This window comes from Pseudomonas sp. PSE14 (genome assembly GCF_029203285.1).
GTDB lineage: Bacteria > Pseudomonadota > Gammaproteobacteria > Pseudomonadales > Pseudomonadaceae > Pseudomonas.
Genome location: NZ_CP115669.1, coordinates 3,459,171 through 3,574,513, shown reverse-complemented (window position 1 = coordinate 3,574,513; position 115,343 = coordinate 3,459,171). Strand labels below are relative to the sequence as shown.

92 protein-coding genes (2 of these 92 cut by a window edge) are annotated in these 115,343 nt (G+C 66.7%); 39 read left to right on the top strand and 53 right to left on the bottom strand.

Going from position 1 to position 115,343, the window contains the following annotated elements:
* Positions 1-207: the 5' portion of a hypothetical protein gene (locus O6P39_RS16210; RefSeq protein ID WP_275607528.1), read on the bottom strand. It extends 129 nt beyond the left edge of the window; the window shows 207 of its 336 coding nt (coding positions 1-207); its start codon is at positions 205-207; the stop codon falls past the left edge of the window.
* 133 nt (positions 208-340) lie between these two features.
* Between O6P39_RS16210 and O6P39_RS16205 the strand changes: the two genes are divergently transcribed.
* Positions 341-814 (top strand): Lrp/AsnC family transcriptional regulator, encoded by a 474-nt coding sequence (locus O6P39_RS16205; RefSeq protein WP_207883204.1) that lies wholly within the window; start codon positions 341-343, stop codon positions 812-814.
* Between the two features lie 30 nt (positions 815-844).
* Here the strand turns inward: O6P39_RS16205 and O6P39_RS16200 are convergent, their stop codons facing one another.
* Together O6P39_RS16200 and O6P39_RS16195 are read right to left on the bottom strand one after the other, a co-directional pair.
* Positions 845-1,351 (bottom strand): DUF1993 domain-containing protein, encoded by a 507-nt coding sequence (locus O6P39_RS16200; protein WP_275607527.1) that lies wholly within the window; start codon positions 1,349-1,351, stop codon positions 845-847.
* 87 nt (positions 1,352-1,438) lie between these two features.
* Entirely contained in the window at positions 1,439-2,152 is a 714-nt protein-coding gene (locus O6P39_RS16195) for an endonuclease I family protein (protein WP_275607526.1), read from the bottom strand.
* Positions 2,153-2,439: 287 nt separating this feature from the next.
* Between O6P39_RS16195 and O6P39_RS16190 the strand changes: the two genes are divergently transcribed.
* A complete protein-coding gene (locus tag O6P39_RS16190) occupies positions 2,440-2,802 on the top strand; it encodes a hypothetical protein (RefSeq protein WP_275607525.1) in 363 nt (120 codons plus the stop codon).
* Between the two features lie 2 nt (positions 2,803-2,804).
* Here O6P39_RS16190 and O6P39_RS16185 read toward each other — a convergent pair whose 3' ends face one another.
* A complete protein-coding gene (locus O6P39_RS16185) occupies positions 2,805-2,990 on the bottom strand; it encodes a hypothetical protein (protein WP_275607524.1) in 186 nt (61 codons plus the stop codon).
* A gap of 93 nt (positions 2,991-3,083) precedes the next feature.
* Complete coding sequence (locus O6P39_RS16180) at positions 3,084-3,389, bottom strand: transcriptional regulator (RefSeq protein WP_275607523.1); 306 nt, start codon at positions 3,387-3,389, stop codon at positions 3,084-3,086.
* 216 nt (positions 3,390-3,605) lie between these two features.
* Here O6P39_RS16180 and O6P39_RS16175 point away from each other — a divergent pair, with 216 nt between their 5' ends.
* On the top strand, positions 3,606-3,986 hold the full coding sequence (locus O6P39_RS16175; protein ID WP_275607522.1) for a hypothetical protein: 381 nt from the start codon (positions 3,606-3,608) through the stop codon (positions 3,984-3,986).
* Between the two features lie 187 nt (positions 3,987-4,173).
* Here O6P39_RS16175 and O6P39_RS16170 read toward each other — a convergent pair whose 3' ends face one another.
* The 4 genes from O6P39_RS16170 to O6P39_RS16155 all read right to left on the bottom strand — a co-directional run bounded on the left by O6P39_RS16170 (position 4,174) and on the right by O6P39_RS16155 (position 8,363).
* Positions 4,174-4,740, bottom strand: coding sequence for a flavin reductase family protein (locus O6P39_RS16170; RefSeq protein WP_275607521.1), 567 nt, complete (start codon positions 4,738-4,740; stop codon positions 4,174-4,176).
* A 22-nt stretch (positions 4,741-4,762) separates the two neighbouring features.
* Positions 4,763-5,683 (bottom strand): bestrophin family ion channel, encoded by a 921-nt coding sequence (locus O6P39_RS16165; RefSeq protein ID WP_275607520.1) that lies wholly within the window; start codon positions 5,681-5,683, stop codon positions 4,763-4,765.
* Positions 5,684-5,884: 201 nt separating this feature from the next.
* Positions 5,885-6,760: a 3-hydroxyisobutyrate dehydrogenase gene (gene mmsB / locus O6P39_RS16160; RefSeq protein WP_275607519.1), complete on the bottom strand. Its 876-nt coding sequence runs from the start codon at positions 6,758-6,760 to the stop codon at positions 5,885-5,887.
* 94 nt (positions 6,761-6,854) lie between these two features.
* On the bottom strand, positions 6,855-8,363 hold the full coding sequence (locus O6P39_RS16155) for a CoA-acylating methylmalonate-semialdehyde dehydrogenase (RefSeq protein WP_275607518.1): 1,509 nt from the start codon (positions 8,361-8,363) through the stop codon (positions 6,855-6,857).
* 131 nt (positions 8,364-8,494) lie between these two features.
* On the opposite strand from O6P39_RS16155, the gene O6P39_RS16150 reads away from it, so the two are divergent.
* Positions 8,495-9,391, top strand: a complete 897-nt coding sequence (locus O6P39_RS16150; protein WP_275607517.1) for a LysR family transcriptional regulator — start codon at positions 8,495-8,497, stop codon at positions 9,389-9,391.
* A gap of 69 nt (positions 9,392-9,460) precedes the next feature.
* On the opposite strand, the gene O6P39_RS16145 is transcribed toward O6P39_RS16150, so the two are convergent.
* Positions 9,461-10,162, bottom strand: a complete 702-nt coding sequence (locus O6P39_RS16145) for a YebC/PmpR family DNA-binding transcriptional regulator (protein WP_275607516.1) — start codon at positions 10,160-10,162, stop codon at positions 9,461-9,463.
* Positions 10,163-10,325: 163 nt separating this feature from the next.
* Entirely contained in the window at positions 10,326-11,726 is a 1,401-nt protein-coding gene (locus tag O6P39_RS16140) for a PLP-dependent aminotransferase family protein (protein WP_275607515.1), read from the bottom strand.
* 164 nt (positions 11,727-11,890) lie between these two features.
* Here O6P39_RS16140 and O6P39_RS16135 point away from each other — a divergent pair, with 164 nt between their 5' ends.
* Entirely contained in the window at positions 11,891-12,664 is a 774-nt protein-coding gene (locus O6P39_RS16135; protein ID WP_275607514.1) for a class II aldolase/adducin family protein, read from the top strand.
* Positions 12,665-12,758: 94 nt separating this feature from the next.
* Positions 12,759-13,790 carry an ABC transporter substrate-binding protein gene (locus O6P39_RS16130; protein WP_275607513.1) on the top strand — a complete coding sequence of 344 codons (1,032 nt, stop codon included), beginning with the start codon at positions 12,759-12,761 and terminating at the stop codon, positions 13,788-13,790.
* Between the two features lie 313 nt (positions 13,791-14,103).
* On the opposite strand, the gene O6P39_RS16125 is transcribed toward O6P39_RS16130, so the two are convergent.
* The gene (locus O6P39_RS16125; protein ID WP_275607512.1) at positions 14,104-14,730 is read right to left on the bottom strand and encodes a class I SAM-dependent methyltransferase; all 627 of its coding nucleotides are present in this window, start codon (positions 14,728-14,730) and stop codon (positions 14,104-14,106) included.
* A 119-nt stretch (positions 14,731-14,849) separates the two neighbouring features.
* Here O6P39_RS16125 and O6P39_RS16120 point away from each other — a divergent pair, with 119 nt between their 5' ends.
* Positions 14,850-15,560: a 2OG-Fe(II) oxygenase gene (locus tag O6P39_RS16120; protein ID WP_275607511.1), complete on the top strand. Its 711-nt coding sequence runs from the start codon at positions 14,850-14,852 to the stop codon at positions 15,558-15,560.
* Positions 15,561-15,600: 40 nt separating this feature from the next.
* A complete protein-coding gene (locus O6P39_RS16115; RefSeq protein WP_275607510.1) occupies positions 15,601-15,957 on the top strand; it encodes an SH3 domain-containing protein in 357 nt (118 codons plus the stop codon).
* Here O6P39_RS16115 and O6P39_RS16110 read toward each other — a convergent pair.
* From O6P39_RS16110 to O6P39_RS16060, 11 genes are all read right to left on the bottom strand, one after another.
* Positions 15,950-16,705, bottom strand: coding sequence for a class I SAM-dependent methyltransferase (locus tag O6P39_RS16110; RefSeq protein ID WP_275607509.1), 756 nt, complete (start codon positions 16,703-16,705; stop codon positions 15,950-15,952). The two genes, O6P39_RS16115 and O6P39_RS16110, sit on opposite strands and share 8 nt — an antisense overlap.
* Positions 16,706-16,771: 66 nt before the next feature.
* A complete protein-coding gene (locus tag O6P39_RS16105; RefSeq protein ID WP_275607508.1) occupies positions 16,772-18,232 on the bottom strand; it encodes a mechanosensitive ion channel family protein in 1,461 nt (486 codons plus the stop codon).
* A 61-nt stretch (positions 18,233-18,293) separates the two neighbouring features.
* Positions 18,294-18,938 carry a histidine phosphatase family protein gene (locus O6P39_RS16100; protein ID WP_275607507.1) on the bottom strand — a complete coding sequence of 215 codons (645 nt, stop codon included), beginning with the start codon at positions 18,936-18,938 and terminating at the stop codon, positions 18,294-18,296.
* 86 nt (positions 18,939-19,024) lie between these two features.
* Positions 19,025-19,975 carry an HlyD family secretion protein gene (locus tag O6P39_RS16095; RefSeq protein ID WP_275611962.1) on the bottom strand — a complete coding sequence of 317 codons (951 nt, stop codon included), beginning with the start codon at positions 19,973-19,975 and terminating at the stop codon, positions 19,025-19,027.
* 10 nt (positions 19,976-19,985) lie between these two features.
* Positions 19,986-20,192 carry a DUF1656 domain-containing protein gene (locus O6P39_RS16090; protein WP_275607506.1) on the bottom strand — a complete coding sequence of 69 codons (207 nt, stop codon included), beginning with the start codon at positions 20,190-20,192 and terminating at the stop codon, positions 19,986-19,988.
* Positions 20,182-22,347, bottom strand: a complete 2,166-nt coding sequence (locus O6P39_RS16085) for an FUSC family protein (RefSeq protein WP_275607505.1) — start codon at positions 22,345-22,347, stop codon at positions 20,182-20,184. The genes O6P39_RS16090 and O6P39_RS16085 overlap by 11 nt, the downstream gene beginning before the upstream one ends.
* A gap of 103 nt (positions 22,348-22,450) precedes the next feature.
* Positions 22,451-23,356 carry a LysR family transcriptional regulator gene (locus O6P39_RS16080; protein ID WP_275607504.1) on the bottom strand — a complete coding sequence of 302 codons (906 nt, stop codon included), beginning with the start codon at positions 23,354-23,356 and terminating at the stop codon, positions 22,451-22,453.
* A 181-nt stretch (positions 23,357-23,537) separates the two neighbouring features.
* Entirely contained in the window at positions 23,538-24,320 is a 783-nt protein-coding gene (locus O6P39_RS16075) for an SDR family oxidoreductase (protein WP_275607503.1), read from the bottom strand.
* Positions 24,321-24,553: 233 nt separating this feature from the next.
* A complete protein-coding gene (locus O6P39_RS16070) occupies positions 24,554-25,588 on the bottom strand; it encodes a zinc-binding dehydrogenase (protein WP_275607502.1) in 1,035 nt (344 codons plus the stop codon).
* Positions 25,589-25,647: 59 nt separating this feature from the next.
* Positions 25,648-26,451 carry a 2,5-didehydrogluconate reductase DkgB gene (gene dkgB / locus O6P39_RS16065; protein ID WP_275607501.1) on the bottom strand — a complete coding sequence of 268 codons (804 nt, stop codon included), beginning with the start codon at positions 26,449-26,451 and terminating at the stop codon, positions 25,648-25,650.
* 21 nt (positions 26,452-26,472) lie between these two features.
* Entirely contained in the window at positions 26,473-27,672 is a 1,200-nt protein-coding gene (locus O6P39_RS16060) for an MFS transporter (RefSeq protein ID WP_275607500.1), read from the bottom strand.
* Positions 27,673-27,824: 152 nt separating this feature from the next.
* On the opposite strand from O6P39_RS16060, the gene O6P39_RS16055 reads away from it, so the two are divergent.
* Positions 27,825-28,190, top strand: a complete 366-nt coding sequence (locus tag O6P39_RS16055) for a GFA family protein (protein ID WP_275607499.1) — start codon at positions 27,825-27,827, stop codon at positions 28,188-28,190.
* 668 nt (positions 28,191-28,858) lie between these two features.
* Here the strand turns inward: O6P39_RS16055 and O6P39_RS16050 are convergent.
* Entirely contained in the window at positions 28,859-29,191 is a 333-nt protein-coding gene (locus tag O6P39_RS16050) for a hypothetical protein (protein WP_275607498.1), read from the bottom strand.
* 256 nt (positions 29,192-29,447) lie between these two features.
* The gene (locus O6P39_RS16045; protein ID WP_275607497.1) at positions 29,448-30,905 is read right to left on the bottom strand and encodes a sodium:solute symporter family protein; all 1,458 of its coding nucleotides are present in this window, start codon (positions 30,903-30,905) and stop codon (positions 29,448-29,450) included.
* Between the two features lie 381 nt (positions 30,906-31,286).
* Here O6P39_RS16045 and O6P39_RS16040 point away from each other — a divergent pair, with 381 nt between their 5' ends.
* The 3 genes from O6P39_RS16040 to O6P39_RS16030 all read left to right on the top strand — a co-directional run bounded on the left by O6P39_RS16040 (position 31,287) and on the right by O6P39_RS16030 (position 33,440).
* On the top strand, positions 31,287-31,883 hold the full coding sequence (locus tag O6P39_RS16040; RefSeq protein ID WP_275607496.1) for a DedA family protein: 597 nt from the start codon (positions 31,287-31,289) through the stop codon (positions 31,881-31,883).
* Positions 31,884-31,962: 79 nt separating this feature from the next.
* A complete protein-coding gene (locus O6P39_RS16035) occupies positions 31,963-32,847 on the top strand; it encodes a Dyp-type peroxidase (RefSeq protein WP_275607495.1) in 885 nt (294 codons plus the stop codon).
* Positions 32,848-33,026: 179 nt separating this feature from the next.
* The gene (locus O6P39_RS16030; RefSeq protein ID WP_275607494.1) at positions 33,027-33,440 is read left to right on the top strand and encodes a cupin domain-containing protein; all 414 of its coding nucleotides are present in this window, start codon (positions 33,027-33,029) and stop codon (positions 33,438-33,440) included.
* 54 nt (positions 33,441-33,494) lie between these two features.
* Here O6P39_RS16030 and O6P39_RS16025 read toward each other — a convergent pair whose 3' ends face one another.
* On the bottom strand, positions 33,495-34,829 hold the full coding sequence (locus O6P39_RS16025; RefSeq protein ID WP_275607493.1) for an MFS transporter: 1,335 nt from the start codon (positions 34,827-34,829) through the stop codon (positions 33,495-33,497).
* A 535-nt stretch (positions 34,830-35,364) separates the two neighbouring features.
* Here O6P39_RS16025 and quiC point away from each other — a divergent pair.
* Together quiC and O6P39_RS16015 are read left to right on the top strand one after the other, a co-directional pair.
* Positions 35,365-37,275, top strand: a complete 1,911-nt coding sequence (gene quiC / locus O6P39_RS16020) for a 3-dehydroshikimate dehydratase QuiC (RefSeq protein ID WP_275607492.1) — start codon at positions 35,365-35,367, stop codon at positions 37,273-37,275.
* Between the two features lie 102 nt (positions 37,276-37,377).
* Positions 37,378-38,043, top strand: a complete 666-nt coding sequence (locus O6P39_RS16015) for a TetR/AcrR family transcriptional regulator (protein ID WP_275607491.1) — start codon at positions 37,378-37,380, stop codon at positions 38,041-38,043.
* Between the two features lie 403 nt (positions 38,044-38,446).
* On the opposite strand, the gene O6P39_RS16010 is transcribed toward O6P39_RS16015, so the two are convergent.
* The 6 genes from O6P39_RS16010 to O6P39_RS15985 all read right to left on the bottom strand — a co-directional run bounded on the left by O6P39_RS16010 (position 38,447) and on the right by O6P39_RS15985 (position 45,282).
* Entirely contained in the window at positions 38,447-39,295 is an 849-nt protein-coding gene (locus O6P39_RS16010; protein WP_275607490.1) for a shikimate dehydrogenase, read from the bottom strand.
* A 5-nt stretch (positions 39,296-39,300) separates the two neighbouring features.
* Entirely contained in the window at positions 39,301-39,741 is a 441-nt protein-coding gene (aroQ, locus tag O6P39_RS16005) for a type II 3-dehydroquinate dehydratase (protein ID WP_275607489.1), read from the bottom strand.
* Positions 39,742-40,295: 554 nt separating this feature from the next.
* Positions 40,296-41,702 carry a dihydrolipoyl dehydrogenase gene (gene lpdA, locus O6P39_RS16000; protein ID WP_275607488.1) on the bottom strand — a complete coding sequence of 469 codons (1,407 nt, stop codon included), beginning with the start codon at positions 41,700-41,702 and terminating at the stop codon, positions 40,296-40,298.
* A 14-nt stretch (positions 41,703-41,716) separates the two neighbouring features.
* Entirely contained in the window at positions 41,717-43,000 is a 1,284-nt protein-coding gene (locus tag O6P39_RS15995) for a dihydrolipoamide acetyltransferase family protein (RefSeq protein WP_275607487.1), read from the bottom strand.
* On the bottom strand, positions 43,001-44,053 hold the full coding sequence (locus O6P39_RS15990; protein ID WP_275607486.1) for an alpha-ketoacid dehydrogenase subunit beta: 1,053 nt from the start codon (positions 44,051-44,053) through the stop codon (positions 43,001-43,003). It abuts the gene before it with no gap.
* Entirely contained in the window at positions 44,050-45,282 is a 1,233-nt protein-coding gene (locus tag O6P39_RS15985; RefSeq protein WP_275607485.1) for a 3-methyl-2-oxobutanoate dehydrogenase (2-methylpropanoyl-transferring) subunit alpha, read from the bottom strand. Before O6P39_RS15985 ends, O6P39_RS15990 begins: the two co-directional genes overlap by 4 nt.
* A gap of 273 nt (positions 45,283-45,555) precedes the next feature.
* On the opposite strand from O6P39_RS15985, the gene O6P39_RS15980 reads away from it, so the two are divergent.
* Positions 45,556-46,017: an Lrp/AsnC family transcriptional regulator gene (locus O6P39_RS15980; protein ID WP_152222911.1), complete on the top strand. Its 462-nt coding sequence runs from the start codon at positions 45,556-45,558 to the stop codon at positions 46,015-46,017.
* Between the two features lie 161 nt (positions 46,018-46,178).
* Here O6P39_RS15980 and O6P39_RS15975 read toward each other — a convergent pair whose 3' ends face one another.
* The gene (locus O6P39_RS15975; RefSeq protein ID WP_275607484.1) at positions 46,179-47,141 is read right to left on the bottom strand and encodes a GlxA family transcriptional regulator; all 963 of its coding nucleotides are present in this window, start codon (positions 47,139-47,141) and stop codon (positions 46,179-46,181) included.
* Between the two features lie 261 nt (positions 47,142-47,402).
* On the opposite strand from O6P39_RS15975, the gene O6P39_RS15970 reads away from it, so the two are divergent.
* The 4 genes from O6P39_RS15970 (at position 47,403) to codA (ending at position 51,673) form a co-directional block, all read left to right on the top strand.
* Complete coding sequence (locus O6P39_RS15970) at positions 47,403-47,645, top strand: DUF2790 domain-containing protein (RefSeq protein ID WP_275607483.1); 243 nt, start codon at positions 47,403-47,405, stop codon at positions 47,643-47,645.
* A gap of 297 nt (positions 47,646-47,942) precedes the next feature.
* Entirely contained in the window at positions 47,943-49,202 is a 1,260-nt protein-coding gene (gene codB / locus O6P39_RS15965) for a cytosine permease (RefSeq protein ID WP_275607482.1), read from the top strand.
* Entirely contained in the window at positions 49,199-50,410 is a 1,212-nt protein-coding gene (locus tag O6P39_RS15960) for a PucR family transcriptional regulator (protein ID WP_275607481.1), read from the top strand. The genes codB and O6P39_RS15960 overlap by 4 nt, the downstream gene beginning before the upstream one ends.
* 21 nt (positions 50,411-50,431) lie before the next feature.
* Positions 50,432-51,673, top strand: coding sequence for a cytosine deaminase (codA, locus tag O6P39_RS15955; protein WP_275607480.1), 1,242 nt, complete (start codon positions 50,432-50,434; stop codon positions 51,671-51,673).
* 139 nt (positions 51,674-51,812) lie between these two features.
* Here codA and O6P39_RS15950 read toward each other — a convergent pair whose 3' ends face one another.
* Positions 51,813-52,349, bottom strand: a complete 537-nt coding sequence (locus tag O6P39_RS15950) for an RNA polymerase factor sigma-70 (RefSeq protein ID WP_275607479.1) — start codon at positions 52,347-52,349, stop codon at positions 51,813-51,815.
* Between the two features lie 345 nt (positions 52,350-52,694).
* Between O6P39_RS15950 and O6P39_RS15945 the strand changes: the two genes are divergently transcribed.
* From O6P39_RS15945 to O6P39_RS15920, 6 genes are all read left to right on the top strand, one after another.
* The gene (locus O6P39_RS15945; protein WP_275607478.1) at positions 52,695-52,904 is read left to right on the top strand and encodes an MbtH family protein; all 210 of its coding nucleotides are present in this window, start codon (positions 52,695-52,697) and stop codon (positions 52,902-52,904) included.
* A gap of 3 nt (positions 52,905-52,907) precedes the next feature.
* Complete coding sequence (locus O6P39_RS15940; RefSeq protein WP_275607477.1) at positions 52,908-53,630, top strand: alpha/beta fold hydrolase; 723 nt, start codon at positions 52,908-52,910, stop codon at positions 53,628-53,630.
* Between the two features lie 21 nt (positions 53,631-53,651).
* Positions 53,652-54,638 (top strand): TauD/TfdA family dioxygenase, encoded by a 987-nt coding sequence (locus O6P39_RS15935; protein WP_275607476.1) that lies wholly within the window; start codon positions 53,652-53,654, stop codon positions 54,636-54,638.
* 132 nt (positions 54,639-54,770) lie between these two features.
* The gene (locus tag O6P39_RS15930) at positions 54,771-67,523 is read left to right on the top strand and encodes a non-ribosomal peptide synthase/polyketide synthase (RefSeq protein ID WP_275607475.1); all 12,753 of its coding nucleotides are present in this window, start codon (positions 54,771-54,773) and stop codon (positions 67,521-67,523) included.
* On the top strand, positions 67,523-75,442 hold the full coding sequence (locus tag O6P39_RS15925; protein ID WP_275607474.1) for a non-ribosomal peptide synthetase: 7,920 nt from the start codon (positions 67,523-67,525) through the stop codon (positions 75,440-75,442). Before O6P39_RS15930 ends, O6P39_RS15925 begins: the two co-directional genes overlap by 1 nt.
* Entirely contained in the window at positions 75,439-76,401 is a 963-nt protein-coding gene (locus O6P39_RS15920; protein ID WP_275607473.1) for an alpha/beta hydrolase, read from the top strand. Before O6P39_RS15925 ends, O6P39_RS15920 begins: the two co-directional genes overlap by 4 nt.
* A gap of 198 nt (positions 76,402-76,599) precedes the next feature.
* Here O6P39_RS15920 and fhuB read toward each other — a convergent pair whose 3' ends face one another.
* The 5 genes from fhuB to O6P39_RS15895 form a co-directional block, all read right to left on the bottom strand.
* Complete coding sequence (gene fhuB / locus O6P39_RS15915; RefSeq protein WP_275607472.1) at positions 76,600-78,609, bottom strand: Fe(3+)-hydroxamate ABC transporter permease FhuB; 2,010 nt, start codon at positions 78,607-78,609, stop codon at positions 76,600-76,602.
* Positions 78,602-79,507 carry an ABC transporter substrate-binding protein gene (locus O6P39_RS15910; RefSeq protein ID WP_275607471.1) on the bottom strand — a complete coding sequence of 302 codons (906 nt, stop codon included), beginning with the start codon at positions 79,505-79,507 and terminating at the stop codon, positions 78,602-78,604. The genes fhuB and O6P39_RS15910 overlap by 8 nt, the downstream gene beginning before the upstream one ends.
* Positions 79,508-79,621: 114 nt before the next feature.
* Positions 79,622-81,964, bottom strand: a complete 2,343-nt coding sequence (locus O6P39_RS15905; protein ID WP_275611961.1) for a TonB-dependent siderophore receptor — start codon at positions 81,962-81,964, stop codon at positions 79,622-79,624.
* 207 nt (positions 81,965-82,171) lie between these two features.
* On the bottom strand, positions 82,172-83,860 hold the full coding sequence (locus O6P39_RS15900) for a cyclic peptide export ABC transporter (RefSeq protein WP_275607470.1): 1,689 nt from the start codon (positions 83,858-83,860) through the stop codon (positions 82,172-82,174).
* A gap of 342 nt (positions 83,861-84,202) precedes the next feature.
* On the bottom strand, positions 84,203-85,222 hold the full coding sequence (locus tag O6P39_RS15895) for a FecR family protein (protein ID WP_275607469.1): 1,020 nt from the start codon (positions 85,220-85,222) through the stop codon (positions 84,203-84,205).
* Between the two features lie 138 nt (positions 85,223-85,360).
* Here O6P39_RS15895 and O6P39_RS15890 point away from each other — a divergent pair, with 138 nt between their 5' ends.
* The 4 genes from O6P39_RS15890 (at position 85,361) to fhuF (ending at position 89,471) form a co-directional block, all read left to right on the top strand.
* Complete coding sequence (locus O6P39_RS15890) at positions 85,361-85,855, top strand: sigma-70 family RNA polymerase sigma factor (RefSeq protein ID WP_275607468.1); 495 nt, start codon at positions 85,361-85,363, stop codon at positions 85,853-85,855.
* A 406-nt stretch (positions 85,856-86,261) separates the two neighbouring features.
* Positions 86,262-87,596: a SidA/IucD/PvdA family monooxygenase gene (locus tag O6P39_RS15885; protein ID WP_275607467.1), complete on the top strand. Its 1,335-nt coding sequence runs from the start codon at positions 86,262-86,264 to the stop codon at positions 87,594-87,596.
* A 101-nt stretch (positions 87,597-87,697) separates the two neighbouring features.
* Entirely contained in the window at positions 87,698-88,684 is a 987-nt protein-coding gene (locus O6P39_RS15880; RefSeq protein WP_275607466.1) for a GNAT family N-acetyltransferase, read from the top strand.
* Between the two features lie 31 nt (positions 88,685-88,715).
* Positions 88,716-89,471 (top strand): siderophore-iron reductase FhuF, encoded by a 756-nt coding sequence (gene fhuF, locus O6P39_RS15875; RefSeq protein ID WP_275607465.1) that lies wholly within the window; start codon positions 88,716-88,718, stop codon positions 89,469-89,471.
* Between the two features lie 229 nt (positions 89,472-89,700).
* On the opposite strand, the gene O6P39_RS15870 is transcribed toward fhuF, so the two are convergent.
* Positions 89,701-90,468: an ATP-binding cassette domain-containing protein gene (locus O6P39_RS15870; RefSeq protein WP_275607464.1), complete on the bottom strand. Its 768-nt coding sequence runs from the start codon at positions 90,466-90,468 to the stop codon at positions 89,701-89,703.
* Between the two features lie 165 nt (positions 90,469-90,633).
* On the opposite strand from O6P39_RS15870, the gene O6P39_RS15865 reads away from it, so the two are divergent.
* Positions 90,634-92,604: a DEAD/DEAH box helicase gene (locus tag O6P39_RS15865; protein WP_275607463.1), complete on the top strand. Its 1,971-nt coding sequence runs from the start codon at positions 90,634-90,636 to the stop codon at positions 92,602-92,604.
* A 3-nt stretch (positions 92,605-92,607) separates the two neighbouring features.
* On the opposite strand, the gene O6P39_RS15860 is transcribed toward O6P39_RS15865, so the two are convergent.
* The gene (locus O6P39_RS15860) at positions 92,608-92,949 is read right to left on the bottom strand and encodes an FKBP-type peptidyl-prolyl cis-trans isomerase (protein ID WP_207883299.1); all 342 of its coding nucleotides are present in this window, start codon (positions 92,947-92,949) and stop codon (positions 92,608-92,610) included.
* Positions 92,950-93,040: 91 nt separating this feature from the next.
* Complete coding sequence (gene gcvA, locus O6P39_RS15855) at positions 93,041-93,955, bottom strand: transcriptional regulator GcvA (RefSeq protein WP_275607462.1); 915 nt, start codon at positions 93,953-93,955, stop codon at positions 93,041-93,043.
* A 112-nt stretch (positions 93,956-94,067) separates the two neighbouring features.
* Here gcvA and O6P39_RS15850 point away from each other — a divergent pair, with 112 nt between their 5' ends.
* Positions 94,068-94,883 carry an aminotransferase class IV family protein gene (locus O6P39_RS15850; RefSeq protein ID WP_275607461.1) on the top strand — a complete coding sequence of 272 codons (816 nt, stop codon included), beginning with the start codon at positions 94,068-94,070 and terminating at the stop codon, positions 94,881-94,883.
* A gap of 186 nt (positions 94,884-95,069) precedes the next feature.
* On the opposite strand, the gene O6P39_RS15845 is transcribed toward O6P39_RS15850, so the two are convergent.
* From O6P39_RS15845 to O6P39_RS15830, 4 genes are all read right to left on the bottom strand, one after another.
* The gene (locus tag O6P39_RS15845) at positions 95,070-95,519 is read right to left on the bottom strand and encodes an isoprenylcysteine carboxylmethyltransferase family protein (RefSeq protein WP_275607460.1); all 450 of its coding nucleotides are present in this window, start codon (positions 95,517-95,519) and stop codon (positions 95,070-95,072) included.
* 216 nt (positions 95,520-95,735) lie between these two features.
* A complete protein-coding gene (locus O6P39_RS15840) occupies positions 95,736-95,906 on the bottom strand; it encodes a hypothetical protein (RefSeq protein WP_275607459.1) in 171 nt (56 codons plus the stop codon).
* A 76-nt stretch (positions 95,907-95,982) separates the two neighbouring features.
* Positions 95,983-97,113, bottom strand: coding sequence for a helix-turn-helix transcriptional regulator (locus tag O6P39_RS15835; RefSeq protein ID WP_275607458.1), 1,131 nt, complete (start codon positions 97,111-97,113; stop codon positions 95,983-95,985).
* A gap of 102 nt (positions 97,114-97,215) precedes the next feature.
* Positions 97,216-98,265, bottom strand: a complete 1,050-nt coding sequence (locus O6P39_RS15830) for a Rieske 2Fe-2S domain-containing protein (RefSeq protein ID WP_275607457.1) — start codon at positions 98,263-98,265, stop codon at positions 97,216-97,218.
* A 165-nt stretch (positions 98,266-98,430) separates the two neighbouring features.
* Here O6P39_RS15830 and O6P39_RS15825 point away from each other — a divergent pair, with 165 nt between their 5' ends.
* The 6 genes from O6P39_RS15825 to O6P39_RS15800 are packed head-to-tail and all read left to right on the top strand — an operon-like array spanning position 98,431 to position 103,642.
* Positions 98,431-98,562, top strand: coding sequence for a hypothetical protein (locus tag O6P39_RS15825; RefSeq protein WP_275607456.1), 132 nt, complete (start codon positions 98,431-98,433; stop codon positions 98,560-98,562).
* On the top strand, positions 98,562-99,539 hold the full coding sequence (locus O6P39_RS15820; RefSeq protein WP_275607455.1) for an NADP-dependent oxidoreductase: 978 nt from the start codon (positions 98,562-98,564) through the stop codon (positions 99,537-99,539). Before O6P39_RS15825 ends, O6P39_RS15820 begins: the two co-directional genes overlap by 1 nt.
* Before the next feature lie 16 nt (positions 99,540-99,555).
* Complete coding sequence (locus O6P39_RS15815; protein ID WP_275607454.1) at positions 99,556-100,371, top strand: SDR family NAD(P)-dependent oxidoreductase; 816 nt, start codon at positions 99,556-99,558, stop codon at positions 100,369-100,371.
* A gap of 11 nt (positions 100,372-100,382) precedes the next feature.
* Positions 100,383-101,297: an alpha/beta hydrolase gene (locus O6P39_RS15810; protein ID WP_275607453.1), complete on the top strand. Its 915-nt coding sequence runs from the start codon at positions 100,383-100,385 to the stop codon at positions 101,295-101,297.
* A 10-nt stretch (positions 101,298-101,307) separates the two neighbouring features.
* Entirely contained in the window at positions 101,308-102,414 is a 1,107-nt protein-coding gene (locus O6P39_RS15805; protein WP_275607452.1) for a 3,4-dihydroxy-2-butanone-4-phosphate synthase, read from the top strand.
* 1 nt (position 102,415) lies between these two features.
* A complete protein-coding gene (locus O6P39_RS15800; protein ID WP_275607451.1) occupies positions 102,416-103,642 on the top strand; it encodes an NADH:flavin oxidoreductase in 1,227 nt (408 codons plus the stop codon).
* Between the two features lie 104 nt (positions 103,643-103,746).
* Here O6P39_RS15800 and O6P39_RS15795 read toward each other — a convergent pair whose 3' ends face one another.
* The 3 genes from O6P39_RS15795 to O6P39_RS15785 all read right to left on the bottom strand — a co-directional run bounded on the left by O6P39_RS15795 (position 103,747) and on the right by O6P39_RS15785 (position 108,853).
* Positions 103,747-105,657 (bottom strand): tyrosine-protein phosphatase, encoded by a 1,911-nt coding sequence (locus tag O6P39_RS15795; RefSeq protein WP_275607450.1) that lies wholly within the window; start codon positions 105,655-105,657, stop codon positions 103,747-103,749.
* 172 nt (positions 105,658-105,829) lie between these two features.
* The gene (locus O6P39_RS15790; RefSeq protein ID WP_275607449.1) at positions 105,830-107,209 is read right to left on the bottom strand and encodes a DUF1329 domain-containing protein; all 1,380 of its coding nucleotides are present in this window, start codon (positions 107,207-107,209) and stop codon (positions 105,830-105,832) included.
* Between the two features lie 21 nt (positions 107,210-107,230).
* On the bottom strand, positions 107,231-108,853 hold the full coding sequence (locus O6P39_RS15785) for a DUF1302 domain-containing protein (RefSeq protein WP_275607448.1): 1,623 nt from the start codon (positions 108,851-108,853) through the stop codon (positions 107,231-107,233).
* 243 nt (positions 108,854-109,096) lie between these two features.
* On the opposite strand from O6P39_RS15785, the gene O6P39_RS15780 reads away from it, so the two are divergent.
* Both O6P39_RS15780 and O6P39_RS15775 read left to right on the top strand, forming a co-directional pair.
* Positions 109,097-110,860 carry an FAD-dependent oxidoreductase gene (locus tag O6P39_RS15780; protein WP_275607447.1) on the top strand — a complete coding sequence of 588 codons (1,764 nt, stop codon included), beginning with the start codon at positions 109,097-109,099 and terminating at the stop codon, positions 110,858-110,860.
* Positions 110,853-111,731 (top strand): SDR family NAD(P)-dependent oxidoreductase, encoded by an 879-nt coding sequence (locus O6P39_RS15775; RefSeq protein ID WP_275607446.1) that lies wholly within the window; start codon positions 110,853-110,855, stop codon positions 111,729-111,731. Before O6P39_RS15780 ends, O6P39_RS15775 begins: the two co-directional genes overlap by 8 nt.
* A 121-nt stretch (positions 111,732-111,852) precedes the next feature.
* Here O6P39_RS15775 and O6P39_RS15770 read toward each other — a convergent pair whose 3' ends face one another.
* The 4 genes from O6P39_RS15770 to O6P39_RS15755 all read right to left on the bottom strand — a co-directional run.
* A complete protein-coding gene (locus tag O6P39_RS15770; RefSeq protein ID WP_275607445.1) occupies positions 111,853-112,917 on the bottom strand; it encodes an ornithine cyclodeaminase in 1,065 nt (354 codons plus the stop codon).
* A 296-nt stretch (positions 112,918-113,213) separates the two neighbouring features.
* On the bottom strand, positions 113,214-113,702 hold the full coding sequence (locus O6P39_RS15765; RefSeq protein WP_275607444.1) for an Lrp/AsnC family transcriptional regulator: 489 nt from the start codon (positions 113,700-113,702) through the stop codon (positions 113,214-113,216).
* A gap of 136 nt (positions 113,703-113,838) precedes the next feature.
* Positions 113,839-115,182 (bottom strand): APC family permease, encoded by a 1,344-nt coding sequence (locus O6P39_RS15760; RefSeq protein ID WP_275607443.1) that lies wholly within the window; start codon positions 115,180-115,182, stop codon positions 113,839-113,841.
* Positions 115,183-115,295: 113 nt separating this feature from the next.
* On the bottom strand, positions 115,296-115,343 hold the final stretch of the coding sequence (locus O6P39_RS15755) for an N-formylglutamate amidohydrolase (RefSeq protein ID WP_275607442.1). 696 nt of this gene lie beyond the right edge of the window; only the last 48 of its 744 coding nucleotides appear in the window; its start codon lies off the right edge, out of view — the gene reads right to left on this strand; it ends in the stop codon at positions 115,296-115,298.

Below are 115,343 nucleotides of genomic sequence, written 5' to 3'. Positions count from 1 at the left end.
GATGTCCAGCCAGTCCTCCCGCCGCGAGGCCTCGACCTCCATCGGTACATGGCCCTGCAAGGCGAACTGGTTCAGCAGCCGGCAGAGGATATCGGCGTCGATCTCGGCGCGAATCAGGTAGCGAACGTCGGCAGCGGTTTCGGCCGGAACCGGGCGATCCTGTTGATCCAGGGAGAAGTCGGGGAGGGTGAGCGCGAGAAGGGTCATGGCAGCCGGCCGTTCGGGAGGGGAGTTAAGGAGATTGTGCGGGCTGCCGGGAGGATTTATTTGCCTGTTTCCTGCATGGCTGGATGAATTTGTGCATTAATGATTCTCTATGGACTAACTTCGAGAATGATTAATGCCGGTTTCTCTGGATGCCCAAGACAAGAAGATCCTCGCCCTGTTGCAGGAGGAGGCGACGCTCTCCACCGCCGAGATCGCCGAACGCATCGGTCTGTCGCAGTCGCCGTGCTGGCGTCGGATTCAGCGCTTGAAGGACGAGGGCGTGATCCGCAAGCAGGTGACCCTGCTGGATCGCAAGAAGATCGGCCTGAACACCCAGATATTCGCCCAGGTGAAGCTCAATGCCCATGGGCGCAACCACCTGACGGATTTCGCCCAGGCCATCGGTGAGTTCCCCGAGGTGCTCGAGTGCCATGTGCTGATGGGGGCGGTGGACTTCATGCTGCGCATCGTCACGGAGGATGTGGATGCGTATGAGCGCTTCTTCTTCGAGCGGCTGTCCCAGGTACCGGGCGTGCAGGAGATCAACTCCATCGTCGCCCTGTCCGAGATCAAATCCACCACCAGCCTGCCGTTGCCGCGCGGCTGAAGGGCGCCGGTGTGGCCGGCGCCCGGGCGCTCACACGCCGCCGAGGTAATCCATCTTGCCGACTTCCACGCCGTTGTGGCGCAGGATGTCGTAGGCGGTGGTGATATGGAAATAGAAGTTCGGGTTGACGAAGCCGAGCAGGAAGTCGGCGCCCGTGAAGCTGATTTCGCGGGTACGCAGCTTCAGCTCGATGGTGCGGTTCTCCGCGCCTTCGAACTGCTCGGGCTTCAGGGTCTTGAGGAAATCGACGGTCTTGCTGATCCGCGCCTGCAGCTCGGCAAAGGTGGTTTCATCGTCGGCGAAGCTCGGCACCTCGACGCCGGCCAGGCGCGCGCCGGCGCCCTTGGCGGAGTCACTGGCGATCTGTACCTGGCGCGCCAGCGGGAACATGTCCGGGGCGAGGCGGGCGTTGATCAGGACGGATGGGTCGATGGACTTGGCTTCGGCATGGGCTTGGGCCTTGGCGAGGATCGCCGAGAGGTTGCCGAGCATGCGGATGAAGACGGGAACGGAGGCCTGGTAGATCGAGAAGGACATGCTGCGTACTCCAGACAGGGAAAAGGGCGCTCGTCGCGGGGACGGCTGTCGGAGTCTACTGCCGGGCCGGCGTGCTGTCGCCTGGCTTCAACGCCCGGCGACACGGGGTGATGGACAGCGGCTGGAATCTACCTCGCCGACATAGGGATTGCCCCAGCCCATCACGCAGCCGACCATCTGGTTGCGCTGACGCTCCCAGGTTTCCACCGGGTACTGCTTGCTCCAGGCGGTGAACAGCTGGCGGTCCTGCTTGGACAACTTCAGGCCATAGCGGTCGCTCATGTAGAAGTAAGTGCGGGCGATCATCCCGCGGATCTGCGGGCGGGGCATGGCCTTCTTTGCCTTGAAGTCGATGACCATCGGGCAGGCGCCGTACTGCGGGGGCTGCTTCGGCAGCCAGCTATAGCTGAAGTTGCTTCGGTCGCCGTTGACCTCGCCGATGCTCGGTACCAGGTTGAACAGGTCGGCCTCCGCCTTCTGGTAGACGCGGTCGTGCCGCGAACAGTTGCTGCGTCCGCCGCTCTGCCAGCACTGGCGCTGGTGGCCGATCACCCAGGCCGGGACGATGTGCTCCCACTCGATGCGCGAGGCGCGCTTGGCGTTCTTGCGCGGGGTGTAGCCGCAACTCTTGAGGTCCACCGTGTTGCCGCTGTAGCGGCAGCCGCAATAGAACTCCACCGACTGCCGGGCATAGAGCTTGCGGCCGACCTTCTTGGCTTCCTCGAAGGTGCGCGGTGCGGCGGCGGAGGCAACGGCGGGAATGGCGAGAATCAGCAGCAGGGACAGGCAGCGTCGGAACATGAGGTATTCCTTACGAAAGTCGCTGCATCTTACTGATTAAGAAAGAATTGCCAATCGTGGCAATCGAATGGCAAGGCTGCCTGGAGCCTGCTGGAGCAGGTTGGAATAGGGTTTTGCCGTAGCGGGGGTGGCGATCAGTGGATTTTCTTTATATTTAGGATTATGTTTTTTCTATAACTATATGAAATTTAATGATTTATATGGTTTGTCGCTATTCGGGATCTGGCCTGCACAACCCTGGGATGGATTGGTATCCTGAAGCCTTTCCAGATATCCCGGAGCATCCCATGAAGAGTCTCGGAAGCCTGGCGCTCATTGCCTGCTGCGCTCTGGCGACACCGGTGCTGGCGCAGCAGAGGTTCTCCGGTCACGTAGAGCCCCAGCCCCAATACCAGCGGCAATCCTCGTCCCCGTCGCAGTGGCAGCAATCGCCGCCGGTGATCCAGCGCATTTATGTCAGTCCGGGGGCCAGCGGCAGTGTGGACAGCTCGTCGAGGTGGCAACGCAATGACGGATACGGCGGCGTGCAGGTGCCGCGCGGCTATGGTGAGTCGCGTTCGAGCACGGTGATCATCAATCAGTCCGGAGGGGGTATCCGGCAAAGCATCGAATACCCCAATGGCGCGGTGTACCCGGTGACGCGGCCCTGACGTCAGTCGCGCTGGTCGTCGCGGGTCAGGCGGGATTTGCGCAGGCCGCCGTGGCTGTAGAACAGCCCGGTATCGCCGCGCCAGTGGAAGAGTGTGGCAAGGAAGGCGGAGCTGATACGGCCGACGTCCCAGCTGCGCAGTTTGCGGTAGGCCCAGTGCCAGCTGTCGGCATTCGAGGAGTCGCCCATGGAATCGTCCTTGATTCGAAAAGCGGAAGTACAAGGACGTTAGTGCGCAGGACGGGCCTGCGCAAGTCTCCGCTCCCGCGCACAGTTCGGCGGTCAGCTGGCCGCCGCCTCCTCGACGTATTCCTTGAGCCAGCGCAGCACCTCCACGGCGTCCCAGCGGCTGGGGTCGAACATTGCATAGGCCTGTCCCTGGTAGCCGACCACGTCCAGCGGGCGGTGGTAGCCGGCGCGTTGCAGCAGCGCCTCGATCTCGGCGAAGCAGGCGTTGAAGTGCGTGCGGCTGAAGGGGGTCTTGCCTTCGGTGACCAGCCCCTCGAGGAGCAGTTCCTCGACGGCTTCGCGCACTTCGTCGATGGCCATGTGATTCACGGTGTACTTCAGCTGATGGATGCTCACCATCGCTCGCTCCTTGAGAGGGACCGACCCTCGTAATGCGGCGCTCCGTGATGTCGGTTCGTCGCGCCTTTGTCGTCGTTGAGCGAATGTTCTCAAAATACTGTATGCATGAACAGTATTTTGTGATTACTATTGCCTCGCTGTCTGACCGAATCCATGGAAGCCCGCAGGCGCCCGAATGGCGTCCGGGGCCCGTCGACGAATGAGGAGGGTGTAGCGATGCTGGGGAAACTGATGGCGTGCGGGATGCTGGCGGTACTGGCTGGCTGCGCGGAACCGCCGATGGACGTGCCCAGGGCCAATGGCGCCTATCTGATCATCGAGGGGCGCGAGGCCTGGGCGGTGCTGATCGCCGACGGCAAGCGCATCGAAGAGCGCGGCACGGTGCATGACGCCATCCGCCTGCCGAAGGCGCGCTCCAGCATCGCCGCCAGTTATGTGATCGACACTCCCAACTGCGGCCGGCTGCAGTGGCTGACCGAGACGGAAGGTGATTCCGTGGTGCGCTTGACGCCTGGCGATGATGAGCAGGACCTGTCCGCCTGCCGGATCAGCGGCGGCCTCAGCCGGGCCTGGACGGCCCTGGATTATTCGAGCTGACGGCGTCTCGTCGGGCGACGAAATTTGTTGCAAATACTGATGAAGCCTTCACGTTTTTTTCACGAGAGTGAGGGGAGTATGGCTTTCAGCTAAAGGATTAGCTCCCCATGAAAAAGCCCGCATACGAGCGGGCTTTTTTATGCCTGTCATCTGGCCGGGCGCAGTCGCCAGCGATGGCCGCGAACGGTCAATTGCGCGTGACCTGGAAGGCCTCGCCGGTGGCGAAGAAGGCGCCGCCGGCCTGGTAGTGGATGGTGCGCAACTCATCGTTGGGGAAGTGCCAGCGACCGTTGGAGAAGGCGCGCTCGTCCGCGTAGGCGGCCACCACCTCGGCGATGAACAGGTCGTATTTTTCCTGGTTGTTCGGCTCGCTGATCACCTTGCATTCCAGATAGGCCACGCAGCCCTCGACGATCGGCGCTTCGATGTGGCGTGCCCGCGTGGTGCGGATATCCAGTTGCTCGAACTTGTTCATCTCGCCGCCATTGCTGGAGCCGACCGCCAGGGTCAGTTCCGCCTGCTGGCGCGAGGGCAGCTGGATGACGAAGGCTCCGGAGTTTTCCACCAGGTGACGTGACCAGGTGTTGCGGTCGAGCACCAGCAGCAGCTTGGGTGGGTCGAAGTCCAGCGGCATGACCCAGGCGGCGGCCATTACATTGGCAACGCCGTTGTGTTCGCTAGTGACCAGGGTGCTCGGGCCGTGGTTGAGCAGCAGGTAGGCCTTGGCCAGCGGCACGTCTTTCAGGTGACTCATTGAGTGTTCCTCGGGGCTGGGCTCAGAGCAGCAGGCCGTCCACCGGCTTCAGCGGTTCGGGCAGGGGCGTCTCGCCGAGGATTTCCAGCACGGCGATTTCCAGGTTGCGGCTCATGGCGTCCAGCGGCAGGTCGTTGGGTTGGGTGTCGAACGGGTCGGCGATCTGGTCACCCAGGGCGTCCAGCCCGAAGAAGGTGTAGGCCAGCACGCACACCGCCAGTGGGGTGAACCAGCCAATGCTGTCGACCAGGCAGAATGGCAGCAGGAAGCAGTAGACGTGCACGATGCGGTGCAGCATCAGGATGTAGGGGTAGGGAATCGGGGTGTTGCGGATGCGCTCGCAGCCGCCGAGTACGTAGGAGAGCCGGGTCATCTGCTGGTCGATGGCGGCCAGGGTGATGTCGCCGGCACCGGCCTGCCGGGCGCGCTCGGCAAAGCGCTGGCCGAGGCTGGCCAGCAAGGCGTTGGTCGGGGAGGCGGTGGTGTCCAGCGCGGTCGCTTCTTCGGTGCCGAGCAGGCGGCGCACGTCCTCGCTCTGCGGGTTGCCGCGCAGTTGGTCGCGTAGCACATAGGCAAAGGCGATCAGCGGGTTGCACAGGCTGCGGCGGGCTTCCGGGTCTAGGTCCGGCAACAGCGAGCGGGTCTGGCGGGCCAGGTTACGCGTCACGATCAGCAGCTCGCCCCACAGGGTGCGTGCCTCCCAGAAGCGCTGGTAGGCCACGTTGTTGCGAAAGCCCAGGAAGATGGCCAGCGTCAGGCCCCAGAGGGTAAAGGGCGTAGAGGTGATGACCACCTTGTAGTGGTAGAGCGTGCCGTGGGTGGCCACCACCAGCGAACTGAGCAGCACCGTGTAGAGCACCTTGCGCCAGATGGCCGGGATGATCGAGCCCTTCAGCGAGAACAGCAGGACCCAGAGTGTCGGGGTTTGCGGGCGGAGGATCATGCGGCGGCGTCCGGAAGCGGTGGAGCGGGCATGATAGCTGAGACGAGCGGTCAGGAGGGCTCGAGCGTAGGGCGTATAACGCTCCGCGTTATACGCCGTTTGACCTTGGCCTCCGGGCTCTCCAGGGTTGACCTTGGAGCGGACGATGGACGCGGTGAATCGGCGTACAACCGCGAACGGTTGTACGCCCTACGGTAAGGTTCAGCCTTGCTGGTAAAGCTTCACGATCGCCGAGAAGTCCAACTGGCCGTTGCCCTGGTTGCTGAAGGTCTGGAACAGCTGCTGGGCCAGTGCGCCGAGCAGTACCGGTTGGCGCACCTGGCGTGCGGCCTCGCTGGCCAGCCCCAGGTCCTTGAGCATCAGGTCGGTGCCGAAGCCGCCACTGTAGCCGCGCGCCGCCGGGGCGCCGGTGAGCGGGTTGTTCACCTCCGAGCTCCAGCAGCGGCCGCTTGAGGTGTTGATGATGCCGGCCAGCACTTCCGCGTTCATCCCCAGCTTCACGCCCAGGGACATGGCTTCCGCCACGCCGATCATGGAAATACCCAGCAGCAGGTTGTTCGCCACCTTGGCCACCTGGCCGTTGCCGGCGCCGCCGCAGTGCACGATGTTCTTGCCCATGGCCGCCAGCACCGGGCGCGCGCGTTCGAAGTCGGCCGGCTCGCCGCCAACCATGAAGGTCAGGGTGCCCGCTGTGGCACCGGCGGTGCCGCCGGAGACCGGCGCATCCAGCATCGGGTTGCCGTGAGCCTGGGCGGCGGCGGAGACCTCGCGGGCGTTCAGCGGGTCGATGGTCGACGAGTCGATCAGCAGCACGCCGGGCTGCACGTTGGCCAGCAGGCCGTCGTCGCCGAGGAAGACCTGCTTCACGTGGGCAGCGGCGGGCAGCATGGTGATGATCACCTCGACGTCGTCGCGGGCCACTTCGGCGGGCGAGGCAAGCGCGCGGGCGCCGAGGGCGACGGCCGCTTCCACGGCCTTGGCGGAGAGGTCGAAGACGCTCAGGTCGAAGCCGGCCTTGAGCAGGTTGGCGGCCATGGGGCCGCCCATGTTGCCGAGTCCGATGAAGCCGATGCGCATGGGGTTGTCCTCTTGTTCTGATGGTCGGACAGGAAACAGGCCCCGGCCCGCCAGCATCCTGGCTGGCGTCCGGGGCGGTTGGGGCGGGAAGGGCTTACTTGAGGTGGATGGTGGTATTCACCGCGCCACCGACTTCGTTCTCGTCGAACCAGCGTTCGGTGACGGTCTTGGTCTGGGTGTAGAACTGCACCACCTGCTTGCCGTACGGGCCGAGGTCGCCCAGTTTGGAGCCGCGCGAGCCGGTGAAGGAGAACATCGGCACCGGCACCGGGATCGGCACGTTGATGCCGACCTGGCCCACGTCGATCTCTTCCTTGAAGTGCCGTGCGGCGGCGCCGGAGCGGGTGAACAGGGCGGTGCCGTTACCGTTGGGGTTGGCGTTGATCAGCTCGATGGCCTCGTCGAAGGTCTTCGCCGACACCACGCAAAGTACCGGGCCGAAGATTTCTTCGCGGTAGATGGTCATCTGCGGGGTGACGCCGGAGAAGACGGTCGGGCCGACGAAGTTGCCCTTGGCGTAGCCGGCGACCTGCGGGTTGCGGCCGTCCAGCTCCAGCTTGGCGCCTTCCTGGGCGCCGCGTTCGATCAGGCCGCTGACACGGTCCAGCGCTGCGCAGGAAACCAGCGGGCCGACATCGGTATTGGCTTCGGTACCGCCGCTGACCTTGAGGCTCTTGGCCTTGGCCACCAGGTCGGGAATCCATTCGTTGGCCTCGCCGACGAGAATCGCCACCGACAGGGCCATGCAGCGCTGCCCGGCGGCACCGAAGGCGGCGCCGGCGATGGCATTCAGGGTCTGCTCCTTGTTGGCGTCGGGCAGCACGATGGCGTGGTTCTTCGCACCCATCATGCACTGCACGCGCTTGCCGGCCTGCGAGGCGCGGTTGTAGACGTGGGTGCCGACACGGGTCGAGCCGACGAAGGAAACGGCCTTGATGTCCGGATGGTCGCAGATCGCGTTCACCACGTCCGGGCCACCATGGATGACGTTGAGCACGCCCGGCGGCACGCCGGCTTCATGGGCCAGTTCGACCAGGCGCATGGTCACCATCGGGTCCTGCTCGGAGGGCTTGAGGACGAAGGTGTTGCCGGTGGCGATCGCCATCGGGAACATCCACAGCGGGATCATCGCCGGGAAGTTGAAGGGGGTGATGCCGGCGCAGACGCCGATGGGCTGCAGCAGGGTGAAGGTATCCACGCCGCCGGCCACGTTGTTGGCCAGCTCGCCCAGTTGCAGGTTGCCGATGCCGGCAGCGTGCTCGACCACTTCCAGGCCGCGGAATACGTCGCCTTCAGCGTCGGGCAGGGTTTTGCCCTGTTCGGCGGTGAGGATCGCCGCCAGCTCCTTCATGTTCTCGCGAATCAGCTGCTGGTACTTGAGGAAGATGCGCGCGCGGGCGCCGATGGGGGTTTTCTTCCAGGTCTTGAACGCGGCCTTGGCGCTGGCGACGGCGCGGTCGACTTCCTCTTGCGTGGCGAAGGGCACACGGGCGAGGACTTCCTGGGTGGCGGGGTTGATCACATCGCGCCATTCGGAGGTGGTGGACTCGACGGGCTTGCCGTCGAGGAACAGTTTGACGGTAGGGACGGCAGTTGCGGTCATCGGGATTCTCCCAGCCTGAGGCTTTCTTGTTGTCTGAACCGATCCTAACAGTGCATTTTTGATGTTCTCAATGCGGTGATGTGCAAGTATGGTCTGCGTTTTTGCACAATTGCCGCAAAGTGGGGCGATTCATGGATTGGGATAACCTGCGTTTCTTCCTCGAACTCTCCCGCGCCGGCAAGCTCACCGTCGCGGCCCGCCGCCTGGGCGTGGACCACACCACGGTCGCGCGCCGCCTGCAGGCGCTGGAGAAGAGTATCGGTGCGCAACTGCTGGTGCGCGAGCCGGGCGGCTACCGGCTGACCGAGGCCGGCCACGGCCTGCTGCCCCAGGCCGAGGCGATGGAAAGCGCCTGCAAGGTGATCGAGAAGCGCCTGGCGGGGGCCGAGGACAACCTCTCCGGCAAGGTGCGCATCGGCGCCACCGAAGGCTACGGATCGACCCTGCTGACCTCGCAACTGGTGGAGCTGAACCGCCGCCACCCGCACCTGGGAGTGGACCTGCTGGCGGTGCCACGGGCGTTGCAGCTGTCGCGCCACGAGGCGGACATCGTGATCACCCTGGAACGGCCGGGACGCGGCCCCTACCTGATCACCCGGCTGACCGACTATGTGCTACGGCTCTACGCCTCGAAGGACTATCTGGCCGAACGCGGACCGATCCGCAACCGCGATGACCTGCGCGATCACGCGCTGGTGGGCTACGTCGACGACCTGCTGTACAGCAAGGAGCTGCAATACCTCGACGAGATCGGCCGGCCGCTGCACATGGCGCTGCGGTGCACCAGCATCCTCGCCCAGCAGCGGGCGGTGGCGGAAGGCGCCGGGCTGGCGATCCTGCCGGCGTTCGCGGCAGCCGAGGACCCGTCATTGCAGCCGGTGCTGGCGGGGGAAATCGAATTCGTGCGGACCTTCTGGATGCTGATGCCGACCGAACTCAAGGACATCGCGCGGATGCGTACGACCTGGGATTTCCTGCGGGAGAAGGCGGAGGGAAGCCAGGATGCACTGATGGGGCGCAGTGGCTAATGCGGACGTATCGAGCATGCGATGCATGCCTCAAAAGAAAACGGGCGGCCCATTGGCCGCCCGTTTGCGTTACGCCAGGCCGACGTAGAGGTTCTGCACGTCGTCGTTGCCATCCAGGGCATCGAGGAAGGCTTCGACCTCTTCCAGCTCCGTGCCGGACAGGCTGACCGGGTTCTTCGCCTTGTAGCCCAGCTTGGCCGAGGCGACGGTGAAACCGTGCTCCGGCAGGGCGCGGCAGACGGCATCCAGGTCGGTGGAGTCGGTGAGGAACAGGGTGTCGCCGTCTTCCTCGCCCGGTTCGAAGTCCTGGGCGCCGGCTTCGATGGCGGCCAGTTCCGGATCGGCATCGGCGCTGGCCGGGGTGGCCTCGACCATGCCCAGGTAATCGAAGTCCCAGGCTACCGAGCCGGAAGCGCCCAGCTGGCCCTTGCGGAACAGCACGCGGATTTCCGCGACGGTGCGGTTCACGTTGTCGGTCAGGCACTCGACGATCACCGGCACGCGGTGCGGGGCGAAGCCTTCGTAGACCACGCGCTCGAAGCTGGCGCCGCCGTCCAGCAGGCCGGCGCCTTTCTTGATGGCGCGCTCCAGGGTGTCGCGGGGCATCGAGGCTTTCTTGGCCTGCTCGACGACCAGACGCAGTTTCGGGTTCATGTCCGGATCGGCGCCGTTACGCGCGGCGATCATGATTTCCTTGGACAGTTTGCCGAAGATGCGGCCCTTGGCGTTAGCTGCGGCTTCTTTGTGTTTGGCTTTCCACTGGGCGCCCATAGTGATCTCTAGCTGGCGGTGACTGATAGGCGGCAAGTCTAAGGGCTGGCGCGGCCGCTGGCGATATCTGGCGGACCGGCGAGGCTTTTGGTAGGAGCGAGCTTGCTCGCGAACCGTCCAGGGATGGAGTCGCCGGGAGGTCCGTTCGCGAGCAAGCTCGCTCCTACAGGGGTAGATCGCCCTGGGCGGAGAGGAAGTCATACAGCCGCTCATCCAGCGAATGCGCGACGTTGAAGCGCATCCACGGCACGCTGCGCCCGTCGGGCATGAACAGCTGGCCGGGGAACAGCAGGATCTTCGCCTCCTTGGCGCGGCCGGCGAGCAGGGTGGCGTCGTCCACCGCGCGGTGGCGGGCCCAGAGGAACAGCCCGGCGCGGGGCTCGTGGAAGATTTCCAGGCCGGCCGCCTCCAGCCGCCGCGCCACGCTGTCGTGGGCTTCGCTGAGCTGGTCGCGCAACTGCTTCACATGCTTGCGGTGACGCCCCTGCAGGAGGATGTCCAGTGCCAGGGTCTCGGTGAGTTCCGAGCTGGTCAGGCCGCTGACCATCTTCAGCGGCACCAGCTCCTCGATCAGCTCCGGGTGGGCGGCGATGAAGCCGGTGCGCAGCGCCGGGGCGATGACTTTCGACAGGCTGCCGATATAGATCACCCGCGCCAGTTGGTCGAGGTTGGCCAGCAGCATCTGCCCGGCGGGATCGAGGTCGGCGTAGATGTCGTTCTCGACGATGAGGAAATCGTACTTCTCCGCCAGTTGCAGCAGGCGGTGGCTGGCCGCCAGGGACAGACTGCCGCCGGTGGGGCTCTGCAACCGCGCCTGGGTGAAATAGACCTTCGGCCGGTGCTCGCGGGCCAGCTGTTCCAGGCGGTCCAGGTCCAGGCCGTCGGCGCTGCGCGGCACGCCCAGGAGCTGCGCGCCCTGCAGGCGCAGGTTGAGGAACAGGTTGTGGTAACCGGGCTCGTCCACCAGCACCGGGTCGCCGCGCTGCACCAGGTAGCGCACCGTCAGGTCCAGCGCCTGGCTGGCGCCGGCGGTCAGCAGAATCTGCTCGGGACTGGCGGCAACGCCGGCATCGGCAAGGCGGTCGGCCAGCTTGCCGCGCAGCTTCGGGTTGCCCTTGCTGTGGCCGTAGTTGCCGAACTGGGTCGGCTCCTCCCGCGCCAGGCTGCGCAGCCCGCGCAGCAGGCCTTCACCGTCGAGCCAGTGCTCGGGCAGCAGGCCGACGCCGGGGCGGATCTCCATGCCCAGCGGCTGGAAGACCTTGTGCAGCAGCAGGTGGGCGTCGAAGTCGAATTCCGGCGGTGCCTCGCTGCCGACGCTGTCTTCGACCACCGGGCCGCGCACGTAGAAACCGGCGTTGGGCACGGCGTTCAGGCAGCCGCGCGCCACCAGCCGGTCATAGGCCTCGACCACGGTGAAGTGGCTGACGCCATTGGCCTGGGCGAACTTGCGGATCGAGGGCAGCTTGGCGCCGGGGCGCAGGCGCTGCTCGTCGATGGCCTGGGCGATGCCGTCGACGATCTGGGTGACCAGGGGAATGTCCGAGGTGGGGTCGAGCAACAGCATCCGAAGGTCCGTTCAGGTAAGGGGAAATCTGTACAGGTCCGCCGACCATAACAGCACTGCAGAGGGGGCCTTGTTCCTGTGCATGGTGCGCCGCGGCGCCGGCCAGCACTATCGGCCCGGTGATGCGGCAGCGCGCCGCACCGGCCTGATAACAAGGAACCGCCATGCGTGACACAGCTTACAACATCGATCCGTCCAGTATTTCCGCCGAAGAGTGGCAGGCGCGTTGCGACCTCGCCGCACTGTATCGGCTGATCGCCCACTTCCGCTGGACCGACCACATCGACACCCACATCTCCGCGCGGGTGCCGGGCGAGCCGGGGCATTACCTGATCAACCGCTACGGCGTGCTGTTCCACGAAATGCGCGCCTCGGACCTGGTGAAGGTCGACCACGCCGGCGACGTCATCGACCCGCGCTTCGGCCCGAAGAGCGTCAACCGCGCCGGCTTCAACATCCACTCGGCCGTGCATGCCGCCCGCGAGGACGTGGCCTGCGTGATCCATACCCACACCGCCGCCGGCATTGCCGTGTCCGCCCAGGAAGAAGGCCTGCTGCCGATCAGCCAGCACGCGCTGAAGTTCTACAACCGCCTGGGCTACCACGACTACGAGGGTATCGCCCTGGACCCGGACGAGCGCTCCCGTCTGGTGCGCGACCTGGGCAGCCACATGGTGATGATCCTGCGCAATCACGGCCTGCTGGCCACCGGACGTTGCATCGCCGAAGCCTTCAACCAGATCTACTTCCTCGAACGCGCTTGCCAGGCGCAGATCCAGGCCATGGCCGGCGGCCGCCAGCTGCGCTACCCGCCGGAGGCCGTGTGCGAACGCGTCGCCGTGCAGGAAGAGGAGGCCCTGGCCGACGGCCTGCACCTGCTCGCCTGGGAATCGGCGCTGCGCCTGATCGCAGACGGCGAGGCCGACTACCGCAGCTGATCGCAACTGACCCGCTATCACCGTGCTCCGGCCCGCAGAGGCCGGGCGCCTGCGTGCTTTAACCATCTGCCAACAACAAAGCCAAGAGGTGGAAATGAAGAACCCGATTCTGGGAGCCCTGCTCATGGGTGTGGCGTCCGGCGCCATGGCCGCAGACCTGACCGTGATCTCCTTCGGCGGCACCAGCAAGGACGTGCAGACCGAAGCCTTCTACAAGCCCTTCGAGAAGAAGGAAGGGATGAAAGTCATCGCCGGCGAGTACAACGGCGAGATGGGCAAGATCAAGGCCATGGTCGACACCGGCAGCGTCAACTGGGACGTGGTGCAGGTCGAGGGTCCCGAGCTGCTGCGCGGCTGCGACGAAGGCCTGTTCGAACCCCTCGACCCGGCGCTGTTGGGCAAGACCGAGGACTACGTGCCCGGCACCGTCTCCGACTGCGGCGCCGGCCTGCTGGTGTGGTCGATGGCCATGGCGTACGACGCCAAGCGCCTGCCCAACGGCCCGACCGGCTGGGCGGATTTCTGGGACACCCGGAAGTTCCCCGGCAAGCGCTCGCTGCGCAAGGGCGCCAAGTACACCCTGGAGATTGCCCTGCTGGCCGATGGGGTGAAGAAGGAAGACCTGTACCAGGTGCTGGCGACGAAAGAGGGCGTGGACCGCGCGTTCAGGAAGCTCGATCAGATCAAGCCGTCGATCCAGTGGTGGGAATCCGGCGCGCAGCCGATGCAGTTCCTTGCCAGCGGTGACGTGGTGATGAGCACCGCCTACAACGGCCGCGTGTTCGCCGCCCAGGAGGAGGGCGCGCCAATGAAAGTGGTGTGGAACGGCAGCCTGTACGCCATCGACTCCTGGGCGATTCCCAAGGGCAGCCCGAACAAGAAGGCCGCCGAGGACTTCATCGCCTTCTCGCTCCAGCCCGAGCAGCAGAAGATCCACACCGTGAAGCTGGGCTACGGCTCGGTCAACCTGGGCACCACCGCGTTACTCGATCCGAAACTGGTCGAGCGCCTGAACACGGCGCCGGCGAACCTGGAGCAGGCGGTGCCGGTGAACTTCGCGTTCTGGGTGGATCATGGGGAAGATCTGGAACAGCGCTTCAATGCCTGGGCGGCGAAGGCGCCTTGAGGCACACGGAGCTCTATCGGTAGGGCGTACAACCGTTCGCGGTTGTACGCCGTTACACCGTGATTGCTGGCTGGCGCTATGGCCGGGCTCGAAGCGCTTTGTAGCAGGTTTCCAGGTTGGAAATGGAACGCTCGGGAGCCATGGTCAAGCGGCGTATAACGTCGAACGTTATGCGCCCTACGCTCGGTCGTCGATCAGCCGGTAGGTGCAGTTTGAGGCGGGTTCGCGAGCAAGCTCGCTCCTGCAGGTAAACGCCGGCGCCCATCCTGTAGGAGCGAGCTTGCTCGCGAACCGCATTGCACAAAAATCGCCGCTACACCCGCCGCCACACACTCGCCAACCACGGCTGCTGCTCCCGCGGCAGCCCCGCCGGCCGGTAGTAGTGCTCCAGCTCCACGAAGCCTGCCGCCTCCAGCAGCTGCTTCCAGCTCTCCCAATCGTGATAGGAACCGTAGCGCGGGCCGTTCCAGCCCTCGGCGTTTTCGCCGCGTGGATTGGAGGCGAACAGCACGCCGCCCGGTTTCAGCGCGGCGCGCAACTGGCCGAGCACGCGCGACAGTTCCTGGCGCGGCACATGGAACAGGCTGGCGTTGGCGTAGATGCCGTCGAAGCGTTCGGCGGGCAGGTCGAGGGCGAGGAAGTCCTGCTGCCACACCTCGCAATCGCTGGCCTCTCGGGCCATGGCGACGAAGTTCGGGCAGCCGTCCAGCCCGACCGGCTGGTGCCCCATGGAGCGGAACACGCACAGGTCGCGGCCGGGGCCGCAGCCGAAGTCGAGCAGGGCGAAAGGCGGTTCGGCCTGGATATGGCGCAGCAGGGCGGCGATGTTCTGGCTGACATCGTGCTCCCAGGTGCCTTCGCGGAAGGCGTCGGCGGTGGCCTGGTAGTGCTCCAGGGTCAGCCGGGAAATATCGCGCAGGGTCTGGTCGTCGAGGCTCATGGCGGGCATCGGGTGATTCATCGGAGCTGTCATCTTAACGCGACTTTGAAAGTCAGCCGCGGCAAACGGCGACCCCTGTGCAGGCCTAGACTGGCGGCGTGACAGACCGGAGCACCGCTATGCCCACCCTCGCACGACAGATCGCCGAACTGGACTGGCCGGCCCTCGCCGCGCGGCTAGATGCCAGCGGCCAGGCGCTGATTCCCGGCCTGCTCGGCGCAGCCCAGTGCGAGGCATTGCGTGCGCTCTACGCGCAGGACAAGCCGTTCCGCAGCCGCGTAGTGATGGCCCGGCACAATTTCGGCCTGGGCGAGTACCGCTACTTCGCCTATCCCTTGCCCGCATTGGTTCAGGCGCTTCGCGAGGCCTTCTACCCGCCGTTGCGCAGCATCGCCAATACCTGGCACGAACGCATGGACACCGGGATCAGCTATCCGGGAGCGCACGCCGACTTCCTCGCCCAATGCCACGCGGCAGGCCAATTGCGCCCGACGCCCTTGCTGCTGCGCTACCGCGCCGGCGACTACAACTGCCTGCACCAGGACCTCTATGGCGAACTGGCCTTCCCGCTGCAGGTGGCGATCCTGCTGTCCCGGCCCGGAGAGGAGTTCGAGGGCGGCGAGTTCGTCCTCACCGAACAGCGGCCGCGCATGCAGTCGCGGGTGGAAGTGGTGCCGCTCAGGCAGGGCGATGCCGTGGTGTTTGCCGTGGCACAGCGGCCGGTGCGGGGTGTGCGCGGCTATCACCGGGTGAACCTGCGCCATGGCGTCAGCCGCCTGCACAGCGGAGAGCGCTATACCCTCGGGGTGATCTTCCATGACGCGCTCTGAGCGTTACCATCGGTGCTTTCCATGGAATCAGGAATGCGGCATGCAGTACGACGTGATCCGGCCCCACCGCAGCGAATATCCCGAGCCGATCACCTTCAGCAAGGGGACGGCACTGACGGTGGGTGAGCGCTATGAAGGTGAGGAAGACTGGCAGGACTGGTACTTCTGTTCGACGGCCGGGCAGAAGGATGGCTGGGTGCCGGCGCAGGTCTTCCAGTTGACGGCTCCGGGCGCCGGAATCGCAACGGAGGACTACACCGCCCGCGAACTCGATGTCGAGGTCGGCGAGCGGCTGGAAGGCGGCCGCGAACTGGGCGGCTGGCGCTGGTGCAGCCGGGCCAGCGGCGAGTCTGGCTGGGTGCCGCTGGCGTGCCTGTGCGAAGTCGGTTTCAGCTGACCCGGCCGAGCTTGATGGTCAGTGGCCAGCTCACGGCGCGCTCCGGTGCGTCGCCCCAGGCCTGGGCGAACTGCTCGCGCAGCGGCTCCACCGGGTCCAGCCCGGTTGCGGCGCGGTAGCTGGCGACGGCGGACCAGCTTTCGAAGTAGCCCAGCAGGCGCGCCAGGTCCCAGGTCGCTTCCAGGGCGAAGGCCGGCGTCGGCACCCTCTCGAAGGGGAAGGCAATGGTTTCGTAGCCGGTTTCCACGTGCTTGCGCTCGGGCGCCCAGTAGGAGCCGACGACGTCGTGGTAGAGGTGGCTCACCAGGGCGTCCAGTTCCGGGGTGATGTTCAGCATGTTGTAGGAGATCACTGCCAGCAGTGCATCGGGCTGGGAGACGCGGTGCACCTCCTCGTAGAAGCGCGGCACGTCGAACCAGTGCAGGGCCTGGGCGACCAGGGTGAGGTCGACGCTGGCGGGTTCCAGCGAGGTGCTTTCCGCCGGTTCGCAGCGGTAGTCGACGTTGGGCAGGCGCGGCGCCTTGTCCAGCTGCGCGGCGTTGATGTCGGTGGCGATGACTTCGCCGAAGTGCTTCGCCAGGTCTTCGGTGGCCTGGCCCGAACCGCAGCCGCAGTCCCAGGCGCGCGCCGTGCCGGGCGCGGCCTGGGCCAGCCAGGCGAAGAAGGCCGGGTCGTAGGTCGGGCGGTTGGCGCGGTAGGCGTCGGACTGGGCGGTGAACAGCGAGCGCGTGTCGGTGCAGGTCGGCATGGCGGGCCTCGGCGCGGTGGGCGGGGCTCCATCTTGCTCCGCCCTGCGCGCCGAGGCCAGTGCGACTCATACCTTGTAGCGGCGCCCGGCGTACTGCTTCAGCCAGGCCATCAGGCCACGCTGCGGCGCTATCACCGGTTGTTCCACCAGCAGGGCGGCGCTGGCCTTCTGGCGGAAGTCGAGCAGCCGGGTCATGGCTTCGGCGATTTCCTGGCGCGCTTCCAGGCAAGGCCCCAGCACGGCCTTGTCAAGGCGATAGACCGCGCCATCGCTCAAGGCGGTGAACTGCGCCTGCCAGGCGGAGCCGGTGAGCACGCCGGCTTCGCCGATCACCTCGCCCGGCCCCATGCGGCCGGCTTCGAGGGTTTGCCCGTCGTGGGGCAGGGTCACGCTGACCACTCCGGTGTCGATGATCAGCAACTGGTCGCTGACATCGCCGGCCGCCAGCAGCACGTCGCCGGCCTTGAACGGCCGGCGCTGCATGGTGGCCGCCAGTTCGTCCCGTTCGGTATCGGCCAGGGCATCGAACAGGCCGGAGCGCACCAGCAGCGCGCGGGCGCGGGAGGCGTGCTCGCGGGCCGGGATATCGACATCGCTGAGCAGCTCGATGCCGGCGGCCTGCAAGTGGCGGAAGGCCAGGTCGTAAAGCTGGTTGCGCGCCTCGCGCTTCTCGCCCATGGCGGCGACGAAGCCGCTGAGTTCGTATTCCACGCCCTCGGGCGATGACTTGCGTACGCTCACCGTCGGCGCCGGGCTGGCCAGCAACGTGCGGCAGCCGCCCAGGGCGCGTTCCAGCGCCTCGATGGCCTTGCGCGGGCGGACCCGCGGGCTGAGCGTCAGGCTCAGGCTCAAGCCGTAGAGGTTCGCCGGCCGGCTGAGGTTGAGCAGCTTGGCCTTGGCCGCCAGGGAGTTGGGCACAACCGCCAGGGTACCCTGGGCGGTCTGCAGGTAGGTGGAGCGCCAGTCGATCTCGGTAACCCGGCCCTCGATGCCGTCGATGGAGATCCAGTCGTCCAGCTGGTACGGCTTGGTGGTGTTGAGCACGATGCCGGAGAACACGTCGCTCAGCGTGCTCTGCAACGCAAGGCCGAGGACGATGGCGACCACCCCGGAAGTGGCCAGGAGGCCCTTCACCGGCAGCTCCAGCACGTAGCCGGCGGCGGCGATGCTGGCGATCAGGAAGATCAGCGCGCCGACCACATCCTGCAGCAGCCGCCCGGCGTGGCCGACGCGTTGCACCAGGAGGAAGCCGAGCACCACGGTCAGGCAGCGCGCGGCGAACAGCCACCAGATGATCTGCACGCCGGTGGCGACCAGGTGGCTGGGCAGGTCGTCGGGCCAGGGCGCGGCGCGCAGCGGGTTCATCCCGGCGTTGAACAGCAGCAGGCTGAACAGCAGGAAGCAGAGCACGCGGGCGGTCAGACGCCAATGCGGATGGGCCATGCCGAGCAGGCGCCAGAGCAGCAGGTCGATCAGCAGCAGCGCCGGGGCGGCGAACAGGGGGTGTTGGCTGAGCAGGGCGGGCATCGCGCCTCTCCGTGGGACGATGCGCAAAAGATGGCACAGAAAAACGCTTCTGGCAGCCGTCTCAACCGGCGTTCGGCCGATGCCTCAGCTCCGCCCAGTCAGGCACTTCGATTTCGCCGGCGATCCATGGCGAGCGACTGCCGTTGTCGAACAGCACCAGGGTCTCGCCGTACTCGGGCGTTTCGCCTTCGGGCTTGTCGAGGTTGTGCATCAGGCGGTCGAAGCACTCGCTGTGGGTCACCATCACCAGGTTGCGGTGGGCGGCCTTGTGCTGGCGGATCTGGCCCAGCAGGTCGTCGTTCTTGCAGGTGAAGAGCCAGTCCTGGCGGGCGACGGTGTGGTCGAACATCAGGTCCGCCGTCTGTGCGGTGCGGGTCAGCGGGCTGCTGTAGATATCGGTGGCCGCCAGGCCGTAGTGGGCGATGGCCCGGCCCAGCCCCTTGGCCATTTCCGCGGCGCGGACGGTGATGCCATCGGCCGCGCCCAGGCAGGGGGCGCTGGTCCGGTCGCAGCGTTCCAGGTGGCGGACCAGCAGGATCACCCGGCCTTGCATCCAGCGTTGCTGAAAGGCGCTGCCGCTGGGGTTGTCCAATGATTCGGGGAGGACCGAGCGCCAGGCGCACAGCGCCAGGGTGATGCCGGTCAGCAACAGGAGGGCCAGGTAGGGGTTTCTGGCGATGGATCGTACGGCGTGTGTGGGGTTCACAGCGATCCCGGGTCAGAGTGCGAATGGACCCATGTTGACCGGCGGGAATGACAAACGTGCTACGGAGTCGATGATTCCACAATTTTCTAGGGCTCGGCTTCCACTACGCTGACCGTGGCCGTGGTCCCGGCGCGCAGGCGGTCGCGCCCGGCGTAGGCGGGGTCGATGGCGATGCGCACCGGGATGCGCTGGGCGAGCTTGACCCAGGTGTAGGTCGGGTTGATGTTGGCCAGCAGGCGGCTGCCGGGCAGGTTCTCGCGGTCGGTGATGGCGAAGGCGATGCTTTGCACGGTGCCGTCGAAGCGCTCGCCGCTCATCAGTTCGATGCGGACCCGGTCGCCTTCGTGAATGCGCGGCAGCTTGGTTTCCTCGAAGTAGCCGCTGACGTGGAAGGAGTCGCTGTCCACCACCGCGACCAGCGCGCTGCCAGCGGTGGCGTAGTCGCCGGCGCGGGTCAGCAGGTTGGTCACGTAGCCGTTCACCGGCGCCAGCACGCGGGTGCGCTCCAGGTCCAGGCGTGCCTGGCGCAGCGCCGCCTCCGCCAGGCTGACGTTGGCCTGGGCCAGGCCCAGGTTGGCCTGTTCGCGCAGCAGCTGCGCCTCGGCCACGGACACATCGGTGCTGGCCTTTTCCCATTCCTCGTTGGAGATCGCCGAGCGTGCCTTCAGCTCCCGCCGGCGGACTTCCTCGCTCCTGCGCTGACGCAGCAGCGCCTGGTTGGCGACGATGGACGCCTGCGACTGGCCCAGCGCCGCCCGCGCCACTTCCACCGCGCGCTCGGCGTGCTGCACCGCCAGCTCGTAGCGGGCGGGGTCGATCTGCAGCAGCAGGTCGCCCTTGTTCACGTGCTGGTTGTCCTGCACGCGCAGATCGACGATGCGCCCGGTGACATCCGCCGACAGCGACACCACGTCGGCCCGCACGCGGGCGTCGCGGGTCCAGGGCGCGCGGGTGTAGTAGACCCAGGCATAGCTGCCCAGCACCAGGGCGAGCGCCACCACGGCGAGGGTGATCAGCGGCGGGATCGCCTTGCGGATGTCGAGCATGTCAGTGCAGTGCTCCCATGAGCAGGATCAGGCTGGCGCAGATGCAGCTGTAGAGTGCGCCCTCGAACAGCGCTTCGTGCCAGACCAGGCGCAGCACGCCGAGGCGACGCAGCGCCCAGTCCAGCAGCAGGAAGATCGGCAGGGCGAGGAGCAGGGCCTGGGCCAGTGGCGGTAGATAGACGCCGCCCAGTTCGATATCAACGGGCATGGAGCGGTTGTTCCCCGTGGTCGTCGTGGAAGCGCGCGGCTTCGCTGTAGAGGTCGCGGAAGCGCTCCAGCAGGGCGGCGGCTACCAGGAGCGCCACGCCGCTGACGAACAGTGGGCGCATGGCCTCGCCGCCGGAATGAGAGTCCTGGCCTTGCAGCTCGTCCAGCTCCGTGCCCAGCTCACGCATGGCCTGCAAGACCCGTTGCAGGGGCGCCGCGGGGGGCTGGTCGAGGCAGGCGGCGAGTTCGTCGAGCACCAGTGACAGGCGTTCGCGCAGCGCTTCCGGCAGGCCGTCGGGGTTGAGGCTTTCGCGCCGCAGTTGGTGCAGCACCACGCCCAGGGTCATGCTCGCCAGGCTGCACTGGAAACGCTCGCCGGACTGGCTGTCGCGGGCCGCCGGCAGCAGCCCGAGCATGATCGCCAGGCGGTCGACCATGCGGCTCTCGAACAGGAAGCGGCGCGACTCGCTGGGCTTTGACAGCAGCACCGCGCGCACCTCGGCACGGGTGCGCCGCGACTGGCGGCGCAGGCGCGCGTCGGCGTCGAACGGGAAGACCCAGGCGTACACCAGCAACGCCAGTACGCCCGCGCAGACATAACCGCCGGCGAACTCGAACCATTGCAACGAGGTGTTGATCCAGGCGCCCTGGTTCTGCGGGCCCACTAACAGGAAGGTGGACAGCCCCAGGCCGATGCCGATCCCGGCGGTCTGTGGGTTGGCCAGGCCGACGGCGATCACGTAGAGCAACGGGGTGAGGAACAGCGCGAGCATCTCGAAGTCGCCGACGCTGGGTAGCAGCAGGAACTGCAGCAGCGCCGCCGCCACCAGCGCCAGGGCCAGCCCGCGCAGGTACGCCTGGCTGGCCAGCAGGGGGCGCGGGAAAGTCGCCAGCATGGAACAGAGGATGCCCACCAGGATCATCCCGGCGCGGGCGCCGTCCCAGGCGGTCTCCACCCAGATCCAGCCGGCGCAGCACAGGGCGATGAAGGCGCGGCTGGCGTTCATCGCCGCGAGGTGGAAGTCCAGGTGCAGGGAATGGGCCTGGCTGCGGTGGGAGATGCGGTTACCTGGCCGACCGTCCTGGATTGCATCGCTCAGCTCGATCATCTCGTCCAACTGCTGCATCAGCCGCGCCTGCTCGATGCGCAGCGCCCAGGCCAGGGAGCGCAGCGAGGTCGGCAGACCGTCGGCCAGTTCCTCGGCCTGGCGGGCGGCGGCGTCGAAACGCTGGCGCAGGCGGGTGATGCGCTTGCGCACCGGGGTGGGCAGGGCACGGCCGTACTCGGCCAGTTCTTCCAGGCAGGCCAGTTCATCCTCGCGCAGACGCTGCACCGACTCCGGGATCGGCCCCGTGAGGCGGGCCTGGATCAGCTTGCGCTGCCGGCGCAGGATGGCCAGCCGCGAGGTCATCAGCACCAGCTGGTTGGCCAGCAGCTGCACCAGTTCGTCGGCGCCGCGCAGGCGCGGCGCATCGAAGTAGAGGTGGCGGCGCAGCATCTCCAGCGCGGAGATTTCGCCCAGCAACTGGATCTGCCGCTGCTGGAAGTCCTCCTCGGCTTCCTCGCCGCGGATCACCGCCGCGGCATGCACGGCGATCAGCCGGATCAACTGGTCGACCTTGGCGAAATAGCCCCGCGCCACGCTCTGCGGACGGGCGAAGAACAGACTGACCAAGGTCACACAGGCCACCCCGAGCAAGGTCTCGGTGACCCGTGTGATGGCCAGGGTGTAGGTGGAATCGGGGGCGGGCTGGGCCAGCAGGGCGACGATCACCGCGGTGAAGCCGCTGAGGACGAAGGCGTGGGAGTGGGTGAAGCGCAACAGGGTGCCGCCGGCGGTGCAGATCGCCAGCCAGGCGGCCAGGGTGACGATGAAGGGCAACGGCGCCTGTGGGAAGAGCGCCATGATCGCCACGGCGACGATGGCGCCGATGGTGGTGCCGATCACCTGGGAGAAACTCTTCTGCAAGGTCATGCCGGCCAGCGGGGTGCTGATGATCACCACCGTCATGGTTGCCCACTTGGGCTGCTCCAGGTCCAGCAGGAACGCCAGGTACAGGGTCAGCAGCCCGGCCAGCACGGTGCGCAGGGCGAACAACAGGGTGTCCCTGCCCGGATGAATGACAGCGCGCAGATACAGCAGCAGCGATGGCATGCCGGCCCCCTCGTGTCGATGTGACGAAAGCCCCGGCGCAGGGCCGGGGCTGGTCAAAATAGTGTGGTCGAGGATTGCCGAGGTTGCGGGATTTCTTCGCGCTTCAGCCGACGCTGTCCAGCGATTGCGCCAGGCGCTCCTGGATGAAGTCGAGGAAGCACTGGATGCGCAGAGCCAGCTGCGAGTTGCGGTAGTACACCGCGTGGATTGGCTGGCGGCGTTCGCTGGTCAGCTCCGGCAGCACGCGCACCAGGCGCCCGGACTGGATGTCGGCGCAGGTCATGAAACTTGCCAGGCAGGCGATGCCCTGGCCGCTCAGGGCCAGCTGGCGCAGGGTCTCGCCACTGGAGGCGGAGAGCCGCGGGGTGATCGCCAGGGTGTCGCCGCCGGCATGCCGCAGCGGCCAGATGTTCAGCGCCTCCGGCTGGGTGAAGCCGAGCAGCGTGCGGCCCAGCAGGTCGTCCAGGTCGGCCGGCATGCCGTGGCGTTCCAGGTACTCCGGCGAGGCCAGCAGGTTCAGCCGGCTGCTGCCCAGGGGACGGGCGTGCAGGCTGGAGTCGGCGAGCTGGCCGATGCGGATGGCGATGTCGGTGCTCTGTTCCAGCAGGTCGATGTTCAGGTCGTTGGTGTTGAGCTGCAGTTCGATGTCCGGGTAGCGCTCGCGGAAGGCGCCGATGTGCGGCACCACGGCGTGCAGCATGAAGGGCGAGGCGGCGTTGATCCGCAGGCGCCCGGCGGGGGATTGCTGGCGCAGGGCGAGGCGTTCTTCGAGGGCATCCATCTGTTCGAGGATGTGCCGCGCGTGCTCGAGGAAGAACTCGCCTTCTTCGGTGAGTTTCATCCGCCGCGTGGTGCGGTTGAGCAGGGTGGTGCCGAGCTTTTCCTCCAGCTTCGACAGCGCACGGCTGACCGCCGAGGGGGTCAGCCCCAGTTGCTCGGCGGCGGCAGTGATGGAGCCGCAGTCGATCACCGTGGCGAAGGTCTTGAGTTCGTCGGAGTGGGCTTTCATCGGCGGGCCTGTTGGGGAGCGGCGGGGTGGATTGTAAGAGTGTGATCGGTGCGTTGGATTGAAGATTTGATGTCCCTTGTAGGAGCGGACCTTGTCCGCGATCACGGTCATGGCCCGCTCCTACGAAGAGCCGTCCAGCGCCCGCGCAAGTGCGCTCGGCGCCAGCCGTGCCCTTCAGCAATCAGAACGTCCCCGGATAAGCCCCGCCATCGAGCAACAGGTTCTGCCCGGTCAGATAGCCCGCCTGCGCGCTGCACAGGAAGGCGCAGAACGAACCGAATTCCTCGGCGGTGCCGAAGCGACCGGCGGGAATCGCCTTGCGCTCGGCATCCACCAGTTCCCCCTCGTCACGCCCGCTGAGCTTGGCGGCGCGCTGGAGGCCGCTGCGCAAACGGTCGGTATCGAAGGAGCCGGGCAGCAGGCCGTTGATGGTCACGTTGCAGCCGGCCACCCGAGGCTGACGGGCGAGGCCGGCGACGAAACCGGTCAGGCCGCTGCGTGCGCCGTTGGACAGGCCGAGCGTGTCGATCGGTGCCTTCACTGCGCCGGAGGTGATGTTAACGATGCGCCCGAAGCCGCGCGCGGCCATGCCGTCCACCGTGGCCTTGATCAGCTCGATGGGGGTGAGCATGTTCAGGTCCAGGGCGCGCAGCCAGTCCTCGCGCTCCCAGTTGCGGAAGTCACCGGGTGGCGGGCCGCCGGCGTTGTTGACCAGGATGTCCACCTGCGGACAGGCGGCCAGCAGCGCGGCGCGTACATCCGGGTCGCTGATGTCGCCGGCCACTTCGCGCACTTCCACGCCCAGCTGGCGCAGTTCGGCGGCGGTGGCTGCGAGGGTATCGACGTCGCGGGCGTTGATCGCCAGGTTCACGCCCTCGCGGGCCAGCGCCAGGGCGCAGCCCTTGCCCAGGCCCTTGCTGGCGGCGCAGACCACGGCCCAGCGGCCCTTGATGCCTAGATCCATGAGGTTCTCCTGTTCGGTGTGAGTGGCCGGAGCGTCAGGTTATCGGTCAATTCCACGCGCGGCGGGGCTGAGATGTAGGGCGTATAACGTTCGACGTTATACGCCGTTTGACCATGGCCGCCGAGCGCTGCAGGGCTGGCCACGGAGCCGCACTTTCAGGACTCTCCTGGCTTGGCCAAGGCACCGGCGATACGCAGGGTGTATCGGCGTACAACCGCGAACGGTTGTACGCCCTACGACGTGACCGCCGGGGCCGGCAGCAGACTGATCCATTTACCGCCGCCTTCGCCGGACTTCAAGCGGCGCAGTGCTTCGGGCAACTCGGCGAACTCGAAGAACTGCTTCGCCGGCGGCTGCAAGCGCCCGTCGGCGACGCCCTGCATCAGGCTGGCGGCGGCGCGGCGCAGCTCCCGCCAGTCCAGCGCATCGCCGTGGGCATGGATGCTGTTGAGCGCCACTTCATGTAGCGAGATGGCGCTACTGAAGGCCGGCAGCGGGGCATGTTCCTGGCGGTCCTGGATGCACACCAGGTGGCCGTTGTAGCCCAGCAGCGGAGCGAGGCTGGCGGCGTGGCTGCCGCTGACGGTGTCGAACACCCCGTGCAGGCGGCGCGGGCCGAGGGCTTCGCGCAGGCGTGCGGACCATTGCGCGTCGCGGTAGTCGAAGACGCCGGCGATGCCCAGTTGCAGCAGGTGCTCACGGTGCTTCGGCGCGGCCGTCACCCACACGCGCAAGCCGCGCTGCACGGCCAGTTGTGCGAGCAGATAGCCGACAGCGCCACCGGCGCCGGTCACCAATACGTCACGGTTGCCGCAGGCCGGCAGCTTGTCCAGCGCCTGCCAGGCGGTGAGGCCGGGGCAGGGCAGGCTGGCGGCGGTGGCGTCGTCCAGGGCGTCCGGCACCGGGTACACCGCGTGGGCGCGCAGCAGGGTGTATTCGGCGAAGCTGCCGCCACGGGGCAGCGCCTGGTGGTAGGCAACACGGGTGCCGACCCGCAGGTTCACCGCGCTGCCGGCAGCTACGACCCGGCCAACGCCATCCACGCCAGGCACCTGGCCTTGCTGCCAGTCGTCACGACCCCAGTCGATCATCTTCCAGTCCACCGGGTTCAGCGCGATGGCGGTGTTGGCCAGCAGCACCTCGTCCGGGCCGGGGATGGGCAGCGGCAGACGCGCCAGCTTCAGGCCGTCGAGGCTGGCGCCGGGCGTCCAGGTCCAGGCGGCATAGTCGTTGAGGGCATAGTCATTGAGATAGCTGGTTGCACTCATGAAGATTCCTTGGGAACGGGAAAGCCGCCCGGAAGGGGCGGCTGACTGCGGGTGATCGATCAGTCCCAGGCCGGGGCCAGGCTTTCCGGGCTGGTGATGCGCTCGTTGCGATCCAGCGCGGCGATGGCGGCCATGTCGGCGTTGGTCAGGCGCAGGTCGACGGAGCGCAGATTGCTTTCCAGGTTTTCACGCTTGGTGGACGACGGGATCACCGAGTAGCCGAGCTGCATCGCCCAGGCCAGGGTCACCTGCGCCGGTGTGGCGCCGTGGCGTCCGGCGATTTCGTCGATCACCGGGTCGCTTAGCACCTTGCCGTAGCCCAGGGTCATGTAGGAGGTGAGGTGGATGCCCTGGCTCCGGGCGAACTCCGCCACCTTGCGGTTCTGCAGGTAGGGGTGCAGTTCCACCTGGTTGGTGGCGATCTGCCCGGCGCCGACGGCGGCGATGGCTTCCTGCATCAGCGCGATGGTGAAGTTGGACACGCCGATCTCGCCGGTCAGGCCCTGGGCCTTGGCTTCTGCCAGGGCGCTCATGAACTCGGCGACCGGCACTTGCCCCTTGGGCGAGGGCCAGTGGATCAGGGTCAGCTCGACGCGGTCGGTGCGCAGCTTGTGCAGGCTTTCCTTGAGGCTGGGGATCAGCTTGTCGGCGGCGTAGTTCTCGGTCCAGATCTTGGTGGTCAGGTACAGCTCGTCACGCTTGACCCTGGCGCCTGCGATGGCTTCGCCGACGTCGGCTTCGTTGCCGTAGATCTGCGCGGTGTCGATGGCGCGGTAGCCCAGGTCGATGGCGGTGCGGATCGAGTCGATGACGGTCTGGCCCTTGAGGCGGAAGGTGCCGAGGCCGAAGGCGGGGACGCTCATGGAGGAACTCCTTGTGGTCGATCAGTGAGTGGGAACCGCGCCAGGGGCGGTCGGTTCCATGGATGTGCGACGGTCCAGACGGCCGCTCAGGGCGGTCAGGCCGAAGGCGGCGAGCGTTACCACGGCGGCGATCCAGGGCGTATGGCCCAGGCCCAGGTGGCTCACCACCAGTCCGCCGGCCCAGGAACCGCCGGCCACGCCGAGGTTGAACGCGGCGATGTTGAAGCCGGCGGCCACGTCTACCGCTTCCGGCGCCACACGCTCGGCCTGCTGCACCACGTAGACCTGCAGGCCGGGTACGTTGCCGAAGGCCACGGCGCCCCACGCCAGTACGGTCAGTACCACCAGCCACGGGTTGCCGGCAGTGAAGGTCAGTACCAGCAGCACCGCCGCCAGCAGGCCGAAGATGATCTTCAGCGCGCTCACCGGACCGCGTTTGTCGGCCAGGCGACCGCCCCAGATATTGCCGATGGCCACCGAGACACCGTAGGCCAGGAGTACGGCGCCGACCATGTTCGGGCTGAAACCGGCCAGGTCCTGGAGGATCGGCGCGAGGAAGGTGAAGGCGATCAACGAGCCGCCGTAACCCACGGCGGTCATCGCGTAGACCAGCAGCAGGCGCGGCTGCAGCAGTACGCGGGCCTGGCGCAGCAGCGGGGCCGGTGGGGTGTGCTGGATGTTCTTCGGCACGAACAGCAGGCTGCCGAGCAGGGCGATCACGCCGAAGGCGGCGACCGCGAGGAAGGTCACGCGCCAGCCCAGGTGCTGGCCGATGAAGGTGCCCAGCGGGATGCCGGTGACGAAGGCCACGGTCATGCCGCTGAACATGGTGGCGATGGCGCTGGCGGCCTTGTCCTTGCTCACCAGGTTGGTGGCGATGATCGAGCCGACCGAGAAGAACACGCCGTGGGCGAGGCCGGTGAGGATGCGGGCGATGATCAGCGATTCATAACTCGGCGCCTGCCAGGCCACCAGGTTGCCAACGGTGAACAGCGCCATCAGGCCGACCAGCAGCGCCTTGCGCGGGATGCGGCCGGTGAGGGCGGTGAGCAGCGGGGCGCCGATGGCCACGCTGAGGGCGTAAAGGCTGACCAGCAGGCCGGCGGAGGGTAGGGTGACGCCCAGGTCGCCGGCGATGGTGGGGATCAGGCCGACGATGACGAACTCCGTCGTGCCGATGGCGAAGGCGCTCAGGGTCAGCGCCAGGAGTGCGAGGGGCATGGGGTGGGACTCCGGATAGTGGAATGCGATGGAGGGCATTCTCCCGATTCGGTCCCTTGAGAAAAACGCGGCGAACGGCAAAGGATAGTTGATCTCAAGTCACGAATTGATCGTCCGTCTAAGCTGGAACGATCCATGACGAGGATTCAGCCATGCATTACACCGGCACCTGTCACTGCGGCGCGGTGGCCTTCGCCTTCGAGGCGGAACTGGATGAACTGGTGCGCTGCGACTGTTCGCTGTGCGCGAAACGCAATGCGTTGATGGCGACTGTGCCGAAAGGCCTGTTCCGCATTACTCGCGGCGAGCAGGCGTTGTGCCTGTATCGCTGGAACAGTGGGGTGGCGATGCATTACTTCTGCGGGACGTGCGGGGTCTACGTCTATCACCAGCGGCGCAGTAATCCGGGGCTGCTGAGTGTGAATGCCTGCTGCATCGATGGGTTCGATCCGGAGTCGTTGCCGTTGCGGCGGGTGGATGGCAGGAGCATGAGCACCGTTGCGGAGCCGACGGTGTAGGAGCGAGCTTGCTCGCGAACCGCCCCAGCGTAGAAGCCGCCAGGAAGAGCGTTCGCGAGCAAGCTCGCTCCTACAGGTGAACATCAGTGCATTGCTCTTGCGTAGGAGCGGACTTTGTCCGCGATGCTTTTTGCTCTGAGTGTTTCTGCGCCGCCTCGGCGTGCGTTGTGAGATTTGGTTTCGCCTCTCGGCGAGTCCCTTTTGTCAAACGACACAAAAGGAACCAAAAGGTCTTGCCCCTCCATCCGGTTTTTCGCTTGGGGCGAAAAATTCCCTCGCTGAATCGGAGTTTCAGGGGCACGCCACGAAGGGCCATCCCTGGCCCATCGCGGCTCTCGCGGCATCCATGCCGCTCAACCCCTGAAACTCCAATTCAACGAGGCCTCCTGAAAGGGGCAGTCCGGAGCGCTCGGAAATTTCTCTGGAAGTCTTCAGGAGCCAGGGCCTGTATGGTGCGTGCGCTCCCGTAGGAGCGGACCTTGTCCGCGAAATCCGTCGCGGATGAATCCGCCCTTATCGGGAAATGCCCAAATGATCCGCCCGCGTAGGAGCGGACTCCGTCCGCGATCGGCATTGCGCACCGTTGTCCGCTGGCATCGCCTGCGCGGGAGATTCCGCGCCCACAAAAAAGCCCCGCATTGCGCGGGGCTCTTTCATTCACTCGTCACTCAAGCATGCGGACGCAGCTCGGTGCTCAGGCCGGCCTGGGCGATCGTTGCAATCGCCTGCTCACGGGCGGCCTCGGAGTCGTACAGCTTGCTCTTCAGCAGTTCTGCACCGGTGTTATCGCGGATCACGAAGAAATTCTTGCCACCCGGCGACATCTGCCGCTTGAAGCGATCGACGCTGCCGCAGCAGCTGCGGAGGCTGCCGATGGCCTGCTCGGCTGCCTCCTGTGTCGGGTAGGCAAGACTTTCCAGCAGGGTGCCGTGGGCGCTGTTCTTGAGAAGAAAACGGCGGTTGCCGCTGCTGAGTTCCTTGATTTCATACCAACCGGGCATGTGTTGCTCCATATATCCGGTGTCAACGACCTGCGGGTGCTCCCGCAGGGTGACAGGCCAGTTTAGGAGGACGGACGTTCTATTTGTATAGGAAAAGTCCTACGAATCAGAGGGTTACTGTATCAATTTGTCTCCGCAGCTCGCCGGTGCGCCGGGCACCAGGCTGCAGCGACGGTTTGGGAGGCGGGAAATCGCGGGCAAGAAAAAGCCCCGCGCTGGGCGGGGCTTCTTCCTTATCTACCGAGCTACCGGGCTATCAGTTGCCCGCAGCAGCGGCGGCGGTCATGTCCGACACGCTCTCGCCACGTTGCCGGCTGAACTGCGGAGTCAGGGAGCCGACGATCATGCCGAGGGCGCTGCAGATCAGGCCGACCAGTTGCGGCGGCCAGAAATCGCCTTCCTGGTAGCCCAGTTCCAGAGATACCCAGCTGACCAGGCCGCAGGCGATGGCGATCAGGGCGCCCTGGGTGGTGGCGCGCTTCCAGAACAGGCCGAAGAACAGCGGCACCACGGCGGCGACCAGGGTCACCTTGTAGGCGTTGCCGACCATTTCGTAGATGCTGGCGTTGGACAGCAGCGCGAACAGGCAGGTGGCGATGGCGCAGCCGACCACGGTCAGACGCATGGCCAGCAGGAACTGCTTGTCGCTCATGTCCGGCAGGAAGCGCTTGAGAATGTTCTCGGTGAAGGTCACCGACGGCGCCAGCAGGGTACCGGAAGCGGTCGACATGATCGCCGACAGCAGCGCGCCGAAGAACATGACCTGGGCGAACAGCGGGGTGCGTTCCAGGATCAGGTGCGGAAGGATCATCTGCGAGTCTTCGGCAAGCCAGTGCTTGACCATTTCCGGATCGATCATCGATGCGGCATAGGTCAGGAAGATCGGCAGCATGCAGAAGCTCAGGTAGAAGCAGGCGCCGGCCATGGACGCACGGGCGGCGATGTTCTCGGTCTTGGCCGACATCACCCGGGCGTAGACGTCCTGCTGCGGAATCGAGCCGAACATCATGGTCACCGCGGCGCCAATGAAGGCGACGATATCCTTGGGCTCGAAGCTGTGCATGAAGCTGAACTTGCCTTCGCTGGCAGCCTGGCTGATCACTTTGGCGGGGCCGCCGGCCATGTCGCCGATCAGCCAGGTCAGGTAGACCAGGCCGGCGACGATGATGAGCATCTGCATGAAGTCAGTCAGCGCGACCGACCACATGCCGCCGAACAGGGTATAGAGCAGCACGATGACGGTGCCGATCAACATTCCCTGGGTGGTGGTGATGGCGCCATCGGACAGCACGTTGAAGACCACGCCCAGCGCGGTGAGCTGCGCGGCGATCCAGCCCAGGTAGGACGCGATGATCACCAGGCTGGTGATCATTTCGACGTTCGGACCGAAGCGTTGCTTGAAGAAGTCGCCGATGGTCAGGAGGTTCATGCGGTACAGCGGACGGGCAAAGACCAGGCCTACCAGCATCAGGCAACCGAAGGAGCCGAACGGATCTTCGATGATCCCGGCAAAGCCCTCTTCGATGAAGGTCGCGGGAATGCCCAGCACGGCTTCGGAGCCGAACCAGGTAGCGAACACCATCGCTGCGACCAAGGGGAAGGACATGCTGCGGCCGCCAGCCGCGAAGTCCTTGGAGTTTTTCACGCGAGTGGACGCGTAGAAACCGACACCTACCGTGATCAGCAGGTAACCCGCTACAAACCAGATCAGCATTCTTTCGTTCCGTTGGCTCGCCGGGAACCTACTGCCGAGTTGGAACTCGGGCCGAGGTGCCGCGACTGACAAGTTGTTTTTGTTGGGTTGCGCGGCAGCGGTTATCCGGTGCACCAGGCAGGGGGAGCCGGAGAAACGTAACCAGTTGCGTCAACGGGCCGCAGTCTGCCAAATCCGTCAAATATGTCAAACACTTGAATCGCTCATGAGTAAAAAAAATTACATCTCCGGACGGATGGTGCTCTTAAAGGATTGATTTGATTGGCTGCTAACGATTCTGGATGACCCAATAGTCGATTATTTTTTACGACCCCTGTTTGATAAGCAGAACATCTTCCAAGGCGCTAGGCTCTTGGCTCAGGGCATTGCCGAAGGACACTCATGTTCGATCACCCCGACCTCGCGCAATTGCTTTCCAGCTACGGCTATCTGGCGCTTTTCGTCGGCTGCCTGCTGGAGGGCGAGACCATGCTCCTGCTGGCCGGCCTCGCGGCGCACCAGGGGCTGATGGGCTTCGCGCCGGTGCTGTTCTGGGGCTGTGTCGGCGGCACCTGCGGCGACCAGTTGCTGTACTGGGCCGGCCGCCGCGCAGGAGGGCGGGCGCTGCCCTGGCTGCAGCGGCGCGGCCTGGCGGTGGAGCGGGTGACCGGGCTGATCGAGCGTCATCCGCTGCTGGCGATCTTCGCCGTGCGCTTCCTCTACGGCATGCGCCTGGCCGGGCCGCTGCTGATCGGCGCCAGCCGGGTGGCGCCGCTGCGCTTCTTGCTGATCAACCTGTTCGGTGCGTTCTGCTGGGCGCTGGTGTTCGCCAGCGCCGGCTACTGGGCCGGGCAGATGCTGGAGAGCTGGCTGGGCGATCTGAAACCCTACCGGCTGCCGATCCTGGTCGGCGTCGTGCTGCTGGGCGGTGGCTTCGAGCTCTGGCGGCGTCGGCGCGGCCGTCGCGCGCCGTCTTCCGCCGGTAAACCCAGGCAGTGAGCCGTGCCTTGATGTAGAGCGGTTTGGATTCGCGCCCGTGGCGATTAGAATTGCCGCTCTTTTGTTCAAGGATGCAGCCATGAGCCTCTACCAGCCCGGCATTCTCGCCACCCCGGTTCCCGCCCACGCCCGCCACCTTTTCTTCGACCTGACCTCGCTGCAGGACCTGCCGGCCGCCCTGGACCGCCTGGTGCAGTTCGCCGATGGCGAGGCGGCCGTCGTCGGTTTCGGCGAGTCGCTGGTGCGCGCGCTGGGTCGCGGTATCGAGGGTTTGCGCGAGTTTCCGGCAATCGCCGGCGTTGGCGTGGACAACCCGTCCACCCCGCATGCCCTGTGGGTCTGGCTGCGCGGCGAGGAGCGTGGCGAACTGCTGCTGCGCACCCAGCAGGTGCAGGCGCTGCTGGCGCCGGCGCTGGAGCTGGCCACGCTGACCGAAGCCTTCCGCCACGGCGATGGCCATGACCTGACCGGTTACGAGGACGGCACCGAGAACCCGCAGGATGACGACGCGATCGCCGCCGCCATCGTTGACAATGGCGTGGAAGGCCTGGCGGGTGGCAGCTTCGCCGCCATCCAGCAGTGGCGTCACCAGTTGCAGGATTTCGCCGCGCTGCCCCAGGCCGAGCGCGACGACATCATGGGCCGCCGCCTGAGCGACAACGAGGAACTGGAGGACGCGCCGGTGTCCGCCCACGTCAAGCGCACCGCCCAGGAGAGCTTCGACCCCGAGGCCTTCATCGTGCGCCGCTCCATGCCCTGGACCCACGACCAGGACGCCGGACTGATGTTCCTCGCCTTCGGCCGCACCCTCGACGCCTTCGAAGTGCAACTGCGGCGCATGAGCGGCCTGGAAGACGGCATCACCGACGCCCTGTACCGCTTCAGCCGCCCGCTGACCGGCGGCTACTACTGGTGCCCGCCGCGCAAGGATGGTGTGCTGGACCTGCGCGCGCTGCTCGGCTGATCTGTCGCCGCCCGCCGGAAGCCCCGCCACTGAGCGGGGCTTTTTTGTGGGCGCTGCTCGCGAACCGCACGGCACAGACTTCGCCAATGGCCCCCCGATCTTCCACCGAATTGGCTGTTGGCCCTCACCACCTCGGGGCGTAGCGTGGGCTCATCTCCCCACTGCCCGAGGAAAGCGCCATGCCCGCAGTCACTTCCCTGAAACGCCTGTTCGTTGGTCTTGGCCTGGCCCTGAGCCTGCCGGTCTTCGCCCATGGCACCGGCGAAGAGACGGTCACCACCCAGCAGGAGCACAAGCTCCCCGACGCCGCGGGCAAGAAGGGCCTGGTAATCACCGTTGCCTACGAGCCGGGGCAGTCCTCCGGCCCCCATGTGCACAGTGGCTCGGTGTTCGCCTACGTGCTCGAAGGTGCGGTGATCTCCCAGCTGGAGGGGCAGAAACCGGTGACCTACCAGGCCGGCCAGTCCTGGTACGAGGCGCCCAACACGCCGCACCTGGTCTCGCGCAACGCCAGCAACCAGAAGCCGGCCAAGTTGCTGGTGTGGATGTTGTTGGACGAGAACGCCCCGGTGCTCACACCGCTGAAGAAGTGAGCGTAGAAAAAAGAACCCCGCGTATTCGCGGGGTTCGTCGTTACGGCTTCAAGCTCACTCCGTCGCGCCGGGTACCTTGCGCGGGGCCATGAAGAACATCCAGGTCAGCGCCAGGAAGTACATGGTCGGGATGATGGTGAACAGCACCGCATAGTTGTTGTGGGTGACGGTGAGGATGTAGCCGACGATCTGGGTCATGAACATGCCACCAATCGCCGCGCACATGCCGCCGAAGCCGAACACCGTGCTCATCATGTGCTTGGGCGTGTAGTCCATCACCAGGCTCCAGATGTTCGCCGTCCACGCCTGGTGCGCACCCACGCCCAGGGCGATGGCGGCCACGGCGATCCACATGCCGCTGGCCTTGGCGGCGAAGACCACGCCGATTATTGCGCAGGCACAGATGAACATCGACAGCAGGCGCGCATGGATGGCGTTCATGCCGCGGCCGATCAGCCAGGACGACAGGATGCCGCCACCGATGCTGCCGAAGTCTGCGGTCAGCCAGATCAGCATCAGCGGGATGCCCATCTGGGTGACGCTGATCCCCAGGCCGTACTGCTGGTTGAGGAAGGGCGGCAGCCAGTACAGGTAGAACCAGAACACCGGTGCGGTCAGCGAAAGGGCCACGGCGAAGGCCCAGGTGCCGCGCATGCGCAGGATGGCGGAGAAGGGCACGCGCTCGGCTGGCGGCTCGTCGGCTGCCTGGATGTAGTCCAGCTCGCTCTGCTTCACCGTCGGGTGCTCTTCGGGATTGAAGTACTTCAGGCCCCACAGCACCACCCAGACGAAGCCCAGCGCGCTCATGCAGAGGAACGCCGCCTGCCAGCCCCAGGCTGCGAGGATCAGCGGCAGCAGGGCCGGGGTGAGCATGGCGCCGACATTGGTGCCGGCGTTGAAGATGCCGGTGGCCATGGCCCGCTCGCCGGCCGGGAACCACAGGCGCGTGGTCTTCACGCAGGCCGGGTAGTTGGCCGCCTCGGTCAGGCCGAGGATGAAGCGGCAGACCATGAAGCCCGCCGCCGAACTGGCCAGGCCATGGGCGCCGGTGGCGAAGCTCCACAGCAGCACGGCGAAGAAGAACGCACGCTTCACCCCGATGCGGTCGATCAGCCGGCCCTGCAGCACGAAGCCGATGGCGTAGCCGACCTGGAACCAGAAGTTGATGTTGGCGTAGTCCATGGCCGTCCAGGCCATTTTCTCGGCGAGCAGCGGCTGCATCACGCCGAGGGCGGCGCGGTCGATGTAGTTCAGGGTGGTGGCGAAGAACACCAGGGCGAGCATGCCCCAGCGCACCTTGCCGACGGCCATGGCGCCACGCACCTTGCCGAAGAAGGAGGAGCCGTGCGGAGCGACGGCGGCGAGGGGAGCGGATTGCGTATGGATCATGATCGGGGCCATCCGTTTGAGGCTGGCGAGCAGCCTTGGGAATTATTGTTGTGTCGCAAGCCGTGTGCGTCGCCGCCGGGCGGCGGGGAGGGCGAAAAGGCTTGCGTTGGCTGGCGGAAATCAGTGCGTGCGGCGGCGGCCGAGCAACGGGCACAGACCTGGCATCAGGCGGGCCGGGCGGGTTTGCGGAGAGGGAATGGAAGCGGCGGGGCGAAGGTGAGGTACGTACATGAGCAGTTACCCGTTCTTGAAATTGTTATGGATGACACGCAGGCCATCTCGCAGCGGCTCAGGGGCTTCTCCAGGGCAGAGGCAGGTGCCTGGGGAGGCTGCCGGAATGCGTCGACGTGGCTAAATCTTGAGCAGCGGCCGGAACAGCGTCAATTCGATAAACGGCCTTCCGTTCGGTAATCGAACACAAAACTAACCAGTTAGTACACTTTAAATTGCTGCGAGCCCCGGCCGCCAGAATAATCGAGCCAAGCCGGGGAGCCTTCCGACAAGACCCCTAACCAGTCCCGGCAGGAGTCATGAGATGCAGCGTTCAATCGCCACCGTTTCCCTCAGCGGAACCCTGCCGGACAAGCTCGAAGCCATCGCCGCCGCCGGGTTCGACGGCGTGGAAATCTTCGAGAACGATCTCCTCTACTATGGCGGCAGCCCGCGTGACGTACGCCGGCTCTGCGCCGACCTGGGCCTGGCGATCACCCTGTTCCAGCCGTTCCGCGACTTCGAGGGTTGCCGCCGCGACCGCCTGCCGCGCAACCTCGACCGCCTGGAGCGCAAGTTCGACCTGATGCAGGAGCTGGGTACGGACCTGGTGCTGATGTGCAGTAACGTCGCCGCCGATTCCCTGGGCGAGCGTGAATTCCTCCTCGAAGACCTCGGGCTCGCCGCCGAACGCGCCGGCGCCCGTGGCCTGCGCGTGGGCTACGAAGCCCTGGCCTGGGGCCGCCATGTGAACACCTGGCAACAGGTCTGGGACCTGGTGCGGGAAGTGAACCATCCGGCCCTGGGCGTGATCCTCGACAGCTTCCACACCCTCTCGCTCAAGGGCGACCCCAGCGGCATCGCGCAGATTCCGGGGGAGAAGATCTTCTTCGTGCAGATGGCCGATGCGCCGATCCTGGCCATGGACGTGCTGGAGTGGAGCCGGCACTTTCGCAATTTCCCCGGCCAGGGCGAGTTCGACCTGCCGGGCTTCCTCGCGCCAATCCTCAGGAGCGGCTATCGCGGCCCGCTGTCGCTGGAGGTCTTCAACGACGGTTTCCGTGCCGCGCCGCCGCGCGCCAATGCCGCCGATGGCCTGCGCTCGTTGCTCTATCTAGAAGAGAAGACCCGCGAACGCCTGCACGCCGAAGGCATGCCCCCGGAACAGCTGGACTGCCTGTTCGCGCCGCCGTCGGCCAGTCAGTTGGAGGGCGTGGAGTTCCTCGAATTCGCCGTGGACGAAGCCCTGGGTGCGCGCCTGGGCAACTGGCTGGAGCGCCTGGGTTTCGCCCGCGCCGGCGAACACCGCTCCAAGGCGGTGAGCTTGCTGCGCCAGGGCGACATCAACATCGTGCTCAATGCCGAGCCGTATTCCTTTGGCCACAGTTTCTTCGAGGCTCACGGCCCGTCGCTGTGCGCCACCGCGTTGCGCGTGCGTGATGCCGGCAGCGCCCTGGAGCGGGCGCAGGCCTACAAAGGTCAGCCGTATCGCGGGTTGGTCGGCCCCAACGAGCGGGAGATTCCTGCCGTGCGCGCGCCGGACGGCAGCCTGATCTACCTGGTGGAAGAGCGCGCCGCCGGACAGACCATCTATGACGTGGACTTCCGCCTTGACCCCGATGTCCAGCCCAGCGGTAAGCTGCAGCGCATCGACCACATGGCCATGGCGCTGCCGGCGGACGGTCTGGACAACTGGGTGCTGTTCTACAAGGGTCTGTTCGATTTCGAGGCTGACGACGAAGTGGTGCTGCCCGACCCCTATGGCCTGGTAAAAAGCCGCGCCCTGCGCAGCGCCAACGGCAGCGTGCGCTTGCCGCTGAACATCTCGGAGAACCGCAACACCGCGATCTCTCACGCGTTGTCCAGCTATCGCGGCTCCGGCGTTCACCATATCGCCTTCGCCTGCGACGACATCTTCGCCGAGGTGGAGCGGGCGAAGGATGCCGGGGTGCCGCTGCTGGAAATCCCCCTCAACTACTACGACGACCTGGCCGCGCGCTTCGACTTCGACGACGAGTTCTTGAGCGAGCTGGCCTACTTCAACGTGTTGTACGACCGCGACGCTAGTGGCGGCGAACTGTTCCACGTCTACACCGAGCCCTTCGAGGAGCGCTTCTTCTTCGAGATCATCCAGCGTCGCGGTGGTTACGCCGGCTACGGCGCGGCCAACGTTGCCGTGCGCCTGGCGGCCATGGCCCAGGCACGCAACGGCACCACGCGCCGGCCGCGCGGTTAGGTCGGTACCGTGCTTGGCCTCGGGTGCACTCGGGTCGCATAATCCGCGCACCTACCAGTGCATAGCAGGCGCCCTGGCGCCTGCCGAACGAAAGCCGAGCCCATGACCGACAGCGCCACCCAGCCGACCCCCGCCGACACCGCGCGCCGGGGGCGCAAGAACAACCCGGAGAAGACCCGCGAAGACATCCTCCAGGCGGCCATCGTCGAGTTCGTCCAGCAGGGCCTTTCCGGCGCGCGGGTCGACGCCATCGCCGAGCGGATGAACACCTCCAAGCGGATGATCTACTACTACTTCGGCAGCAAAGAGCAGCTGTACCAGGCGGTGCTGGAGAAGCTCTACGGGGACATCCGCGGCACCGAGCAGACCTTGCACCTGGCCGAACTGGAACCGCTGGAGGCCATGCGCCGGCTGGTGGACTTCACCTTCGACCACCACGACCGCAACGTCGACTTCGTACGCATCGTCTGCATCGAGAACATCCACTACGGCCAGTTCGCCTCGGGCTCGGAAACCATCCGTTCGATGAGCAGCAACATCCTGCGCACCATCGAGGACATCCTCCGTCGCGGCGCTGCCAGCGGCGTTATCCGCGAGGGGCTGCAGGCCATCGACGTGCATATGCTGATCAGCTCGTTCTGCTTCTATCGGGTGTCCAACCGGCACACCGTCGGTTCGTTGTTCCAGATCGAGCTGGAAGATGCGGCGGTGAAGGCGCGGCACAAGGAAATGATCATCGAGGCGGTGTTGCGGTACGTGCGGCCGTAGGCCGGATCGGGGATTGTTCGCGGACCAGGATTTGCGCCGGCCCTGCCGGCGGATCGCGGATAAGATCCGCTCCTACGAGAGTGCGCACCGATGGCAACTGTAGGAGCAACTGTCTCCTTCCTGGGAGTCCGTGCCTGCGCATTCCCCTCACCCCAGCCCTCTCCCTCAGGGAGAGGGGGCAGTCCGACCCGGCTGACGCGAAGGTTTCATCCTGCACCGAACGGTCCCCTCTCCCCCTGGGAGAGGGTTAGGGTGAGGGCCGACCCAAGCGCAGATGTACCTCATAGGAGCGGACCTTGTCCGCGAAATCCTTCAGCGCACATCGATGTTCCTGGCGAATACCAGGGTAGGATGGCGTGGAGCGAAGCGATACCCATCGCAGGGTATCGCCCCCTGACGCCAGTTACATCGCGCTGAAATGCGCCAACATCCGCTGGGCATCTGCCGCGACGCCACTGAACAGCTCGAACGCCTTCACCGCCTGGAACACTGCCATGTTGCCGCCATCCAGCGTGCGGCAGCCGAGGCTGCGGGCGTGTTTCAGCAGTTCGGTTTCCAGCGGGAAATAGATGATCTCCGCCACCCACAGGTGCGGGTGCAGCAGCTCCAGCGGCAGCGGCGCGCCGGGCAGCTTGGCCATGCCCACCGGGGTGGTGTTGACCAGCCCGTCGGCCTCGGTAACTGCGCCGGCAAGATCATGACCGACGCGGGCACGCTGGCCGCCGAAGTGCGCGTTGAGGTTGTCCACCAGTGCCTGGGAGCGGGCCGGGTCCACTTCGAAGATCGTCAGCTGCCGCACGCCTTCGCTGAGCAGCGCGTGGGCCACCGCAGCGCCCGCGCCGCCGGCACCCAGCTGCACCACGCGCTCGCGTGGCGCATCGCTGAGGTTGCGCCGGAAGCCTTCGGCGAAGCCCAGACAGTCGGTGTTGTGGCCGATGCGTTTGCCGTCGCGCAGGACCACGGTATTCACCGCGCCGATGCCGCGCGCCTCGTCGGACAGCTCATCGAGCAGCGGAATGACCGCCTGCTTGCAGGGGAAGGTGATGTTCAGCCCGGTGTAGCCCATGCGCTCGGCGGCAGCCAGCAGGTCGGGCAGGGCGCCGGCATCGACGCCCAGCATGTCCAGGTCGATCAGCCGGTACAGGTAGCGCAGGCCCTGGGCGTCGCCTTCGCGTTCGTGCATGGCCGGGGTGCGCGAAGCCTGGATGCCGGCGCCGATCAGGCCGGCCAGTACGGTGCGTTGTTCTTTCATGGCGCTCACCCTTTCAGCAGTTTGGAGAAGTGCCGGATGCCGGCGCGATAACCGTCGCTGCCCAGACCGGCGATGACGCCGACGGCGATGCCGGAGACGAAGGAGTGCTGCCGGAATTCCTCGCGCGCGTGCACGTTTGACAGGTGCACCTCGATGACCGGCAGCTCCACGGCGGCCAGCGCGTCGCGGATGGCCACCGAGGTGTGGGTCCAGGCCGCCGGGTTGATCAGGATGCCCGCGCAGCGACCGCGTGCCTGGTGAATCCAGTCGATCAACTGGCCTTCGTGGTTGGTCTGGCGGAAGTCGATCTCCAGGCCGTGCTCGGCGCCGGTGCGCTCGCAGATCGCGGCGATGTCGTCGAGGGCCTCGTGGCCGTAGGTGGCCGGCTCGCGGGTGCCGAGCAGGTTGAGGTTGGGGCCGTTGAGCACGAGGAGGGTGTGAGGCATGAGGGTGAGGAGCTCCGTTGTTATATGGCCGCGATAAAAAAGCCTGTGGGAGCAAAATGTACCAAATGGTTAATTTGGTCAATGGAGGCGTGCGTAGATCGGGTGTGGGGGATTTCGTTGCTTAAAGACTCGATTTGGCTGCTAAGTTCGGTGATTGTTTGGGAATGTCGACGTGGGCATCGGGTGCGACGGATCAGGTTTTGTGCGGTTATCGGCTATTCGCGTACAAGGTCCGCTCCTACGAGATCAAAGCCCCTCACCCTAACCCTCTCCCGCAAGCGGGAGAGGGAACCGTTCGGTGCAGGATGAAACTACGGCGTCAGCCGGAACAATCTGCCCCCTCTCCCTCTGGGAGAGGGCTGGGGTGAGGGGGAAACACAGGCACAGACTTTCAGGAAAAAGACAGTTGCTCCTACAGGTGGCCTGGAGCGCTCTCGTAGGACCTTGTCCGCGAATGGCGGGCATGGCCCGCCCTGACGCTGCATGAGCACCAAAAAAACACCAGGCAAAAAAAAGACCCGCCAATCGGCGGGTCAAGCGAGGGGGAAGTCGGATCAGATGTGCAGGGCGTGCCCCAGCGCGCGCAGCGCCGCTTCCTGCACGGCCTCGCCCAGGGTCGGGTGGGCGTGGATGGTGCCGGCGATGTCTTCCAGACAGGCGCCCATTTCCAGGGACTGCACGAAGGCCGTGGACAACTCGGAGACTGCCTTGCCTACCGCCTGCCAGCCGAGGATCAGGTGGTTGTCCTTGCGGGCCACCACGCGGACGAAGCCGTCGTTGGACTCCAGGGTCATGGCGCGGCCATTGGCGGCGAACGGGAAGTTCGCTGTCAGCACTTCATGGCCCGCGGCTTTCGCCTGGTCGGGCGAAAGGCCGACCACCACCACTTCCGGATCGGTGAAGCACACCGCCGGGATCGCCGTGGGGGTGAAGGCGCGGCGCCTGCCGCCGATGATCTCGGCGACCATCTCGCCCTGGGCCATGGCGCGGTGGGCCAGCATGGGCTCGCCGGCGATGTCGCCGATGGCCCAGACATTGCGCATGGAGGTGCGGCACTGCTCGTCGATCTTCACGGCGCGACCGTTCATGTCCAGGCTCAGGCTCTCCAGGTTCCAGCCCGTGGCATTGGGGTGGCGGCCGACGGCGACCAGCACCTGGTCGGTCTCGATCACCCGTTGCGAGCCGGCGCCATCCTGCACACGCAGGCCTTTGCCGTCCGGCTCCAGGCCCATGACGCTGTGGCCCAGGTACAACTCGATGCCCAGCTTGCGCAGCGAATTCGCCACGGGTTTGGTCAGCTCCTCGTCATAGGTTGGGAGAATGCGCGGCTGCGCTTCCACCACCGTCACCTCGACGCCCAGCTTGCGGTAGGCGATGCCCAGTTCCAGGCCGATGTAGCCGCCGCCGACCACCGCCAGGCGCTTGGGCAGCACCTTGGGCGCCAGGGCCTCGGTAGAGGAGATCACATTGCCGCCCACCGGCAGGAAGGGCAGCTCCACGGATTTCGAACCGGCCGCCAGCAGAAGGTGTTCGGTGTGGATGTGCTGGGTGCCGCCTTCGGCCAGATCCACTTCCACGGTCTTGCCATCGACAATCTTCGCCCAGCCGTTCACCACGGTGACGCCATGCTTCTTCAGCAGTGCGGCGACGCCGGTGGTGAGGCGGTCGACGATGCCGTCTTTCCACTCCACGGTGCGCTGGATGTCGATGCTCGGCGCCTGCACGCTGATGCCCAGCGGTGAGGTACCGGCGAACTCGCGGGCCTTGAGGTATTCCTCGGCGGCGTGGATCAGCGCCTTGGAGGGGATGCAGCCGATGTTCAGGCAGGTGCCGCCGAGGGAGGCGCCTTCCACCAGCACGGTACGGATGCCCAGCTGGCCGGCGCGGATCGCCGCAACGTAGCCGCCGGGGCCGCCGCCGATCACCAGCAGGGTGGTTTCGAGAGTCTGGTTCTGTTTCACGAGTCGGCTCTCCCTCAGTCGATGAACAGGGTGGCGGGATGTTCGAGCAGGGCGCGCACGGCCTGGATGAAGGCCGCCGCATCCATGCCGTCGACCACCCGGTGATCGAAGGACGAGGACAGGTTCATCATCTTGCGCACCACGATCTGGCCGTTGATCACCATGGGCCGCTCGACCATGCGGTTGACGCCGACGATGGCGACTTCCGGATGGTTGATCACCGGCGTGCTGACGATGCCGCCGAGCGCGCCGAGGCTGCTCAGGGTGATGGTCGAGCCGGACAGCTCCTCGCGGCTGGCCTTGCCGTGGCGTGCGGCTTCGGCCAGGCGCGCCACTTCCGCGGCGTTGCCCCACAGGTCGCGGGACTCGGCGTTGCGCAGCACCGGTACCATCAGGCCGTTGTCGCTCTGGGTGGCGACGCCCAGGTGCACCGCGCCGTAGCGGGTGATCACGTCGGCCTCGTCGTCATAGCGTGCGTTGAGCTGTGGGAAGTCGCGCAGGGCGACGACCATGGCGCGGGCGATGAAGGGCAGCAGGGTGAGCTTGCCGCGTGCCGCGCTGTGCTTGGCGTTGAGGTGGACGCGCAGGGCTTCCAGATCGGTAACGTCGATTTCCTCGACATAGCTGAAGTGCGGGATGCGCCGCTTGGCCTCGGCCATCTTCTTCGCAATCATGCGGCGCAGGCCGATCACCGGGATCTGGTGCTCGTCGTGGCGCGCGGCATAGCCGGAGGCGATGGTCGCTCCGCCATGTTCCAGGTAGTGCTCCAGATCGTCGTGGAGGATGCGCCCGGCCGGGCCGCTGCCTTGCACAAATTGCAGTTCCACGCCCAGGTCGCGGGCGCGCTGGCGCACGGCCGGTGAGGCCAGCGGCTTCTCGCCCGGTGCGCGGCGCGGGGCCGGTGTCGGGGCAGGGCGGGCGGCCGGGGCGACCGGCTTGTTCTCGGCGCGCGGTGCCGGCTTGGGCGCTTCGGCCGCCGGTGCGGGCTTGGCTTCCGGTTTAGCCGGCGCCTCTTCATGAGCCTTGGGTTGCGCGGCTTCCTTGAGGTTGCCCTGGCCTTCCACTTCCAGGCGGATCAGCTCGCCGCCCACGGCCATCACCTGGCCCGGCACACCGCCGAGGGCGAGGATCTTTCCGGCCACGGGCGAGGGAATCTCCACCGTGGCCTTGTCGGTCATGACCTCGGCCAGCAGTTGGTCCTCATGGACCTCGTCGCCCACCTGGACGTGCCACTCCACCAGCTCGACTTCGGCGATGCCTTCGCCGATGTCCGGCATCTTGATGATGTGAGTGCCCATTCAGACCTCCATGGCGCGTTTGAAGGCCGCGCCGACGCGGGCGGGGCCGGGGAAGTAATCCCATTCCTGGGCGTGCGGGTAGGGCGTGTCCCAGCCGGTGACGCGGGCAATCGGCGCTTCGAGGTGGTGGAAGCAGTGCTCCTGTACCAGCGACATCAGCTCGGCGCCGTAGCCGCAGGTGCGGGTGGCCTCATGGACGATGACGCAGCGGCCGGTCTTCTTCACCGACTCGACGATGGTGTCCAGGTCCAGCGGCCAGAGGCTGCGCAGGTCGATGATCTCGGCGTCGATGCCGGTTTCCTCGGCGGCGGTCTGGGCCACGTAGACGGTGGTGCCGTAGGTCAGCACGGTGAGCTCGGAACCGGGGCGGGCGATGGCGGCCTTGTCCAGCGGCACGCTGTAGTAACCCTCGGGCACCTGACTGGCCGGGTGCTTGGACCAGGGGGTCACCGGGCGGTCGTGGTGTCCGTCGAACGGGCCGTTATACAGGCGCTTGGGCTCGAGGAAGATCACCGGGTCGTCGTTCTCGATGCAGGCGATCAGCAGGCCCTTGGCGTCGTAGGGGTTGGACGGCATGACGGTACGCAGGCCGCAGACCTGGGTGAACATCGCCTCCGGGCTCTGGCTGTGCGTCTGCCCGCCGTAGATGCCGCCGCCGCAGGGCATGCGCACCACCATGGGCACGGTGAAGTCGTTCACCGAGCGGTAGCGGATGCGCGCGGCTTCCGAGACCAACTGGTCGGTGGCCGGGTAGACGTAGTCGGCGAACTGGATTTCCACCACCGGGCGCAGGCCGTAGGCGCCCATGCCGACGGCGGCGCCGATGATGCCGCTTTCGGAGATCGGTGCGTCGAACACCCGCGAGGTGCCGTATTTTTTCTGCAGGCCCTCGGTGCAGCGGAATACGCCGCCGAAGTAGCCCACGTCCTGACCAAACACCACGACGTTGTCGTCGCGTTCGAGCATCACGTCCATGGCCGAGCGCAGGGCCTGGATCATGGTCATGCTGGTGACCGCCTGGGCGTTCTCGTGTTGCTGGTTCACGGCATTCATACCCCGAGCTCCTGGCGCTGCCGGCGCAGGTGTTCCGGCAGGTCCTTGTAGACGTCATCGAACAGGTTGGCGGCGCTGAACACGTGGCCATCCACCAGCGAGCCGTGGCGTTCGGCCTCTTTCTGCGCGGCGATCACTTCGGCTTCCAGCTCCTTCTGCAGCGCTTCCTGCTGCTCGTCGGACCAGATGCCGAGCGCGATCAGGTGTTGCTTCAGGCGGGCGATCGGGTCGCCCAGGGGGAAGTTGGTCCAGTCGTCGGCGGGGCGGTACTTGGACGGGTCATCCGAGGTGGAGTGCGGGCCCGCGCGATAAGTGACCCACTCGATCAGGCTTGGGCCATGGCCGCGGCGGGCGCGCTCGGCGGCCCATTGCGAGGCGGCGTAGACGGCCAGGAAATCGTTGCCGTCCACCCGCAGCGAAGCGATGCCGCAACCCACGCCACGGTTGGCGAAGGTGGTGCCTTCACCGCCGGCGATGGCCTGGAAGGTGGAGATCGCCCACTGGTTGTTGACCACGTTGAGGATCACCGGCGCGCGGTAGACGTGGGCGAAGGTGAGGGCGGTGTGGAAGTCGGACTCGGCGGTGGCGCCGTCGCCGATCCAGGCGGACGAGATCTTGGTGTCGCCCTTGATCGCCGAGGCCATGCCCCAGCCGACGGCCTGGATGAACTGGGTGGCGAGGTTGCCGGAAATCGAGAAGAAACCCTTCTCGCGGCTGGAGTACATGATCGGCAGCTGACGGCCCTTGAGCGGGTCCTGCTCGTTGGAGAGCAGCTGGCAGATCATGTCCTTGAGCGGGTAGTCGCGGGTGATCAGGATGCCTTGCTGACGGTAGGTGGGGAAGGTCATGTCGCCGTCGCGCAGGGCCATGGTGTGGGCGGTGGCGATGGCCTCTTCACCCAGGCACTGCATGTAGAAGGACATCTTCTTCTGGCGCTGGGCGGTGAGCATGCGCGCGTCGAAGATGCGCGTCTTGAGCATCAGGCGCATGCCGCGCAGCAGTTGCTCGTGGCTCAGGTCCGGGGCCCAGGGGCCGAGGGCGTTGCCCTGGTCGTCGAGCACGCGCACCAGGCTGAAGGCCAGGTCGGTGGTCTGGGCGGGTTCGACGTCGATGGCGGGCTTGCGCACCTCGCCGGCGGGCGAGAGGTGCAGGTAGGAGAAGTCGGTCTTGCAGCCTGGGCGTCCGGTGGGTTCGGGGACGTGCAGGCGGAGCGGAGCGTAGTCGGTCATGGCGGGTCTCCAGTTGTGATCGTGGGTGTGGATCAGCGAACGGAAGAGGCCATGCCTGGCGGGCGCACCCGGCCGGGTAGGGCTACGGTGCGGGTGTCGCGCAGGGTCGCGCGGCGGGTGGTGACATCACTCATGGTGAGGTCCTCGGTTGTTGTAGTTGTGGTTTCAGTATAGGTGTGACCGATTGGTTTTTTGCTCCAAATTGACTAGATCCGAGCTTAGCGATTAGTGTGTTTGAACTATAAAAACAACCACTTGTAGTACTGAGAGAAAATGGCTGATCTCGACCGCACCGACCTGAAAATCCTCCGCGCCCTGGCCGACGATGGCCGTCTTTCCTGGCGCGACCTCGCGCAGAAGATCGGCCTGTCGCTGACCCCGACCCTGCGCCGGGTGCGCCGCCTGGAGGAGGAGCACTACATCCAGGGCTACTTCGCCCGGCTCGACGAGGAACGCCTGTCCGGCGGCATGAGCGTGTTCGTTTCGGTGTCCCTGGAAAAACAGACCGGCGACTACCTCGCGCGGTTCGAGGAACGTATCGTGCAGGCGCCGCAGGTGATGAGCTGCTTCCAGATGACCGGGGATGCGGATTACGTGCTGCGGGTGGTGGTGAAGGACCTGTCGGCGTACCAGCTGTTCCTGACCAATACGCTGACGCAGATTCCAGGGGTGGCGGGGATCAAGTCGGCGTTTGCGTTGAAGTCGGTGATGCTGCGCTCGGCGCCGCCGATCTAGCCGGGAATCCATGGCGCGCCGTCGATTCCTTCGCGGATAAGATCCGCTCCTGCGAGAGCGGGCGCCGATCCTGACCGTAGGGGCGGACCTTGTCCGCGAAATCCTCAAGTCCAAAGCGGGGGGATCGGTTCGCGATCAAGCTCGCTCCTGCAAAAACGGGTTCAGGCGTCGCGCCGAAACTGTTCCCGATACTGCGTCGGCGTCACTCCCAACCGCTGCACGAACACCCGCCGCATCCGTGCCGCGCTGCCGAAGCCGCAGCGCCAGGCGATCACTTTCAGCGCCAGGTCGCCGCCCTCCAGCAATCCACGCGCCGCATCGATGCGGGCGCGCTGGACGAACTCCGCCGGCGTCACCCCGGCCTCACGAACGAAAACGCGGGCAAAGCTGCGCGGACTCATGGCTACCTCAGCAGCCAGTTCTGGCACGCCCAGCGGCTGGTCGAGGTTTTCCTGTACGTGGCGCTGGATGCGCGCCACGGGCGACGCTTCATCTGCCGGCGCCTGCAGGAAGGGGCTGAACTGTGACTGCCCGCCCTGGCGCTGCGCCACCACCAGCAGGCGTTTGGCGACGGCCAGGGCAACCGCCGCGCCGTGGTCTTCGGCGACCAGGGCCAGCGCCAGGTCGATGCCGGCCGTGACACCCGCCGACGTCACCAGCGCGCCATCGCGCACATGGATGCGATCGGGCTCCACCCGCGCCTGCGGGAACAGCTCCGCCAGGCGCCGCGCGTCGCTCCAGTGGGTGGTGACGCGCTTGCCATCCAGCAGCCCGGCATGGCCGAGGAGAAAGGCGCCGGTACAGATCGAACCGTAGCGCGGCGCCTGGGCACAGGCCGCGTGCAGCCAGTCGATCAGTTCGGCGCTGGGCATTTCCTCCGGCAGCTTCGGTCCGCCGGGCACCAGCAGGATGTCGGCAGTGGCAAAGCCCGGTTCGAGGTTGAAGTCGGCGCCCAGCAGTTGCCCATTGGATGCGCGCAAGGGCAGGGGCGGCGCGGCAAGGGTGACGACCCGGTAACCCTGCCCAGGCGGCACGAAGGCGTTGGCCTCGGCGAACACATCCAGCGGCCCGGAAACGTCCAGCGCCTGCACGCCGGGGAACAGCAGCATGGCCACGCGTTTCATGACGACTCCCGATCCGATCGATGGCGTTCATTCTTGCGGCGGATCGGTCTGGCTGTAAACGCATCAGGAGTGCGAATACTGCCAATCAGGCGACAACCAGGGTCACAATCGCACGTACAGCATCCTTACAAGGCATTATTGTTGCGCGATCTGCATGAATTCTTTGCCGAAGTCGCACTGTGTCCAGAACGGCGGCTCGACTAGATTTAATGGCTGTGGGCCACGATCAACGCGACCCGCGTGATACTCGAGGTTCCCGCCATGAAATCCACTCTTTTCCTTCTGTTCTCCGTCCCGGCCGTGCTTCTTTCCGTCCCTGCTTTCGCCGCCGACGCCCCTGTCTATCAATACGGCATGCCGCTGGACGTGGCGAAGGTGCTGCGCATCGAGCAGCCCAACGAACGCTGCGAAGTCAGCCTGGCCACCATGACCTACCTGGACTCCCAGGGGCAGGTCCATACCCTGCGCTACCTGCGCCAGACCGAGCGGTGCAGCGACGCCTGAGCCGATTCCAGACGTTCGCGCAGAGGGTGAACGGCTTGGCGAAGTCCGCTGAACGGTAGGAACTCAAGTCAGGGTTTCGTCAGATTTGGTGCGAAAAAGCTGCATCGTGCCCCGAAAATCCGCACAATGCACATTTGAGCTATCTTGAAACGCCGTTACACCCACCGGAAGTGTGCATTGTGAACAGTTCACAATGTTCCACATGCTCAAAATTTCCGCGTCGTTCCTGATTGGCTTTTCCGGCCCGCTATTTGCGTAGGGCCGGGAGACATTCACCAATCCTCGCGGAGACACCTGATGAGTTCCCCCAGTGAGTTCCCCCTGAGCGCGACGCCCAGGGAAGGGCGCAAAGGCCTGCTGCCCATCGCCATGGTCCTGTTCAGCTTCACTTTCTTCACCGGGACCATGTTCGCCGGCGGCAAGATCGGCATGGCCTTCGACTTCGTCGACATGCTCTGGGTCGCCTTCATCGGCAACGTGCTGCTGGCCATCTATGCCGCCGCCCTGGGCCTGATCGCCTCGCGCAGCGGCTTGAACACCGTGCTGATGGGACGCTTCTGCTTCGGCGAGCGCGGCAGCAAGCTGTCCGACTTCCTCCTCGGCTTCGCGGAACTGGGCTGGTACGCCTGGGGCACCGCCACCGTGGCCATCGTGCTGGTTAAGATGCTGGGCCTCCCCGAGTGGTTGAACATCCCGCTGATGGTGGTGTTCGGCCTGCTGTTCTCGGTCACCGCGATCATCGGCTTCAAGGGCCTGGACATCATGTCCCGCGTGTCGGTGCCGCTGATGTTCATCCTGCTGGTGGCCTCCATGGTCATTGCTACCGGCGCGGCGGGCGGCTGGAGCGGCCTGCTGGCGAAAGAGCCGAGCCAGACGCTGACCTTCTCCGCCGCCGTGACCATGGTCTTCGGCACCTTCGCCAGCGGTGCGACCCAGGCCACCAACTGGACGCGCATGGCCCGCAGCGGGCGCATCGCGGTGATCGCCAGCGTGGTCGCCTTCCTCATCGGCAACGGCCTGATGATCGTCGCCGGCGCCTGGTGCGCCATCGTCTACCAGAACGCCGACATCGTTGAAGTGATGGTGCTGCAGGGCCTGTCCTTCGCCGCGGTGATCATGCTCTGCCTGAACCTGTGGACCATCCAGGGCCCGACCATCTACAACGTCTCCGCCGCCGCCTGCCACCTGGTGCGTAGTGAGCGCCGCCGCAGCATGACGCTGCTGGCTGCCGGCGTGGGCATCATCCTCGCCATTGGCGGCATGTACGAATGGCTGATCCCGTTCCTGGTGCTGCTGGGCTCGATCATTCCGCCGCTGGGTGGCGTGATCATGGCCGACTTCTGGTACCGCAACCGCGGCGAATATCCGGCGCTGGTGGGCACCCACATCCCGGCGTTCAACCTTTCCGGCCTGGTCTCCTACGCGGTCGGCGCGGGCCTGGCCTACGCCTCGCCGTGGATCGCGCCGCTGGTGGGCATCGCCGCCTCGGCGGTCTGCTACATCGTCCTCACCGAAGTCACCCGCGCCCGCGCGCCGCTGAGCGAGCCGCGCGCTTGAGCCTGAGCGTCGAGGAAATCCTCCGCCTGCCGGGGCTGGAAAGCCTCGCGCTGCGGGCCGGCTCGCGCAACCTGCATCGCAGCGTGCGCTGGTCCTACGTGGCGGAGAACGTCGGCATTGCCGACTGGGTGATGGGGGGCGAGCTGGTGTTCGTCACTGGCATCAACCACAGCCGTGACGAGGCCAACCTGCTGCAGCTGGTGCGCGAAGGCGTCGCCAGCGGCATCGCCGGCATCGTCATCCTCACCGGCGACGAGTTCATCCAGCGCATCCCCGATTCCGTGGTTCATTTAGCCGAAGTGGAGGGCCTGCCGCTGATTGAGCAGCCCTATGCGCTGAAGATGGTCATCGTCACCCACCTGATCGGCACGGCACTGGTGCAGATGACCCAGGTGAAGACCTCGCGCCGCGACATCCTTGGCCAGTTGCTCAGTGGTGATTTCCCGAGCCTGGAGATCGTCCGCCGCCGCGCGCAACACCTGGAGTTGCCGCTGGAAACTCCGCGCCGCCTGGTGGCGCTGCGACTGTCCGGCATCGACACGCTGTTCCAGCAACAGGAGCCGGAAGAGGCCGAGCGCGCGTTGCAACTCACCCGCCAGCGCCTGCTCGACCATCTGGAGAACTGGCAACAGGCGCGCCCCGAGCGCCTGCCGGTGGTGATCCAGGGCGACCTGTTCGTTCTCCTGCTGGCTGACGTGGAGCGCGCCGAGCTGCACACCCTGGCCGCCGAACTGCAGCAGGAACTGGCGCCGTTGCGTGCGTACCTCGGGCTGTCCGCCCGCGCCGATTCCTGCGCGGAATTCCCCCGTGCGTTGCTCGAAGCGCGCCAGGCGCTGGACGTTGCCGAAGGCATGCAGGCGCCCAGCGGATTCTGCGACTACCGTGAGCTGGGCGTGCTGCGCCTGCTGCGGGCGATTCCCGATCGGGCGGTGGTCGAGCAGTTCATGAAAGACACCCTCGGCCCGCTCTCGGAGCCGGGCCGCAAACAGCCGCACCTGCTGATCGAGACGCTCGACGCGCTCGTCCAGGAGAACGGCAACGCGCTCAAGGCGGCACAGCGCCTGGGCATCCATCGCAACACCCTGAACCAGCGGATCGCGCGCATCGAGGCCCTGAGCGGCCAGTCCCTGGACGACGCGCAATTCCGCCTGAATACCTCCGTGGCGCTGCTCATCTGGCGCATGTCCAGCGCGCCGCGCCACGAATAGCCTGAAGAGGAACAAGAGCCCATGAAGATCATCAACGCCTCGCTGCGCAAGCAGACCGGCCTGTTCACCATCCGCTGCGAAGGCGACGTCATCGCCGAAGTCATCCAGCAAGCCGGCACCCTGGCCGCCAGCGGCGACGACATCGACGCCCGTGGCAACCTGGCGATCGCCCCGCTGGTGGAGCCGCACATCCACCTCGACGCCACCCTGACCGCCGGCGAGCCGGAGTGGAACATGAGCGGCACCCTGTTCGAGGGCATCGAGCGCTGGGCTCAGCGCAAGGAAACCATTACGCACGAGGACACCAAGTCCCGCGCTCACACCACCATCCGCATGCTGGCCGCCCATGGCATCCAGCACGTGCGCACCCACGTCGACGTGACCGATCCGACCCTGGCCGCGCTCAAGGCGATGCTGGAAGTGAAGGAAGAGGCCAAGCACCTGGTCGACCTGCAGATCGTCGCCTTCCCGCAGGAGGGCATCGAGTCCTACGAGGGCGGCCGCGAGCTGATGGAGGAGGCGATCCGCCTGGGCGCTGACGTCGTTGGTGGCATCCCGCACTTCGAGAACACCCGCGAGCAGGGCGTCAGCTCGATCAAGTTCCTGATGGACCTGGCCGAGCGCACCGGCTGCCTGGTGGACGTGCACTGCGACGAGACTGACGACCCGAACTCGCGCTTCCTCGAAGTGCTCGCCGAGGAAGCCCGCGTGCGCGGCATGGGCGGCCGCGTCACCGCCAGCCACACCACGGCCATGGGCTCCTACGACAACGCCTACTGCTCCAAGCTGTTCCGCCTGCTCAAGCGTTCGGGCATCAACTTCGTCTCCTGCCCGACCGAGAGCATCCACCTGCAGGGTCGCTTCGACACCTTCCCGAAACGCCGTGGCGTGACCCGCGTGGCCGAGATCGACCGTGCCGGCATGAACGTCTGCTTCGGCCAGGACTCGATCAAGGACCCGTGGTACCCGCTGGGCAACGGCAACATCCTGCGCGTGCTGGATGCCGGCCTGCACATCTGCCACATGATGGGCTTCGAAGACCTGCAGCGCGCGCTGGACCTGGTCACCGACAACAGCGCCCGCGCGCTGAACCTGGGCGCGCGCTACGGCATCGCCGCCGGCCGTCCGGCCAACCTGCTGGTGCTCGGCGTGGACAGCGATTACGAGGCGGTGCGCCAGCAGACCAAGGCGCTGTACTCGATCCGCAATGGCCGCGTGCTGATGAAGCGCGAGCCGGAGCAGGTGGAACTGGTCGAAGGCTGACGGGCGTTTCACGGGGGCTGCAGCAGATTGCCTTCAACCCGGCTGCTGCAGCCCTGCGGCGTTCATTGCCATGCGCTGGCGACTGGCGAGCACTACACCGGAGCGATCTTTCGCGCCCTGACCCAAGGCTGCGATCCCCTCAGCAGCGACCTTCTTCCAGGCCCTTGAGGGTCTTGCGGCAGTGCACCAGCGCGTCGCGCACCATGAAGTTCACCAGCGTCGGGGAAACCCCCAGTTCCTCGGCGATCTCCTTCTGCGTGCGACCGTGCAGGCGGTACATCTCGAAGGCATAGCGCGTGCGCTCGGGCAACGCGAGCAGGGCGTTGGAAATGGCTTCGAGCGTCTGCCGACCCTCATGCTCGGTCTCCGGCGAGGCAGCCGGCGTCGCGACGTGCATGCCTTCCTCCTCGTTCCCCGAATAGCGCTTCTCCAGCGCCTGGCGCCGGTAGAGATCGATGGCCAGGTTGCGTACCACGCGCATCAGGTAGCCGCTCTGCGACTGGATGCCGGAGGTCAGGTCGGTGGCGTTGAGCTTGATGTACGCATCGTGGACCACGTCTTCGGCATGGCTGCGGCAGCCGAGGATGCGTGCGGCCGCATTGATGAAGGTCTGCCGGTGGGTGGCGAACAGCTCATGGAGAGCGGGGCGCGACTCGGCGGGCATTGGCTTGGACATGCAAGGTGTTCCTATGCGGCGGCGGAGGCGGGGACGTCCACATGGGTTGAGGCGGTCAATCTAGATCAAATGATAATTATTATCAATTAATTCGAGAGACTTCGGCAATCGCTCTGGAATAGGGTTCCCACAGCGGTTCGAAGATTTTTCATTCGTATCCTTCCTTGAAAGTTCTTCCCGGGTGCCCAGCACAGATCAGGCATTTTCGCCGGCGCATATCCTATGAGAATTAATCGCATATGCGATAGCTAACTATTTCCCTGCCTCCTTCGTCTTCATGGCAGAGCCGGAAAACATCGGTAATGGCCGGTGGCCGGCATCCCATATGTCTGAAGGAGAAGAGCGATGGCGTTCGATCGCGAAGATGCGGTTTACAAGGTGCTGGTCAACGGTGAAGAGCAGTACTCGCTGTGGCCGGGCTACAAGGAAGTCCCCTCCGGCTGGCGCGAAGCCGGCAAGCAGGGGAGCAAGGCCGACTGCCTGGCTTTCGTCGAGGCCAACTGGACCGACATGCGCCCGCTCAGCCTGCGGCAGAAGATGGCCGAGGGGCAGTAACCCATGCTGCGCCTGTTCTGCCTGCCGTACTCCGGCGCCAGCGCCATGCTCTACGCCCGCTGGAAGCGCCAGTTGCCGGCCTGGATCGAGGTCTGCCCGGTGGAGTTGCCCGGTCGTGGCCGACGCTTTGCCGAAAACCTGCAGACCGACCTGCGCGCGTTGGCCGGCCAGTTGGCCGACGAAATCGCCGCGCGCCTGGACCAGCCCTACGCGCTGTTCGGCCACAGCCTTGGTGGCCTGCTGGCCTTCGAACTGGCCCATGCCCTGCGGGAGCGCGGCCTGCCGATGCCCCAGGCGCTCTTAGCCTCGGCGGCCTCCGCGCCGTCGCGCCGCGACAGCCATCGCGAGCTGGCGCAGGAGCAGAGCGACGAACAGCTGATCGAGCGCATGCGCCGCCTGGGCGGCACCGCCGAGGCGGTCTTCGCCGATGTGGAGATGCTCGCCCTGAGCCTGCCGGTGATGCGCGCCGACTTCCTTCTCTGCGGTCTCTACGACTACCGCCGCCGCCCGCCGCTGTCCTGTCCGATCCACGTGTTCGGCGGCAAGGCCGACCGGCTTTCGGTGGAGTCGTTGTCCGCCTGGCAGGACGAGACCTGCGCTGGCTTCTCCCTGGAGATGCTCGACGGCGGCCACTTCTTCCTCAATTCCAGCGAGGCGCGCCTGCTCGAACTGCTGCGTGCCCGCCTGCAGCAGCCGGGCCAGGCGACCAGCGCGGCGCTGGCCTGAGCGATCTTGCGGAGAACCCCGATGTCCAGTTCCACCCTGTTCGACGTTGCTCCTTTGGCCCAGGCCCGTGGCGGCCTGCCGCTGCTGGTACAGGCTCGCGGCGACGGCATCGACCTGCTCGACGCCCTGGCCGACCTGCGCCCGCTGGTGGCTGAACGCCTGCCGGTTTGCGCCGGCATCCTCTTCCGTGGCTTCCAGGTCGGCGCGCCGGAGCGCTTTCGCGAGTTTGCCGCCGGCTTCGGTCATCCGCTGCTCAACTACGAGTTCGGTTCGACGCCGCGCAGCAACGTCACCAGCGGCGTGTACACCTCCACCGAGTACCCGCCGCACCAGCACATCCCGCTGCACAACGAGCAGGCCTACACCCGCGAATGGCCGATGAAGATCTGGTTCTACTGCGTGCAGGCGGCGCAGAGCGGCGGCGAGACGCCCATCGCCGACAGCCGCGAGATCTACCTCCGGGTGGACGAGGGCATCCGCCGCCGCTTCAGCGAACGCGGGCTGATGTACACGCGCAACTTCGGCAACGGCCTGGACGTGGCCTGGGAGCAGGTGTTCAACAGCGATGACCCGGCGGTGGTCGAGGCCTACTGCAAGGCCCACCGGATCGGCTGGGAATGGAAGGAGGACGGCGAACTGCGCACCCGCCAGGTCTGCCAGGCAGTGGCCCGCCACCCGCGCACCCGCGACTGGGTGTGGTTCAACCAGGCGCACCTGTTCCACGTCTCCAACCTGCCGCCGGACGTGCGCGAGAGCCTGCTGGAAATCGTCGACGAGGAAGACCTGCCGCGCAACGTCTACTACGGCGACGGCAGCCCCATCGAACCCTCGGTGCTCGACGAAATCCGCGGCGTGCTGGAGGAGGCGAAGGTGAGCTTCCCCTGGTACAGCGGCGACGTCCTGATGCTCGACAACATGCTCGCCGCCCACGCGCGCTCGCCGTTCAGCGGGCCGCGAAAAGTCGTGGTCGCGATGGCTGAGGGGCATGGGGCTGACGCCGAGCGTTGAAGTCCGCACGGATAACTCTCTCTCCCGGACGGAGAGGGGACTGATCGGCGCGCGCGACCTGCCTCGGCGCCCCGAAACCAACGAATTTCCTCCGGCGGGCCCCACGCGCCCGCCGCCAGAACAGGTGATGTCATGAACGACCGCTACGAAGCCGCAGGAAACCTGGTCGAGGCCCTGCTGCAACGCGCCTGCGAAATGCCGCGCAAGACTGCCCTGCGATTCATCGCCGAGAACATCGAGGTGCCCATCAGCTTCCGTGAGCTGGACGAGCGCGCCCGCGCCATGGCCGCCTGGATGCTGCGCCATGGCCGGTGCGGCGACCGCGCCGTGCTCCTGCTGCCCAGCGGGCCGGACTACGTCACCGCGTTCTTCGCCTGCCTCTATTCGGGGATCATCGCCGTGCCGGCCTATCCGCCGGAGTCCGTGCGCCCGCAGCACCTGGCGCGCCTGCGTTCGATCCTCGATGACGCGCAGCCCAGCCTGGTGCTCACCGATTCCACGCTGATCGAAGCACTGCGCCCGGCCTGCGTGCGCGAGATCGGCGACAGCCCGCTGCTGCTCGCGGTGGACCAGGCCAACCCGGCGCTGGCCGTCGAATGGCAGATGCCCGAGCTGGCCGACGACGACATTGCGTTCCTGCAGTACACCTCCGGCTCCACCTCGACGCCCAAGGGCGTACAGGTCAGCCATGGCAACCTGATCGCCAACGAACGCCTGATCCGCCACGGCCTTGGTATCGGCGACGACGACGTGATGGTCAGTTGGCTGCCGCTGTTCCACGACATGGGTCTGATCGGCGGGCTGCTGCAGCCGATCTACAGCGGCATCGAATGTGTGCTGATGTCTCCGCGTTACTTCCTCGAACGTCCGCGTCGCTGGCTGGAGGCAATCGCGCGCTTCGGCGGTACCGTCAGCGGCGGCCCGGACTTCGCCTACCGCCTGTGCTGCGAGCGGGTCAACGAAGCCGCGCTGGAAGGCCTCGACCTGAGCACCTGGCGCGTGGCCTTCTCCGGCTCCGAGCCGATCCGCCCGGACACCCTGGAACGCTTCGCCGCCTGGTTCGCCCCGGCCCGGTTCGACGCCTCGTCCTTCTACGCCTGCTACGGCCTCGCCGAGGCGACCCTGTTCGTCACCGGCGGTGTGCGCGGTGACGGCATCGGCCAACTGGAAGTCGACCTCAACGCCCTGGGCGAGAACGTCGCCCGACCGGGCCGCGGCACTTCGCTGATCAACTGCGGGCGCACCCAGCCGGACCACGACGTGCAACTGGTTGACCCGCTGAGCGGCGAAGCCCTCGGCCCGGATCGCGTCGGTGAAATCTGGAGCAGCGGTCCCAGCGTGGCGCTGGGCTACTGGCGCAACCCGGAGGCCAGCGCACGCACCTTCGTCGAGAAGGACGGCCGCACCTGGCTGCGTACCGGCGACCTGGGCTTCCTGCACAACGGCGAGCTTTTCGTCACCGGCCGCCTCAAGGACATGCTCATCGTCCGTGGGCAGAACCTCTACCCGCAGGACCTGGAGCGCTGCGTCGAGGAAGAGGTGGACCTGGTGCGCAAGGGCCGCGTCTCCGCCTTCGCCATCGAACACCAGGGCCGCGACGGCATCGGCATCGCCGCCGAAGTCGGGCGCAGCGTGCGCAAGCTGATTTCCGCCGAAGCCCTGGCCAAGGCCATTTCCGCCGCCGTGGCGGAAACCTTCCAGGAGGCGCCGCTGGTGGTGGCGCTGCTGGAACCGGGTGCGCTGCCCAAGACCTCCAGCGGCAAGCTGCAACGCTCGGCCTGCCGGGCACAACTGCTCGACGGTAGCCTGCAGGCCTACGCCATCCAGCGTGCCGGCGAGCCGATCAGCGATGGCGCGAGCGCCAGGCCGGTCGCCGCATTGAACGCCGAGGAAGAATCCATCGCCGCACTGTGGAGCGAGGTGCTGGAGCTGCCGGCGATCCGCCGCGACGACAACTTCTTCGCCCTGGGCGGCAACTCCATCAAGGCCACTCAACTGATGGCGCGCCTGCGCGAGCGCCTGGGGCGTCCCGTGGAGCTGCGCCTGCTGTTCGAAGCGCCGGAACTGGGCGCCTTCGCCGCCGCGCTGGCGGCACTGCCGACGACTGAAGCAGAAACCATTGCGCAGGTCCCGCGTGACGGCCTGCTGCCGCTGTCGCCGGCTCAGCGTCGCCTGTGGTTCCTCTGGAAGCTGGAGCCGGAAAGCGCCGTCTACCACATCGCCGGGCGCATGAACCTGCGCGGTGAGCTGCGTCGTCCGGCGGTGGAGCAGGCCTTTGCCGTGCTGCTGGGCCGCCATGAAACCCTGCGCAGCCGCTTCATCGAACAGGCGGATGGCGAAGTCACGCTGAGCCTGTCCGACGACAATCGGGTAGAACTGACCGAGAGCGATTTCAGCTCCCTCGGCAATGCCCGCCGCGACATCGCCGCCCGCGAGGACGCCGATGCCTTCGCCGCCGAACCTTTCGACCTGGCCGCCGGCCCGCTGCTGCGCCTGCGCCTGCAGAACCTCGGCGGCGGCCGCCAGGCGCTGCTGCTGTGCGTGCACCACATCATCGCCGATGGTTGGTCGCTGAGCCTGCTGCTGGACGAGTTCGCCGAGTGCTACCGCGCCGTCGTCGAACAACGCGAGCCGGTGCTGCCGGTGCTGCCGCGCCAATACCTCGACCTGGCCGCCGCCCAGCAATCCCGGCTGGAGGCGGGCGAGGGCGCGCGCCTGCTGGATTGGTGGAGCGAGCGCCTGGGCACTCAGCATTCGCCGCTGGAGCTGCCTTTCGCGACGGGAGGGAAAGGCCAGAGTGCCGCACTGATCGAACGCGAAGTCGACGCCGACCTGACCCGCCGGCTGCGCGGTCTGGCCCAGGCCCACGGCGCGACGCTGCCGATGCTCCTGCTCAGCGCCTACAACCTGTTGCTGCAACGCTACAGCGGTCAGCACGACCTGCGCATCGGCCTGACCCAGGCTGGCCGCGAACAGTTGGACAGCGAGCGTCTGGTCGGTTTCTTCGTCAACCTGCTGGTGCTGCGCAGTGAGCTGCCCGAAGGCGCGACCCTGCGTGGCGTGCTCCGCCAACTGCGCGACGACCTGCTGCAAGCCCAGGCGCACCAGGGCCTGCCGTTCGAGCAACTGGTGGAAGCCCTGCAACCCGAGCGCGGCCACGGCCGCCATCCGCTGTGCCAGGTGGCCTTCGACCACCAGTGGCAACCGCGCGCCGGCAATGGCCTGCCGGGCCTGACGGTGGATGCGCTGGAGCAGATCGACCTGGAAACCCCGTTCGACCTGGTGCTGCGCGTTCGCGAAGGCGAACAGACGTTGCGCCTGAGCTTCTGCTATGCCCGCGAGTGCTACGTCGCTGCCGGCATGCAGCGGCTGGTCGGGCACTTCCTCGACCTGCTGCGCGCGCTGCCGGAGCTCAACGCCGACGCTCCCCTGGACGCCCGCGACTGGCTGCCCGCCAGCGACTGGAGCATCGCCGTGGCCGGTGACGCGCCTGCGTTCGAGGCGCTGAGCGAGACCATCGCCGCCCAGGCCCGGCGGCATCCGGCCAAGGTCGCGCTGATCGACGCTCAGCGCGAAGTGAACTTCGCCGAGCTGGAAGACCGCTCCAACCGCCTGGCGCAGCGCCTGATCCAGCGCGGCATCGGCCCGGAGCGCCGGGTTGCCGTGGCGCTGCCGCGTGGCGTGGACATCCCGTTGGCCCTGCTGGCCGTCATGAAGGCCGGCGGAGCCTACCTGCCGCTGGACGTCGACTACCCCGAGGAGCGACTGGCCTGGCTGATGCAGGATGCCGGCGTCGACCTGCTGCTGACCACTGCCGAGTTGGCCGAACGCCTGCCGTTGCCCGAAGGCGTCGAGCGCCTGTTACTGGAAGAGGCCGACCTCGGCAATGCGCTGGCGGTGCGTCCGCTGGTGCGCATCCAGGCGCAGAACCTCGCCTACCTGATCTACACCTCCGGCTCCACGGGCCAGCCCAAGGGCGTTGCCGTCGCCCACGGCGAGATTGCCGCGCACTGCCGCGCCATCGGCCAGCGCTACGCCATGAGCGCCGCCGACCGCGAGCTGATCTTCATGTCCTTCGCCTTCGACGGCGCCCACGAGCGCTGGCTTACCGCGCTGTCCCACGGCGGCAGCCTGCTGATCCGCAATGATGCGCTGTGGACCGCCGAACAAACTCTCGACCAGTTGCGCCGCCACGAAGTCACGGTGGCAGCCTTCCCGCCGGCCTACCTGCAACAGTTGGCCGAGCAGGCCATGATCCACGGCCACGCGCCGAGCATGCGCATCTACTGCTTCGGCGGTGACGCGGTGCCCGAAGCGGCCTACCAGTTGGCGCACCAGGCGCTGAAGCCACAGCACCTGATCAACGGCTACGGCCCGACTGAAACCGTGGTCACCCCGATGCTCTGGAAGGCCGACGCCCGCACCACTTGCGGCGCTGCCTACGCCCCCATTGGCGAAGTGGTGGGCGAACGCAGCCTGTACATCCTTGATGACCGCCTGCAACCGCTGCCGCGCGGCGTGGCCGGCGAGCTGTACATCGGCGGGCATGGCCTGGCTCGCGGCTACCACCAGCGCGCCGCCATGACCGCCGAGCGCTTCGTGGCCGATCCCTATGCTGACGGCCTTCGCCTGTACCGCAGCGGCGACCGCGTGCGCTGGCGTGAAGACGGCGCGCTGGACTACCTCGGCCGCGTCGACCAGCAGGTGAAGATCCGTGGCTTCCGCATCGAGCCGGGCGAGATCGAAGCCCGCCTGCGCGCGCTGCCCGGCGTGCGCGAAGCGGCGGTGATCGCACGCGACAACGAGCGCGGCAAGCGCCTGCTGGGTTACGTCACGGGCGAAGGTGTCGCCGAAGACACCCTGAAAGCCGCTCTGCGCGCACAACTGCCGGACTACATGGTGCCGTCGCGCATCCTCGTGCTGGCGCAGATGCCGCTCAACGCCAACGGCAAGATCGACCGCAAGGCGCTGCCTGAACCTGAGGAAACCGCCAGCGCTGCCGAGGCCCCGCGCGATGGCCTGGAAAACCGCGTCGCCGCCGTCTGGGCTGAAGTGCTTGGCGTGCCGGCTGTAGGTCGCGAGGACGACTTCTTCGAGCTGGGCGGCCACTCGCTGCTGGCCACGCAGGTCATCTCCCGCCTGCGCCGTGACCTGGGTTGCGAAGTCCCGCTGCGCGACCTGTTCGAAGCCAGCCGCCTGGATGAATTCGCGGCGCGGCTGAGTGCATCGACGCCCAGCGGACCTCCGCCACTGCGCGCCCTGGCTCGCGACGGCGATCTGCCGCTGTCCGCCGCCCAGAGCCGCCTGTGGTTCTTCTGGCAGATGGAACCGGCCAGCGCCGCCTACAACGTGCCGGGCGCCCTGCGCCTGCGCGGCGAGTTGGACGAATCTGCGCTGCGCCGCTCCTTCGATGCCCTGGTGGCGCGCCATGAAACCCTGCGCACCACCTTCGATGAAGTGGATGGCCAGGCCTTCCAGCGCATCCAGCCGGCCCAGCCCCTGGACCTGGCGCGTGTTGACCTGTCCGCCGAAAACGATGCCGAAGGCGCCGCGCGCCGGCTGGCCGAGGAAGAAGCGCAGCGTCCGTTCGATCTGCGCCATGGACCGCTGCTGCGCCTGACCCTGATCAAGCTGGCCGACAGCGACCATGTGCTGCTGCTGACCATGCACCACATCGTCTCCGACGGCTGGTCGATCCGCGTGCTGGTGGACGAGTTCAGCCGTCTCTACGGCGCCTTCGCTGCGAGCGAGAAGCTGGAACTGCCAGCGTTGCCGGTGCAGTACGCCGACTACGCCCAGTGGCAGCGCGAGTTGCTGGCGGGCGAGGAGGGCCAGCGTCAGCTGAGCTGGTGGACCGAGCAGCTGGGCCGCGATACGCCCGTTCTCGAATTGGCCGCCGACCGTCCACGCCCGGCGGTACAGAGCTACCGGGGCGGCAGCCTCGGCTTCAGCCTGGACACCGGTCTTGGCGCGCGTCTCAAACAACTGGCCCGCGAGCAGGACGTCACCCTGTTCATGTTGCTGCTCGGCGCTTACGCCGTGCTGATGCAGCGCTACAGCGGCCAGCGCGACCTGCGTATCGCCGTGCCGATTGCCAACCGCCAGCAGCTGGAAACCGAAGGGTTGATCGGCTTCTTCGTCAACACCCAGGTCATGCCATTCCAACTCGCCGATGACGAATCCTTCGCCGCGTTGCTGGCCCGCATCAAGCCGCTGGCCCTAGGCGCACAAGCGCATCAGGACCTGCCGTTCGAGCAACTGGTGGAAGCGTTGCAACCCGAGCGCAGCCTGGCCTACAACCCGCTGGTGCAGGTGAAGTTCAACTTCGGCTTCGACGTCAGCCGCCTGCCCGATGCCGGCGCGCTGAAGCTTGCGCTGTTCAGCGAGGAGCAGTACGGCGCGCGTTTCGACCTCGCCCTGGACATGGCTGAGGCGCTGGATGCCAGCGGCCAACCTGGCGATGAGCTACGCGGCAGCTTCGTCTATGCCCGCGACCTGTTCGACGAGGACAGCGTCGTGGCTATCGCCGGCCAGTTCGAAGCGTTGCTGCGCCAGCTGTGTGCCGAGCCGCAGCGTGCTCTCGGCGAGTTGCCGCGCCCAGTGGCTTCGCGTCGTCGTGGCGAGGCGCGCCAATGGCCGCAGCAGGACGTGCTCGCTCTGTTCGCCACGCAAGTCGCCGCGCAACCGGACGCCATCGCCGTGCAGGACGACAAGGTGCGTTACAGCTACGCCGAACTGGATGCCCGCACCAACCGCCTGGCCAACGCGCTGATCGACAGCGGCGTGGAGCCGGTTGAGTGCGTAGCGATCTGCCAGGAGCGCAGCGCGCAATGGGTGCTCCTGCTGCTGGGCGTGCTGAAAGCCGGCGCCACCTACGTCCCGCTGGACCCGGCGCAGCCGGCCGAGCGTCTGCGCCAGTTGATCAAGGACAACGGTATTGGCCGCGTGCTGGTCAGCGATGCCGTGCTGCAGGATACCTTCGGCGCCGCCGCCACGCTGATCCCGGCCGGTGGCCCGGAGCAGGGCAGCGACAAGGCGCCGTCGCTGAGCATCGAGCCGCAGCAGGTTGCCTACGTCATCTTCACCTCCGGCTCCACCGGCCAGCCCAAGGGCGTGCGCGTCAGCCACGCGGCGCTGGCCAACTATGTGCAGGCCGTGCTCGAACGCCTGCAACTGGACCAGGGCCGCGCCCATGGCCTGGGCATGGCGATGGTTTCCTCGGTAGCTGCAGACCTCGGTCACACCACGCTGTTCGGCACGCTGTGCGGCGGTGGTCGTCTGCATCTGGCCGATGCCCAGGCGGTGGCCGATGCCGAACGCTTCTCGCAGTTCATGCGCGAAGTGGATGTGCTGAAGATCGTCCCCAGCCACCTCGCCGGCCTGCTGGCCGCCGCGCCCAATGCCGCTGCCGTGCTGCCGCGCCGTCTGCTGGTGGTGGGTGGTGAAGCCTGTGACCGTGCGCTGCTGCAACCGATTCGTGAACTGGCCCCGCGACTGCGCATCGTCAACCACTACGGTCCCAGCGAGTCCACCGTGGGCGTGCTGACCCACGAATGGTCGCTGCTGGATGATCTGCCGGCCGCCAGCCTGCCCATCGGCACGCCCCTGGCCAACACCGCCATCCGCGTGCTCGACGAGAACGGTCGTGACCTGTTACCGGGCGTACCGGGCGAGCTGTACATCGGCGGAGCCGGCCTGGCACTGGGCTACCTCGGTCTGCCGGAAATGACGGCGGAGCGCTTTGTGAAGATCGAAGGCGAGCGCCTGTACCGCAGCGGCGACCGTGTGCGCCTGAACCGTCGCGGCGCCGTGGAATTCCTCGGCCGCGTGGATGACCAGGTGAAGATCCGTGGCTACCGCGTCGAGCCGGGCGAACTGGCGCAAGCGCTCAAGCGCCTGCCGGGCGTGCGCGATGCCGTGGCGCTGGCCGAGCGCGAGGGCGACGGCCCGATGAGGCTGCTGGCCTGGGCCGTTGCAGAAGGGCAGAGCGTTGAAAGTCTGCGTGAAAGCCTCGCCGCCGAAGTCCCCGAATACCTGCTGCCGGCCCAGTTGATGCTGCTGGAGTGCCTGCCGCTGAACGCCAATGGCAAGGTCGACCGCAAGGCCCTGCCGCGTGTCGAGACGGCGGCCAAGCCGTTGGATAGCGCACCGCTCTCCGAGCTGGAACAGCGTATCGCCGACATCTGGCAGGCGGTGCTGAAGGTCGAGCGCGTCGGTGCCGAGGACAATTTCTTCGATCTGGGCGGCGACTCCATCCTCAGCCTGCAGATCATCGCGCGCATCCGCAAACTGGGTTACAAGCTCAGCCCGAAACAGCTGTTCGAGCGGCAGAGCGTCCGCCAGCTCGCGCAGTGGCTGGAAAGCCGCGCGCCGGCTGCCCCCGCGCCGGTGGTTGCTGTCAGCGGTGAGGTGGCCTTGTCGCCGGTGCAGGCGCGCTTCTTCGAACGCGTACCGAGCGCCCAGCGTCACCACTGGAACCAGGCGCTGCTGCTGCAACCGCGCGAGGCGCTGGATGGTGATGCCCTGGCCCGTGCCCTGCACTGGCTGGTCGGCCAGCACGACGCGCTGCGCCTGCGCTTCGACGGCAGCCGCCAGCGTTACGCGGAACAGGGGCCGCTGGACATGACCCTCCTGTGGCGGCGCCGTGCCGCCGACGCCCGCACCCTGGAGCGTCTATGCGACGACGCCCAGGCCAGCCTGGATATCGCCAACGGTCCGCTGCTGCGCGCCATGCACGTGACTTTGGAGGCGGGCGGTGAACGCCTGTTGCTGGTCATCCACCATCTGGCGGTGGATGGCGTGTCCTGGCGCATCCTGCTGGAAGACCTGCAATACGCTTACCGCGAACTGCGTGCCGGCCGCACGCCCGCCGCATTGCCGCGCACCGATGGTTACCAGGCCTGGAGCGCCCGCCAACAGGCGGCCGCCCTCAGCGCCGAAGTGGCGGCCGAGCTCGACTACTGGCAGGCCCAGCTGCGCGATGCGCCGCGTCTGACCCGTGGCCGCAACGACGCTCCGGCAACCTGGAAGGAGGCCGCCAACGCGCGCTTCAGCCTCGACGCCGAAACCACCCGCCAACTGCTCGGTCCCGCGCTCAAGGCGCAGCGCATCCAGATCAACGACCTGCTGTTGACTGCCCTGGCCCGCGCGCTGTGCGCCTGGACAGGCGAGTCCTCCGCGCTGGTGGAAATGGAAGGCCACGGCCGGGACGGCGACGGCGCGCTGGACCTGAGCCGCAGCGTCGGTTGGTTCACCGCCCTGTATCCGGTTCGTCTGCAAGCCGGCGGCGAGCCGGGCGAAGACCTGCGCGCCACTCGCGAGCACCTGCACAACCTGCCGCGCGGCGGTATCGGTTACGGCCAACTGCGCTACCTCAGCCAGCACGCGGCCAAACTGCGTGACCTGCCGGCGCCGCAGGTGACCTTCAACTACCTTGGCCAGCTCGACCAGGCCTTCGCCGACGCCGACTTCCTGCCGGCCTTCGAAGGCGTTGGCCGCAGCCAGCCGCTGAATGCTGCGCTGGGCAATGCGCTGGTGTACGTCGGCCGTGTGCTGGGCGGCGAGCTGAGCCTGGAAGTCACCTACAGCCGCTTCATGTTTGATGCTGCCGACATCGATGAGCTGCAAGCGCTGCTGCGCGCCGAATTGCAGGCGTTGGTGGCTTACTGCCTGGCCACGCCGCGCAAGCTGCAAGCCAGCGAGCTGCCGCTGCTCGGCCTCGACCAGCAGCTCGATGCACTGCCGCTGCCGGCCGGCGTGGAAGATCTCTATCCGCTGTCGCCGATGCAACAGGGCATGCTCTTCCATGCGCTCGACGTGCCGGGCTCCTCGCTCTACGTCAACCAGTTGCGCGTCGACCTCGACGGCCTCGACGAGGCCCGCTTCCTCGACGCCTGGCGCGCGGTCATCGCCCGCCATGCGAACCTGCGCACCGGCTTCCTTGCCAGCGCCGATTCGGCGCCGCTGCAGTTCGTCCTGTGCGATGTGCAGCTGCCGGTGCAGTCCTTCGACTGGCGCGATCAGTCCGTCAGTGAGCAACAGCTCGACAACGTCGCCGATGCGCAACGCAACCTCGGCTTCGACCTGGCCAAGCCACCGCTGCAGCGCCTGGCGCTAGTGTGCCTGGGCGAGCGCCGCTACCAGCTGATCTGGACCTGCCACCATCTGCTGCTGGACGGCTGGAGCAGCGCGCGGCTGATCGGCGAAGTACTCGCCCTCTACCGCGGCGAGTCGCTGCCGGCGCCCGCCGCGCAGTACGGCGATTACATCGCCTGGCTGCACACCCAGGACGGCGCGGCGGGCGAGAGCTTCTGGCGCGAACGCCTGAAAGACTTCGATGAGCCGACCCTGCTGGCCACCGCCTGCGACGCCGGGTTCCGCGATGAGCCGCTGCGCGAGCTGCACAGCCGCCTCGACAGCGCACCGCTGCAACGCTTCGCCCAGGCTCAGCGCATCACCCTCAACACCCTGGTACAGGGCGCCTGGGCGCTGCTGCTGCAACGCTATTGCGGCCAGCGCAGCGTCACCTTCGGCGCCACCGTGGCCGGCCGCCCGGCCAGCTTGCCGGGGGCGGAGGAGAGCCTCGGCCTGTTCATCAACACCCTGCCGATCCTGCAAAGCCCGGATGACGCCCAGCGCGTCGGCGACTGGCTGCGCGAGCTGCAGGCGTTCAACCTCGACGTGCGCGAGTTCGAGCACACCCCGCTGTACGACATCCAGCGCTGGGCCGGTCGCGGCGGGCAGGCGCTGTTCGACAGCCTCATCGTGTTCGAGAACTTCCCCATGGACGCGGCGCTGGCGTCTTCGGGCGACGATGACCTGCGCATCCTCGGCCACCGCCCGGTGGACGGCACCAACTACGCCCTGGCCCTGGTGGCCAGTACCGACGATCAGTTGGACGTGCGCTACACCTACCGCGCCGACCGCCTGAGCGCGAGCCAGGTCGAGCAACTGCGTGGCCACTTCGAGCACCTGCTGATGGCGCTGGTGGAAGACGCCGAACGCCCGCTGGGCCGGGTCAGCCAACTGGCCGACGGCGAGCGCCACTCTTTGCTGCAACGCTTCAACGACACCGCGGCGACGTTCCCGGCTGATGTGCAGCTGCAGGAGCTGATCGAGCGCCAGGTTGCCGCGACTCCGGATGCGCTGGCCCTGCAATGCGGTAAGGAGCACCTGAGCTACGCCCAGCTCAACGCCCGCGCCAACCAGCTCGCGCATTGGCTGCGCGGTCAGGGTGTCGGCCCGGATGTGCTGGTCGGCGTGGCCGCCGAGCGTTCGGTTGAGTTGGTGGTGGCGTTGCTGGGCATCGTCAAGGCCGGCGGCGCCTACGTGCCGATGGACCCGGATTACCCGCAGGATCGCCTGCAGCACATGCTCGCCGACAGCGGCGTGAGCCTGCTGCTGACCCAGCAGCACCTGCGGGATCGCCTGCCGCCGACCCAGGCACGGACGGTTTGCCTGGACAGCCAGTGGCGCGAGATCGCCACGGCGTCCGAGCGGAACCCGGCCACTCTCGGCAGCCCGCAGAACCTGGCGTACCTGATCTACACCTCCGGTTCCACCGGCAAACCCAAGGGCGCCGGCAACAGCCATCGCGCACTGGTCAACCGCTTGCACTGGATGCAGAAAGCCTACGCGCTGGATGCCTCCGACCGCGTGTTGCAGAAGACCCCGTTCAGCTTCGACGTCTCGGTGTGGGAGTTCTTCTGGCCGCTCATGACCGGCGCCGCCCTGGTGGTGGCCGCGCCCGGCGCGCACCGCGATCCGGCAGCGCTGCGCCAGGTGATCGAGGCGGGGCAGGTCACCACGCTGCACTTCGTGCCCTCGATGCTTCAGGCCTTCGTGGCGTCCGGCGAGCTGGAACGCAGCCCGTCGCTGCGGCAGGTGATGTGCTCTGGCGAGGCGCTGCCCTATGAGCTGCAACAGCAGTTCCGCCAGCGCAGCAGCGCGAAGCTGCACAACCTCTATGGCCCGACGGAGGCGGCGATCGACGTCAGCTTCTGGGCCTGCGATGAAGACAACGCGCGGCACGTCGTGCCCATCGGTCGGCCCATCGACAACCTGCGCCTGGTGCTGCTGGACGAACGCCTGGAGCCGGTGCCGCAGGGTGTGGCGGGTGAACTGTACATCGGCGGCGTGGGCCTGGCGCGCGGTTACCACGCGCGTCCCGGGCTGACTTCCGAGCGTTTCGTCGCCGACCCCTTCGGCAGCGGTGAGCGGCTGTACCGCACTGGCGACCTGGCTCGCCAGCGCGAAGACGGCGCCATCGAATACCTCGGTCGTCTCGACCACCAGGTGAAGATTCGCGGCCTGCGTATCGAACTGGGCGAGATCGAGTCGCACCTGCAGGCCCACCCACAGGTCAGCGAGGCGGTGGTAGTAGCCAGGGACGGCGTGCTGCTGGCCTACGTGGTCGCCAGCGCCAAGCCCGAAGCCCTGCGCCAGGCGCTGCAAGGCGAGCTGCCGGACTACATGGTGCCGTCGCGGATCATCGCCCTCGATGCCATGCCGCTGTCGCCCAACGGCAAGCTGGATCGCAAGGCCCTGCCGGACCCGCAACTGGGCGAGCGCCTGCGCGAGTACGTGGCGCCGCGCAGCGACCTGGAAGTCGAGCTGGCCGGCATCTGGCAGCACGTGCTGCAAGTGGATCGCGTCGGCCTGCACGACGACTTCTTCGAACTGGGCGGGCATTCGCTGCTGCTCACCCAGGTCGGTCTGACCCTGCGTCAGCGCCTGGGCCTGGAACTGCCGCTGCATCGCCTGTTCGAGCTGAGCAACATCGAGGCGCTGGCCGCCTGGATCGAGTCGCAGCGGGCAAGCTCTGCCAGCACGGAAGAGGAACTGGACCTGATGGACGAACTGCTCGGCGAGCTGGAGAACCTGTAATGAGTCAACCGATGGACGCCCAGCTGAAACAGGTCGCGGAGCGCCTTGGCGCGCTGTCCGAGGACAAGCAGATCGTCTTCCTGCGTCAGCTTCGTGAGAAGGGCGTGAGCCTTTCGCGCCTGCCGATCCTCCGCGAGGGGCGCGAGCACGCGCCGCTTTCGGCGGCCCAGGCGCGCCTGTGGTTCCTCTGGCAGATGGAGCCGAACAGCGCCGCCTACAACATCCCGGCCGCCGTGCGGCTGCGTGGCGCGCTGGACGAGGGCGCGCTTATGCGTGCCTTCACCGCGCTGATCGAGCGCCATGAAAGCCTGCGCACGGTTTTCCGCTCGGCAGAGTCCGGTCATGATGCCTCGGCGGATAACGCTGGCGCGTTATGCGCCCTACGGGAGCCGGCTGGCGAGGTACTGCGCACGGCAGAGGACTGCTCTGGTAGGGCGAATGACGCGCAGCGTCATCCGCCGCAGGCAGGACAGGGTGCGGCGGATGGCGAGGTGATGCAGTGCATCCTGCCGCCGGGGCCGGCGCATCTGGAGGCGAAGGACTTCGGTAGCGAAGACGAAGCCCGCCATTGGCTGAACCACTGCGCGCAACGCCCCTTCGACCTCGCCGAAGGCCCGCTGCTGCGCCTGCATCTGGCGCGCCTGCCGGGTGAAGCGCTGCTGCTGGTGAACCTGCACCACATCATTGCCGATGGCTGGTCCATCGGCGTGCTCATCGATGAATTCGCCGCGCTCTACAGCGCTGAAGTGAGCGGTGCGCAGGCCGATCTGGAGCCGCTGCCGATCCAGTACAGCGACATGGCCCGTTGGCAGCGCCTGTGGCTGGCGGCCGGCGAAGGTGAGCGGCAACTGGTCTACTGGAAGGCACAACTGGGCGACGAATCCCTGCTGTTGACGCTGCCGGGCGACCGGCAGCGTCCCCTGGTGCAGAGCTATAGCGGCGCGACACTGGACTTCGAGCTGCCCCGTGCGCTCAGCGATGCCTTGCGCGACCTGGCGCGGGGGCAGGGTGCCACGCTGTTCATGCTGATCCTCGCGGCCTACCAGCTGCTGCTGTCGCGCTACAGCGGCCAGCGCGAGCTGCGCGTCGGCGTGCCCATCGCCGGCCGTGGCCGTGCCGAGAGCGAACGGCTGATCGGCTTCTTCGTCAATACCCAGGTGCTGCCCGCGCGCATCGACGGCGACGAATCCTTCAGCGCGTTCCTGGCCCGCACCCGCGAAGCGGTGCTGGGCGCCCAGGCCCATCCGGACCTGCCGTTCGAGCAACTGGTGGACGCACTGCAGCCCGAGCGCAGCCTGAGCTACAACCCGCTGTTCCAGGTGGCCTGCAATCACCAGCCGAGCCGCCGCGACGCCCTGCGCGAGCTGCCCGGCGGCCTGCAGCTGGAGAGCCTGGAACTGGAGAGCGGCATCGCCAAGTTCGACCTGACCCTGAACACCGAGGAAAGCCGCGACGGCCAGGTGCGCGGGCAGTTCATGTACGCCACCGACCAGTTCGACGCGGCGACCATCCAGCGTCTTGCCGGGCATTTCCTCAACCTGCTGCGCGGCATCGTCACCGACCCGCACTGCCCGGTGGCGCGCCTGCCGCTGCTGGACGGTAGCGAACGCGAGCAACTGCTCTACGGCTGGAATGCCAGCGACTTCGATTACCCGCGCGATGCCTGCCTGCATCAACTGATCGAGCAACAGGCGGCGCGCACGCCGAACGATATTGCCGTCACCGACGGCCAGCGCAGCTTCAGCTACACGGAACTCAACCGCCGCGCCAACCGCCTGGCGCACTGGCTGCGCGAGCAGGGCGTCGGCCCGGACAGTCGCGTCGGCGTCGCCCTGGAGCGCTCCGTCGAACTGCCGGTGGCGCTGCTGGCCGTGCTCAAGGCGGGCGGCGCCTACGTGCCGCTGGACCCGGAATTCCCCGCCGAACGCCTGGCGCACATGCTCGAAGACGGCGATGTACGCCTGCTGCTGACCCAGCAGCACCTGCTCGGCGAGCTGCTGCAGACAGGCGCCCGCGCGTTCTGCCTGGACCGCGACTGGGCGCAGCTGGATGGCCACGCCGACAGCGACCTGCACAACCTCGCCACGCCGGATGATCTGGCCTATGTCATCTACACCTCCGGCTCCACTGGCAAGCCCAAGGGCGTCGCGGTGCGCCATGGCGGGGTGGTCAACTTCATGCTCAGCATGGCCCGCGAGCCGGGCCTGGAGGCGCGGGACCGCGTCCTCGCGCTGACTTCGCTGTCCTTCGACATCTCCGCGCTGGAGCTGTACCTGCCGCTGCTGGTGGGCGGCCGGGTGGTGCTGGTGGACCGCGACGTCGCTCGCGATCCGTCACGCCTGCTCGGCGTGGCGCTGGAGCAGGGCGTGACGGTGATCCAGGCGACCCCGAGCACCTGGACGCTGCTCAGTGGTCACGAGGACTTCCCGCGCCTGAGCGGCTGCCGCTTCTTCTGCGGCGGCGAGGCGCTGTCCGCCGAGCTGGCGGACAAGCTGACGGCTCAGACCCAAGCACTGTGGAATCTCTACGGGCCCACCGAAACCACCATCTGGTCGGCGGCCTGGAAGATCGACAAGGGCGCCCGTGCTCTGCTCGGCAAGCCCATCGCCAACACCCGGCTGTACATCCTCGATGGCGAGCTGCAACCGGCGCCCATCGGTGTGGCTGGCGAGCTGTACATTGCCGGCGACGGCCTGGCGCGCGGCTACCATGGCCGCCCCGATCTGACCGCCGAGCGCTTCGTCGCCGATCCCTACGGTAGGGAAATGGGCGCGCGCATGTACCGCACCGGTGATCTGGCGCGCTGGCGTGCCGATGGCGTGCTGGAGTACCTCGGCCGCCTCGACCATCAGGTGAAGATTCGCGGCTTCCGTATCGAGCTGGGCGAGATCGAGTCGCGCCTGCTTGGCCAGCCCGGCGTGCGCGAGGCGGTGGTGATCGCCCGCGACGCGGGAGCGGTGAAGCAACTGGTCGGCTACGTGACGGGGCAGATCGAAAGCGACCTGCGCGCTACGCTGCTGGAAGAGCTGCCGGACTACATGGTCCCCGCGCAGATCGTCCCGCTCGAACGCATGCCGCTGACACCCAACGGCAAGCTGGACCGCAAGGCACTGCCGGAGCTGGACTTCAGCCTGCTGCAGAAGACCTACCGCGCGCCGGAAAGCGAACGCGAGCAGACCCTGGCGGGCATCTGGTGCGCCGTGCTGGGCCTGGAACGCGTGGGGCTGGACGACAACTTCTTCGAACTCGGCGGCGATTCCATCGTCTCCATCCAGGTGGTCAGCCGAGCACGGGCCGCCGGTCTGCAACTCAGTCCCAAGGACCTGTTCCAGCACCAGACCCTGCAGGCGCTGGCCTGTGTGGCCGGTGACTTCGTCACAACCGATGCGGCCGTCGTGGTCTCCGCCATCGAGGCGCCGGACGCCGCACAGCTGGCCGCGCTCGATCTGAATCCGGCCGAGATCGAAGACCTCTATCCGCTGTCGCCCATGCAGCAGGGCATGCTGTTCCACGGCGTGGACGGCAGCGAGGGCGGCGTCTATGTCAACCAGTTGCGCGTGGAAGTGCAGGGGCTGGACGTCGAGCGTTTCCGCGTTGCCTGGCAGGCGGCGCTGGATGCCCACGACAACCTGCGTGCCGGTGTGCACTGGCAGGGGCTCGACAAGCCGGTTCAGGCCGTGCACAAACAGGTCGAGCTGCCGCTGGAAGTCCTCGACTGGCGTGGCCGCGAAAACCTGGACGCGGCGCTGGACGAACTGGCCGCCGCCGAACGCAGCCGCAGCTTCGATCTTGCGCGTCCGCCGCTGCTGCGCCTGGTGCTGGTGCGCAGCGCCGAGGCCAGTCACCAGTTGGTCTACACCCATCACCACATCCTGCTCGACGGCTGGAGCAACGCCCAGCTGTTCGCTGAAGTGTTGCGCCGCTACAACGGCGAGAGCATCCCTCAGCAGGGCCGCTACCGTGACTACATCCACTGGCTGCAAGCTCAGGACCAGCAGCAGGCCCAGGATTTCTGGAACGCGCGGCTGGAAGGCTTCGCCCAGCCCACCGTGCTGGCTGACAGCCTGGCGCGCCCGGCCGAAGGCAGTGGCCACGGCCTGGAGTACAGCCGCTACGACGCGGCGGCCACCGAACGCCTGAAAGCCTTCGCCCGCAGCCAGCGGGTGACGCTCAATACCCTGGTGCAGGCGGCGTGGATTCTCCTGCTGCAACGCTACACCGGGCAGCAGCGCGTCGCCTTCGGCGCCACCGTGGCCGGGCGGCCCGCGCAACTGGCCGGCGCCGACAGCCTGCTGGGCCTGTTCATCAACACCCTGCCCATCGTTCAGGCGCCGAGCGAGGACGCCGACCTCGGCGACTGGCTGCGCGAGCTGCAGGCCTACAACCTGGACGTGCGCGAGTTCGAGCACACGCCGCTGTACGACATCCAGCGCTGGGCCGGCCAGGCCGGGCAGGCACTGTTCGACAGCATCATCGTGTTCGAGAACTACCCGGTGGACGAGGTGCTGCGCAGCGCCCGGGGGCTGCGCTTCGGCGAGCTGAAATCCAAGGATGAGACCAGCATTCCGATGGACCTCGCCGTGCGCGTCGGCGAGACGCTGGAGATCGAATACCAGTACCTGCACGCGCATTTCAGCGCCCCCACCGTGGCACGCCTGCGCGGCAATATGGAGCAGGTGCTGGACAGCCTGCTGCACGGCGCCGGCAAGCGCGTCGGCGAGCTGCAATGCCTGTCGGCCAACGATCGCGCGGCCCTGGCCGCCTGCCGTGGTCCGCATCAGTCGCTGCCGCCGGCCGAGCCGGTGCACCTGGCGATTGCGCGTCAGGCCGCTCTGCGCGGCGATGAGGTGGCGCTGATCTGCGGCAACGAGGAGATCGACTACGCGATGCTGGAGCGCGACTCCAACCGCCTGGCCCATCGCCTGATGGCGCTGGGTATTGGTCCGGAAGTCCGCGTCGGCGTGGCCCTGCCGCGCAGCGTGCGCATTCCGTTGGCGCTGCTGGCGGTGCTCAAGGCCGGCGGTGCCTACGTGCCGCTGGACGCCGAGTACCCGCGCGAGCGCCTGGAGTTCCAGATGAGTGATGCCGGCATCGCGCTGCTGATCACCGACAGCCGCCTGCGCGAGCGACTGCCTCTGCCGGCGGGCGTGCAGTGCCTGGAGCTGGACGCGCTCGATCTGAGCGGAGAAGACAGCGACCTGCCCGTGGTGGCCCTGGAGCCGGAAAACCTCGCCTACCTGATCTACACCTCCGGCTCCACCGGCAAGCCCAAGGGCGTGGCGGTGAGCCACGGCCCGCTGGCCATGCACTGCACGGCCATCGGCGAGCTGTACCGGATGGACGCAGCGACCCGCGAGCTGCACTTCATGTCCTTCGCCTTCGACGGTGCCCACGAGCGCTGGCTGACCACTCTGGTCCACGGCGGCAGCCTGGTACTGCGTGGCGATGAGCTGTGGACTCCGGAGCAGACCTACCGCGTGCTGCACGACAAGCAGGTCAGCGTGGCGGCCTTCCCGCCGGTCTACCTGCAACAACTGGCCGAGCATGCCCTGCGTGACGGCAACCCGCCGCCGGTGCGCATCTACTGCTTCGGTGGCGACGCGGTGCCCAATGCCAGCTTCGAACTGGCCAAACGCGCGCTGCGCGCCGAACACCTGATCAATGGCTACGGCCCCACGGAGACCGTGGTCACGCCGTTGCTGTGGAAGGCCGACCGCGCGACGGCCTGCGATGCCGCCTATGCACCCATCGGCAAGGGCGTCGGCGCGCGCAAGCTGTACATCCTCGACGAGCAACTGCGGCAGGTTCCGCTGGGCGTGGCCGGTGAGCTGTACATCGGCGGCGACGGCCTGGCGCGCGGTTACCACGAGCGCGCAGGCCTGACCGCCGAGCGCTTTGTCGCCGATCCGTTCGATGCGAGCGGTGGCCGCCTTTACCGCTCCGGCGACCTGGTGCGCGGCCGCGCCGATGGCGTGATCGACTACGTCGGACGGATCGACCACCAGGTGAAGATTCGCGGCTTCCGCATCGAGCTGGGTGAGATCGAGGCGCGCCTGCAGGATCACCCGCAGGTCAGCGAGGCGCTGGTGGTCGCCCGCGACGGCATCAGCGGCAAGCAACTGGTCGGCTACGTGGTGGGTGAAGCGGAAGGTGACGCGCTGCGCAGCTTCCTCCGCGAGCAGGTACCGGACTACATGGTGCCGGCGCAGATTCTCAAGCTTGAACGCTTCCCGCTGTCGCCCAACGGCAAGATCGACCGCAAGGCGCTGCCCGAACCGACCTGGCAGGGCGAAGCCTACGAGGCGCCGCGTAACGAGCGCGAGCGCGCCCTGGCCGACATCTGGCAGGACGTGCTGCAAGTGGAGCGCGTCGGTATCCGCGACAACTTCTTCGACCTCGGCGGCGACTCCATCCTCAGCCTGCAGATCGTCTCCCGCGCCCGCCAGGCGCTCGGCGAGGGCGTGGAAATCCGCCTGCGCGACCTGCTGCAGTACCAGACCATCGCCGGCCTGCTGGAGCGTGCCGAGGGGGCGGACGAAGCGGCGCCGACCGCTGCGGTTGAGGTCGCGGACGATGGCGAATCCTTCGGCCTGGTGCCGATCCAGCAATGGATGTTCGAGCAGCAGCTGGAGGAGCCCAACCACTTCAACCAGGCGGTGCTGCTGGAGTGCCGCCAGCGTCTCGACGCTGATGCGCTGGAGGCATCCTTGCAAGGCCTGCTGGCCGAACACGGCAGCCTGCGTCTGTCCTTCGCCCGTGGCGCGGACGGCGTGTGGCGCCAGCGCACTCTTGAGGCCAGCGAGGTCACCGGCGCGCTGCTCTGGCAGCGCCAGGCGGCGAATGCTGAGGAGGCACTGTTGATCGCCAACCAGGCGCAGCGCAGCCTCGATCTTGCCGAAGGCCGGCTGCTACGCGGCGTGCTCACCGACATGCCTGACGGCACCCAGCGCCTGCTGCTGGTGATCCACCACCTGGGCGTGGACGGCGTGTCCTGGCGCATCCTGCTGGAGGAGCTGCAACAGCGCTACACCGCGCAGCTCGCTGGCGAACCTGCGCCGCGCTTCGAACGCACCAGCGCCTACCGCGCCTGGGCCGAGGGCCTGCGCGAGTACGCCGACAGCCAACTGGCGCAGGGCGACCTGCCGTACTGGCTGGAGCAGACCGAGATCGAGGGCCTGGGTGAGCCGCAGCGCGACAACCCGCGCGGCGCCGAGCGCATGGCGCACCTGGAGCAATTGTTCCTGCGCCTGGACCGCGAGCAGACCCAACGGCTGCTGAAGGTAGCGCCGGAGGCTTATCGCACGCAGATCAACGACCTGCTGCTGACGGCGCTGGGCCGCACGCTGTGCCAATGGTGCGAAAGTGAGTCGGTGCTGATCGCCCTGGAAGGCCATGGCCGCGAGGACATCCTCGACGCGGTCGATCACAGCCGCACCCTGGGCTGGTTCACCAGCCTGTTCCCGCTGCGCCTGACGCCGGGGCAGGGCGACTACGCCCAGGCCATCCCGGCGATCCGCCAGCAGCTGCGCGCGGTGCCGGACAAGGGCATCGGCTACGGCGCGCTGCGCTACCTGGGCGACAGCGCGCTGCGCCGCCAGCTCGCCGCACGCGCCGAGCCGCGCGTCACCTTCAACTACCTCGGCCAGTTCGACCAGAGCTTCGATGACCAGGCGCTGTTCGTGCCGTTGCAGGAGAAACCCGGCGACACCTACGCCGCCAGCACGCCGATGAACAATTGGCTGGAGATCGTCGGCCAGGTCTACGACGGCGAGCTGACCCTGCGCTGCATGTTCAGCCGCCGGGTGTTTCGGCCGTCGCGCATCGAGGCGCTGATGGCCAGGCTGCGCGAAGAGCTGGACGGTGTGATCGATCACTGCTGTGCGCAGGTAGAAACCGCCAAGGAAAAGGCCACGGTATGAACGCATTGATGAAAGAGGTCGGCATGCTGCACCCGGAGATTTCCGCCTTCCTGGACATGGTCGACGAAGGCCGCCGCAATGGTCGACCGGCGCTGCACGAACTGCCGGTGGAGCAGGCGCGAGAGGAGTTCGATGCCTCGTCCGAGTCGCTCAAGGCCGGCGCACCGTCGATGCCGGTGGAAGAACTGCTGATCCCGGCGCGGGAGGGCCGGCAACTGCCGGCTCGCCTGTACCGGCCGCTAGGCGCGGGCGAGGGCGCGATCCTGTACTTCCACGGCGGCGGCTACACGGTCGGCAGCCTGGATTCCCACGACGGCCTGTGCCGGCTGCTGGCGAAGCACTGCGAGTGCGCCGTGATTTCGCTGGGCTACCGCCTGGCGCCGGAGGCACCCTTCCCGGCGGCGATCCACGATGCCCGCGACGCCTGGGACTGGCTGCTGAGTTCAGCGGCCAGCCTCGGGCTGAATCCACGGCGCATTGCCGTCGGAGGCGACAGCGCGGGTGCCACGCTGGCTACCGTCCTCAGTGCTGAACTTGCGGGGGAGGGCGCCGAACAGCCCTGCGCCCAACTGCTGTTCTACCCGACGGCGGATGCCAGCGCGCGCAGCGAGTCCCAGGAACTGTTCGCCGAGGGCTACCTGCTGGAAACGGCCAGCCTGGACTGGTTCTACGACCAGTACATGCCGGAGGTTGCCCGGCGTGGCGATTGGCGTTGCTCGCCGCTCCGTGCCGGCGCGGCCCTGCAAGGCAGTGCGCCGGCCCTGCTGTTCGCCGCCGAGTTCGATCCGCTGCTGGACGAAGGCCTGGCCTATGCCCAGGCACTGGTGCAGCAGGGCGTGGAAGTCGAGGCGGAGCGCTGCTGCGGCATGACCCACGACTTCCTGCGCATGGGCAACCTGGTGCCGGAGGTGGAGGGATATTATCGCCGGGTGGCGGAGTTCCTCGCGGCGCGCTGGTAAGCCGGCGAGCCCGGCGTCAAGCTGGTTCGCGAGCAAGCTCGCTCCTACGAAGAGCACGCGGTGCCACCTGTAGGAGCGAGCTTGCTCGCGAACCGCACTCTGCCGATGGATCAAGGCGCTCCGATCTGATGCCGGCGTCAGTGATGAGCTGAAATGAAGCGGCGTACAACCGGGAACGGTTATACGCCTTACGCTGAATCAGCCCTTGCGCTCCCGGCGCATCAGCCAGAGGAAATACGGGCAGCCGATGAACGCCGCCAGCAGTCCCGCCGACACTGGCCAGGGGTAGGCGATGTTCCTTCCCAGCCAGTCGGCCACCACCATGATCAGCGCGCCGGCCAGCGCACTCAGCAGCAACTGCGGAGCGGCGCGGCGTACGCCCAGGTGACGGGCGATATGCGGGCCGATCAGGCCGACGAAGCTCAGCGGCCCGACGATGATGGTGGCGGTTGCCGTGAGCACCGCGGCGCTGAGCAGGATCGCCAGATGGCTCAGGCGCAGCTTCAGGCCCAGGGCCGTCGCGGTGCCGTTGCCGAGGGACAGCAGGTCCAGCGGACGGGCCAGCAGCAGGCTCACGCCGATCATCACGGTAGCGACGACCACTCCGGTACCCGCCGACGCCACGTCGACCTGGTAGGTCGAGCCGGTCATCCAGCTCATCATCGCCGTCATGCGCGGGTCGCCGCTGGCCAGCAGCAGGGTACTCAGCGAGTGCAACAGGGTGGTCAGGCAGACGCCGGTGAGCAGCAGGCGCTCGGCGTTGAATGTCCTGCGCCAGGCGAACCAGAGCAGCAGGCCGAGGGTGAGCAGGGCGCCGATGCTGGCGGCGGGGACCATGTAGGCCTGCGGCTGCGGCAGCACCAGGAACAGCACCAGTACGGCGATGGCCGAGCCGGAGGTGGCGCCGAGCACTTCCGGGCTGGCCATGGGGTTGCCGGTCAGGCGCTGCACCAGCAGGCCGGCGACGGCGAGCATGGCGCCGGCGGCCAGCGAACCGAGCACGCGTGGCAGGCGCCATTGGACGATGGCGTCGGCAAGGCCGGCATCGCCCCAGTGCCAGCCGTTGGCGTCCACCGCGAAGTAGATCGCCGGCAGCGTCAACAGGGCGAGCACGATGGCGGCGCCGATGATCAGTCGCCAGGGATGTTCGCGTTGCGGCTTGGCCGGTGCCGGGCGCGGGACGATGCCGCCGCTGCGCTGGCGGCTGAGCAGCCACAGTAGCAGCGGCACGCTGAAGATGCCGGTGAGGATGCCGGCGGGAATCTCCCCGGCGAAACGCGACAGTTCGCGGGCGATCTGGTCCACCACGCAAAGCAGCGCGGCGCCCAGCAGTGGCGCCCAGATCAGCCGTTGCTTGAGCGTGCGCGCACCGCACAGCCGGGCGATGGTGGGCGCCGCGAGGCCGACGAAGGCGAGCATGCCCACGGCACTGGTTACGAAGGCGCTCAGTGACACCGCCACGGCGAGACCGAGCACGCGGGTACGGCGCAGATTCACGCCCACCGCGGCGGCGCCTTCGTCCTCCAGTCCCAGCGCGGCCAGCGGACGCGCCATCAGCAGCGCGACGACCATGGCCATCGCCAGACGCGGCGCCAGGTACAAAACGCCGTCCCAGCCGCTCTGGTTCAGCGAGCCGGCCTGCCAGAGCAGCAGGTCGATCAGGTAGTCGTGGTTGAACAGCACCAGCAGTGCGTTGAGCGATACGCAATAGAGGCTGATCACCATGCCGGCGAGGATGAAGCGCAGCGGCGACAGGGTGCGGCCCCAGGCGAAGGCGAACAGCAGACAGGCCGCCAGCGCCGCACCGCTCAGGGTGACCGCCTCCATGCCATGCACCAGCAACGCCGGGGCGAAGATGGTGGCGGCGGACAACGCCAGATTGGCCCCGGCGGATACACCCAGCGTCACCGGTTCGGCCAGCGGGTTGCGCAGGATCTGCTGGAACAGCGTGCCGGCCAGGGCCAGTGCAGCACCTGCCATCAGGCTGACGGCCAGGCGCGGGTAGAAGCTGAAGTGCATCAGCACCTGGCGCACGTCGTCGAGGTTCGGCGACCACAGCGCCTGCCACCAGAGCTCGCGGGGCAGGGCGCCCTGCAGGCCATGGAGCACCAGCAGCGCGGCGAGCACCGTCAACAGCAGTGTGCAGATCGCCGGGCCCAGCGGCAGGCCGCTACGGGGGAGGGTGAGGCCGAGGGTCGATTCAGGCATGCACAGCCTCCGTGGTGCTGTCGAGATAGGCGGCGATGCGCTCGGCAAGGTCCAGTACCGAGGCGGCGCCGGCGTAGGGGTAGAAGCGCTCCAGTGTCAGGGTGTGGCCCCGGCGCACGGCGGGCAGGTTGGCCCACAGGTCGTTGGGCTGGCGCAGGCTCTGCAGGCGCGCCGAGGTGGTCGGGATGTCGACGTAGACCAGATGCGCATCCGGCCGTTCGGCCAGGCGTTCGATGCTGACCATGGCCAGCCCCACCGGGCCGACCGGGCCTTGCCAGGCGTTCTCGACGCCGAGGCGATCCAGCACGTCCTGCACCATGCTGTTCTTGCCGTAGACGGCTGCGTGGCGGCCGTCCTGGTTGAGCACGGCGACGCACACCGGTGGCTGCGGACGACCCGCCAGCTTCGCCTTCAGTTCGGCGAGGCGCTGTTCGCCGGCGGCGATGTAATCGGCGGCGACCTGCTCGACGCCCAGCCGGCGTGCCAGTTCGATCATGAACCCGGTCGTTGCGCGCCAGGCGCCCTGGGGCGCGGGATAGATGGCCACGCGCTCGGTGGGGGCGATGCCGTTCAGGCGTCGCTCCAGGGTTGGGGTCATCGGGTCACTGAGGATCAACTGTGGGCGCAATTGCTGGATCAGTTCGAGGTTCGGCTCCCAGTACGGGCCCACGTCGCGCACGCTCTCGGGTAGCGCCAGGGTGGGCATGCGCACCCGGTAGTAGCGGTCATCGGAGATCGCCAGCGGTGTGACGCCCAGGGTCAGCAGCGTCTCGGCGGCGACCCAGTTGAGCGCGACGATCCGCGTCAGGGGTTCTCCCGCCAGAACGGGCAGCCCGGCGGCGCAGGCCAGCCCACCAATGGCGAGCCCCTGCAACAGGTGGCGGCGGGTGAGGGACATGCATTTCTCCTCGCGGTTGAAACGGCGATCTGCTGAAACGACAACGGGCCCCCTGTGAACAGGGAGCCCGATCGGGGCGTTGGGAGACGGCCGGAGCCGCTTCCAGCGCCCGGTTTACCAGCTGTACTTCACGCTGGTCATGACGGTGCGGCGCAGGCCCGGGTAGCAGGAGATCGGGCTGTCGCAGGTCGCGGCATATTCCTCGTCCAGCAGATTCTGGGCATTCACCGACAGGGTCACGTTCCTGTTCAGCGGGTAGCTCACGCCGGCGTCGAACAGGGTGTAGTTGTCGACGTGGTAGGTGTTGGCGTTGTTGCCGTACAGCGAACCGGTGTAGCGCACGCCGCCACCGACGGAGAGACCGTCCACCACACCCTCGTGGAAGGTGTAATTCAGCCAGCCGTTGGCCATGTGCTCGGGCACGTTGGCCGGGCGGTTGCCCTCGTTGCCGTCGTTGCTCTGGGTGATCTTGGCCTTGGTGTAGGTGTAGGAGGCGAGCAGGTCCCAGTTCTGATCCAGCTTGGCTTTCAGCTCCGCCTCGATGCCGCGCGAGCGTTGCTCGCCGGTAGGTTCGCTGAAGCCGGTGGGCACGCCGTTGGCGTTGAGCTGCGGAGTCAGGATGTTTTCCTTGGTGAGCTCGTAAGCCGCCAGGGTGATCAGCAGGGCGTCGTCGGGCTGGAACTTCACGCCCGCTTCGTACTGGTGGGCTTCGCTGGCCTTGAAGGCGCTGCCGTCGGAACTGATGCCGGTGTTGGGCACGAAGGACTCGGAGTAGCTGACGTAGGGTGCGAGGCCGAAGTCGGTCAGGTAGGTCAGGCCGACGCGGCCGGTGAAGGCGTTGTCCTTCTGCATGCTGTGGGCGCCGACGTGGTTGTCCAGGTCGTTGCGCACGTAGTCGTAGCGGCCGCCGGCGGTGAGGATCCAGTGGTCGTCGAACTTGACCTGGTCCTGCAGGTAGGCGCCGATCTGCTCGATGTTCTGGTCGTAGTCGATGGACTGGAGACTGGTGCTCTTGTTCGGACGCGGCACGTCCTGGCCGTACACCGGTTTATCCAGGTTCAACGGAGGGCCCAGGGTGCGCCAGCGGGCAATATTGGCGTCCTGCCAGCTGTAGTCCGCGCCCATCAGCAGGGTGTGTTTGATGGCGCCAGTGTTGAAGTCCGCCTGCAACTGGTTGTCGAGGTTGAGGGTGTCCATGTGCTGGTCGAAGCGGTCGGCGGTACGGATGATGTTCCGTCCGACCTGCAGTTGCGGCAGCAGGTTGTTGAAGATCAGGTCGACCTGGCCGTAGCGGGCGTTCTGGCGAAATTCCCAGATGTCATCGATGCGATGACGGAATTCGTAACCCAGGGTGTACTGGTCCTGGTCGAAGTGGTTGAAGCTGTGGTCGCCCAGCAGGGTCCCGGTGGGATGGCCGTTCACGCTGTAGTCGAAGATCGAGCCGGAGTTGCGGTCGCGCAGGAAGTCGGTGAGCACGGTCAGGCTGGTGTCTTCGTCCGGCGCCCAGGTGAAGGACGGGGCGATGTAGTAGCGGTCGTCCTCGATCTCGTGGCCGTCGTCGTACTCGGCCTGGGTGTTGGCGTCGCGCGCCAGGCCCACGACGCGGTAGAGGAACTGGTTCTGGTCGTCCAGCGCGCCGCCGAGGTCGAACTGGCCCTGCTTGCGGTCATGGTTGCCGCCGGTGAGCTGGACTTCGTTGATGTGGTTGGCGGTGGGCTTCTTGCTCACGCGGTTGACGATACCGCCCGCATCGCCCAGGCCGAACAGGCTGGAGGAGGGGCCACGGACCACGTCGATGCGCTCGAAGGCGTAAGGCTCGCTGCGAAAGAAGGCATAGTTGTTGTTCTGCTGGCGCAGGCCGTTGAGGTAGTCGCTGGTGGCCTGGGCGTTGAAACCGCGGATGTACATCCAGTCGAAGCCCTTGGGGTCCAGGCCGTAGGCCTCGACCTTCACGCCGGGCACGTAGCGCAGCGCTTCGGTTACCGTCTGGGCGCCCTGGGCGTCCATCTGCTTGCGGGTGACCACTGAGATCGACTGGGGGATTTCCAGCAGCGGCGTATCGGTCTTGCTGCCGCTGGTGGAGGTGCGTGGCACGTAGCTGTCCTCGCCTTCGACGCTGCCGGTGATGGTCTGCGCGGCCAGGCTCAGGGTGTCGCTCGCGCTCGCGTTGGCGCCGAGCAGGGTCACGCGGCTGCCTTCGACCTGGTATTTGATGCCGGTGCCTTGCAGCAGGTGCTCCAGTGCCTGGGTCGGCTCCATCTCGCCGCGCACGCTGGGGGCGCGCAGGTTTCGTACCTGGGTCTGGTTGAAGACGATCTGCAGGTTCGACTGCGTGCCCAGGCTGGTGAGGGCAGAGGCCAGGGATTGCGCCGGGATGTCGATACGAACCGGTGCGGCCTCCACCGCGCCGGCGGTCAGGAGCATGCCCAGGGCGGCGGCGCGGACCCGGCGGGCCAGGGGCTTCACTGGGTGCCGGGTTTGAAGCGTGGAGCGGGTGCGACTCACTTGAAGACTCCTATGATCGTGTAAGCAGGAATTCTTGTAATGGAATTTCTAATAAGAATGATTAAGCTTCATATGACGCATCGGTTGGAAAAAACCGGAAGACTTCGTTGAATTATTTTTTCCACCTGGCGCTTTCCCGGCCGAGACCGGGCTGGCCGCTCAAGGCACTGCCACGCCCGAGCTGCCACTGGGGGAGGTTGCGCGGTACTCCTCGATCTCCGTGATGCGTCCGGCGCCCATGCGCAACAGCCGGTCGGCGACGTCGAAATAGCGGTCGTCGTGGGAGATCACGATCAGCGTCTTGCCCTGGGCGCGCAGCTCGGGCAGCAGCTCGGTGTAGAAGATGCGGCGGAATTCCGGGTCCTGGTCCGCCGCCCATTCGTCGAACACCAGTACCGGGCGCTTCTCCAGCCAGGCCTGCACCAATGCCAGGCGCTTGCGCTGGCCGGTGGACAGGTCGGTGGTGGAGAATTCCTGGCCCTGCAGGCTGACCTTGTGGGCGATCTCCAGCCGCTCCAGATAGCGCGCCGCTTGCGCGGGAATGTCCTGACTGCCCTTGAGCAGGTCCTCGAAGAGGAAGTAGTCGGCGAAGATGGTGGTGAAGAGTTGCCGGTAATCGTCGCGGTTGCCGTCGCTCACCGGCTCGCCGTTGAGCAGCAATTCGCCTTCACGCGGGACATAGAGGCCGAGCAGCAGCTTGATCAGGGTGGTCTTGCCGCAGCCGTTCTCGCCGGCGATGAAGAGGATTTCGCCGCGATTCACCTTGAGGTTCAGTGGCCCTACGCCGAAGCCGCGCGTGCCGTCGTCGGTGGGGTAACGGTAGGCCAGGTCGCGCAGTTCCAGGGACTGGAAGTCCGGCGTTGCGCGGCCATCGTCGGCCAGCAGCAGGTTCGGTTCCGGCGAGGAGAAGCGCACCGACAGCTCGGCGATGCGGCGGAACGCGACCTGTGCGCGGGTCACCACCGGCAGTTGGCCGATCAGACCCTCCAGCGGTCCCTTCATGTACAGCAGCACCAGGATGAAGCCCGACAGCGTCGCCTGGTCGGTGCTCGGCCACAGCGACTGGTAGGCCAGCACCACGCCGATGACGATGAAGAACAGCGTCGAGCCGAAGCCCTTGGCGACGTTGAACAGGTTGATCGAGCGCAGCTGGATGTCGCAGATCTCGTCGGCGGTGCCTTGCAGGCGCTCGCTGTAGTGCTGGAAGCGGCGCGGGCGGCTGATGCGCAGTTCCTTGGCGCCCTCGGCGATGGCGCGGTAGTGCTTCTGCAGTTCGTCTTCCTTGTCCCGCGCCTCGAAGAAGCCCTTGATGCCCTTGGCCCGTGCCACGTACTGGACGGCACTGCCGACGACGATGGCGACGGCCGTGGCGAGGAACATGGGGGGCGACAGCCAGGCCAGGTAGCCCAGGCAGCCCAGGGTGGTGGTCAGGGCGATGGCCAGGGGCGCGAAGGCGAAGGCGAAGTCGCTGATGGTGTCGATGTCGTGGGTCAGCACCGGGATCAGGCGGTGGCTGCGGTAACGCTCGATCTGCTCGATGGGCGCGGCGATGATCTTGCTGCCCAGGTCCTTGCGCAGGTTGGCGATGACGTGCTGGCCGACATAGTTGGTGCCACGGTCCGAGACGATCGAGCCGAGCAGGGCGAGGACGCACAGCCCAGCGAAACCGAGCAGGAGCGCGGCGGGCATGCCGCCTTCGGTATGCAGGCCGTAGTTGATGGTAGCGAGCAGGGCGGTGATGGCGGCGCCACCGAGAATCCCCAGCAGGGTGGCGATGGTCAGCGGTAGCCAATAGGGCCGCAGCAGGTTGAGCATTTCGCGGAAGGCGCTTGGAGCGGGAGTTTGCATCGTCTTTTCCTGGGCTCGGCCTGCCGGCGAGGCGGGCCGTAAAACGGGGCGAGACGGCGGCGCGAATCAGGAAATCATCGGCAAATCCGAATCGTTGCTATCAAGACGAATGAGCCCGGCGAAAACTGAAGAGAATTTGCGAAAAGTTCGCAAATAAGAAGGTGTATCCGAGTGGGGCGCTCCAGTATCGAGCTCAGTGGGCGCGGGCGCTGATCCTTGGTGCGGTCGGGAAAGGCAGATTCCGTCGCATTGGAGTTCGGGACCCGGGTGCTCCTTGTAGGAGCGAGCTTGCTCGCGAACCCGCACGGCACACCGCTACCCGACATGCCCGCATGGCGAGTATCAGAGCTGCACGTAGCGGCTGGCGAGAACCATGCGACCCTGGTTGTCCTTGCGCAGGTCCACCGGCAGGACCTTGGGCAGCGAATCCACCAGTGCCTGCAGATCGTCGGTACGGTAGATACCGCCGATGCGCATGGCGGCGACGGCAGCGTCGTCGAGGAGTACCGGTTGCCTGAGGTAGCGGTTGATCAGCGGGATGGCGGCCTGCAGGGGCAGGTCGTCGATCACCAGCTTGCCCTCGGTCCAGGCGATGGCGCCGGTTGGTGCGACCTGGGCCAGTTCGATGCGCGCGCTGCCCTTCAGGTAGCGCGCCTGCATCCCTGGGGTGAGCTGGGCGCTGTTGCCGTCGATGCTGTCGGGCGGGCTGACCACGACCGAACCTTCCAGCAGGGTGACCAGCGTCTGGTTCTGGTCGGTCCAGACGTTGAAGCGCGTGCCGGTGACTCGCACGCTGCCGTTGTCGGTCCAGACCGAGAAGGGCTGCAAGGTGTCGTGGGTGACGCGGAAGTAGGCTTCGCCACCGCTCTTGAGCCAGGCGCTGCGGCGGTCGCGGAAGTCAGCGAAGATCAGTTGCGAGTTGCTGTTGAGCTCCACCTTCGAGCCATCGGCCAGTTCGACCATCCGCGGCGTGGGCTGTGCCGCGTAGTAGCCGACGCGCGATGGCAGCAGACCGGCCGACCATCCGGCCGACCATGCCGCGCCGATGCCGACCAGCACGCCGGCGGCCACGGCGGCGATGCGCTTGCCGCTGCGTGGGCGGCGCTGGCTGCGAGCGCGACCAGGCGTGGGGCTGATAGCGAGATTCGGCTGGATGTGCGGGGTCGGTGGCAGTCGTTCCGAGAGCTGCCAGATTTCCAGCATCGCCTGGTACTCCGCCTCGTGCCGAGGATCAGCCGCGCGCCAGCGTCCGAAGGCGGCGCGTTCCGCGTCGCTGCACTCGGCATCGTGCAGGCGCGCGCACCAGTGCGCAGCTTCGTCGCTGATACGGTCCTCGTCGAACGGGGCGGGGGAGTTGGTCATCAGGGGCTCGGTTCAGGCCGCGGTGCGGCCAATATCACACTTTTCTTTCGTGTTGATGCGAGTGATTATAAATAAGCCTGACTCGGACTGTCAGCAGGCGCCTACAGCCTCGACGGTTTTTCATAGGATGCCCACGGGGTGGAAAGCGCGTTCATCCGTTACTACAAGGAACTGTTCCTGTACCTGAATCGCAGCCTCGGTGATCGCCAGGCGGCTGCCGATGTCAGCCAGGAGGCCTTCCTGCGCCTGCTCGACCGCAAGGGCGAGGAGAATATCGAGCAACCGCGGGCGTTTCTCTATCGCACAGCGGTGAACCTCAGTATCGATCTGCACCGGCGCAGCCGCGTGCGGCGCAACCAGGACCTGGAGACCCTCGACCACGAAGGCGGCCTGGACGAGCGCTGCCCGCAGGAGGAGGCCTGCCGGCAGCAGCAGTTGCAGATGCTCCAGCGCGCCCTCGCGGAGCTGCCCGAAGCCTGTCGCCGCGCCTTCGTCCTGCGCAAGGTCGAGGGTTGCAGCCATGCCGAGATTGCCGAGCTCATGGGCATTTCCCGCGACATGGTGGAAAAGCACATCGTCAACGCGATGAAGCATTGTCGGGCGCGCCTGAAGGCCTGGGGCGGACAGGACTGACAGCGGTTGTTGTTCGCCGGCGACTGCGTGTCGTCTCTGGTTCGCGAGCAAGCTCGCTCCTACAGGGAGAGCCTGGCCGCTCTTTGTAGGAGCGAGCTTGCTCGCGAACCGCATTTACATACACAGACGCATGGCATGCGCCAGGATTTAGTCCCACGCGGCCTGCGCACGAATTTCTATCTCTGGCACCCGCTCGTCATTCTGAAATTTTAATGACTTAGTGAGAATCATTCTAAATTTCGCCAAGGCTGCCTCGTCTCTCCAGATAACGCGCTATCGACAGCGCAAATCATGGGCAACACGCAGGAACGGGTGCCGGACACGCACCCCAGGCAGGGCAAAGCAGTAAGCCGCCGACTCCGCGTCGTCATGCCCCACGGCCATCGCGACACAGGACATTGGCACCATGACCCAGATGATCACCCCGACCTATGACGTGCTCGGCGTCGGTTTCGGCCCCTCCAACCTGGCGCTGGCGATCGCCCTGCAGGAGCAGGCGCGGCGCGAGGGTCGCCACTACCACGCGCTGTTCCTCGACAGGCAGGCCGACTACCGCTGGCACGGCAACACCCTGGTGGCGCAGAGCGAGCTGCAGATTTCCTTCCTCAAGGACCTGGTAACGCTGCGCAATCCCACCAGCCCCTACAGCTTCGTCAACTACCTGCACGCCATGGGCCGGTTGATCGACTTCACCAACCTGGGCACCTTCTACCCGTGCCGCATGGAGTACAACGACTACCTGCGCTGGGTCAGCGAGCAGTTCGCCGAGCAGCGCGTCTGCGGCGAGACGGTCAGACGCGTCGAGCCGGTGCAGGGCCCCGACGGCATCGAGCTGGTGAAAGTGATCTCGGCAGATGCCCACGGCCACGAACGCTTCCGCCTGGCCCGCAGCGTGGTGGTGAGCACCGGCGGCACGCCGCGCTTCCCCTCCGCCTTCAGCCACCTGCGTGACGACCCGCGCGTGTTCCACCACGCCCGCTACCTGGAATGCATGGCCCAGCAACGCTGCAACCAGAACGAGCCGATGCGCATTGCCGTGATCGGCGGCGGCCAGAGCGCCGCTGAGGCGTTCATCGACCTGAACGACAGCTACCCCTCGGTGCAGGTCGACATGGTCCTGCGCGCGGCGGTGCTCAAGCCGGCCGACGACAGCCCCTTCGTCAACGAAATCTTCGCCCCACGCTACACCGACCTGGTGTTCAACGAACCCAAGGCCGAGCGCGAGAAGCTCATCCAGGAGTTCCATAACACCAACTACTCGGTGGTGGACCTGGACCTGATCGAGCGCATCTACGGCATCTTCTATCGCCAGAAAGTGGCCGGGGTGGACCGCCACGCCTTCCTCTGCCGGCGCAACGTGGAAGTGGCCCGCGCCGATGCCGGCGGCATCGAGCTGACCCTGCGCGACAGCGCCACCGGCGCCGTGGAAACCCATCGCTACGACGCGGTGATCCTCGCCACCGGCTATGAGCGCAAGTCCCACCGTGAGCTGCTCGCGCCGTTGCAGGAGTACCTGGGCGACTTCGAAGTGGGCCGCGACTACCGCGTGCTGGCCGATGAGCGCCTGCACGCCGGCATCTACCTGCAGGGCTTCACCCAGGACAGCCACGGCCTGAGCGATACGCTGCTGTCGGTGCTGCCGATCCGCGCCCAGGAGATCGCCGCGTCGATGTTCGAACGCCTGCCGCCGCATGAAGCCGCGCACAAACCGTCACGCCCGCTGACCGCGGAAAGCGCTTGAGCCACGCGGCCCGGAAGAGATTTCTTCCGGGCCGACTAAATTCCGGCCGACCCTGCTCGTCATACGAGCGGGGTCGTTGCATTCACGAATGGGAACCCACCATGACGCCCGATTTTTCCCTGCCGCTGCCCGATGGCCGCAGACTCACCGCCGACCACGGCACCCAAAGCCTGACCCTGCTGCTGGACGGCCAGTCGCTGCTCACCGCGCAACGTGACGGCGAGTGCTGGCAGCTGACTTCCGCGCCGGCCGAGGAGGCACTCTGGGCGCTGGCGTACTGGACCTTCGCCAGCGATGCGCAGTGCGAGCGCGTGCAGTTCGCCGCTGCCGACGTTCCGGCCGAGGCTTTCGCACAAGGGCTGGTCAATCGCGATGAAGTCGGCGGGTGTCTGCAGATCGAGCGCGCGGCGTTCTGGCAACTGCCTGCTGCATGGCACAAGGGCGTGGCCAGCGCGGGCTACCCGCAGGTCTATCGCATGAGCAGCGGCCGTCGCCATCCACTGCGTGCGCCCAAGCCGCAGGGCGAGGTCTATCGACGCTTCGATGCGAAGCTGGGGCAATGGATATCCCTGCGCACCCTGGATATCGACCTGGACCTGGAGCGCTTCAACCGCTGGCAGAACAGCCCGCGCGTGCTGGAGTTCTGGCAGGAAGGCGGCACCCTGGAGCAGCACCGCGCCTACCTGGAAAAGGCCGCTGCGGACCCGCACACCACCACCCTGATCGGCTGCATCGACGACCAGCCCTTCGCCTACTACGAAGCCTACTGGGCCAAGGAAGACCGCATCGCGCCGTTCTACGAGGTGGGCGATCACGACCGTGGCATCCACATGCTGGTGGGCGAGGAAAGCCATCGCGGCCCGCACAAGGTGGAAAGCTGGATGACCGCCCTGGTGCACTACCTGCTGCTGGACGACCCGCGCACCCAGCGCATCGTCGCCGAGCCGCGCGCCGACAACGCCAGGATGATCGGCCACATGCAGCGCCTGGGCTTCTGGCGCGAGAAGGAATTCGATTTCCCGCACAAGCGCGCCGCGCTGATGGTGCAGAGCCGGGAAACCTTCTTCGAGCGTTGCGGCCTGTGCTGACGGCGATTCTCGGCGTGACTGAGGGCTGCCGGTGATCGCAGCCCTGGCGCCCCTGTATTTCGGCGAGTTCGCCAGCTACCGCGAGGTGCTGGTGACCCGCGACGATCCGCGACCCTCGATTCCCGCCCGCGCATTGCTGGAGCGGGAGATGCTCGACAGCGTGCTGCGCCGCTTCGACCCGCCGCACGCTGATGGCGACCGTCGCGCGCTGGCCTCGCAGTGGTCCAAGTGGTACCTGGTGCGGCTCATTCCTCCGGTGGTGGCCGCCGCGCTGGTATTGGGCCGCACGCTGCCGCTGGCCTTCGATGACGTGGACGTGGTGCTCGACGCCCAGGGGATTCCACAGGCCTTCAAATTGCCGGGGGAGGGCGGGCCATTCGCCGCGCCGCCGGACGATCCGTTCCAGCGCTTTGCCCATCTGCTGGAAGATCACCTGCGACCCTTCGTGCACACGCTCGCCGCCGAAGTCCGTCTTTCTCCCAGGGTGTTGTGGAGCAACGCCGGCAACTATTTCGAATGGTTCATCGGCGAGATGGCCAAGCTGCCGCCGTTGGCGCCGATGCTGGGGCATGGTCGCGAACTGCTGGAGACCGAGCGCCGCCCGGATGGCACGCGCAATCCACTGTTCAAGCCGATCCAGTATGTCGAGGTGTCCTGCGCGCAGCGGCCGAATGGGCTGTGGCGGCAGCGGCGGACGTGCTGCATTCGCTACCGGCTGGGCAGTATCGGAAACTGCGACAACTGCCCGCTGATCGATGAGCCGCTGCCGGAAGCGAGCGACCTATGAGGCCAGCGTCTGCGGGCGCTCTGTTCGCGAGCAAGCTCGCTCCTACGAAAATCGCTCCAAAGCCAGGGCTGGACTGTAGGAGCGAGCTTGCTCGCGAACCGTACGGCACCGACGCAATGGTGTAGCCGCAGGCGCTGCGTTGGAACGACGCTGTAAGCGATGGGCCCGGAATACGCCGCAGGTGATTCAGCGGACAAGGTCCGCTCCGACGAAAAACGACTCGGTCAACTCAACGCAGATAACTGATCGGCGACCCGTCCACCGGGTTGCTCAGCACGCCCATGGGAATGCCGTAGATGTCTTCCAGCATTTCCCCGCGCATCAGCTCCGCCGGCGTACCCTGGGCCAGCAAGCGCCCGCCATGCAGGGCGATCAGGTGATCGCAATAGCGCGCCGCCATGTTGATGTCGTGCAGCACCACCAGCACGCCCAGGCCCAGCTCGCGGCTGAGTTCGTGGACGCGGGAGAGCACTTCCACCTGGTGGGCGATGTCCAGCGCCGAGGTCGGTTCGTCGAGCAGCAGGTAGCGGCTGTTCTGAGCCAGCAGCATGGCCAGCCAGACGCGCTGGCGTTCGCCGCCGGAGAGCAGGTCCGCCGGGCGCTCGGCGAAGGCAAGGGTATCGGTCAGGTCCAGCGCGCGGTCGATCTGCTGGCGGTCTTCGCCGGTGATACGGCCCAGCGCGCCGTGCCACGGGTAGCGGCCGAAGGCGACCAGTTCGCGCACGGTCAGGCCGTCGGTCTGCGGCAGTTGCTGCGGCAGGTAGGCCACCTGGCGCGCGAAATCGCGGTTGCCCCAGTCCTGCAGCGGCTTGCCGTCCAGGCGGATGCTTCCGCCGCTGGCCTGTTGCTGGCGGGCCAGCAGCTTGAGCAGGGTGGATTTGCCCGAGCCGTTGTGGCCGATCAGGCCGATCATGTTGCCGTCGGCCAGCTTCAGACTCAGCGGTTGCAGGAGGGTACGGCCGGGGACGCTGAAACTGACATTTTCCAGTTCGAACATGAGGTCATCCATCAGGGCGGCTGGGCCGGAAAAAGCGGGAGTCCGACTCTAATTCAATCGCTAATGGTTATCAATTTTGATCGCCTTGTGGAACCGCTGATCCGATTGCCTGTCCTTGTCGCAAAGCGCTTATGATTCAACGCTGTAATTGATCGAGTAGGGCCCATGGAGTCTGCTGTCGAACGCTACAAACGCCTGCTTGCCGAGGCCCTGGCGCGTTATTTTCCCCGTACCACCGAATACCTGCGCGCCGAACGCGAAGCGGCGCAGCCGCAGCCCCGTGGGCGCGGCAAGGCCAAGGGCAAAGCCAAGGCGCCGGCCAGGCGTGCCGCGAAGGCCAAAAAGGAGGGCGACGCGCAGCCGCCCAAGCGCCCACGAGCCCCCGCTGTCGCCGGCATCTACGGAACCGCCAAGACGCCGGATGAACAGCACGCACTCGACATGCGCCAGCGCGTGGCCCAGGCCGCCGCCCACGGTGTCATCAGCCTGCCGTCGGACGAGCAGTGGGCGATGATCCTCGCGCCCGATCCACTGACCCGCATCTTCGCCGGCGCCGGTTCCGGCAAGTCGACGACGCTGGTGCTGCGCGTCGTCTACATGCTCTGCCACCTGGGTGTCGAGGCTGAGCGGGTGACGGTGATTTCCTTCACCAATGCGTCCTGCGCCCAGCTGCGCGAGCAACTGGTGAAGGTGCTCGGCTACTGGGGCCATCCGTTCGACGCGGCACAGGCCCGCCAGTGCGTGCGCACCTTCCACTCGGCCATGGGCACCCTGGCCAAGGTGGCGCTGAAGAGCCCGCGCTGGTTCGAGCAACTGGACGAGCGCACCCCGGCCGATGAGCTGGATAACCCGCTGCTCGCCGGCCGCCTGCGTCCCGCGCAGCAGCGCCTGCTCAAGCAGGTCTACCAGCAGTGCTATGCCGAGCAGCACGAATTCCGCGTGCGGGTGCATCAACTGCTCGACCTGCCGGCACCACCCGAAGCCGGGGAAGACGGCAAGCCGCCACGCATCGGCAAGGCGCCTTTGGATGCCTTCAAGCTGGCCGGCGAGTTCATCGCGTTGCCGCTGTTCGAAGCCTTCTACGCCCAGGCCGGTTTCATCGAGAGCATCGGCCTGCGCATCGCTCGGTTGCAGCCATCGAGGCTCGGTTGCCCGGCGCGCGAGCGGCACTTCGTCGAGGCCCTGCAACTGTTCTGGGCGGGGTTCGAAAAGGTACTGCAGGAGCAGGGCCTGCTGACCTTCAACCTGGCCTTCCAACACCTCACCGACCAGCTCGGCGACGGCAAGCTGCCGGCCGAGGCCCTGGCGCCGTTCCAGCACCTGCTGATCGACGAGTTCCAGGATGTCTCGCCGCAGATCGTCCAGTGGCTGCAGGCGCTGCACCGTGACCTGGCCAAGCGTGGCGAGGCGGTCAGCCTGATGGCCATCGGCGACGACTGGCAGTCCATCTACGCCTGGCGCGGCAGCTCGCCGGAGCTGTTCATGGACTTCGACCGGCACTTCCCCAGCAAGGGCCGGCGCAAGAGCCGCGTGCTGCTGCTGGAGACCAACTACCGCAGCATCGACCCGGTGATCCGCGATGGCGAGCGGGTGCTGGTGGGGGTGGCGAACAAGCAGGCCAGGACCTGCCGCGCCTTCAAGTCAGCGGAGGCGGGCGATCACGGGGTGAAGCTGGTGCAGCGCTTCGATGCGCGCAACAACCTGCCGATCCTGCTTGCGGAAATCCGCCAGCAGTGCGAGCACGTTGCCGCGCGTGGATCGAAGGAGAAAACCGCCGTACTGCTACTCAGCCGGCGCAACGAGACCCTGCAAAGCATTCTCGGCGAGCTGGATCGCAAGCTGCCGGTGAAGGGCATGACCATTCACCGCGCCAAGGGTTTGCAGGCGGAAGTGGCGATCATCGTCGACGATTGCGCGCCGCCGGAGAAACACCCGCTGCGCAGCGCGTTGTACGCGGCGTCGGGCTTCTTCGCCAGCAGCTACGACCAGGCCCAGCAGGACGAACAACTGCGCCTGGCCTACGTGGCGATCACCCGAGGCGTCAGCCGCGTGCTCTGGTTCACCCGCAAGGCCCAGGGGCCGACGGCGATTCTGGCCCTGCGGCGCAGCGTGGAAAGCGCGCCGGTCCCGGCATGAGGATCAGTCGTCGCGGGTGAGGACTTCCAGCAGTTCGATCTCGAACAGCAGGTTGGAATTGGGCTGGATGTGCGCGCCCACCTGGCGCTCGCCGTAGGCCAGGTGCGCGGGCACGAACAGCTTGCGCTTGCCGCCGACTTTCATCCCCATCAGGCCGATGTCCCAGCCCTTGATCACCCGGCCGGTGCCGATCACGCACTGGAAGGGGCGGCCCTTGTCGTACGACGAGTCGAAGACGGTGCCGTCCTCCAGGGTGCCCTTGTACTGGGTGGTGATCAGGGCGCCCTTGACCACGGCCTTGCCGTCGCCGACGACGATATCTTCGATCTGCAGTTCGCTGCTCATGGCGTTCTCCGGTGATGCGGCTGCGGCATGACCGCCGCGAGGGCGTGGGTTTTCGCAGGAAAACCCGGTATTTGCAAGCCGACCGAGGTGATCAGCCGATGGCCATTTCCTCGAGAATCCATTCGCGGAAGGCTCTGACTCGCGGGTCGTCCGCGCTGGCCTGCGGATAGACCAGGTTGTATGCGTAGCCCTCGGCAACCTGCACACCCAACTCGAACGGCTGTACCAGCTGGCCCTGCTCCAGCTCGCGGGCGACCATGGCGTGATCGACCAGCCCGACCGCGCCGCCTTCCAGCACCGCCTGCACCACGTGGCTGGTGTCCTCGAAGGTGACGCAGCCGCTGGCGTCGAAATCCGCCACGCCGGCCGCCGCCATCCAGCGCGACCAGTCCGGCCAGGTTGCGCCCTCGGTCTCGCACACCACATGGCACAGGGTGTGGGCCTGCAGGTCGCGCGGCTCGCGCAAGGGCGGCCCCTCGCTCAGCAGGCTAGGGCAGCACACCGGCACTATCTGGGTATCGAACAGGCGCTCGGCCAGCAGGCCGGGATAGCGTCCGCTACCGAAACGGATGGCCAGGTCGATGTCGTCCACGGCAAAGTCGCGCAGCTCGTCGCTGACGTCGAAGCTGAGCTTGAGCTCCGGATGCAGCGCGCGGAATTTGGGCAGGCGCGGCAGCAGCCAGTGGGTGGCGAAACGCGGGGTCAGCGAGACCCGCAACTGCCTGGACGTTCGCGCCAGCCGCCGCGCACGCACGGTGGCGCGGTGCAGCAGGCCAAGGGATTCCGCCGCCGCTTCCAGCAACAGCGCGCCCGCCGGGGTCAGTTGGATGCTGCGGCTGGTGCGCACGAACAGGCCGAGGCCGAGCTGGTCTTCCAGTTCCTTGATCTGGTAGCTGACCGCGGCCGGCGTCAGGCCGACCTCTTTGGCGGCGCGGGTGAAGTTCAGGTGGCGACCGGCTGCCTCGAAGGTGCGCAGGGAGCGGATGCCGGGAAAGGGGCGGCTCATCGATCTTCAAATCCTGTTTGATGATCCGTCGAGAAATACTCGTTTCTCCTGGCTTCGTCAAAGTTCGATAGTAAGCCAACTTGAAAATCATCGAGCAGAGGAAGCCCACGTCATGTCAGCCGCCATCCATCCCTACATCACCCAACGCAACGCCCAGCCGGCCAGCGCCGACGACCTTGCACCGCTGGCCTTCGCCGGTTACGCCCACTTCACCGCCATGCAGGTGCGCGACGGTGGTGTTCGCGGCCTGGACTTGCACCTGCAACGACTGCGCAACGCGTCCCAGCGTCTGTTCGGTCAGAGCCACTCCGACGAGGAGGTCCGTGCCGCCCTGCGCGCTGCGCTGGAGCAAGCACCGGCGGATGTTTCGCTGATGGCGACGGTGTACTCGCCCGCTGGCGAATTCACCGTCGCCGGCCCCGAGCACCGGCCCGAGTTGCTGGTGCGTACCGCGCCGCCCTCGGACGGCCCGCAGGGTCCGCTGGCCCTGGCCATCGCCAGCCATGAGCGGGTACTGCCGGAACTCAAGCACGTCGGCGAGATCGCCAAGACCTGGTACCTGCGCGAGGCGGTCTCCGCGGGCTTCGACGACGCGGCATTCGTCGACCATCGCGGCCGATTCAGTGAAGCAACCATCTGGAACCTGGCGTTCTGGGACGGCGAGACGGTGATCTGGCCGAAGGCGAAGATGCTTACCGGCACCACCATGGGCATTCTCCAGCGGCAACTGGAGCGCCTGGGCGTCCGCCAGGTCACACGCGGCATCGACCTTCAGGACCTGCCGGGCCTGACCGGCGCCGTGGTGATGAACTCCTGGACGCCGGGAGTGCCGGTGAACCGCATCGGCGATGTCGAGTTTCCTGCGGCGCCTGGTTTCGTCGAATTGCTGCACCGCGCCTTCGAGGCCGAGCCTTGGATCAAGCCCTGAGGAAGGTCTGCGGTTGGGCGGTTTGCGAGCAAGTTGGCTCCTGCCTGAAAGGCTTCGCCCCGGCGTTTGACCATGGTGGCCGGGCACTCCGGGCTTGACCGTGAAGCTGCCGATACGCGTGGTGTATCGGTGTACAACCGCGAACGGTTGTACGCCCTACGGTCTGTAACGGACCTTGCGCTGTGTTCAGACCCAACGCCGCACCCGGCGGCAATAGGCGTCGAAGTTCGCTCCGAAGCGGTGCCGCAGCGCGTGTTCTTCAGGACCGATCTGGAAGCGGTTCATGTACAGCACGAAGGCAACCACTCCCAGCAAGGCAGGCAGGGAGGCGAGGGCGATGCTCCAGGCCAGCAGCACGATGGCGAAGCCCAGGTACATGGGGTTGCGCGTGTGGCGGTAGATGCCGGCGACTACCAGCGAGGATGCGGTTTCCGGTTTCAGCGGATTGACGGTGGTGCGTGCGCGGCGAAAGGACAGTACGCCGGCCAGGCATACCGCGATTCCGCCCAGCAGCACCAGTAGTGCCAGCCACACCCGGCCGCCGAATGGCGGCAGTGGGCGGGCCGGTAGCCACATCAATATGCCGAGGATTACCGCCACCAGGGGCGGGGGTATACGGTGTTCGAGCCATTCCATGCTGCATCTCCATGCTGTGCCGGGCCGCCCCGCAGCTGTCGGTGCGCAGGGCGTATAACGTTCGACGTTATACGCCGTTTCACCGTGGTCGCCGAGCACTTGGAAGCCAAGTATGGAGCCGCGATTTCGGGCGCTCCAGGCTTGATCGTGGAGCCGGTAATGAGCTCGGTGTATCGGCGTACAACCGCGAACGGTTGTACGCCCTGCGTTAGCGAATCAGGGTAACTGGCGCAGGCAACTGCCGAGAATGCAGGGCGGGGTTGGCAGCTGGAGGGCGCTGCGGGTGGCCTGCAGTTTCGAGTCCTCGTAGTGGCAGAGCATGAGGTGCGCGGTCAGCAGGCTGGAACAGATGACCAGCGCGATCAGCAGAGGAATGAATCGGGACATGGCATCGGCCTCGTCGACTAACCCCATGCTGCTCACGTTAGTCTCGGAAGGCCGGCCGCCAAATCGTCCGCTCGGACTAACCAAGGGTGGCCACGCTGCGCAGGATCAGGCGCACCAGCATGGTCTGCCGGGTCACCCCGGTCTTGGAGAAGGTCGATCGCAGGTGGGCACGCGCGGTGTTGCGGCTGATGCCCAGCTCGTCGGAGGCTTCGTCCAGGGTCAGGCCGTTGGCCAGCAGCATCGCCAGTTGCGCCTCGGCCGGGGTCAGGTCGAACAGTGCCTTGACGATCTCCTGGGGCGCGCGGGATTCCTGTTCCGGGTCGCTGACGAAGATCACCACCGAGGGGCAGTGCTTGCCTTCGTTCCACTCGCTCAGGGGGACCGAGCGCACGATGATGCCCAGGTCCGAGCGTCCGGACGGACGCTGCACGCGCATGGCCTCGACCACCGAGGGCTGCGAGCCTTTCTGCGACTGCAGGGCCTGCTTCACCAGCCGGCGGAACTCCTGGCAGTCGCGCGGGGTGCCGACCTGCAGGTTGTCGCCGCTGATCTTCAGCCCGTCCTTTTCGCGCAGCAGGTTCTCGGCCACCTGGTTGGTCTGCAGGATCTTGCCGGTCTCGTCGAGGATGATGGTGCCGACGGCGAACTGGTCCACCGCGCCGGCGTAGAGGTTGCGTTCGGTTTCGATGCGGTTGATCTGCGTGTGCAGCATCACCGAGCGTTCCAGGTGCGGTACGAAATACGCCAGCAGGGCCTTGTCGTTCTCGGTGAAACCGGGGGACTCGACACCACGGCTGACGCGGATGCGGCACAGGGCGCCATCGCTGGTGCGGATGTCGGCGCCGAGAATGTGGAACACCCCCACCGGCTCGAGGAAATTGCGGTAGAACTCCGAGGTCAACCACTCTTCGCGGGAGACGAATTCATCCAGGATCACCACCTGGCCGCTGGGCAGATCGACGAAGGGATCGAGGTTGAAATAGTACTGGTTGTACGACGCCACCACTTCGGCCGAACTGCCGTTGGTGTTGACCATCAGCCCTTCGTTCTGGTCACTGGGCGGACGCAGGATGAAGGTGACGTACTTGGCGTCGAGGAACTGGTTGAGCTGGTTGAGAAAGGATTGCCACGGCGTGGACTCCATCGGGCCCTGGTAGAGATTGCCGAGCATCCCGCTGAACTGGTCGAGCGAAAGCGAGTGTGCCATTGGTGAACCATTTCTTATTTTTGTAGTAGGAAAACGCCGGCAACATTGAGTCGGCGTTTTCCGCAGAAGGCAATCCGTCCTGCAAGGCAGGGGACGGGTGGATCAGGCCGGCTCGGCCTGCGCCGCGCGCACGATGAAGTCCTTGCGCTCATCCAGGTTCGCGGGCAGTTCGGCAACGTTGGTATAGAACTGCTCGTACCACTTGCGCAACTGGTACACCGGGCCGTCGCCGTCGCACAGCAGCGGGTTGTCGACGCGGGTCTTGGTGTGCCAGATCGCCACGTCCTCGTAGAACGCCAGGCGCGCCTGCTCGACATAGGCCTGGGCCATGGCGCGGTTTTCCTCGGCGGACAGCCCCGGCACCTTCTTCACCAGCACGCCGTAGCGCAGGGTGAAGCTGTTCTGGTCGATCGGTACGTGGCAGTTGAGCAGGATCGAATGGATCGGCTGGCCGCCCATGGCACCGGTCATCTCGGTGATCTGGTAGGCCGGGCCGTAATAGGTGGCCACGGTGGTCAGTTCGCTGTCGCCGGACAGGCGGGCGCTGCGGCCGCGCATCACCTGGGTGGCGGTGTGCGCTTCGAAGTGGTTGCTGAACTCGTCGATGGGCGCGCCGTGGACGCTCTTGAAGTGCGCCATGTCGGAGACGTTGTCCACCAGTTCGCGGCAGTTGGTGTCGATCTTGATGTCAGCCACTTCCCATTCGGCCCATGCGTCGTCGTAGCAGGCGTCGATGCGCGGGATCGCCTGGCTGGCGATGGGCGGATTGCCTTCGGGGTCGTTCCAGACGAACAGCAGGTGGTTCTGCTCCATCACCGGCCATGACTTGATCTTCGCCCGCGGCGGGATGCGCTTGGCGTAGGGGATGTCGTCGCACACACCGTCGGCGCCCCAGCGCCATTCGTGGAACGGGCAGCGCAGGCTGTTGCCTTCCACGCAGCCTTCGCTGAGATCAGCGCCCATGTGCGGGCAGTAGCCGTCGAGGATGTTCAGTTGGCCATCCTCGCCCTGGAAGGCCACCAGGCGGGTGCCGAAGACATCCAGGCGGTGGGCCTTGCCGTCGCGGTACTGGCTGGCCAGCCCCAGGCAGTGCCAGCCGCGCGCGTAGCGGTCTTCCACTGGGCGGGCTTCGATTCGGTGCAGCGTGCTCATCTTATTGTTCTCCCATCAGATGCCGCAGGCAGGGGGTGGGTGGCGGCAAGGGCCTGGTTGGGATTCTGCAAGCCAGGGCGGTAACGGCATCGTCTGAATGGACGATGGCCGGGAAACAGGGGATCGATTTACTGCCCGCACAACAACAAGACGCGGGATTTCGCGATGATCCGCATACCCGATGAGATCACCCTCGATGCCGAGCCCATCGATACGGTGATACAGGCCCTGGCGGGGCTCTACCTGCCGTCCGACGCCGAGCGTGGCCTGGGCCTGGCCCAACGGAGTGCCCGTTGATGCGCGCAGTGATCATTCAACGTGTCGGCGGCGCCGAAGTTCTGCAACTGGCCGAGGTCGACACGCCACGCCCTGGCCCCGGCGAAGTGCTGGTGCGGGTGCGCTATGCCGGGGTCAACCCGGCCGACTGGAAATGCCGCGAGGGCTATCTCGCCGGTTTCTTCGAATACCGCTTCCCGTTGGTGCTGGGCTTCGACCTGTCCGGCACGGTCGCCGAGGTGGGCGAGGGCGTGGACGACCTGCCGGTCGGCACCCCGGTGTTCGCCCAGAGCGACATTGGCGCCGGCAAGTGGGGCTCCTACGCGGAATACGCCTGCGTCTCCCGCGCCTCCGTGGTGCGCATGCCGCAGGCGCTGGACTTCGCCGCCGCCGCCGCGGTCCCGACCCCGGCCCTGGCCGCCTGGGCTGGACTGTTCGACGAGGGTGGTCTGCAAGCCGGCCAGCACGTGCTGGTGCACGGCGGCGGCAGTGCGGTGGGCGGTTTCGCCATCCAGCTCGCCCGGCACGCCGGCGCGCGGGTCGCCACCACCTGCAGCGCCGACAACCGTGACTACGTCGCCGCGCTGGGCGCCGAGTGCGCCATCGACTACCGCCGAGACGATATCGGCGCGGTACTGCGGGACTGGTCCGCCGAAGGCGTCGACCTGGTGCTCGACTGCATCGGCGGCGGAAGTCTGCCCGATCCGCTGGGACTGCTGCGCAGGAACGGCATCCTCGTCTCGATTCTCACCCTGGCGCCGGGCGATGCCGCGCCGGACCCGGCCGTGGCCGAGCGCCTGGGTGTACGCATCGCAGTGGCCTACAGCCGCATGCCCAGCGGCGCCACCCTGCAACGGGTAGCCGACCTGCTGGCCAGCGGCGCGCTGCTGCCGCCGCGCCTGGAACAGTTGCCGCTGGCCGACGTGGCCTTGGCCCATACACGCCTGCAGCAGTGCCTGGCCCGGACCAAGCAGGTCCTGCGGGTAACGACGGACTGACCCAAGAGGAATGACCATGAGCGTTCGACAAGGCCAAGTGGCCGTGATCACCGGTGCCGCCAGTGGCATCGGCCGGGGGATGGCGGAACACGCGGCGAAACTGGGCCTGCGCCTGGTGCTGGCCGACCGCGACCAGGCCGGCCTGGACGACCTGGCCGGCGAGCTGCGCGCCAGTGGCTGCGAGGTGCTCGCGCGGGTAACCGACGTGGCCAGCGAGGCTGACCTTGCGGCCCTGCGCGACGCCGCGCTGGCGCAGTTCGGCGGTGTCGACCTGCTGTTCAACAACGCCGGCGTGATGCAGACCGGCGCCAGCTGGGAGCTGAGTGCGGCGCAATGGCAGCGCATGCTCGACATCAATCTGGTGGGCGTGATCAACGGCCTGCGGGTCTTCATGCCGACCCTGCTGGCCCAGGGCCGTCCGGCCCACGTGATCAATACCGCATCGCTCGCCGGCCTGCTCACCAGCCCGTTCCTGGCCGCCTATACGGTGACCAAGCAGGCCCTGGTGGCGCTCTCCGAAGTGCTGCATCACGAAATGGTCGCCCTCGGCTCCCCGGTCGGTGTCTCGGTGCTCTGCCCGGGGCCGGTGGCCAGCCGCATCATGGCCTCCGACCAGGGAGGAGAGGGCGCCGGCGCCGCGCTGGGCGCCGTGCTGGAACAGAGCATCCGCCAGGGCATGCCGGCGGATGAGCTGGCGCAGATCGTGTTCCAGGCGATCGACGAGAAGCGCTTCTGGATCCTGCCGCACCCCGACTTCAAGCCTGCGCTGCAGGCACGCACGCAAAGCATTCTCGACGAGACCAATCCGGTCTTCCTGATGGCCGACGTTTAAAAGGAGTGACCATGGCCCTCGATCCCCATATGCAGGCTCTGCTCGACCAGTTCGCCGGCGCCTTCGCCCTGGACTTCGACACCCTCGATGCCACCACCTACCGCAGCTTCGCCGACCAGGGTCTGGCCGGCGAACCCGTTGCCCTGGCCGACGTGCGCGAACTGCGCCTGGCCGATGACCTGCCGGCGCGGCTGTACCGCCCGAGCGGCGAGGCCGGCCTGCCGCTGCTGGTGTTCTTCCACGGCGGTGGCTTCGTCGCCGGCACCATCGATACCCATGACGACCTGTGCCGTCGCCTGGCCCTGGCCACGGGCGCGGCGGTCGCCTCGGTGAGCTACCGGCTGGCGCCGGAAACCCGCTTCCCGGGGCCGGCGGAAGACTGCTACCGCGCCACCTGCGAGCTGGTGGAGCGCGCCGCCGAACTGGGCGTCGATGCCTCGCGCCTGGCCCTGGCCGGCGACAGCGCCGGCGGCAACCTCTCCATTGCCGCCGCGCGCCTGCTCAACCAGCGCGGCGGGCCGCGCCCGAGCGCGCTGTGCCTGTTCTACCCGGTGACCGACCAGAGCTGCGGCAGCGCCTCCTACCGCGAATTCGCTAAAGGTTACTTCCTCGAAGCCTCGATGATGCATTGGTTCTGGCGCCAGTACCTGGGCCAGTGGCCCGCGCCGCTGGACGTCCTGGCCTCGCCGCTGCACGCCGCCGATCTCGGCAGCCTGCCGCCGACCCTGCTGATGAGCGCCGAATACGACCCGCTGCGCGACGAGGGCGAAGCCTTCGCCGAGCGCGCCCGCGCCGCTGGCGCCGAAGTCGCCCTGGTGCGCGCCGAGGGCATGATCCACGGTTTCGCCAGCTTCGCGCCCTTTGCCCCGCGCGCCGCCGCCTACCTTGCGGAAGCGGCGGCCTGGCTACGCGGCAACCTGGCCTGAGGAGACGAACATGACGCTGGACAGTCCACTGCACCTGATCGAAGCCCTGCGTCGTGGCCAGCCGGTCGTGCTGGTCGACGGCGAGGATGATGGCGGCGACGGCATGCTGCTGCAGGCCGCCGAGTTCATCGACGACGCAGCGCTGAACTTCTTCGCCCGCGAGGCGCGCGGGCTGATCTGCCTGGCGCTGACCGACGAGCGCTGCCAGGAACTCGGTCTGAAGCCGATGACCGACAACCCGCGTGGCGAAGGCAAGGGGTTCATGGTCTCCATCGAGGCCACGCAAGGCATCACCACCGGCATCTCCGCCGCCGATCGCGCACGCACCGTGCAGGTCGCGGTGGACCCGGCCAGCGGCCCGGCGGACCTGGTCAGCCCTGGCCACGTCTTCCCGTTGCGCGCGCTGCCCGGTGGGGTGATGAGCCGTGCTGGCCATGCCGAGGCGGCCTGTGACCTGGCCCGCCTGGCCGGCTTGCAACCGGCGGCGCTGCTCGCCGGGATCCTCGACGAGGAGGGCGAGAACGCCCGTGGCGAAACCCTGCGCGCCTTTGCCCGGCAGCATGACCTGCGCATCGGCGGCATCGCCGAGCTGATCCACCACCGCATTCTCCACGAGGGCACCATCGCCCGCAGCGGCGAATACCGCATCGACACCCGCCATGGCCCGTTCCGCGTATGCGCCTACCACGACGCCTTCAAGGATGTGGTGCACCTGGCGCTGGTGCGCGGCGAGGTGAATCCGGCGCAGCCGGTGCTGGTGCGCGTGCAGGCGGTGGAAACCTTCCGCGACCTGCTGGCCGGCGAGCCGCCGCGCGGGCCGCAGCAATGGAGCCTGGACCGTTCCCTGGCGCGGATCGCCGCCGAAGGCAGCGGCGTGCTGGTCCTGCTGGCGCAGCAGGAAAGCGCCGCCGCCATCCTCGACCAGCTGGCCCACGGGCCGCGCCTGCAGGCGCCGAACTTCCCTCAGCGTACACTCGGCGTCGGCGCGCAGATCCTGCGCGACCTGGGCGTGCACCAGATGCGCCTGATGAGCTTCCCGGCGCCCTACAAGGCCGTGTCCGGCTTCGATCTGGAGGTCGTCGAGTTCGTCCCCTTCACCCCGGCCCAGGAGGCTTGAGATGACCCCGCAAGACGCGCTGGACAAGGTTTTCGCCCCCGCCCACCTGGCCGGCCTGGCCTTGCGTAACCGCGTGATCAAGACCGCCACCTTCGAGGGCATGTGCCAGGGCGGCGTGCCCAGTGACGACCTGGTCGCGCACCATGCGCGCATGGCCCGTGGCGGCGTCGCCCTGAGCACCGTGGCCTACTGCGGGGTATCGCCCGACGGCCTGACCTTCCCCGACCAGATGTGGATGCACGAAGGTGTCTTCGCCAAGCTCAGCGAACTGGCCGGCGCGGTGCACCGGGAGGGCGGGGCGGTGTCGGCACAACTGGCGCACTGCGGCTTCTTCAGCCGCAACCGCCCGCAGAACATCCCGCGTCCGCGCGGCCCCAGCGCCTGCATCAACCAGTACGGGCTGTTCTCCGGCGTACCCTTCGCCGGCGCCATGGGCGATGCGGACATCCGCAAGACCCTGAACGAATACCGCGACGCCGCGGCCTTCGTGAAGCGCGCCGGTTTCGACGCCATCGAAATCCACATGGGCCACGGCTACCTGCTCAGCCAGTTCATCTCGCCGGCCACCAACAAGCGCAGCGATGCCTACGGCGGCAGCCTGGACAACCGTCTGCGCCTGCCGCTGCAAGTGCTGGCGGCGGTGCGCGACGCGGTGGGCGACGACTTCCCGATCCTGGCCAAGCTCAATCTCAGCGACGGCTTCGCCGGGGGCCTGGAGATCGACGAGTCGTGCCGTGCCGCGCAGCGCCTGGCCGAGCATGGCCTCAACGCCCTGGTCATGAGCGGCGGCTTCACCAGCCGTTCGCCGATGTACCTGTTCCGTGGCGAAAGCCCGCTGCAGCAGATGATCCCGCTGGAGACCAACCCGTTGCAGCGCACCGCGATGAAATGGTTCGGCGGCCGCCTGTTTGCCGACTCGCCCTATACCGAGATGTACTTCCTCGAACAGGCCCGACGGGTGCGCCAGGCCACCGACATGCCGCTGGTGTACCTGGGCGGCGTGAGCAGCCGCGACAGCCTGCAGCGCGCCATGAGCGAGGGCTTCGACTTCGTCGCCATGGGCCGCGCACTGCTGCGCGACCCGGACCTGGTACGCAATATCCAGCAGCAGGGCGAGCGCTACGCCAACGGCTGCACGCACTGCAACCAGTGCGTGGCGAGCATGGGGTTGCCCGGTGGTATTCGTTGCGTGCTGAACCGGCCGGAGAGCTTTGCGGGGGTACGCTAAGCCGTCGTCAAAGCGTCAAGAAAAACGGCCTGCACTTTCCGGTGCAGGCCGTTTTCTTTTGCCTTCCCCCGAGGAGCCGGTTCGGCTCCTCGGGGGTGTTGCGCTTAGAAGGCGATACCCAGGCTGAGGTTGCCGCTCAGTCCATGGCTGTCGGAGCCTTGCAGCCCCTGCACGTCGGCGCTGACGCTGACGGCGCCCGCGCGGGCGGTGAGGCCGGCGCCGACCTTGAACAGGTCGCGGTCGTTGAAGGCCGAGACCTGCTCCACGCCGAAGCCCTGGACTGCCCCGTGGCTCTTCACCTCGGGATTGCCGAAGGCGTGCTCGTAACCCAGGTTCAGCCCCGGCTGCAGGCTCCAGTCGCCGACGTGGGACTGGCCGAAGCCCAGGTTCAGGCCGCCGACCAGGCTGGTGACGGTCTTGTCGACGGTGTCGACGTCCAGCGCCAGCTCGCTGCCTTTTTCGGTGAAGCCGTCGAGGCGGACCTGGCTGACGCGTACGCCGAGGGTCGGCTCCAGGGTCAGGTCGCCGTTGTGGGTGCGATAGCCGAGGTTGGCCAGGGCGCTGTACAGGCTGCCCTGGGTGTCGCCCTTGGCGCGGCCCAGGCCGTAGCCGAGGTCGCGGCGGCTGTCGTAGTCGATGTAGCCGGCGTCCAGGCGCAGGTCTGCGTAGGCGCCCTGTTCGAGGCTGTCGAAGGCGTAGCGGCCGCCCAGAGTGATGAAGGTGAGGTCGGCGTCGGCGGAGGCGCCGGAGCTGGCCACGTCGCCGTTGGAGTAGCCGAAGCCGGCGCGGGCGCTGGTCTGGCTGTCGAAGCGGTGGGTCAGGCCGACCAGGGCGCCCTGGCTGTGCTCGTTGCTGCTGGAGGCATGGGACGATCCATCGGTGCCGACGTAGCTGGCCAGCGCGCTCATCCACAGCTGGCTTTCGCCCTCGCGCAGGTCGCGGCCGCTGGCGTAGGGCGCGATGGCGTTGTCAATCAACTGGGTCTGGCGCAGCAGGTAGCTGGCCGAGTCGGCGTGGATCTGCCCGCCGACGCGTTGCTCCAGGCCGCCCAGGCTGCCGGCATCGATGGCCGATTGCAGGTAGTAGTTGTAGGCGCTGTAGCGGCCGGAGAGGTCGCTGTCCTGCAAGGCGGCCAGCAGGCCGGCGCCGGCCGCGGCGTTGCCCGCGAGCCCCGCCTGGCCGGGCAGGCTGCCAAAGCGGACCATCTTGCCGCGCAGTACGTAAATGGTCTCCTGGTCCAGGCCCAGGCCCTCTTTCAGGTAGTTGTCGACCGTGCCGTAGTCCTGGGTGATCTGGTCGAGACCGGCCTGCAGGAAACTTTCTTCCACGCCCAGCAGCGGTGCATAGACGGAGGCCAGTGCCGGTGCATGGGCGCTGAGCTTGGCCAGGGTGGCGCTGATGCTGCCGGCGCTGTAGCTGTTGGTGGCCAGGTAGTCCTGCATGATGGTGGCCGAGTCGACGCCGGCAATGGATTGCAGCATGGCGGCGGTCCAGCCGGTGCGGTCCTTGCCGGAGGTGCAGTGGAAGATCACCGGGTCTTCGGCGCTGGCCAGCTCCATGAAGAGGTCATGGTAGCGCGCACGTTGGCCGGCGTCGGTGACGAAGTCGCGGTTCAGGTCGCGCATCCACTCACGCGCCGCCTCGGGGCTGGTGAGGGGCGGGTTCACCTGTTCGCCGCCGATGATGTTGATGTTCTGGTAGCGGGCTCCGGCGGGGAGGACATCCGGCGCCTGGGCGATTTCGCCGGGGGTGCGCAGGTCGAAGATTTCGCCGATCCCCAGTCCTTCGAGGATCGCCTTGTCATTGCCCTTCAGGGTCAGTGCGTTGGAACGGTAGAACACGCCGGAGCGCATGACGCCGCCATTGGCGGTGACGTCGGCCTGGGTGGTGCCGGCAACGTCGCGGAAGTTGTCCGCACCGACGAGGCGCGGGGTATCCAGCGAGAGGTCAAGGGCAAGGGCGGTGGTGTGCGGCAGGCAGAGCAGGGCAGCAGGGATGAGCAGTCGCTTGGCCACGAGGGATGTTCCTTATCGAGGGGTGGTAGTCATGACGCAGGTGCGATGAGCCCGGGCGGGTCCTGCACGGGAGCGTCATCGTTACTGGCACGCAGAACGCCGCGCCAAAAAAGGAATTCGGGGCGAAAAAAAACCGGCCGCCCCCAAAGGAGGAGCGGCCGGCCCTGTGGCCTTACTGGCCGAGCTTGCGCATGTTCGCAGCGGTGAAGTAGTTGCTGTCGTACTTGACGGTGTTCAGTTGTGGTTGCGGCTGTTCGTTGGACAGGCGGTCGGCCAGGTAGGAGCCGGCGATCAGGTCGTGGAACAGGGCGACACGTGCCTGGTTGACCTGGATGTCATAGGCATAGGTGGTGGTCTGCATGTTGGTGCGCCACAGCTGGCCGCGGTTGTCGTAGTTGTCGGCCAGGGCGGCGGACCAGCTGTCCTCGTCGAGGTAGAGGGTACGCTTGCCGTAGATGTGCCGTGCGCCGGGCTTGAGGGTCGCTTCCACCACCCATACGCGGTGCAGCTCGTAGCGCATGTAGTCCGGGTTGATGTGGTTGGGCGTGAGCAGATCCGAATACTTCACGTTCGGATCGTCGAGCTTGTAGTTGTTGTAGGGGATGTAGATCTCTTTCTTGCCGATCATCTTCCAGTTGTAACGGTCGGTCGCGCCGTTGAACAGGCGGTCTTCGTCGATGACGCGGAAGCCGCCAGCGCCGGTGGGGGTGTCGTAGCCGACGGTGGGCGCGCGGCGAACGCGGCGGGTACCGGGCAGGTACTGCCAGCTCTGGCGCGGATTGGCCATGGGGTCGATGAACTCGTTGCCGCCGATGATCTCGCCCTTGGAGCGCACGGGCTTGAGGGTGGTGAGCATGAAGTGGCTCATGATGCCGCTGGCCGCGGACTGTTCGACCGAGCCATTGGGGTCCGACCAGGGGCAGGAGATCTGGTAGTGGACGGTCTGCGGCGCGGTGTTGCCGTTGGAGTAGATCACCGACTGGTCGTACACCGCTTCCTCGCTCCAGGCGCGGGTCTGCAGGGCGTGGTTCCAGATCAGCTCATTGCCGTTCTTCGGAATCGGGAAAGGGGAGGCGCCGAAGGCACCGGCCACCGCGTTTCCTTCCTGGGTCAGTTCCGCGCTGACGGCGTTGGCCTTGATCCGCTCTTCCGCCTTCTCGCTGTAGCGGAAGTCACGGTGCGACGGGTAGACGGGCATCTTGAAGGTGGTGGGGTAGCGCTTGAACAGCGCGCGCTGGCCGTCGGTCAGGTACTTGGAATACTGCTCCATGTTCTGCGCGGTGATGACGAACAGCGGCTTCTCGTCGGCGTAGGGATCGGGGTAACGGTTGCCCGGCCCTGCGTAGTTCACATGGGGCGGCGCTCCGCGCCATTTGCCCGACCAGGCCGGGATGGTGCCATCTGCGTTGCCGGCTTTCTCGGCGCCCATGGGGGTCAGTTCCGTGCCGAGGCGGGCGGCCTCTTCAGGGCTGACCTTGGCCTGCGCCTGGCCGATCAGGCAAGCGAGTCCGGCGGACAGCAGTAGAGCTGAAAAGTGGGGTTTGCGGTTCATGGGAGGGCTCCTCCTGCTGGGTCAGAAGCTGTATTTCGCGGTCAGCGAAACGTTGTCGCGGTCGGACAGGGCGGTTTCGCTCGGATTGCCGAGGAACACGTTGTAGCGGGCCTCGATGCTGAAGTTGTTCAGGTAGCGCCAGGTGGTGCCGACGCCGAGGCGGTCGTCGCCTTCACCCAGGCCGAAGCTGCCGGGCATCGACGAGCTGCCGTTGACGGCCTGGCTGTAGATGAGCGGAACGCTGAGGTCCCAGCCGTTGAAGATGTTGTTGTAATCAAGGGTGACGTTGAGGGTGTAACCCCAGGCGGACTTGTCGTAGTACAGCTCGCCGGTGTTGGGGGTATTGATCAGCGCGTAGCCGGCGCCGGTGGGCACGAACACGTCGAAGCTCGGTGCCTTGTCGTTGCTCAGCACGCGGTTGTAGCCCACTTCGCCGGTCAGGGTGACGTTGTCGGCGAAGGGCTGGTTGCCATAGGAGTGGATGAAGGACATCAACGCTTCCATGGTCTTGGCGCGCACCGGGTGCGGTACCAGGCCGGTATCCACCAGCACCGGCTGGCCGTCGCGGTAGCTCAGTTCGCCGCTGACGTTGGTCTCGCCCAGCACGGTGGAGAAGCTGGCGCCGTACAGGTCGATGTTGTCGAAGTAACGTACGTTGTACTCGGCCTGGTTCCAGTGGCTGAGGAAGTCCAGCTGCGGCGTCTTGTCGTGGAAGCGCACGTAGTACAGGCCGAACTCGGTGTTGTTCAGTTGCTCGGCGCTGTAGGTCAGCGCCACGCCGAACTGGCCGGAGTCGCTGGGCTTGTCGTCGCCGATGCGGCGGGTCATGCCGAAGGCGTCGCTGTAGCCGCCGCGGTCCATCTGGTCGGTGATCGAGAAATAGCTGCCGACGCCGTCGATCTCGGTCTTTTTCCAGTCGTACTGGTAGTAGGCCTGCACGCCGAGCGCGTCGGTGAGGCTGTACTGGACGAACGCCTGGCCGACCGGCAGGAACAGTTCCTTGATCTCGATGCCCGGGACGTTGGCCTTGGTCGCGTCCACCGGGCTCATCGCGCCGGAGATGCCGAAGCCGTTGAACAGGCTTTCACCCCAGCTCACCACCTGGTTGCCGACGCGCGCGTTGAGGGCGTGTCCGTTCAGGTCCCAGTTGCCATAGCCGTAGGTGTCGAGCATGCGCACGCGGTCGCCGTGCTGGTCGACGGTGTCTTCGGGGAATTCGTCGGCCTTGGAGCAATGACCGGACGCCAGGCAGTTGGAGGTGCCGGTCGTGTTGTCGTTGCTGTGATGGTAGACGTCGTCGTAGAAGCCGGAGGCGCGCGCGAACAGGCCGAAGTCCTCGCGGAACTTGAAGTCGGCCTCGGTGAGGAAGCTGGCGCGGTTGTTGATCAAGCTGCCGCGATCGAAGGCGTTGTTGCCGTCATCGATGTTGGCGATCGCCGGGTTGCTGCCACCGTTGGAGAGCGCGTGGGCGCGCTTCTCGGTACGCCAGGCGAGGCCGTAGCTGACGGTGGTGTTCCAGTTGATCTTGAGGTCGTCGTTTACGTCGAACGACAGTGCCTGGGCCTGGCTGGCCAGGAACAGGCTGGAGGCGCTGATCGCAACGGCAAGGGGCATCGGCTGGAAGGCGATTCTTATTCTTGTCATTTCGTCCTCTGCTCGGGCAGGCACGGTTGTCCAGACCCGGAACTGTGTTGGCGGGAATGTGGCGGGGCTGACTATGTGGTCACCCGGATTCGCCAACATCGTCCGAAGGGACTACGCCAGCGAGACGGTGCCGAGGCCCTTCCGGGCTAGTCCCATCGGACGATGTTCGGGCTCATGGGCTGCGCGAAAAATCGCCGAGGATGCGTGGGTCGGACCCACGCCAGCTCCCGGAGAAAACAGCGCATGAACGCAAGGGCGAGCGGCCAGCGGAGCCGCGAGTGGGACCATGAATGTGACGTACTGGTGGTGGGCAGCGGCGCTGGTGGCATGACCGCCGCCTTGCGTGCCCGCGACCTGGGCATGGACGTATTGGTGGTGGAAAAGAGCGACCGCTACGGCGGCACCTCGGCGGTGTCCGGCGGCGGCATCTGGATTCCCTGCAACCATCGGATCGCCGCCCTCGGTGGCCAGGATTCGGCACAGGAAGCGATTCGTTACATCCGTACCGTGACCCGGGACCTGGTGACCGACGGCCGCATCGAGACCTACGTCGAACACGGCCGGCGCATGGTCGAATACCTGGAGGCCAACAGCCGGGTGCGCTTCGAGGCGCAGCCCGAGTACGCCGACTATTACCCGGAAGTCCCGGGGGGCAAGCTGGGCTTCCGCTCCATGGACCCGCTGCCGTTCGACGCCCGCGAACTGGGCGATGAATTCGCGCGGATGCGCGAGCCGTCGCCGGGCACCCTGATGATGGGGCGCGTCGCCATGACCATGAAGGAAGCGCGCGTGCTGCTCTGCCGCGGGCCCGGCTGGGTCGGGCTGACGATGCGCATCCTGTGGCGCTACTGGCGCGACCTGGGCGGACGCCTGAGCTCGAAGCGCGACCGCTTCCTCACCCTGGGCAACGCCCTGGTCGCCGCGCTGCGCCGTTCGCTGCTCGATCGCCAGGTACCGCTGTGGCTGGAAGCGCCACTGCAGGGCCTGGTGGACGAGGACGGCCGGGTAGTGGGCGCCGAACTGCTGCACAAGGGCCGTCCGCTGCGGGTGCATGCTCGACGTGGGGTGGTCATCGCCGCCGGCGGTTTCGAGCGTAACCAGGCGATGCGCAGCCAGTACCATCCGCAGCCATCGCAAAGCCAGTGGAGCGCGACGCCGCCCTACAACAGCGGCGACGGCATCTGCGCCGGCCAGGCACTGGGCGCGGCCACCGCGCTGATGGAACACGCCTGGTGGGCGCCGACCACCCATGTCGAGGGTGAGGAAAAACAGCGCGCGCTGTTCGTCGAGCGCACCCTGCCGGGTTGCGTGCTGGTGGACTCCGCCGGCCAGCGCTTCGTCAACGAAGCCGCGCCCTACACCGACATCGTCTATGCCATGTACGGGCACAACACCGAACAGGCGCGCAGTGTGCCCTGCTGGATGGTGTTCGACGCCGAGTTCCGCCGCAAATACCCCTGCGGCGCCTTGCTGCCCGGCTATGCGATGCCCGACAGCCGCCTGCCCAAACATCTGCACGGCTACTACCACAAGGCCGACAGCATCGCCGAACTGGCCACCGCCATTGGCGTCGACGGCGCCGGTCTCGCCCGCACCCTGGAGCGTTTCAACCGCCATGCGGCACTGGGCCAGGACCCGGACTTCCACAAGGGCGAGTCGGCCTTCGACCGCTACTACGGTGACCCCACCGTACTGCCCAACCCGTGCCTGGCGCCGCTGCTCAAGGCGCCGTTCTATGCGGTGCAGATCAATGCCGGCGACATCGGCACCAAGGGCGGCCTGCTCACCGACGTGAACGCCCGCGTGCTGCGCGAGGACGGCAGTGCCATCGACGGCCTCTACGCCATCGGCAACTCCGCCGCCTCGATGATGGGTACCACCTATCCCGGCGCGGGCTCCACCATCGGCCCGGCGATGACCTTCGGTTTCCTCGCCGCCGAGCACATCCAGCAACAGGCCGAGCAGACCCGCGCTCGCGCCAGCCAGGAGGCTTCGAACAATGTCTGAACAGACTCCCCGTATCGCCCTGGTCACCGGCGCCAGCCGTGGCGTCGGCAAGGGCATCGCCCAGGCGCTGGGCGCCGCCGGCATGACCGTCTACGTCAGCGGTCGCTCGCTGCAGTCCGGTGCCGCCACGCTGCATGGCCAGGTGATGCACGGCTCCATCCATGAAACCGCCGCGGCCATCGACGCCGCCGGCGGCAAGGGCATCGCCGTGCAGTGCGACCACAGCGACGACGAGCAGGTGCGCGCGCTGTTCCAGCGTATCGAGACGGAGCAGGGGCGCCTGGACCTGCTGGTGAACAACGTCACCTTCATCCACGAGCAGTTGATCGAGCCCGGCCCGTTCTGGGAGAAGCCGCTGGAGATGGTGGACATCCTCGACGTCGGCCTGCGCTCGTCCTACGTCGCCAGCTATTACGCCGCGCCGCTGCTGCTGCGCGCACCGAAGGCGCTGGTGGCCTTTGTCTCCTCGTTCGGCGCCGGCTGCTACATGCACGGCCCGGCCTACGGGGCGCAGAAGGCCGGGGTGGACAAGCTGGCGGCAGACATGGCCATCGACTTCGAGAACAGCGCGGTCGCGGCGGTTTCCCTTTGGCTCGGCCCGCAGCTGACCGAACGCACCGCCATCGCCGGCCAGGCCAAGGCCGAGCAGTACGAGGCCTTCCTGGCGATGGCCGAGACGCCGCAGTTCAACGGCCGGATCATCCGCGCGATGCTGGAGGACCCCAAGCTGACTGAGCTCTCCGGGCAGACCCTGGTCAGCGCGGAACTGGCGCTGCGCTATGGCATCAAGGACAGCGACGACCGCCAGCCGCCGTCCTGGCGCGAGCAGCTCGGCAGCCCGCGCGTGCAGCATCCGGCACGGGTGATGTGAGCCGGTGCGGCGCAGAAGGTAATCCCGTCACCTTCTCCGTTGCTGGCCGACCAGTGCTTTCCATGAAGCACGACAAGAACCGGACCCGATGATCGGGTCCGTTTTTTTTCATGAGGCAGATTCAGGCGATGCGGCGCAGTGCCTTGCGTCCCTTGCCGGTGCGGGTGTGGCGGAACAAGTCCTTGGGATCGTTTTCCTGGTCATCCTCGCCCCAGGGCACCAGATCGATCTTCTGCCCGAGGTTGAGCCGGCTCGCCTGTTCGTTCACGTAGCGCAGCGCGGAGTAGTCCTCCAGGGCGAAGCCGACCGAGTCGAAGATGGTGACCTGCTCGGCGCTGTCGCGCCCCGCCACCTGGCCGGCCAGCACGCGCCAGAGGTCCACCACTGGGAAGTCCGCCGGCATCTGCTGGATCTCGCCCTCGACCCGCGACTGCGGCTCGTACTCGACGAACACCTTGCCGGCCCGCAGCACGTCGGCATGCAGCTCGGTCTTGCCCGGGCAGTCGCCGCCCACGCCATTGATGTGCATGCCGGGCTCGATCATCTCCGGAGTCAGGATGGTCGCGTAGGTCTTGTCCGCGGTCACCGTGGTGACGATGTCGGCGCCACGCACGGCTTCGGCGGTGGAGCTGGCGCGGATGATCTTCAGGTTCGGGAATTCGGCCAGGTTGCGGATCAGCTTTTCGGTCGCCAGCGGGTCGATGTCATAGACGGCGATTTCCTCGATGCCCAGGTGGAAATGGAAGGCCAGCGCCTGGAACTCGCTCTGCGCGCCGTTGCCGATCAATGCCATGCGCCGCGAGTTCGGCCGCGCCAGTGCGCGGGCGGCCATCAGCGAGGTGGCGCAGGTGCGCAGGGCGGTGGCCACGGTCAGCTCGGAGAGCAGCACCGGGTAGCCGGTCTCGACGTCGGCCAGCACGCCGAAGGCCATGACGGTGTAGAGCCCGCGCTGGGTGTTCTGCGGGTGGCCGTTGACGTACTTGAAGGCGTAGCGCACGGGGTCGGACACTGGCATCAGTTCGATGACGCCGATGTCGGAGTGGTTGGCGACCCGCGCCGATTTATCGAAGGATTCCCACCGTACGAAATCCTGCTGGATGGTGTCGGCCAGCTCGCCGATGAAGCGTGCGACTCCGATTTCCTGCACCAGTTGAGACATCGTGGGGACGTCGACGAAGCGAGTCATGGCGGGACCTCCAGCTAATTTGATTGGTATTGGAATTTCAGCTTGATATCCCGAACGCCAATGCTCGCCAGGTCCATTCGACAGGTGTTTTGCGGTCGGCCGGAGAGGGCCATTGTTCGTGTGGGATAGCGCCATTCTCCCACCCGGCCTGGAGAAATCCCGGCTGTAATGCCGGGGTGCGCCGACCGATCCGGCTGTATTGAGTCCTTTGGACAGCCGATTCTGCTGTGAAGGAAACGCCCTGCAGGCGGGCGTTTTTTCGGCCGGGAGCAGGGCGGAGCGAGGAGGTGTGGCGCTTAGCTGGCCGACTCTTTGATGGTGGTCAGTTCGGGGTGGGCGACGAGCTTGTCGATGTGCAAGCTTTCGTCGTTCAGCCAGGTCTCGGTGAGCGCGCGGTAGTGCTCCATGTCCCGGCAGCGCATGCGTACGCTGTAGTCGAAGGTGCCGCTGATCAGTTGGCAGTGCAGCACTTCCGGGCAGGCGATGACACAGGCCTCGAAGGCCTTCTGCGCGGTGCGCCCGCTCTGGTTCGACAGGGCGACCAGCACCAGCAGCGACAGGCCCGAGGCGATTTTCTGTTCATCGATGACGGCGCCGTAGCCGCGGATGATCCCGTGCTTCTCCAGCTTGCGCACGCGCTCCTGGCAGGGACGCGGCGTGAGGTGGACCAGGGACGAGAGCTTGCCGTAGGTGATGCGGCCCTGGTGGCGGAGGATCCTGATGATCTCTTCGTCGATGCGATCCAGGGTGAATGACGACGAGGTGTCCTGTTCCTTCGTGCTCATGGTTTCTGTTCTGACTAAGCGGAAAGGGCCGCCGGACGCGCTTCATCGAATGGCGCCCGGCAGCCCTTGCCTTTATGGGGTAACGCTCCGTCGTCTGTCAAAGACCGCCATCAACTTCACGGCGGCACAGGCGCGATCAGATCCCCCGGGCCAGCTCGGTGCCGTTGCCGCGCCGGTTCAGGACGACCAGATACACCAGGCCGAGTGCGATCCAGCCGATCCCCAGGGACTGGGCTTCGAAGCTCATGCTCACCAGCACGTAGGCGATGATCACCAGGCCGATCAGCGGGAAGACCAGGTGCTTGAGCACCTGCCCGGACTTCTGGCGGATGAAGTAGTGGTTGATCACCGCGACATGCAGCAGGCAGAAGCCGGTCAGCGCGCCGAAGTTGACCAGGGAGGTGAGCACATCGGGGCTGTCGAGGAAGTAGATGCCGATGCCCAGGGACAGCACGCCGACCAGGTAGAGGCTGATGTGCGGGGTCTGGTATTTCGGGTGGACCTTGGCCAGCACGCGCGGCAGCTTGCCGTCACGGGCCATCGAGTAGAGCAGGCGGGAGACGGCGGCCTGGGAGGTGATCGACACGGTCACGCCCCAGGCCAGCGCGGTGGATACGGCGGTCAGGGTGGACAGCCAGCTGCCGCCGGCCGCTTCGGCGATTTCATAGAAGGCGGTATCCGCCGACTTGAACGTCATGCCGGCGGCCAGGTCGGTGGCCAGCCAGGTCTGCACGATGAAGATGCCGCCCATGACGAACAGCGCGATCAGCGAGGCGCGGCCGATCTGCTTCGCCGGGTCGCCCTTGACCTCTTCGGCGAGGGTGGAGATCGCGTCGAAGCCCAAGAAGGACAGCACCGCGATGGACACCGCCTTCATCACCAGCCCGAGGTTGAAATGCTCCGGTTGCAGCAGTGGCTCCATCGTCAGGCGACCGTTGCCCAACCCGCCTTGCAGTGCCTGGTAACCCACGATCAGGAAGATGGCCAGCACCACCAGCTCGGCGATCAAGAACAGCAGGTTGAAGCGCGCCGCCAGGGTGATGCCGCGCAGGTTGATGAGGGTGGCGGACACCAGGAAGATCAGCATGAACACCAGCTTGGGGATCGCCGGGAACAGGTGGTTCAACGCCAGGGCGCTGAACACGTAGAGCAGTGGTGGGATCAGCAGGTAGTCGAGCAGCAGCACCCAGCCGGCGATGAAGCCGACGTTGGGGTGGATGCCGCGCTGGGCGTAGGAGTACACGGAACCGGCGATGGGGAAGGCGCGGGCCATGGCGCCATAGCTGAGCGCGGTGAAGAGCATCGCCACCATGCCCACCAGGTAGGCCATGGGGACCATGCCATGGGCGTCCGCGTGGACCCAGCCGTAAACGCCGAAGGGCGCGATGGGGATCATGAAGATCATCCCGTAGATCACCAGGTCGCTGAGGGTGAGACTACGACGGAGTTGTTGCTTGTATCCGAACTGTTCGATAGCCACGGGGCACTTCCTCTGGGAACGGCAGCTTTAAGGTTTCGGCGCTGTATGCGCTGAATTGTTGTTGTTTTCAGAACCTGCCCGGCCGGTCGAACATGGCCGGCCGGGTAGGGTCCTCAGAGCCAGGGAGCCAGGCGTTCCGCCCAGGTCTCCACCCCTTGCGG

Excerpts from the sequence above, each read along its gene's own strand:
- O6P39_RS16195 (WP_275607526.1), bottom strand. The coding sequence starts at position 2,152 with ATGTTCCGACGCTGCCTGTCCCTGCTGCTGATTCTCGCCATTCCCGCC.
- O6P39_RS15870 (WP_275607464.1), bottom strand. The coding sequence starts at position 90,468 with ATGTTCGAACTGGAAAATGTCAGTTTCAGCGTCCCCGGCCGTACCCTC.
- O6P39_RS15815 (WP_275607454.1), top strand. The coding sequence starts at position 99,556 with ATGAGCGTTCGACAAGGCCAAGTGGCCGTGATCACCGGTGCCGCCAGT.
- O6P39_RS16165 (WP_275607520.1), bottom strand. The coding sequence starts at position 5,683 with ATGATCCTCCGCCCGCAAACCCCGACACTCTGGGTCCTGCTGTTCTCG.
- O6P39_RS15975 (WP_275607484.1), bottom strand. The coding sequence starts at position 47,141 with ATGAAACGCGTGGCCATGCTGCTGTTCCCCGGCGTGCAGGCGCTGGAC.
- O6P39_RS16035 (WP_275607495.1), top strand. The coding sequence starts at position 31,963 with ATGAGCCTCTACCAGCCCGGCATTCTCGCCACCCCGGTTCCCGCCCAC.
- O6P39_RS16140 (WP_275607515.1), bottom strand. The coding sequence starts at position 11,726 with ATGCTGTTGCTCGACCCCACCTCGGACATTCCCCTGGTCACCCAGATC.
- O6P39_RS15770 (WP_275607445.1), bottom strand. The coding sequence starts at position 112,917 with ATGACTCGCTTCGTCGACGTCCCCACGATGTCTCAACTGGTGCAGGAA.
- O6P39_RS16015 (WP_275607491.1), top strand. The coding sequence starts at position 37,378 with ATGACCGACAGCGCCACCCAGCCGACCCCCGCCGACACCGCGCGCCGG.
- O6P39_RS16045 (WP_275607497.1), bottom strand. The coding sequence starts at position 30,905 with ATGCTGATCTGGTTTGTAGCGGGTTACCTGCTGATCACGGTAGGTGTC.
- codB (WP_275607482.1), top strand. The coding sequence starts at position 47,943 with ATGAGTTCCCCCAGTGAGTTCCCCCTGAGCGCGACGCCCAGGGAAGGG.
- O6P39_RS16060 (WP_275607500.1), bottom strand. The coding sequence starts at position 27,672 with ATGCCCCTCGCACTCCTGGCGCTGACCCTGAGCGCCTTCGCCATCGGC.
- O6P39_RS16010 (WP_275607490.1), bottom strand. The coding sequence starts at position 39,295 with ATGAAAGAACAACGCACCGTACTGGCCGGCCTGATCGGCGCCGGCATC.
- O6P39_RS15935 (WP_275607476.1), top strand. The coding sequence starts at position 53,652 with ATGTCCAGTTCCACCCTGTTCGACGTTGCTCCTTTGGCCCAGGCCCGT.
- dkgB (WP_275607501.1), bottom strand. The coding sequence starts at position 26,451 with ATGAGCGTCCCCGCCTTCGGCCTCGGCACCTTCCGCCTCAAGGGCCAG.
- O6P39_RS15790 (WP_275607449.1), bottom strand. The coding sequence starts at position 107,209 with ATGAACCGCAAACCCCACTTTTCAGCTCTACTGCTGTCCGCCGGACTC.
- O6P39_RS15925 (WP_275607474.1), top strand. The coding sequence starts at position 67,523 with ATGAGTCAACCGATGGACGCCCAGCTGAAACAGGTCGCGGAGCGCCTT.
- O6P39_RS16135 (WP_275607514.1), top strand. The coding sequence starts at position 11,891 with ATGCGTGACACAGCTTACAACATCGATCCGTCCAGTATTTCCGCCGAA.
- O6P39_RS15850 (WP_275607461.1), top strand. The coding sequence starts at position 94,068 with ATGTCAGCCGCCATCCATCCCTACATCACCCAACGCAACGCCCAGCCG.
- O6P39_RS15860 (WP_207883299.1), bottom strand. The coding sequence starts at position 92,949 with ATGAGCAGCGAACTGCAGATCGAAGATATCGTCGTCGGCGACGGCAAG.
- aroQ (WP_275607489.1), bottom strand. The coding sequence starts at position 39,741 with ATGCCTCACACCCTCCTCGTGCTCAACGGCCCCAACCTCAACCTGCTC.
- O6P39_RS16050 (WP_275607498.1), bottom strand. The coding sequence starts at position 29,191 with ATGCCCGGTTGGTATGAAATCAAGGAACTCAGCAGCGGCAACCGCCGT.
- O6P39_RS15885 (WP_275607467.1), top strand. The coding sequence starts at position 86,262 with ATGACCCAGATGATCACCCCGACCTATGACGTGCTCGGCGTCGGTTTC.
- O6P39_RS16080 (WP_275607504.1), bottom strand. The coding sequence starts at position 23,356 with ATGAAAGCCCACTCCGACGAACTCAAGACCTTCGCCACGGTGATCGAC.
- O6P39_RS15990 (WP_275607486.1), bottom strand. The coding sequence starts at position 44,053 with ATGAATGCCGTGAACCAGCAACACGAGAACGCCCAGGCGGTCACCAGC.
- O6P39_RS15930 (WP_275607475.1), top strand. The coding sequence starts at position 54,771 with ATGAACGACCGCTACGAAGCCGCAGGAAACCTGGTCGAGGCCCTGCTG.
- O6P39_RS16120 (WP_275607511.1), top strand. The coding sequence starts at position 14,850 with ATGCCCACCCTCGCACGACAGATCGCCGAACTGGACTGGCCGGCCCTC.
- O6P39_RS15830 (WP_275607457.1), bottom strand. The coding sequence starts at position 98,265 with ATGAGCACGCTGCACCGAATCGAAGCCCGCCCAGTGGAAGACCGCTAC.
- O6P39_RS16040 (WP_275607496.1), top strand. The coding sequence starts at position 31,287 with ATGTTCGATCACCCCGACCTCGCGCAATTGCTTTCCAGCTACGGCTAT.
- codA (WP_275607480.1), top strand. The coding sequence starts at position 50,432 with ATGAAGATCATCAACGCCTCGCTGCGCAAGCAGACCGGCCTGTTCACC.
- gcvA (WP_275607462.1), bottom strand. The coding sequence starts at position 93,955 with ATGAGCCGCCCCTTTCCCGGCATCCGCTCCCTGCGCACCTTCGAGGCA.
- O6P39_RS15980 (WP_152222911.1), top strand. The coding sequence starts at position 45,556 with ATGGCTGATCTCGACCGCACCGACCTGAAAATCCTCCGCGCCCTGGCC.
- quiC (WP_275607492.1), top strand. The coding sequence starts at position 35,365 with ATGCAGCGTTCAATCGCCACCGTTTCCCTCAGCGGAACCCTGCCGGAC.
- O6P39_RS15970 (WP_275607483.1), top strand. The coding sequence starts at position 47,403 with ATGAAATCCACTCTTTTCCTTCTGTTCTCCGTCCCGGCCGTGCTTCTT.
- O6P39_RS15780 (WP_275607447.1), top strand. The coding sequence starts at position 109,097 with ATGAACGCAAGGGCGAGCGGCCAGCGGAGCCGCGAGTGGGACCATGAA.
- O6P39_RS15900 (WP_275607470.1), bottom strand. The coding sequence starts at position 83,860 with ATGCAAACTCCCGCTCCAAGCGCCTTCCGCGAAATGCTCAACCTGCTG.
- mmsB (WP_275607519.1), bottom strand. The coding sequence starts at position 6,760 with ATGCGCATCGGCTTCATCGGACTCGGCAACATGGGCGGCCCCATGGCC.
- O6P39_RS15940 (WP_275607477.1), top strand. The coding sequence starts at position 52,908 with ATGCTGCGCCTGTTCTGCCTGCCGTACTCCGGCGCCAGCGCCATGCTC.
- O6P39_RS15995 (WP_275607487.1), bottom strand. The coding sequence starts at position 43,000 with ATGGGCACTCACATCATCAAGATGCCGGACATCGGCGAAGGCATCGCC.
- O6P39_RS16190 (WP_275607525.1), top strand. The coding sequence starts at position 2,440 with ATGAAGAGTCTCGGAAGCCTGGCGCTCATTGCCTGCTGCGCTCTGGCG.
- O6P39_RS16145 (WP_275607516.1), bottom strand. The coding sequence starts at position 10,162 with ATGGGCGCCCAGTGGAAAGCCAAACACAAAGAAGCCGCAGCTAACGCC.
- O6P39_RS15825 (WP_275607456.1), top strand. The coding sequence starts at position 98,431 with ATGATCCGCATACCCGATGAGATCACCCTCGATGCCGAGCCCATCGAT.
- O6P39_RS16150 (WP_275607517.1), top strand. The coding sequence starts at position 8,495 with ATGGATTGGGATAACCTGCGTTTCTTCCTCGAACTCTCCCGCGCCGGC.
- O6P39_RS16130 (WP_275607513.1), top strand. The coding sequence starts at position 12,759 with ATGAAGAACCCGATTCTGGGAGCCCTGCTCATGGGTGTGGCGTCCGGC.
- O6P39_RS15840 (WP_275607459.1), bottom strand. The coding sequence starts at position 95,906 with ATGTCCCGATTCATTCCTCTGCTGATCGCGCTGGTCATCTGTTCCAGC.
- O6P39_RS15950 (WP_275607479.1), bottom strand. The coding sequence starts at position 52,349 with ATGTCCAAGCCAATGCCCGCCGAGTCGCGCCCCGCTCTCCATGAGCTG.
- O6P39_RS15895 (WP_275607469.1), bottom strand. The coding sequence starts at position 85,222 with ATGACCAACTCCCCCGCCCCGTTCGACGAGGACCGTATCAGCGACGAA.
- O6P39_RS15845 (WP_275607460.1), bottom strand. The coding sequence starts at position 95,519 with ATGGAATGGCTCGAACACCGTATACCCCCGCCCCTGGTGGCGGTAATC.
- O6P39_RS16055 (WP_275607499.1), top strand. The coding sequence starts at position 27,825 with ATGCATTACACCGGCACCTGTCACTGCGGCGCGGTGGCCTTCGCCTTC.
- O6P39_RS15880 (WP_275607466.1), top strand. The coding sequence starts at position 87,698 with ATGACGCCCGATTTTTCCCTGCCGCTGCCCGATGGCCGCAGACTCACC.
- O6P39_RS16125 (WP_275607512.1), bottom strand. The coding sequence starts at position 14,730 with ATGAGCCTCGACGACCAGACCCTGCGCGATATTTCCCGGCTGACCCTG.
- O6P39_RS16180 (WP_275607523.1), bottom strand. The coding sequence starts at position 3,389 with ATGGTGAGCATCCATCAGCTGAAGTACACCGTGAATCACATGGCCATC.
- O6P39_RS16085 (WP_275607505.1), bottom strand. The coding sequence starts at position 22,347 with ATGCCATCGCTGCTGCTGTATCTGCGCGCTGTCATTCATCCGGGCAGG.
- O6P39_RS15865 (WP_275607463.1), top strand. The coding sequence starts at position 90,634 with ATGGAGTCTGCTGTCGAACGCTACAAACGCCTGCTTGCCGAGGCCCTG.
- O6P39_RS15785 (WP_275607448.1), bottom strand. The coding sequence starts at position 108,853 with ATGACAAGAATAAGAATCGCCTTCCAGCCGATGCCCCTTGCCGTTGCG.
- O6P39_RS16185 (WP_275607524.1), bottom strand. The coding sequence starts at position 2,990 with ATGGGCGACTCCTCGAATGCCGACAGCTGGCACTGGGCCTACCGCAAA.
- O6P39_RS15810 (WP_275607453.1), top strand. The coding sequence starts at position 100,383 with ATGGCCCTCGATCCCCATATGCAGGCTCTGCTCGACCAGTTCGCCGGC.
- O6P39_RS16030 (WP_275607494.1), top strand. The coding sequence starts at position 33,027 with ATGCCCGCAGTCACTTCCCTGAAACGCCTGTTCGTTGGTCTTGGCCTG.
- O6P39_RS16090 (WP_275607506.1), bottom strand. The coding sequence starts at position 20,192 with ATGCCCGTTGATATCGAACTGGGCGGCGTCTATCTACCGCCACTGGCC.
- O6P39_RS15800 (WP_275607451.1), top strand. The coding sequence starts at position 102,416 with ATGACCCCGCAAGACGCGCTGGACAAGGTTTTCGCCCCCGCCCACCTG.
- O6P39_RS16105 (WP_275607508.1), bottom strand. The coding sequence starts at position 18,232 with ATGCCCGCCCTGCTCAGCCAACACCCCCTGTTCGCCGCCCCGGCGCTG.
- O6P39_RS16075 (WP_275607503.1), bottom strand. The coding sequence starts at position 24,320 with ATGGATCTAGGCATCAAGGGCCGCTGGGCCGTGGTCTGCGCCGCCAGC.
- O6P39_RS15835 (WP_275607458.1), bottom strand. The coding sequence starts at position 97,113 with ATGGCACACTCGCTTTCGCTCGACCAGTTCAGCGGGATGCTCGGCAAT.
- O6P39_RS15805 (WP_275607452.1), top strand. The coding sequence starts at position 101,308 with ATGACGCTGGACAGTCCACTGCACCTGATCGAAGCCCTGCGTCGTGGC.
- O6P39_RS16115 (WP_275607510.1), top strand. The coding sequence starts at position 15,601 with ATGCAGTACGACGTGATCCGGCCCCACCGCAGCGAATATCCCGAGCCG.
- O6P39_RS15765 (WP_275607444.1), bottom strand. The coding sequence starts at position 113,702 with ATGAGCACGAAGGAACAGGACACCTCGTCGTCATTCACCCTGGATCGC.
- O6P39_RS16170 (WP_275607521.1), bottom strand. The coding sequence starts at position 4,740 with ATGAGTCACCTGAAAGACGTGCCGCTGGCCAAGGCCTACCTGCTGCTC.
- O6P39_RS16155 (WP_275607518.1), bottom strand. The coding sequence starts at position 8,363 with ATGACCGCAACTGCCGTCCCTACCGTCAAACTGTTCCTCGACGGCAAG.
- O6P39_RS15985 (WP_275607485.1), bottom strand. The coding sequence starts at position 45,282 with ATGACCGACTACGCTCCGCTCCGCCTGCACGTCCCCGAACCCACCGGA.
- O6P39_RS15945 (WP_275607478.1), top strand. The coding sequence starts at position 52,695 with ATGGCGTTCGATCGCGAAGATGCGGTTTACAAGGTGCTGGTCAACGGT.
- O6P39_RS16110 (WP_275607509.1), bottom strand. The coding sequence starts at position 16,705 with ATGCCGACCTGCACCGACACGCGCTCGCTGTTCACCGCCCAGTCCGAC.
- O6P39_RS16070 (WP_275607502.1), bottom strand. The coding sequence starts at position 25,588 with ATGAGTGCAACCAGCTATCTCAATGACTATGCCCTCAACGACTATGCC.
- O6P39_RS15775 (WP_275607446.1), top strand. The coding sequence starts at position 110,853 with ATGTCTGAACAGACTCCCCGTATCGCCCTGGTCACCGGCGCCAGCCGT.
- O6P39_RS15920 (WP_275607473.1), top strand. The coding sequence starts at position 75,439 with ATGAACGCATTGATGAAAGAGGTCGGCATGCTGCACCCGGAGATTTCC.
- O6P39_RS15910 (WP_275607471.1), bottom strand. The coding sequence starts at position 79,507 with ATGTCCCTCACCCGCCGCCACCTGTTGCAGGGGCTCGCCATTGGTGGG.
- O6P39_RS16205 (WP_207883204.1), top strand. The coding sequence starts at position 341 with ATGCCGGTTTCTCTGGATGCCCAAGACAAGAAGATCCTCGCCCTGTTG.
- O6P39_RS16025 (WP_275607493.1), bottom strand. The coding sequence starts at position 34,829 with ATGATCCATACGCAATCCGCTCCCCTCGCCGCCGTCGCTCCGCACGGC.
- O6P39_RS15820 (WP_275607455.1), top strand. The coding sequence starts at position 98,562 with ATGCGCGCAGTGATCATTCAACGTGTCGGCGGCGCCGAAGTTCTGCAA.
- fhuB (WP_275607472.1), bottom strand. The coding sequence starts at position 78,609 with ATGCCTGAATCGACCCTCGGCCTCACCCTCCCCCGTAGCGGCCTGCCG.
- O6P39_RS16175 (WP_275607522.1), top strand. The coding sequence starts at position 3,606 with ATGCTGGGGAAACTGATGGCGTGCGGGATGCTGGCGGTACTGGCTGGC.
- O6P39_RS16200 (WP_275607527.1), bottom strand. The coding sequence starts at position 1,351 with ATGTCCTTCTCGATCTACCAGGCCTCCGTTCCCGTCTTCATCCGCATG.